Below are 100,994 nucleotides of genomic sequence, written 5' to 3' on the forward strand. Positions count from 1 at the left end.
CCGGCGTATTGCGTTCGGCCGGTTTGCTCCGTTGGGCGCGGGCGGCTTCCTGGCCGGCGACGTAATGGTGCCAGATCAGTTTGGCGGCCAGACTGCGGTGGGGCCGCCAGGGTTCGGCGATGGCCGTCAACTCCAAGGGGCCGGGCCGGGCGGGCAGGGCGAGCAGCCGCTGAACCCCGATCTGGATCGCCAGATCGCCCACCGGCCACACGTCGGGCCGGTCCAGCGCCATCATCAGATAGATGTCGGCGGTCCAGCGCCCCACCCCCTTCAGCGCCATCAGCGCGGCGGCGGCGGCATCGTCGGGCAGGGTGTGCAGGCGCTCGAAATCCAGCGCGCCGGACTCCACCGCCGCGGCCAGCCCGCGGCCATAGATGATCTTCTGCCGGGAAAAGCCGCAGGCACGCAACGTGTCCTCGTTCAGGGACAGCAGGCCAGCGGGGGTGATGGGGTCGAGACGCGCTTCCAGCTTGCGCCACAGGGTCAGCGCCACCTGGGTGGAAAGCTGCTGTTCCAGAATGATGCGCAACAGGCCGAGGAAGCCCGAAGGGCGGCGGAAGTCCCGCTCCAGCGGCCCGGCCACGCGCAGGCATTCGGCAAAGATGGGGTAAAGGCCGGCCAGCCCCTCCGGCGTCATCGGGGGGAGGGCGGGAGAGGGCGGGGTGGCGTTCCCCCCGCCCGTGCCGTCCGGCTGGCCGCTCACGCGGTCAGTTCGATGGCGTAATCCTCGATGACGGTGTTGGCCAGCAGCTTGGTGCACATGGCCTCCACCTCCTTGCGGGCGGCGTCGGCGTCGGTGCTGGTCAGCTCCAGCTCGATCACCTTGCCGGCGCGGACATTCTCCACCCCGCCGAAGCCCAGCGTGTGGAGCGCGTGCTCGATCGCCTTGCCCTGCGGGTCCAGCACGCCGCGCTTGAGGGTGACGTGAACCTTGGCCTTCATCGGGGAACCCTTTTCTTCCTGACTGTCAGTCACTGCATGGTCTTTGGGCCTTTGAGGTCGCTGGCCCCGCCCTCGGGCAGGATGCCCAGGCGCCGCGCGACCTCCTGGTACGCTTCCTCCACCTTGCCCAGATCCTGGCGGAAGCGGTCCTTGTCCAACTTCTCGTTGGTCTTGATGTCCCACAGACGGCAGCTGTCGGGGCTGATCTCGTCGGCGACGACGATGCGCATGTCGTCGTTTTCCCACAGACGGCCGAATTCCAGCTTGAAATCCACCAGCCGCAGCCCGATGCCCAGGAACAGCCCCGACAGGTAATCGTTCACGCGCAGCGCCAGCGCCACCATGTCGTCCAGGTCCGGCGGAGCGGCCCAGCCGAAGGCAGTGATGTGCTCCTCCGTCACCATGGGGTGATTAAGTTCCTCGGACTTCAGATAATACTCGATGATCGAGCGGGGCAGCGGCGTGCCTTCCTGAATGCCGAAGCGGGTGGACAAAGACCCGGCGGCGACGTTGCGGACCACCACCTCGATGGGGATGATCTCCACCTCGCGGATCAACTGTTCGCGCATGTTCAGGCGGCGGACGAAATGGGTCGGGATGCCCATTTCCGTCAGCCGCGACATCAGATATTCGGAGATGCGGTTGTTCAGCACCCCCTTGCCGGTGATGACCCCCTTCTTCTGGTTGTTGAAGGCGGTCGCGTCGTCCTTGAAGTACTGCACCAGGGTGCCCGGCTCCGGTCCTTCGAAAAGAACTTTCGCCTTGCCTTCATAGATGCGCCGGCGTCTGGTCATGGGTGGTGATCCAAAACTCGCGTGTGGGGCGGCGGATGAACGGCCGCTCCTGGAAAAAGACCAAAGTGATATAGCAAGCCGTTCCGCGGAACACAATTGGCCCAGCACCGCCGGCATCCCCCGTTTTCGTGGCCTGTCATGCGGCGGTCACGGGCCGGTACGCCGTGGCGTGCGGGGCCCCGTGGGCGAACAGCCACAGCGGGGCCGGGTCCGCCGCCCCGATGGCGGGCAGGGCGATCAGCGCGCTGGAACTGGTGCCGAAGCCCGAGGGCAGGCGGAAATCCATGGCCCCGCGGGGATCGTCCCCGTCCCAGATGCGGCTGCCCAGCAGCTCTTTCCATGCCGACCAGTCGCCGCCGTCCTCCCGCGCAGGGTCGGGTTGGGGGGCGGGGGCGTGGCGGAACAGGGGCAGGTAGAGCGCCAGCCGCGGGTCGGCGGGATCGTCCAGATCCATGGCGGTCAGCATGTGCAGCCCCTCGCCGATGGGCTCCACCGTGGGGCGGTTGCCGCCGCCCTCGCCCCGGTGGCTGACCACGAAAGCGTCGCGGTTGTCGGCCAGCAGCAGGTTGAACGGGCGATAGGCCCGGGTGTCCAGGTGCGCGAAGGCCAGCGCCGCGTCGGAAGCGTCGGCGTGGTCGAGCGCCTGGAGCACCAGCTCGCCCCGCGACCGTTTGCCCTCCTGCGGCCCCAGCGTGCCGGTGCGGTTCAGCACCGCGGCCACCATCCCCTGATCGTTCATCCCCAGCCACGAGCCGCCGGCCAGCTCGTCCAGCCCGGCCACCACCTCGGGGTAGTCCTCCGGCCAGTGGCGTGCGGGGGGCTGCCAGGGGCGCCCGGCCATCTCGTCCCGGTTGGCGCCGATCAGGAGCGGCCAGGGGCTGCCGGGGCGGCGCAGAATGACGACGCTGCACATGGTTACACCGGCTCCGGGCTGGGGGCGGCCAAGGGGTACGAGGCCAGCGGCTCATAGACCGAGCCGCCCTTGCCCAGATGGCTGCGGTAGAGCACGAAATGATCCACGGGCATGGGGCCGGCGCGGAAGAACCCACGCTCCGACAGGAACCGCGCCACCCGCTCGGCGTTGGCGTCGCGCAGGCGGGCCAGCGTGACGTGGGGGGTGAACTTGCGCTCGTCCGCCGGCAGGCCGGCGCGGACCAGGGCCGATTCGACCTTGGCCGCCAGATGGGTCAGCGCGTCGTTGCGCTCCACCCCCGCCCACAGCACCCGCGCCCCCCGCCCGTGGCCGAAGCTGCCCACCCCGTCCAGCGTGAGGGGGAAGGGGGCGGCGTCGATGTCCGCCAGGGCGGCGTCGATGTCCTGCGCCTGATCCTCCGGCACCTCGCCGATGAAGCGCAGGGTCAGGTGCAGGGTCTCCGGCTCGCTCCACCGCGCGCCGGGCACCCCGCCCTGCAATCCGGCCAGCCGTTCGCGCACCTCGGGTGGAAAGTCCAACGCAACGAAAAGCCGTATCATCCGCAATCCCGTCTCGAACGCCCCGCCCTTACGGGCAGGGATCGTTGTAACGGATATGGACGGTTTCGATTTCTTTCAAGACCTCATCGCTCAACCGCACCTCGTAGGCGGCGATGTTGCTGCGCAGATGGTCCAGCGTCGTCGCCCCGATCAGGGCCGAGGTGACGAAGGGCTGATGCGCCACGAAGGAGATCGCCATCTGCGTCGGCGACAGCCCGTAGCGGCGGGCGATCTCCACATAGGATTTGGTCGCCGGGTCCACGTTGGGGGTGTCGTAGCGCCAGCGGCGGGGGTCCAGCGACCGGCGGGTGCCGGGCGGGATCACGCCGCCCAGATACTTGCCCGACAGGGTGCCGGCGGCCAGCGGGGCATAGGCCAGCAGGCCCACGTCCTCGCGCAAGCCCACCTCGGCCAGCCCGCTCTCGTAGGTGCGGTTCAGCAGGTTGTAGGCGTTCTGGATCGTCGCCACGCGGGGCAGGCCGCGGGTTTCCGCCAGACGGATGCTGTGCATCACCCCCCACGGCGTCTCGTTGGACAGGCCCACGGCGCGGATCTTGCCGGCCTTGATGAACTCGTCCAGCACGCCCAGCGTCTCCTCCAGCGGCACGCCGTCGTCGCCGGGGGAATGCTGGTAGCTGCGCTGGCCGAAGCGCGGGGTCACCCGGTCGGGCCAGTGAAGCTGATACAGGTCGATCCAGTCGGTCTGCAGCCGCTTCAGGCTGGCGTCCAGCGCCTCGGTCAGGTTGGCGCGGTCCAGCCGCGCCGTGCCGCCGCGGACCCATGGGAACCCGCCGCGCGGGTTGCCGATGATCTTGGACGCCAGAACCACCCGGTCACGGCCGCCGCGGCTGGCGAACCAGTTGCCGATGATGGTTTCCGTGCGGCCATAGGTCTCGGCGGTGGGCGGGATGGCGTACATCTCCGCCGTGTCCCAAAAGGTGATGCCGGCGTCGAGCGCCAGATCCATCTGGGCGAAGGCTTCGTCCTGGGTGTTCTGCCGGCCCCACGTCATGGTGCCGAGGCCGATGGCGCTGGCCACAAGGTCGGTGCGCCCGATGCGGCGATAGTCCATTTTAATTCCCATTTCTCTATAGGTTTATGGGATTGTTTTACAGGAATACGGTCAGGACGCCAGTGTATCCATAGAGCCGGGCGTGGGAAATCTCGCCGCTGGCAAAGAATCCCGCCAGCGGGATAGCGCCCAGCTCCTCGCGGATGATGGCGATTTCCCGGCCCTGGCCGAACTGGTTGGGGCCGCGGGCGATGCAACTGACGTACACCGCCCCCTTGGGCGGGCCGGACAGGCGGCGCTTCAGCCCGGTCAGCATGCGGCGCAGGTCGGTTTCCGCCGACGGCTTGTCGCGGCGGGTGAAGCGCACCGGCTGGCCGGCGTCCACGTGTTCGGCCACGGCGATCCAGCCCTTGCGCGGGTCGATGGCCACCAGATCGCGGACCAGATAGTCGCCGGTGTCCGATCCCGGCACGCCCAGCCCGGCGAAGATGTACCCCGCCACCCGCTGCAGGTCGCGGGCCAGCAGCTCGCCGATGTCTTCCTTGAACACCTCCAGCGCCGGGCGCCCGTCGATGGCGATGATGATGTTCTCGTTGGCTTCCGTGATGGTGCGGGCCGGGCCGATGGGTGTGCAGCCCTGGGTCAGGCCGGTGGCGACATCCGCCCCCTCGCCCAGCAGAAGGCCCGACACGCCCACGCCGTCCGTCCCCCCGGTCACCGGCCCCATGTCCATGGTGGCGGTGGAGGCGGGGACGGCGAACTGGATGAAATTGTCCTCCCGCGCCGAGGACATGCCGCCCACCACGAAGGCGCCGGTGGTGTCGCCCAGCAGCGCGATGGTTTCCGGCAGGTTCATGGTGCGCGGGTCGGCGTGGACGATGGCCAGCGTCGGCCGGCGGCGGTCCAGCCACGCGCCCGCGGCCCGGCGCAGCGGGGTCATGTCGCCGCTGACCGCGGGGAACAGGCGGAAGGAGTCCGGCGGCAGCCGCACGGCCAGGGCGGCCACCGCGGGGCGGTCGAAGAACTCCTCCTCCTCGCCCGCGCGGCCCTCGCCGGCCATGACGCCCAGCCCCACGGTGCCGATCCAGTCGTGGATGCCGGTCAGGGACCGCATCATGGTGACGATGCCGGCGGCGTGGGGGGCCAGCGCCTCGGTGATGTAGAGGAAGCCCAGGGTGCAGCCGCGCACATCCCCCAGCCGGCTGGCGCAGGCGGCGGTGGCGGCGGTCCAGTCGGCCCCCTCCGCCGCCGCGGCGTGGAATCGGGACGGGGGGGCGGTGGTGGTCTCGGTCATGGTCACTCTCCGGGCCGCGCCGCCTGCTCCAGCAGGCGGGCGACGGTGGGCACGATTCGGTCGATGATCACCGCCACGCCGGCGGCGTTGGGGTGGATGCCGTCGCCCTGGTTCAGGGCGGCGTCCGCCGCCACCCCGTCCAGGAAGAAGGGGTAGAGCAGGGCGCCGTGGGCCTGGGCCAGATCGGGGTACAGGGCGTCGAACGCCGCCCCGTACGCCCGCCCCAGGCTGGGGGACGCGCGCATCCCGGCCAGCAGCACCGGCAGCCGCCGCTCCTTCAGCCGGGTCAGGATGGCGTCCAGATTGGCACGGGCCGCCGCCGGGTCAAGCCCGCGCAGCATGTCGTTGGCCCCCAGCTCCACCATCACCGCGTCGGGCTTGTCCGCCAGCGCCCAATCCAGCCGGGACAGGCCGCCCGCCGTGGTGTCGCCCGACACCCCGGCGTTCAGCACCGTGACGTCATAGCCTTTCGCCCGCAGCGCCGCCTGGAGCCGGGGCACGAATCCATCGCCCGCGGGCAGGCCGTAGCCGGCGGTCAGGCTGTCGCCCAGCGCCAGCAGCCGCAGCGGGCGGGACGGGGCGGCGGCCTGCGCGCCGCCGCTCACGCCGGGCCACCCCAGGCCCCACCCCAGGCCCCACCCCAGGACGGACGCAAGCGCGAAAAGAGCGCCAAGCCCCCGGTTGAAACGGCGCCGCGCCTTGCCATATGGCGAAAGGCTTGCCCGCAGTCTGTTGAGATCCATTGCAATGTCCCGACCCGATTCCGCCGTGTCCGCGCTCGTCCGTCTGGACGATGTTCACCTGAGATTGGACAGCGATGCCGGACCCGTCAACATCCTGCGCGGCCTGTCGCTGTCGGTGGCGGCGGGGGAACGGGTGGGCATCGTCGGGCCGTCGGGGTCGGGCAAATCCACCATGATGATGGTCATGGCCGGGCTGGAACGCCCCAGCAGCGGCACGGTCGAGGTGGCCGGCCACGACCTGAACCGGCTGGACGAGGATGGCTTGGCCCGTTTCCGCCGCGACCGGGTGGGCATCGTGTTCCAGGCGTTCCATCTGATCCCCACCATGACGGCGCTGGAGAATGTGGCGATTCCGCTGGAATTCGCCGGGCGGCGCGATGCCTTCGACCGCGCCCGCGCCGGGCTGGAGGCGGTGGGGCTGGGCCACCGGCTCAGCCATTATCCGGGCCAGCTCTCGGGCGGCGAGCAGCAGCGGGTGGCGGTGGCGCGCGCCTTTGCCACCGAACCGGCGCTGCTGCTGGCCGACGAACCCACGGGCAACCTGGACATGGGCACGGGCGCGTCGATCGTGGAGTTGCTGTTCGGGCTGGCCGAAAGCCGCGGCACCACGCTGGTGCTCATCACCCACGACCCGTCCCTGGCCGCACGCTGCGACCGCACGGTGACGCTGAAGGACGGCATCATCGCCGACGACGGGGCCGGAGAGGATGGGCAGGGACACCGCCGGGCGGCGGTGCGCGTGGCCGGTGAGTGAGATGGGGGCCGCGTCCTGGCGGCTGGCCCTGACCCTGGCGCGGCGGGAACTGCGCGGGGGTCTTCAGGGGTTCCGCATCTTCCTGGCCTGTCTGGTGCTGGGGGTGGCGGCCATCGCCGCGGTGCAATCGCTGTCGGCGGGGATTCTCGACGGGCTTCGCCGCGACGGGCGGGCGATCCTGGGCGGCGACGTGGCCCTGCGTCAGCTTTACCAGCCGGTGCCGGACCCGGTGATGGAGGTGCTGCGGGATTCCGGCCCGGTTTCCACCAGCGCCGAGATGCGGGCCATGGTGCGGTCGGCGGACGAATCCCACTCCGCCCTTGTGGAACTGAAGGCGGTGGACGGCGCCTATCCCCTGGCCGGTTCCATGATGCTGGACGGGGGGGAGCGGCTGCACCCGGCGCTGACACAGCGCGACGGCTATTGGGGAGCGGTGGCCGAACAGGGACTGATGGACCGGCTGGGCGCCAAGGTCGGCGACACGCTGCGCCTGGGCGAGACCGAGGTGCAGGTCCGCGCCGTCATCGCCCGCGAACCCGACCGGGCGTCCGGCGGCGGCTTCACCCTGGGGCCGCGGCTGATGATCAGTCTGGCGGCGCTGCCCGACACGCGGCTGCACCAGCCGGGCAGCCTGATCTGGTGGGGAGCCACGGTGCGTTTGCCCGACGGCACCGACGTGAAGGCGTGGCAGGCGGCGTTGACCGAACGTTTCCCCGGTGCGCCGTGGCGGATGCGCGACGTGTCCAACGCCGCCCCGCAGATCCAGACTTTCATCGAGCGGATGAACACCTTCCTGACCCTGGTCGGGCTGACGTCGCTGCTGGTGGGCGGTGTGGGGGTGGGCAACGCGGTCAGGGCGCATCTGGACGCCCGCGGCGGCACCATCGCCACGCTGAAGTGCCTGGGCGCGCCGGGGGCGCTGGTGTTCCGCGTCTATCTGTTGCAGATCATGATCCTGGCCGGGCTGGGCGTGGCCGGCGGGCTGATGGTGGGGGCGGCGGCCCCGCCCCTGCTGGGGGGCCTGCTGGAAGGGCTTTTGCCGGTCAGCCTGCACGTGGGCGTCTACCCCGGCGCACTTGCCGCGGCGGTGGTGTTCGGGTTTTTGACGGCGCTGGCCTTCTCCCTCTGGCCGCTGGGCCGGGCGCGGGAGGTGCCGGCGGGTGCCCTGTTCCGCGACGCCATCGCCCCGGCGGGCGGGCGTCCGCGGGCGGTCTATCTGGTGCTGCTGGGTCTGGCCGGTCTGGGTCTGGCCGGCATGGCGGTGCTGACGGCGCACGAGCCGCGCTTTGCCCTGTGGTTCGTGGCGGGGGCGGTGGCGGCCCTGGCCGTGTTCCGGCTGGCGGCGTGGGCGGTGGTGCGCGGGGCGGCGGCGCTGGGCCGTCCGCGGTCCCCCGGCCTGCGGCTGGCGCTGGCCAACCTGCACCGTCCCGGCAACCCCACAGGCGCGGTGGTGATGTCGCTGGGGCTGGGGCTGACGGTTCTGGTCATCATCGCGCTGATCCAGGGCAATTTCAGCCGCCGCGTTCAGGAAACCATCCCCGACGGCGCCCCCAGCTTCTTCTTCGTCGATATCCAGCCGGACCAGTTCGCCCCGTTCAAGGACACGGTGCTGGCGGTGCCGGGCACCACGGCGTTCGAGGCCGTTCCTTCCCTGCGCGGGCGGATCGAGACCATCAACGGCCAGCCGGCGGAACAGGCGCTGAAGAACAAGGAGGGGGAATGGCTGCTGCGGGGCGACCGCGGCCTGACCTATGCCGCCGAGCCGCCGGCCCACGGCTCCATCATCCAGGGGCAATGGTGGGCGCGCGATTACCGCGGGGCGCCGCTGGTGTCCATCCACACCTCGGTGGCCGAGGCCTTCGGCGTCGGACTGGGCGACCGCATCGGCGTCAACGTGCTGGGCCGGCTGGTGGAGGCGGAGGTGGCGAGCGTGCGCGCCGCCGATTTCGCGTCGCTGACCATCAACTTCGCCCTGGTGTTCTCCCCCGGCCTGCTGGACGGGGCGCCGCAGACCTGGATCGCCACCGTCCGCGCGCCGGTTGAATCGGAGCAGCAGGTGCAGCGCGCCGTGCTCCAGCGCTTCCCCAACATCACCGCCGTGCGCATCAAGGACGCGCTGGACACGGTGGGGGCCATGCTGGGCCACATCGGCATGGCGGTGCGGGTCATCGCCGCCATCACGCTGCTGGCCGGAACCCTGGTGCTGGCCGGGGCGGTGGCGGCGGGCCACCGGCGCCGCACCTATGACGCCGTGGTGCTGAAGGTGCTGGGGGCCACCCGCGGCGACGTGGTGCGTGCTTTTCTGCTGGAATACGGCCTGCTGGGCCTGATCACCGCGGTGATTGCCTCGGTGATCGGCACGCTTGCCGCCTGGGCGGTGCTGGTGTGGGTGATGCGCTGGGACTGGGCCTTCCTGCCGTCGGCGGTGGGGACGACGGCGGCGGTCGCCACCGCCATCACGCTGGCTCTTGGATTCTACGGCACATGGCGCGCGCTGGGCCAGCCGGCGGCCCCGCTTCTGCGGAACGAGTGAGATGAGGGCGCGCTCTTTGCCGCCCCCCGGTTACGTAAAGATGAAATCGGCGTCATTTTCAGGGAATCGCCGCCGCAGGGCGGCTTTGCGTATTGAACAATCCTGAAAGCCCGACAATATGGTCAGGCAAATTCGAACCACCACTGTGATGAGGGGACATCATGGCAGACCCGACCTTCCAGCGCTACGCTACGGCGGGCCACACCATCGACCGCGGGTATTTCGACGAGGGCCTGCGCCAGCATATGCTGCGCGTCTACAACTATATGGGCGGCGGCCTGCTGCTGACCGGTCTGGTGGCCTTCCTCGTGTCCACCAACGTGGCCCTCATGCAGACGCTGTTCGGCACGCCGCTCAAGTGGGTGGTGATGCTGGCGCCGCTGGCCTTCGTGATGGTTCTGTCGTTCGGCATCAACCGGTTGTCGTTCGCGGCGGCCCAGGGCGTGTTCTGGGCCTACTGCGCGACCATGGGCCTGTCGATGGCGGCGATCTTCCTGGTCTTCACCAAGTCCAGCATCGCGCTGACCTTCTTCGTCACGGCGTCCATGTTCCTGGCGATGAGCCTCTATGGCTACACCACCAAGCGCGACCTGACGGGGATGGGCTCGTTCCTGATGATGGGCGTGTTCGGCCTGATCATCGCCAGCCTCGCCAACATCTTCTTCCAGTCGAGCGCGTTGCAGTTCGCCGTCTCGGTCCTGGGCGTTCTGATCTTCACGGGTCTGACCGCCTATGACACCCAGACCATCAAGCAGATGTACGCCGAGGGCTATGACCGCGACTCCGCGGGCAAGCTGGCCCTGATGGGGGCGCTGAGCCTGTATCTGGACTTCATCAACCTGTTCCAGTTCCTCCTTTCGTTCCTCGGGGACCGCGAATAATCCAAAGACCAAGGCCCGGGCTTTCGCCAGAAAGCGGGCCGGAACAGGGAAAGGGGCGCTGCGGTAACGCAGCGCCCCTTTTTTTTGGTTCCCCGTGGCCGGTGGCGGTAAAGCGGGGGATGGAAGCGGGAGGAGATCCGTTTGGGGGCTGGCTGGAGACAGGGGGCGCGTGCGCCGACGCTTCGTTTCCCCAAGCCCGCGGGGCGCTGGCGGGGTGGCTATGAATTCTCAATATGAATTTTTTGATTCGATTTTGGAGTTCCAGGGTGGCAGAGCGGAACGACGTTTGCGTGAGCGGGATAGGCCATCGCAGTGCAAGCATAGGTAGATTTGGCTGATCGACCTTCGTGGCACGGTGTGTTTTGGGGCAATACGTATTCATTTCCAATCAACATATTCGTGCAATCGTGTGTTACATTGGGGATCCTTACAACTCTCAGGCCCGGCGTTTGCTCGATTCAGAAGAGCTGGCCAAAGAGCGAAGCTCTTGGCGCAAAGATGCCGTAACCTCACCAACCTGAGTCAGGCGATCGTCTGGATCTGAAGAGTTAAGAATTATTCTGTCATGTTCTTTCACTGCGCGCTCCGTTGCCTGATGGATAGCGATGCCAATCCCCATTTCTTTGTAAACAAGAAGTATTTTCTCAACAAGCCGCCCCATCAGGCGCGCATCTGTTGTTGAATTGTTGTTTATTGATCCGCTTTGGTATTCGTTCTCAGAAGGAACGTCTTTGTCCAAAGGCAACTCTTGTGAATCTTTGCTTTTGTTTTTGATGTCTATTGTCATTGATCCATGGCCGCGGAGCAGCCAATCCAAGGACACGCCGGTAACATCGGCGATCCGGTTGAGATGATCCCCGGTTGGAATCGTTTTCTCTTTCCATATCCGGGCAAAGGTGCCGGACGGTATTCCCACGCGCTTTGCCCAGGCAAAAGGCTTTTCCGGCCCGATGAGCATTTCCAGCCGCGCATGGAAAGCGGAGGCATCTGTTTCTAAGTTCATTTTTGGAACTCCGTATCAAGAGGCAGTGTGATTGAAACGTTGGAAGCCCCGACTTCCTCTCTGATCACCAACAGATTTTTCCGTTCCGTAGACAAATGTATGTGAATACAGAGATCCATGAACTCCGAAATGGAATTATTTGTTGCAAAAACTCCATTTTCAACCTACACTTTCCTTGTTCGTTCGAAAGTGAACCAGACATTGACCACGTGGCAGACCGATCCATCAAAGGGAGAGGTTCTGTGTGTTCCACCGACATGCATCCAACCGACATCCGATACCGTTTCAACAGACAGGATCAGGCTCGTGACCACGAGCCACCGGGTCTCTGTGCTGAAGAACGGGCGCCATGCCGGGCTGATGCACGCCGGGCAGCACGCGAGAGCTCATCTGCATAGCGAGGGGCTATTGCAGAAATGGCACCGCGCTCACCCGGGGAAGAGCCTGTTTCTTGCGGTTCATTCCCGGCGGTGAGCGCCTCAAACCTCAACCATGCAAAACTATACGGACCTGCCGCGCCTTTCGCATCGCCAAAAAGAGAGAGTCGCAATAACCATGAGATCGTTAGGTTTACAGGATATTACTATTGCCGATATTGACGCCGGCGTTCGGCTGCGTGCCGTCGATGGGGGGTATACCGCGCTCCTGGCCGAGAACATCCGTGAAACCGGGTATCTGCGCCAACCGATCGAGGTGCGCATGGCCAAAGGCGGGGGGTTTGGATTGATCGCCGGAGCCCATCGGCTGGCGGCCTGCGCCTCGCTGGGATGGTCGGTCATTCCTGCCTTCGTTTTCGAAGCCACGGATGATGAAGCTCGGATAGCCGAAATTGACGAGAACCTCGTCCGCCACGAATTGAATCCGCTGGACCGGGCGGTTTTCCTGTTCGAACGCAAAGCGATCTATGAACGTCTGAACCCGCAGACCAAGGCGGGTGTGGCGGGGGGAAAGGCCCGCCAAGGAGCAGCAAGCGAAATCGTTTCGTTTGCTCGGGACACTGCGGAGCGGGTCGGCCTGACCGACCGCACCATCCAGCTTGCCGTCAAGATCGCCACGGGCCTGGCACCCGACGTCAGGGCGGTGGTGGCCGGCACATCTCTTGCCAAGACCCAGGCGGAGTTGCTGGCGCTTGCCAGAATGGCGCCGGCGGACCAGCGCGCCGTGCTCGCGATGCTTTTGTGCTCTCCCCCCAAAGCCAAATCCGTGCGCGAGGCAGCGGCCCGTCTGCACAATCGCCCGGCCAGGGCGGCGGACGGCTGTTCCCGGCTGCTGACGGCATGGCGCCATGCCGGAACCGCCGACCGCCGGGCCTTCGTCGCGTTCTTGCAGGCCGACGGCATTCTCGATGCCGCCGGGGGCACCGCGTTCGTGAAGCGGGGGGCGGCCTCATGAAGGAATGGCATTCCGCCGCGGAACTCGCGGCCTTATCGTTACCGGGGCTGCCGACAACCGACCGCGCCATCCAGCTCCGCGCGCTGCGGGAAAACTGGAGGTTCCGCAAACGCCAGGGGCGGGGGGGAGGGCGGGAATACCATATCTCGGTGTTGCCGACCGCGGCCCAGATCCGGCTGACCCTGTTGGACACAGCCAGGGTCAAGACGGCGAAACCGCCACCCTTGCCCAGTGATGCCTTGTGGCGCTGGTTCGACGGGCTGTCAGAGGAGAAAAAGGCCAGGGCACGGCGTTGCGCCGGCATTCTCGATGCGGTTGTCGTGTTGCAGCGCAGTGGCGTGCCCAAGGATGAGGCCGTCGCAACCGTGGCCTGCCGCCATGGCGTTGGTACCAGCAGCGTCTATCACTGGTTTTCGCGGGTGGCGGGCCGGGACCGGGCCGACTGGCTGCCGGCCCTTGCCCCCCGCCATGCCGGGCGCACCGCCATCCGGGCCTGCCCGCAGGAAGCCTGGGATCTGTTTCGCGCCGACTACCTGTCCCCGGCAGCACCGGCCTTTTCCGAGTGTTACAGCCGTGTCCAGCGGGCGGCGGCGGCGCATGGCTGGCCGCTGCCGTCCGAGCGCGCCATGCTGCGGCGGCTGTTGGACTGCGTGCACCCTGCCGTTGCCGCCCTGTGCCGCACGGGGATGGTCAAGACTTCACCCGGCCACCCGGCGCAGGAGCATGATCCGTCCGGCTTCCACATGCTGGAGGCTGCCTACGGTCACGGTCATGGTTGGAACCTGTGGGTGGAATGGCCTGACGGCGCGGTGTGCCGCCCGTATATGGTGGCCTTCCTCGACCTTTCGTCCGGGGTGATCCTGTCATACCGGGTGGACACGGCCGCCAGCGCGCGGGCGGTGCGCCTGGCTCTGGGTGACCTGGCCGAGATTCGTGGAATTCCAAAGGTTTGCTGGTTCGGAGGCGGGGCCGGCTTTGCGTCTGCCTGGCTGACCGGCGGTGCGCCCGGCCGCTACCGGCTCAGGATCCGCGACGAGGAGCCGTTGAGCACGCTGGATGGGCTTGGCGTGGGTGTCCATTGGGCCGCCCCCGGCGATGGCGGCGCCGCACCGGCCGAACGGGCCTTTCGGCATGTCACGTCCGGCGTTGCACGGCATCCGGCGCTCCAGGGGGCCGGTGCCGGCGGAGGCTCTGCCGGCGAAGCGGAGGGACGCCCGCGCCGGGTGGTTGCGCTGGATGATTTCCTCTCGGTCCTGGTGTCGGAAATCGGCGCCCACAACAGCCGGATCGGGCGGATGATGGAAAAACACGGCGGCCGTGACGTCCATGGCGGCTGTGCCCAAGCGCCAGCCGTCCGGGCGGGAGGGGAACTGCGCCGGCTGTGGCTGCCGGCTGCCGAAGGCGTGATGGTGAACAGCCGCGACGGCACCATCCGCCTGTCCGGCAACCGCTATTGGGCCAATTTCCTGTCCCTTCATCTGGGTGAAACCGTCGCGGTGCGCTTCGATCCCGATTTTCTCCACGACGGGCTCCATGTCTATCACCGGGATGGCACCTATCTCGGACACACCCCGGTGATCGAGGCTCCGGGCTTCGGCGATGCCGAGACGGCCCTGGACTATGCCCGGGCCCGCAGGGCGTGGCTGCGCACCGGCTTGCCGGTGGCCGGAACCAGCCCGCGGACGGCATCCGTTACCCTCTAACCCCCCCGTGCTTTAGAGCCTCCGTCTCGGAACCATGCGGCTCCGCCGGCACGCCTTCGGGCTGCCCGGAAAAGCCGGGGGCTGCCCTGAGCACGTCCACGGACTCTTCCCCATGACCAGAACGTCCCCTCCCGCGCCCGCGGAAGAACCCACCCCCATGGGTGTGGCCACCCCATCCCCCGATGCTCCGCCACGCACCACCCCGGCGGCGCCCACTGCGGATGGCCAGCTTCTCCAGCTCCTGCTTCTGTTCGCCGAGCACGAGCGCGGCGGGCAGCCTCCGCCCCGTTGCCGCGAAGCCCGTGCCGTCATTCCCATGAAGGCGTCCGACTTCGTTCAGGCGCGGCGCGCTCTGCTGGACGACGGCCGGCTGTGCGAAACGCGCAAAGCGGGGCAGAGGCCGGTTGTGACCCTGACCGACGCCGGCTGGCTTGCCGTCAACCGCAAACCCCCCAGCCCCCACGGCACCGGTCCGGCCATTCGGACCTGCCTGCACTGCCGGCAGGTGTTCAACAGCGCGGGCGCCGGCAACCGTATCTGCCCGCGATGCAGCGCGCTCGACATTTTTCAGGCGGGGAACCTCGGATGATCACGCATGACCGGCTGCCATCCGGCGCCCTCCCTTCCGCTCCGCACCCATCCGCCGTGCCGCTGGCAGAGTCGTCGCCCCTTGCGAAAGAAACACAGACCATGACCGATTCGTCGATGGCCATGCCGCCGGAAACGCCCCGCCAGCGGTACGGCTACCTGCCCGCCAATCTGATGACGGTCCTGGAAGCCACCGGGGAGGATACGATGCTGCGTCTGGTGGCCGCGTGCGGTGGAACACGCCTGCACCTGGGCCGTCCGCCGCGGGATGGCGGGCGTCTGGCCGCCGCGGTGGGGGAAGAGGCTGCCAGGGCGATCTATCATCGTTTCGCTGCGGCCAGCATCATTCACATCGATGTACCGGTGATGTCGTCCCTGCTTGCCCGGCACCGTGTCCACCGTATCCTGGCGATGCGGGCGGCGGGGGCGACGGTGGCTGAGGTGGCGCGTCAGTTCGGCATGACCGAACGCGGTGTCTATGCCGCATGCGCACGCGCCAAACAGGGTGCACCGGGCAAGAGCGGCCTGCCGGCCTGAACAGGTTCAGGCGGACAGCGCCGTGTCGGCCAACGGATAAACCCTCGCTGATCCGGGCCCGTTCACCCGGTCCCCGGAGGCATCATCGTCCCCCTTATCGAAAGGTTCTGCCCATGTCCCTGAATGAGATCGAGGGCGATAAACCCTGGTACCAGAGCCGAGCCATCTGGGGTGGCATCATTGCCATCCTGACGCCTCTCGCCAGCCTGCTGGGGGTGGAGATTGCCCCCGATACCGCGTCGGATATCGCCGCGCTGGCCACGGCCGCCGGTGGGGTGGTGGGCGGCGGGCTGGCTATCTGGGGCCGCGTGCGCGTTACCAAACCGATCGGCCGTTCAACACCGGCACCGCGGCCTTGACCCGCGGCTCGATCGCCGCCGGGTGTGTTCCGATTGCACCGGGGGATGACCGGCCGCCTGAGCCCGGCCCTTTTTCGAAAGCGCCGCGTTTTTGAAAACGCCACTCTTTCAAACCATCATTCTTTAAAAGATCCCTCCTGAGCACCGGCAGTTGCCCGATCCCATGATCGGAGCCGCTGCCGGTTTTTTCGTGTCCGGTGGTTTCTTTCCTTGCGGCTGCTGCGGGGCTGGCCCGTGGCCCGGATGCGTCACCAAAGCTGAGCCCAGGGTGGCGGACTTGAGGTTGGGTCACTGAATTTGAGGATGATTCTGGTCTGAGGCTGTCTCGCCGCGGATCAACGGGATTTACGCCAGCCATGACCGAGGGTTCCGGGGGCTGCCCGGCTCGTCATCGCGGTCCTTGCGTCTCTGCGGCAAGCCAATCGACGAAACCGGCAACCAAGTTTCCGGCATCGGCCTGACGTGGAATGAGCGCCACGTAACCCGTCCTCGGAACCCGGATCTCCGGCAGCGGTGTCATCAGCCTTCCGCTGGCAACGTCGATCTCCAGCATCGGCAATGGGCCGATCCCAATGCCAAGCCCATCTTCCACCGCCTGGCGGGTCACGAAAAAGTGATCAAATATCTGGCGGGGATGCCCGGCAAGGTGCTGGAGCCCTGCCGCCTCAAGCCAGTTCGCCCAATCGCCGGCACGGGTTTCGCTTGCAAGCAGGGTATGTCCCTCGATGTCGGCGGGCTTCAGAATCGGCCGTTGTGCGAACAGCGCCGGGCTCATGATCAGCGTATCCACATCATCCAGCACCGGGACGACGTGATGCTGAGGCCACACATGCTCCCGGGCAACGCCGCGCCGGATCGCCACATCGACGCCGCCGCGTAATTCCTCAAGCACGGTCGAAACCGTCGTAACCGCGACTTCGACGTGCGGATGGTCGGCGTGGTACCGATTGAGACGCGGGATCAGCCAGCGCATCGCGAAGCTGGTCGGGGCGCTTACACGCAAGATGCGGCGCGCGGTTGGCCGGCCACACGCTTCCGCCGCAACAGCCAAGCGATCGAAGGAAAGGCCGACCTCGGCGGCGAAGATTCTCGCCATCGGCGTCGCGACCATGCGACGTCCGTCCTTCATGAAGAGCCGTTGCCCGAGCCAGCTTTCGAGCGCGGCGATCTGGCGGCTGACCGCGCCATGGGTGAGGCCGAGTTCGGCTCCGGCTTCGGCATAGCTGCCGGTCCGAGCCGCGACCTCGAAGATGCGCAAGGCGTTCAAGGGGGGAAGGCGGCGCATAGGCAATCCGTGAGAAAAACAAACGGCATCCGTGATGCAAAGCATACTAGTCGCTGAAATCTCACACGTATACCATGCCTTTGGGATGGGGCGAGCCGAACAATGCCTGTTATCTCTCCAAGGATCCATCAAGAATGAAGTTGATACATTGGTGGAGCAAGAAAAAGAAAAGCCTGATGAGTGCATGTCTTGCTCATGCACTCCATGACGGCTACACTGATGGCCTCTATGCCTTTCTGCCGGTGTGGCAGGCAGAGTTTGGCCTTTCCTATGCCGCGCTTGCCATTGTCCGCGCCCTCTATTACGGGACGATGGGGGGGCTGCAAATTCCGGCCGACCGGGCCCTCCGCGGCTTGTCACCGCGAGCGGCGCTGATCCTGTCGACCGCTCTCGCCTCGGCGGGCTTGCTGATCATGGCATCGCCGTTTGGCTTTGCGGGTCTTTGTGTCGGCCTCGTCGTGGCCGGCATCGGATCGAGCATCCAGCACCCATGTGGCTCGATGCTCGTCACCGTAAGTTATGGCTCGGCGTCGCGGCATCCACTCGGCATCTACAACTTTTCGGGTGATCTCGGAAAAGCGGCGTTGCCGGCACTCGTCGCGGTGCTGTTGCCGAGTCTCGGCTGGCAGTTCGTGCTGGGGCTGATGGCGGTGCTCGGAATCGCCCTGTCGGCCGCCCTGGTGCCGCTGGCGCCGGCAGCTCCCATCCGCAGAGCCGCGACGACGGGGGTGGCTTCGGGCCAAGGCCGCGGCGGCTTCGCCATTCTGACGACGGTCGGCGCGCTCGATACGGCGACCCGCATGGGCTACCTTCTCTTCCTGCCCTTCCTCATCCATGGGCAGGGCGGGGACACGGCGACGGTCGGACTAGCCCTCGCCCTGCTGTTCATCGGCGGCGCGTTCGGAAAGGCGACGTGCAGTTGGCTTGGGGAGCGGCTGGGTGTTGTCGGCAGCGTCATGGTGACCGAAACCGCAACAGCCTTGCTGATCGCAGCAACGCTGTTCACGTCGCTGACGCCAACGCTCATCCTGCTGCCGTTGCTCGGCATCGTGCTCAATGGCACCTCTTCGGTGCTCTACGGCACCGTGCCGGAGCTTTCCGACGGCGATATGGGCCGGGCCTTCGCGGTCTTTTACACGAGCGTGATCGGTTCCGGGGGCTTGGCACCGATCCTCTACGGTGCGATTGCCGATCACAGCACCCAGACGATCGGCGTGCTGGCCTCGGCGGCGACCGCCGCCCTGATCGTTCCGCTTGTCCTGACGTTGAAGCCCCATCTGAGCACCTCCGGCGCGGGACCGTATGGAAAAGCCGGCTTCTCCCGGCGCTGGATGTCGAGGTGGATCGGACAAGGCCGGCAATGAGCCGCCGTCCTTCCGCCGTTCCCGAACCCGCATGAACGTCTTGCCACCATAGGAAGATTCCTCCAATGAACACCGTCCCTCAAGCGCCGCTGATCCTGATAACGGGTGGAGGGCGTGGCATGGGCGCGGCGACTGCACGGCTTGCCGCCGCACAGGGCTACGATGTCGCGATCAGCTTCATCGCCAACGAGTCCGCCGCCCATGCGGTCGCGGCGGATGTGGAGGCTCTGGGACGCCGGGCTTTGCCCGTGCGCGCCGACAGCGCGGATCCGGCGCAGGTCGCCCAACTGTTCGCCGCGATCGACCGGGAGTTCGGCCGGATCGACGTCCTGGTCAACAACGCCGCGGTGCTTGCGCGGCAGTCCCGGACCGAGGATCTCGACTTCGAGCGGATGCAGCGCATCTTCGCGGTCAACGCGATTGGCCCGATCCTCTGCGCACAGCAGGCAGCGAAGCGCATGTCGTATCGCCACAACGGGCGGGGCGGCGTGGTGATCAACATCTCGTCGGCATCGGCCCGGCTCGGCAGTCCAAACGAGTATGTCGACTACGCCGCCTCGAAGGGGGCCCTTGAAACCTTCACGACCGGCTTCGCCAAGGAGGTCGCGCGGGACGGCATCCGCGTCAACTGCATCCGCCCCGGGCACATCTACACGGATATGCATGCGAGCGGCGGAGAGCCGGGGCGGGTGGATCGCGTCAAGGATTCGATCCCCATGGGACGAGGCGGCCAGCCTGAGGAGGTCGCGCGGGCGATCCTATGGCTGGCAAGCGCCGAGGCTTCCTTCATCACCGGCACGTTCCTCGATGTCACGGGCGGCAAGTGAGCAACGGGACCGGCGTTGGACCCTTCCCTTGACGAACCGTGCCCGCCCAGGTCACTCGCTGGCGCGACGGGCGTGAGGGTAAGCCGCCGAATGCGCGTATGATTCTGGTTCTGCTGCACTCTCACCACGGGTCAACGGAGTTGACGCCCGCGATGGCCGAGAGTTCCGGGGTTCCGCCCGGCTTGTCACCGGTTGTCGGGCAAGCCGGTTCACGCCGCCTTCGATAGCGGCCATCTCACCTCGACGCCGGCATCCTGCTGTTGGTCGATCTCGGCCGGCGGCTTGGGATCTGTGAACGCCCAGCGGCCAGCATCACGGACGCACGTGCTCCCGAGCGTATCCATCACACGCTGGCAGCAATGATCCGCGTCCGTGCCCTGTTCATCGTCGCCGGATGCGCCGATGGCATGGCATGCCGTCTCGGCGCCACCGATCGACGCGCCCGCGGGCAGCCGCTCCCAAGCGTTGATGTGTGATCCGGGCCAGGCTTTCGGTACCGGCCGGGAAGGGGATCATCCTGTTTTCCTTCCGCGCGTCCCCCTCCCATGTTTCCGCCGGGTTTCCCTGTGGCCGCTATGCCTGAAACGCTTCAGGCGTACCCCATCGGGCGGAATCCCTATGGTTCGGACATGCCCGACGCTGCCCCAGCACACAGCGCTGCACGGCCCGCCCCCCGCCACCGGCCCTTTCCGGCCACCGGCGGGGGGCGGGCAGGGGGGTGAGGCTGATGCCGTCCACGCCGCTGTCCGGCGTGCCGGGATTGGGAGATGCCGAATGATCATGGACCTCGAAACCGCTCTGGTGAACCGGCTTGCCGCCGCCCTGCCGATGGCCGAGGTGCTGGCTTACCCGGCGCCGGCGGAACAGTACACGCTGACTCATCCCTGCGGGGCTGTGCTGGTCGGTTACAGCAAATCCACGTATGGCGCCCCGGAACCGACGGATCTGCTCGTTCAGACCCGCAAGATGACGTTCAAGATCACGGTCCTTGCACGGGAACTGCATTCGGACACCGGGGCCTACCGTTTCCTGGAAGCGGCCCGGACGGTGCTGGCTGGATGGAAACCGGGGAACGCGCACAAGGTGGTGCCGGTGCGGGACCGCTTTGTGAGCCTCGACGACGGGGTATGGCGGTACGCGCTCACCGTCTCCCTGACCACGATCGCGCTGGAAACGGCCGAACCCGAGCCGTTCGTGACCCTTCAGCGGATCACTCTTACTGAACACCTGACCATGGAGAATGGGACGTGAAGCGATATCGCTACACCGGGCCGCTGTCCGGTGCCACGGCCGGCGGCCGGGAGGTGCTGTTGCATCCCGGCAGTGTTGTGGAGCTGGACCCCGCCGCCGACTACACCGCCACGCTGCTGGCGCTGGGCTATCTCGCCGAAGAGCCCGGACAGGCCCCGGCACCGCATGACAACCAGATCGAGGGGGGCGCCTGATGGCTGCCAATTTCCTGCACGGCGTCGAAACGGTCGAGGTGACCAAGGGCCCGCGCCCGATCCGTGCCGTCAAGACCGCCGTCGTCGGTCTGGTCGGCACCACGCCGGTCCATCACCTCGACGCCGACAACCGCAAGGTCAACGCCCCCTATCTGGTCCTGTCCGACGTTGACGCCGGCAAGCTGGCCGGCCCGGCCCTGAGCGGGTACACCATCCCGCAGGCGCTGGACGCGATCTTCGACCAGGGCCGCGGCACCGTCATCGTCATCAACGTCTTCGACCCGGCCGTCCACAAGACGGCGGTGACGGGCGAGGCGGTGACGCTCGGCACCGACGGCACGGCCAAGCTGGCCCACGGCGACATCATCGCCGCCGTGGTGAAAAGCGCGGACAGCGCCGTCACCTATGCCGCCGGCACCGATTATGCCCTGGACCGCGTGACCGGCCTGCTGAAGCGGGCGGCGGGCGGCACCATCCCCGCCGGTGCGCCGCTGACCGTCAGCTACGACCGCGCCGACCCGTCCAAGGTGACCGCCGCCGACATCATCGGCTCCGTCGATGTGGCCGGCCGCCGGCTGGGCATGCAGGGGTTGCTGAACAGCTACAACCTGTTCGGCATGTACCCCAAGATCCTGATCGCCCCCGTCTACTGCACCCAGACGTCGGTGGCGGTGGAGATGGAAGCGCTGGCATCGGCGTCCAAGTGCCGCGGCATCGCCCTGGTGGACGCCCCCATCGGCGTCACGCGGGATCAGGCCATCAGCGGCCGCGGCCCCAGCGGGTCCATCAACTTCGGCTTCAGCAGCGAACGCGTGGTGCTGTGCTACCCGCACCTGAAGGTCTACGACCTCGCCACCGACAGCACCCGGCTGGAACCGTACAGCCAGCGTCTGGCCGGCGTGATCGCCGCCACCGACGACGAGTTCGGCTACTGGTACAGCCCGTCGAACAAGGTCATCAAGGGCATCGTCGGGGCGGAACGCGACCTGTCCGCCATGATCAACGACCCCACCAGCGACGTGAACCTGCTGAACGAGGCCGGCATCGTCACCGTGCTCAACAGCTTCGGCACGGGTCTGCGCAGCTGGGGCAACCGGTCCAGCGCCTGGCCGGCCTCCACCGCGCAGGGCAATTTCGTCCAGACCCGCCGCGTGGCGGACATGGTTCACGAAAGCCTGGAGTACGCCATGCTCCAGTTCCTCGACCTGCCCATCAACGATGCGCTGATCGATTCCGTGCTGGAAAGCTGCAACGGCTTCATCCGCGTCCTGATCGGCCGCGGCGCCCTGACCATCGGGTCGCGCGCCGAGTTCAACAAGGCCAAGAACCCGGCGGTCGAGCTGGCGGCGGGGCACCTGACCTTCGACCTGATCATGTGCCCGCCGCCGCCGGCGGAGCGGATCACGTTCGAAAGCTTCATCGACATCACTCTGCTGTCGAACCTGGGGGGCTGATGCCATGTCGGTTCAAGTGAACAAGGTCTACAACGCCAACGTCTACCTCGACGGCACGCTCAACCTGATCGGGCGCGCCAGCGAAGTGGCCCTGCCGGATCTGGCCCTCAATCTGGAAGGCCACAAGGCTCTGGGTATGTTCGGCGAAATTCAGATCCCCACCCGTCTGAACGCCATGAAATGCACGATCAAGTGGACCGGCTTCTACGCCGAACACCTGCGTGCCGGGGCCAACCCGTTCAAGGCGCACAACCTCCAGGTCCGCAGCTCGCTGGAAACCTGGACGGCTCAGGGCCGCACCCGCGAGGTGCCGGTGGTCTGGCACATGACGGCGTCGTGGAACACCGTCAAGCTCGGCACCCTCAAGGCGGGCGACGTGGCCGACTTCGGCGGCGACGAACTGCGCGTCACCCAGGTCAAGGTTCTGCACGACGGCGCCACCGTCTGCGAAATCGACGTTTTCAACAACATCTGGAACGTGAACGGCGAGGACATCCTGGCCCGCTCGCGCGCCAACATGGGGATCTGATCCATGTCCATCACCACCGAAGCGAAGACCGTCGTTCTTGCCGACGGCAAGAAGGCCAGCATCCGCCGGGGCAAGGGCCGCGACCTTCTTCAGGCCGCCCGCATGGCCGGCGGCGCCCAGGACACCATCCGTCTGGCGTTCGGCATCATCGCCGTTCTGACCCTGATCGACGGCCTGCCCATCACCCTCGAAGACGTCGAGGACATGGGCATGGGCGATGTTCAGACGCTGATGGCAGCGACCATGGGAAACGACAGCTCCTCTGCGAGCAGCACTTTGTCCAGCTCCGGCTCGACGGAGGATTCTCCCACGGCGAGTTGATGGCGATGGACTGGGACGATCTGATCCGGGAGGTGGGGGCGCTGGCGGAATACGCCAGACGCCAGCGGGCGGCGCAAGAGGCCCGCTACCCATCCGGCGGATAGGGCTCGGTCATCCCATCGGCGGCCCCCGGCTGAGCTGGACAGCCGGGGGCCGCATCTGGGCCGGTGTCGTCGGTGAAGCCGGCGCTGCACCGACGTTTTCGGCAAAACGCCATCTTCCCACCGGGGAAGCGGCAAGCCTCTGCGGACCTGGAAAGCATGGCCGACCTTATCCCGTTCACCTCAAATCTTCCAATCGTCCCGAATAACAATCTCCCAATTGTCCCGAAAGATATAGTGCCGCCCAAGCCCGGCATCATCGATGTGGAATTCAAGGTTATCGACGAGGTGACCGCACCGCTTCGGGCGGCGACCAATGGTCTTCGCGAGCTGGACAATGTTGCGAAAACGATGTCGGTCGCGCAGCGGTTCCAATCCATCGGGCAAGAGGCCATGAAGGCGGCAGCCGCCGTCAACAGCGCCGCCGGCTCGATGCGGTCGGCGATGATCGATATGGTGAAGCCGGCCCAGGATTTTGAAAAATCCATGTCCCACCTTTCCGCCGTTGCCGGCGCCGATCCGGCGGGACTGGATGCCATGCGCAAAAAGGCGCTGGAACTGGGCCGTGACGGCCGGGCATCCGCATCACAGGTCTCTGCGGCCATGGCCGAGATGTCCGGATACGGGTTCGACCCCAGTGAGATCGTCGCGGCCACCGATCCCCTGGTCAATTTCGGGCGGGCCGCCGGCATGGGGCTTTCGGAAACCGCCGCTTTGGCGGGGGCTACGCTGCGTCAGTTCGGCCTGAACGCCAGCGACACCGCCCGTGTCGCCGACGTACTGACAGCCGCTTCGAAAAATTCGTCGATGTCGGTGAGCGCCCTGGGGGACGCGCTGAAGGCCGCCGGTCCGGCGGCCAGCGCTGCCGGGCTGTCGCTCGAACAGACGAGCGCCATGATCGCGTTTCTGGGAAAGAGCGGTGTTGCCGCATCCGAAACCGGGACGGTCCTGATCGGCATGATCAACCGGCTCACAGCGCTGCCCAAGGCGGCGCGGGAGGAGCTGGAAACGCTGCAGGTGCAGACCAACGACCCTGCTACCGGCAAGCTGCTTCCGGTCACCGAGATCATGAAGGCCATCGACAAGGCCATGGACGCCAAGAATTACGACGGCGCCCAACGTCTGGAGACGATGACCAAGATCTTCGGTCCACAGCCAGGCAACTCCAGTCAGCAGAACATCGCCGCAAGCGACAAGCTGATCAACGGCATGTCCACGAGCGGGTTCTCCAGCCTGGAAAGCGCCGTTTCCAACAGCGCCGGCCAGGCCGTTCAAATGGCGGGCACGAAGACCGACAACCTGGACGGCCGTCTCCAGCAGTGGGCCATCGCGCTCGAAACCCTGAAGATCACGCTCAGCACCACGCTCCTTCCGGTCCTGACCCAGGCGATTCAGTCTGTGACCGACTTCGTCAAACGCCTGACCGGCTTTGCCGAAGCGAACCCGGAAATCGCCCGGATCGGCATGATCCTGGCGATGGTGGCGACGGCAGCGTTAACGGCGGTCGGTCCGCTGATGATGCTTTTCGGGATGCTGGCGTCCGGTGCCGCGACGGCCATGGGCGTGCTGGCGGCGATGGCCGGACCGATCGGGCTGGTGGCTGCGGCAGCTGTCGCGGCGGCGGTGCTGATCTATCAGAACTGGGACAGCGTTGCAGCCTTCTTCCAAGGCCTGTGGAGCGGAATCGTGGACGGGGTGGCGCCCCTTCAGCCGGCCTTCGACGCCCTGTCGGCGGCGATGGCGCCCATCCTCAGCGCCGGGGGCCGTCTGGTGGAATGGGTCAAATCATTGTTCTCCCCGGTGGAGGGGCTGAGCACCGCTGCCGGGGCGCTGGGGGAAAGCTGGGGCCACACCATCGGCGTGATGGCGACCACTATGGCATCCCCCTGGCTGACCGATGCGGCAGGGATGATCGCGTCATCGTGGGGCCTGCTGACGGGCGTGTTCGGTCAGGTAGGGGCCGCGATAAGCTGGCTATGGAATATCTACCAGACATTCTTCAGTGGTTTTGCGTCTGGTTTCGCTTCGGCCTTCGAACCCAGCCGTTTCGCCGCCCTGGGCCAGCTTTTCGGTCCGTTGGTGGAGGCGAGCGAAAAGGTCATCTCGGCTTTTAACAACCTGTTGCCGTCGATTGGTGAATCCACCGTATCGGTCGAGCAATTCGGCCACATTGTCGGGGTGGTGATCGCCGGGGCCTTGAACACGGTGGCCGACTTCATCGCCATGATGATTACCGTCAGTACCGGCATGGCGCAAGCCATGGCAGGTCTGTTGTCCGGCGACTTCGGGGCATATTTGGAAGGGGTGAAGACCGGGTTGGGCGGCGTCCTGACGTTCTTCAACAGCCTCTTCGAACGCCTGTTTGGCATTAACCTCGGTGAAGCCGCCGTCAATATGTTTAACGGGCTGGTCGACGGGATAAGCAACGGTATCGAAGGCGCAAAGCAGGTAATGGGCGATATCGCCTTTGGAATAGTTCTGGGGTTGCAGGCCGGGCTGGACAGCAAGATCAAGGATGTAGCGACGTTCGTCGCCACCATCTACACGACGATCACCAGCCATTTCAAAAAGATGTTCGGCATCAACAGCCCGTCCACGGTCTTTGCCGAGTTCGGTTCCTGGTTGATGGAGGGGCTTGCCGCCGGCCTTCTCGCGAAGGTGCAGAGCGTCCTGGCCACCTTGTCCAACGTGGGCCGCGCCATGCTCGGCAGCATCAAATCGATCTTTGGTTTTGATGCCGGCCCCGCCGACACCGTTCTGGATGTGGCGAACACCGTGGCCGGTGCGGCCAACACTGTGCCCGGTGCGGCCAACGACAATGCCAAGGGCGCTCTTGCCGCCTCAGGACAGATAGCACGGATGCCGGCCCCGGCGATGGCCGAACTGGCCCAGGGGCCCGGTACGGCCACCGGTGGCGCCGGGGGCGGTGGTTTCGGGGGGGCCGCACCGGTGACGGTCAACCTGTCGGTCAGCATCGCCGGCAGCACCGACGAAGACATCGTGCGGCGGCTGGAGCTCTGGGTCCGCAACGACGGCAGCCGTCTGATCGCCGATGCGGTGAGCCGTGAAACCGAGCGTCGTGAACGCGCTCAATTTGCATCGCGAGGTGGGTGATGGGCATCGTTCTTCTGGTCGGGACCATCCCGTTCGATACGCCGTCCGTGCTCGACATGAGCGTCTCGGATGCTTGGACATACGCCAGCCACGACGTGTTCCGGGCCAAACCGAAACTGCAATGGACCAAGAACGAGGCCCGTGCCATCACGGTCAACCTCCGCTTTCATGCCGACTGGTCGGACCCCGAACTGCGGATGCAAGCGCTCCGGACCATGAGTCGGAGCAACCGGTGGTGGCCCGTGGTGCGCGGGTGCGGCTTGTGGCTCGGACGCTTCGTGGTCAGCAAGGTGGATGAAAAGGTCCGCGTCACCACGTCCGCCGGCCATGCCCTGATGATCGATGCGGCGGTCACCCTGACCGAATGGGGTGAGGGGGGGGAGGCCAGTTACGAGCCCGCCCGGATCGGTGCCGTCACATCCGCCCTCCTGCGGAGGACACGATGAGCAAAACCTATATCGAACACATCACGGTCGCCGGTGACCGCTGGGATCTTCTGGCCTGGGATTACTACGGTGATGCCTGCGGCTATGCCCGGATCGTGTTGAGCAATCCCCATGTGGCGCGGACCCCGGAACTGCCGGCGGGCATTCGGCTGGCGGTTCCCGTGATCGAACAGCCGCTGTACGCCTATGGCTTGCCGCCCTGGAAGCGGGGGGCGCGATGAACACGGTCGATACCCCGGACTGGACCCTGCTGTGGTCCGGCACCGACGTGACGGCCAGCATCCGCGATATGGTCACCGGCTTGGCCTATACCGATAAGAAGATCGGCGAAAGCGACGACCTGGACATCCAGCTCGAAGACCGGGACGGCCGCTGGCGCAACGATTGGATACCGTCCAAGGGCGACGTGCTGGAGCTGTTCATCGGCTACAAGGACCATCTGGTCGATGCCGGCAGCTACGAGATCGACCAGATCGAGCACAGCGGGCCGCCCGACAGGCTGAAGGTCACCGCCCTGGCCGCCGGCGTGACCACCGCCTTGCGGACGAAAAAGAGCCGGGGATTTGAAAAGAAAACCCTGTCGCAGATCGCCCGGCAAATTGCGGACGAGCACGGCATGACGGTGATCGGCGATCCCGACACCGAGGTGAAGGACCGCATCACTCAGGCCGATCAGACCGATCTGGAGTTCTTGTCCAAGACGGCCGCCGAGTTCGGGTACGTCTTCAGCGTCCGTGGCCAGTCGCTGGTGTTCATGTCCGATGACGAGCTGATGGCAGGGCCGGTGGTCTTCACCCTGCCGCGCGGGGGCAGCAACATCATGAACTGGCGCTTCAGCAAGAAAGGCAAGGTCTACAAGGCGTGCGAGGTCTCCTATTACGACCCCGCCACCAAGAAGACGCAGAAGGTCACCGTCGAGCCCGAGGTCAAGAAAGAGGCGGGCGACACGCTGAAGAAGCGGGTGCGGGTGGAAAACGAAGAGCAGGCGAGGCGGAAGGCCAAGGCTCTGCTCGACAGCGCCAACACCGGGGAGATCACCGCCTCCCTGGATCTGACCGGGCGGCCCGATCTGGTGTCCGGCATCAACATCCGGCTGGACGGCTTCGGGACGGCCTGGGACGGCACCTACCATGTGCAGAAGTCCGGCCATCGGTTCGACCCCAAACGGGGATACACCACCACAATCGAGGTGCAGCGTGTATAGGCGAGGCATCGTATCCGCCGTCGATCCGGCGACGGCCCGCGTCCGGGTGATCTTTCCCGACGCCGACGACATGGAATCCTACTGGCTGGAAGTGATGCAGCCGCGCACGCTGGCCACCGGCGACCGGTCCTACTGGCTGCCGGACGAAGGCGAGGCCGTCGCCGTCCTGATGGACGAAAAGGACGAAGCCGGCGTGGTCCTGGGCGCCATCTATTCCACCGCCGATCCGCCGCCGGTCATCAGCCGCGACAAGCACCATGTCGCCCACAAGGACGGCGCCGTCATCGAATACGACCGGGCGGCCCATGTGTACCGCGTGTCGGTGCCGGCGGGCGGGCGGCTGGAGCTGTCGGCGGGGGCGACGTCGATCGTCCTGGACGATACCGGGGCGAGCCTGAAGGGCCCCCGCATCAACCTGAACTGAAGGAGGGGGCGATGCCGGCCATCACCCGCCTTGGCGATATGTGCACCGGGCACGGCTGCTGGCCGCCGCGTCCCAGCAGCGGGGCATCGCCCGACGTGTTCGTGGACGGCATCCCCGTTCACCGCGTGGGCGATGCCTGGGCGGCGCACACCTGCCCGTCGATCCCGGAAACCCATGCCAGCGTGTTGGCCGGCGGCAGCCCCACCGTGTCCGTGAACGGCCGGGCCGTGGGCCGGATCGGCGACGGGGTTGCCTGCGGATCGTCCGTTGCCAGCGGCAGCGCCACCGTGTTTGCCGACGAGGGGGCTTGATATGGGTATCTCGTTACAGGCGGTTGACTGGTCCCTGGCGCTTGGCCGCTGGGGCGAGGTGGCCGAGGGGATCGAAGACGTCTCCCAGTGCGTGGCGGTGATCCTGAAGACACCGCTGCGCAGCGATCCGCACCGCCCGGATTTCGGGTGCGATCTCCAGCCGTGGATCGACATGCCGGTCTCCACCGCCGCTCCCGGCATGGCCGCGGCGGTCCGCATGGCCCTGGAACGCTGGGAACCCCGGCTGACCATCCTCGACGTCGCGGTCAGCCCCGCCGGCGGTGCCGCGCAAAAGGCGTCGTCGCTTCCCGATGCCGGCAAGGCCGGTTTTTTCATCACCGTGCGGTGGCAGTTGGCCGGTTCGATCGCGGTCCCCGGAACGACCACCGTCAACATTGGCGAGATCCTGTCATGACGGTTGATCCGGCGGCTCTGCCGCACCCGACATTCATCGACCACGACCCGGCCGCGGTCGGCAGCCGGCTCATCGAAGGGTTCGAAGCCGCGATGGGACGGACGCTGCAGCCGGCGCAGCCGGAGCGGCTGTTCATCGACTGGCTGGCCTATCAGTTCTCGCTCCTGCGCATCGAGGTGCAGGAAACGGGCGAACAGATGCTGCTGGCCTTTGCCCGCGGTGCCGTGCTGGACCATCTGGGCGCCTTTCTCGGCATCGCCCGCCTTCCCGGCGAAACCGACGACCGCCTGCGGGAACGCATCCGGGAAGCGCCGGAAACCTTCAGCGTCGCCGGGCCGGTTCTGGCGTACCGTGCGCTGGTGTTCGGCGCGGCGGCGGGGATCGTGGATGTAGCGATCACCCAGCCGCGCGCCGGCACGGTCCGGGTCGCGGTGCTGACCGCCGGCGGCATGCCGTCGGCGGAGGTGCTGGCGGCGGTGCGCGCCGTCCTGTCGTCGGCCAAGGCCCGCCCCTTGAGCGACACGGTGGAGGTGGTGCCGCCGGAGCGGGTGGCCTGGACCCTGGCGGCGACCGTCATCCTGGCGCCGGGGGTGGACCAGCCGACCGTCAAGGCAGCGGTGGAAAAGGCCGCGGCGGAGTATGTGGCCCAGCAGCGCCGGGGGTTGGGCCGCACGCTGGTGCCCAGCCAGGCCATCGCCGCCATGCAGGCGGTTGCCGGAGTCTACCGCGTTGACCTGTCCTCGCCGTCGCTGACGGTGCTGGAGGGGCACCAGTGGGCCGACGGCACCGTCGGCACCATCCATATCGTGACGGAGGGGGGCGCCGGTGGCTGACCTTCGCTTTCCCCTGCCGCCGCCGTTCGTCGGCGACCGGCGTTTTCAGTCCCTGGCGCTGGCGGTCGAGGACGAGATCGGCCGCATCCGCGCCCGGTTGCCGGCCCTGCGCGTCCGGGTGATCGACGAAGTGTCCGACCCCGGTATCCTGGCGCATCTGGCGTGGCAGTTCCACGTCATGGGTGTCGAGGGGTGGGATTTCGTCCCCGATACGGTCGAGGCCAAGCGTGACCTGATCAAGGACGCCATCGAGCTTCACCGGTACAAGGGCACCCGCTGGGCCGTGGAAACCGCGCTGTCGCGGGTGCTGAAACTGGATGCCGTGGTGGAGGAGGCCGACGTCTTCCGGCGCACCGACGGCCACTGGGCGGAATATCAAATCGATTCCGGCCGTGTGCTCGGCAATGCCGAAGAGCGCGCCCTGATGCGGGTGGCGCCGGCCTGGGCGCCGGCACGGTCGCGGCTGGTCCGCGTGTATCACGGTTACGATCTGCGCGCCGCCCGTTACGACCTGCCGTCCGGCGGCAACACGCTGATGCTGGACGATTGGTCCGGCATCGATGTGGACGGCGTGAGGTTCAGCTTCTCGACGCCGTTCGGGGGAGAAATGCCGGCCGCGGACACCCGGCCGGTGCCGGGCTGGGGGCACGTACCGGGCTTCGGCGCCGCTTATGTGATCCGTTCCGGCCTGCGCTACGACGACAACGCGGTCGATGGCGAAAACGATCCGGCGCTGGTGCGTCCCGGCATCGTCGTGGTGAGCGCCTGGCCGGTTCCCGACCGCACCGGACACCCGCCGGCGTTCCGGGACCGCGCCAGCCTGGCTGCGGGCGTCAAGGACGGCATGGCCCATGGCGACGTCAACGCCGTCTGGGACATTCCCACCGTATGGCGGATGACGGGGGATCCCCCCTGTTACGACCAGGGCCCCGGCACCGTGCCGGCGGCATGGCACCTGGATGTTCTGGCCACGCTGCATGCCCCGGTGACGGGGGATGTGCTGGCAGCCCCGCCCCGTCCCGTCCTGCCGGCCTTTGGCGTGGCGGTATCGGTCGGGGTCGCGGCAGGGCGCGTGCCCGCATGTTTCGATGCGCCGCTGGATGACCGGCATCCGCCGGTGTGGGGCCAACCCCAGATCCTCGGCGCGGTTCTCGCACGTTCGTTCGTGAGCTGGGGCACCGGCCCATGGACGGAGCAGCCCTGGGGGGCTGCGACAGCCGATTTCATGATGGAGGTGGTGGAGTGAGTGTGCCCAATGGACACTACGTCCCGGTAGGGGGACGGGAAGGGCTGGCCGCGGCGGCCAAGCTGATGCCGTGGTCGGTGGCTCTTGGCCGGGGCGACCCGGCGTGGGACGGCGTGGACCGGACCAACGCGGCCTGGCAATCGTCCCTGCAGCCCGACGCGGCGCAGGCGCGGGCGCTGGTGGCGGAATACGGCCGGCGTCTGGCCGACGAGGTGGCGTTCGTGGTTCCCGACCCGGACGGCGAGATCACCGAGGTGCCCGGCGGCCGCTGGCGGCGCACCGGGACGGAGGTGAGCGCGTTCCTCTATGTCCGCGCCTTTCTGGATTTCAACGACGCGACCGACATCGTGCGTGAGATCGGCCTGTTCGCGGACGGTTCGGCGGTGGCCGGCACCCCGCCGGGCCTGCGCTGGTGGGGTCCGGCGGAGCTGGACCGGCCCGGCCACCTGATGCAGCTCGTCCGGCTGGCGGTGCCGCGCACCTACGACGCCGGCGACCGGCCCCAGTTCCATTTCGTCATGCCTTTCTAAAGGTGGATTATGCAGCAGCTCGATAATTATTTCGAACGCCCCTCCGGCGATTACGAACGGGTTCTCTTCCTGGCCGGCCAGCGGCACATCCAGTCCGCCGAATGGAACGAGATGCAGACCATCGAGGCGAACCGCCACCGGCGCCTCGGCGATGCCCTGTTCAAGGAAGGGGCCGTGGTCAGCGGCGCCGACGTGATCATCGACGCCGACAGCGGCGCGGTGCACGTCACCGGCGGCGCCGTCTATGTGCGCGGCGACATCCGCGGCGTGCCGGCCGCCGACATGACCATCCCCACGCTGGGCGCGGTGGAACTGGGGCTGCGGCTGACCGAGACCGTGGTCACCGAACTGGATGAGCCCTCGCTGCTGAACCCGGCCCCCGGTTCGGGCTTTCACGCACCGGGCGCGGCACGCCTGACGGTGCACGCCGTGTGGGGCTGGCGTGCCGGCACCCAGGGCGACGGCGCCGCAGGCCAGTTCTATCCCGTGTTCAGCGTGACCAACGGCGTGCTGGACACCCGCGACCCGCCCCCGCAGGTCAGCGGCGTCACCGGCGCGCTGGCCCGCTACGACCGGGCGGTGACCGGCAGCGGCAGCTATGTGGTCAGCGGGCTGGGCGTCACCGGCCTGTCGATCCAGGACGGGCAGCAGGTGTTCAGCCTTCAGGAAGGCCGCGGCCATGTGGACGGCTATGAGGTGGAAAAGACCACCGCCCTTCGTCTGGCCTTTCCCGACGATCCCGACACCCAGTTGATCGAAGCGGAACCGCACACCTTCCTGCCGGTCAGCGGCTCCATGCGCCTTGATCTGGTGAACGCACCGCTGGCGTCGGTGGTCAAGGTGAAGGTGACCGCGGAGCGCACGGGCGTGCAGATCGTCCACGGCGCCTTCACCGGTGCCGCCGACGCCCTGCCGGACCTGTCGGTTCTGCAGATCATGTCGGTGACCCAGGGGGCGACCACCTATGTCCAGGGCACCGACTACAAGCTGACCGGCAACACGGTGGACTGGTCGCCGGCGGGCGCCGAACCCGCGCCGGGGTCCACCTACACCGTCACCTACCGCCATTACACCGACGGCACGGTGACGGCGAAGGATGCGCGCGGCTTCACCGTGGCCGGTGCGGTGCCGGGCAGCGTGGTGCTGGTCGATTACCAGACCAAGCTGCCCCGCCGCGACCGTCTGGTGATGAACCGCGACGGCCAGGTGGTGCGGGTGCGCGGCGTGGCCGACCTGCGCGCCCCGGCGTTGCCCGCGGCGCCGTCGGGCACGCTGCCCCTGGCGACCCTGGACCAGTCCTGGTTCGGGCTGCCGGCGGTCACCGCGGATGCGCCGCGGGTGATGTCGGTGTCCGATGTCCAGGCCCTGTCGGGGCGCGTGGACGCGCTGTTCGATCTGGTGGCCACCGAGCGCCTGAAGACCGACGCCACCGCCCGCGAACCCGCAGGCGCCAAGGGGCTGTTCGTCGATCCGCTGTTCGACAACGACATGCGCGACGAAGGCATCACCCAGAGCGCCGCGGTGATCGGCGGCGAGCTGGTCCTGCCGGTCAAGCCGGTGTTCCCCAACCCGCTGATGCCGTCCGGCGATGCCAGCATGCTGGCCTATGCGCTGGAGCCGGTGGTCAAGCAGGAGCTGGCGACCGGGGCCATCAAGGTCAACCCCTACGACAGCTTCTCCCCGATCCCGTGCAAGGTCAGCGTGACGGTTCCGGTGGACCGCTGGACCCAGCAGGATGAGAGCTGGGACAGCGCCAGCGTCCGTTTCCTGCGCACCGGCCATTTCGTGGAGGGTATCAGCCGGGTGACCAGCACCACCACCGTCGCGCAGTCGGTGGAAACGGTGCGCCAGACCACCACCGCCGCGCAGTACCTGCGCCAGATCCCGCTGACCGTGACGGTCGAGCACCTGGGGCCGGGCGAGATCGTGCAGGCGCTGCGTTTCGACGGCGTGACCGTCGCCACCAATCTGACCGCCAATGCCAGCGGCGTGGTTCAGCACACCTTCACCATCCCCGCCGGCGTGCCGTCGGGCGCCAAGCGGATCGAGGCGGTGGCCACCGCGTCGGGCACGGGTGTCACCACCTTCACCGGCGAAGGGCTGATCCAAACCACCGTCCGCCGCGTGGTGTCCACGGTCGAAGAGTTCCATGTGGACCCGGTGGCGCAGAGCATGACCTTGCGCGACGGCCGTCACGTCGGCGGCGTCGAACTGATGTTCCGGTCGAAGGGCGCATCGGACGTGGTGGTCCAGATCCGCGAGATGACCAACGGCTTCCCCGGCCGCCGCGTGCTGGCGGAAGGCCGGCGCGCCCCGTCCGCCATCCGCACCGACGGCCAGCCGACCCGGTTCGAATGGGCCCCGGTGTGGATGCCGGCGGACGAGGAATTCGCCATCGTCGTCCTGTGCGATGATGCCGACGCCTCGGTGGCCATTGCCAGCCTGGGCGAATTCGACGCCGCGGCCCAGAAATGGGTGACGGCGCAGCCGTACCAGATCGGCGTGATGTTCAGCAGCTCCAACGGCACCACCTGGACCGCGCATCAGGTGTCCGACCTGTGGTTCCGGCTGCTGGGCTGCCGCTTCACGGCGACCAGCCGCGTCGTGCCGCTGGGGTCGCTGACCGCTTCGCAGGTGTCGGATCTGGTGGGGCTGTTCAACGCCGAACGGCCGGATTCCGCCACCCGGATCGGCCTGCGCCTGATCGCCGCCGATGGGCGTGTCCTCACCCTGTCGGACGGGCAGCCGGTCAACCTGACCGAACGCCTGACCGGCAGCGTGGCGGTGCAATTGGTGCTGGAGGGAACCGACACCCGGTCGCCCGTGGTGTATCCCGGCGTGCAGGCGATCTTCGGCGTTCAGACCGACACCGCCACCTATGTCAGCCGCCAGTTCGCCTGCGGCGCGCCGTCCAAGCTGCGGGTGGTGCTCGACGCGGTTCTGCCCGGCACCGCGGGCGTGACCGTGGAGGCGCAGGCGGCCAACGGCACCTGGATCGCCGTGCCGTTCAGCACGGGGCAGTCCGTCGGCGACGGCTGGGAGGAGCGGGTGTTCCTGCTGACCACCTTCTCCGCCCCGTCCACCCGGCTGCGGATCACGATGACCGGCTCCGCCCTCTACCGCCCCCGCATCCGCCGCATCCGCGCCATCGCGGCGTAAGGAGGAAGTCCCATCATGGATACCGACTACACACCGCCGGTAACACCCCATCTGGGACTTCCTCTGCCCTCTCCCGCTGCGTCCTCGCAGCGGGAGGAGGTCCGCCGGATCGCCGCGTCGCTGACCGGCCTGGACCGTGCGGTGGATGACCTGGAACTTCTGATACTCGCCTTGGGGGAGTAAGCCATGCTGAACCTGACCAACCTCACCACGGTTCTGCAAACCAAGATCGACGCTCTCACCGGCACGGCGGAATACAAGGAACTGCTGCTGCTGACCAAGGCTCTCGAGGCATCGGCCGGGCGGGCGAGCGTATCGGACGTGCTGACGGCCGGCGCTGAGCAAATGGTCGAAATCGATTTGTGCAGCGCCGCCAACATCGATGCGATCAACACCGCGGGTGCCGTGAAGGTCAATGCGATCAATCAGGCTGGTGCGACGAAAATTGCTGAAATCGGGGCAATGAATGTTGTCCAGAAGACGGGCGGCGTCATGACGGGCGGGCTTGACACCCCGGTCCTGACCGTTACGGGGAACGCCCCGCGCACAAGCCATGTCGAAACCGATGGGGCCGCGGACTCAAAGCGGTACGACGTGGTGGCGGACGGCGGGAAGCTGTGGCACCGCGCCGTCAACGACGCCGGGAATTCCAGCAAAACCTGGCTGGAAATCAACCGCACAGGCGTTGCGTCGGTGTGGTCCCGCTACACCGCCGCCGTCCGCACCCAAATCGTCGCCTTGACCGATGGTGCAACCATCACGCCCGATTTTGCGGACGGCAACGTGTTTGCCGTTACGCTGGCCGGCAATCGCGCGCTGGCAAATCCGGTGAACGTTCCGTCGGACCATCAGGGCGGCTCCATCATCATCCGCCAGGACGCCACCGGCAGCCGCACGCTGTCGTTCGGGTCCGCCTGGAAATTCGTGGGCGGCATCGTACCGGCGCTCTCGATCGCCGCCAATGCGGTGGACCGGCTGTTCTTCACCGTCGTGTCCCCGACCGAAATTCACGCCGCTTTGCAGAGGGATTTCCGCTGATGTCCGGCTGGAAACGTCACACGACGGGACTGTTCCTCCCGCACCGCGGCGACCCCGAAGGGCGCCATTGCAGCCTGATCGGCCTGGACGACGGCATGCTCGGAGCCGGGATCTTCGGAGCCGGGATCTTCATCGATATTCTGGCGTGGGGGGCGGGCGGCGGTTCCATTATGACATGCGAGGGCGGGGGTGGGGCTTTCGCATCGTTTAGCGGATACATACCCTTCGGCTACCGGCTGACCGTCGTCGTCGGCGCGGCAGGTCAGGGCGGCGGTGGGCCTCTGGTGGCCTCTGGCGGCGGCTTCAGCGGCGCATTCGAGGGCGGCACGGTGAGCCAAGCATCGGCTTTGGTGGTGGCCGGTGCCGGCGGTGGGGCCGCAGGCCTGAACGTGGGGTTCTCGGGCGGCCCCTTCATGGGTATTGGCCCGACTGGGGAGGTCTACAGTGGCGGGCCTCTTCAGGGCGGCTCCAGTTTCATGGGGAGCTTGGCCAAGCGTGGCGGCTCTCCCGGCGGGGGTGATGCCTACGCGACGTCCGACGACCGCAAAAGCGGCGGCGGTGGCGGCGGTTACCTGGGCGGGGCCGCCGGGCCCAACCTGGGCGGGGCCGACGTGTCCAGCGGTGCCCGCGATGCAAGCGGTCGGGGCGGAAGCTGTTACACAAAAGGTGGAGTCATACTTTCCGGCTATTGGCAACGAGCCGGGAATTATGAGCATCCGGATCGCGGAGCATCCGGTAATCCGAATACCGATGGACGGGTAATAGTCCGCGTCAACGGAAAGAATTTCCTGAACCTTTCCACCCCGCAGACACAGACAATCTCTATAACGGGAGCATAGCCTTAATGGCCACCACCTTCCCCGCTGCCGTTGTTGCAAACGGACAAATCGTTAAGATCGCCCACGGTCCAGAGTCATTTATCTATGGGGACTTCCAGCATCCGGCAGCGGCGTGGGAGTTCTGGGAACCCGATGACTGGCTGACCCACTGCCCTGATTGGACGGTTCTCCCGGTGCATGACGAGCCGCCGCCCGACGACCCGGCCAAGGTCGTCACCCGTCTCCCCGAAACGTCGTGGGTGATAACGCCTGACGGTGTGCGGGTGCTGTACTCCGCTGCCGACACGCCGGCCGCCGACATGGCCGCAGCACTCGCCGGACTGAGGGCAGCAGCGGTGGAGCGGGTCAACCGCGAAGCCGGCGAAGCCCGTGCCCGGCACATCACCGTCGCGGTCGGGCAGGGCGGGACGTACCTGGAAAAAGCCCGGGAGGCGCGGGCCTATCTGTCGGACACGGCTCCCGACCCGATTCATTACCCGTACCTGTCCGCCGAAGCCGAACACACCAGTCAGACCATGGACACGGTTGCGCGTTCGGTCGCCGCCGCCGCGGACGCCTGGACACCGGTCAACGCGCGGATCGAAGGTTTGCGGCAAGGGGCGCTGGCCAGCATTCGGGGGGCCGGTTCGCCGGTGGCGGTGGCGGCTGTTTTTCCCATCGACTGGCCGATCCCGGCGTGAGGCGCGCCCCTTTTTGATGCTGCGGTCAGCGGCACCGTCGTGATGCCAAAGGAGAAAGGCAAAACATCATGGGTTCCAACTATACTTCCCCGGTCACCCCCCACTTGGGGCTCCCTTTGCCATCTCCCGATGCCCCATCGCAGCGGGAGGACGTCGCTCGCATCACGGCGGCGCTGACGGGGGTGGACACGCACGCCGCGGCTGTGGACAGCCGGCTGTCGGCGGTCGATGCCGCATTGGCAGCCGCCGATGACCGTCTCGCCGCGGTTGACGGGGAACTGGCGGTCGTGGCGCATGATGTGGTGGAACAGGTTTCCACCCGGGCGGCGGTGGATCTTTCCAACGTGCCCCCCGCAGCGCTCAAGGCGGCGTCGCTGGCGGCGGGTGTCGGCCAGCCGCTGATCCTCACCCCGGTTGTCACGGCCCCGGCCGGGGAGGCGGTGGGGGTTTCCCGTCAGCCGGTCATCACCGTCACGCCGTACCGCTCGCTGTACGGCGTGTCCCACGCCGCCAGCCGGGTGCAGCTTTCGACGTCCGCCGATTTCGCCGCCACCGTGGTGGATGTGACTCTGGGGGCCGTCAGCACCCACACCGTTGCGGCCGTGCTGGCGGAATCGCAGCGGCATTACGTGCGCTGGCGCTATCAGGATGCCGATGGTGTCTGGTCGGACTGGTCCGGGACGATCGGTTTCACGACGGTGGCGACATCGATCACCACCCCGGCCATCACCAGCCCGCTGAATGGTGCCACGGGGGTGGGGAAGCGCCCGACCTTTGCCTGTTCGGCGTTCGCCATGAGCAGCGGGACCGACACCCACACGGCCAGCCGGTGGCAGGTGAGCACCGTGTCCACCTTCGCCACCACCGTTATCGACACGGGCGAGAACGGAACCAGCAAAACCACCTTCACCCCCGCAACGGACCTTGCCGGTGGTGTGCAATACTTCGTGCGCGTTCAGCACAAGGGTGCCCTGGGGAAATGGTCGGCCTGGTCGCCGACGGCATCGTTCACCACCCTGACGTTCTCTCAGTGGATGATGATTTGGGGGGCGGGGGCTCAGCGGGCGAACCCGGAATACATTATTGATGTGGCGAGCGATAGCGCCGGTAATATTTATGCTATTGGCCGAAATGCAGAATTTGAAGGAAAAGCATACCCATATATCATCAGCCTAACAAATAATGGTACTGTTCGCTGGGAATATAACGTTCCAAGCGAAAAGAACGAAGACTATCATACTTGGCTCTGGCGCATGGTATTTGATGATAGCGGTAATCTGATTGTTGCTGGAACATGGGGTACGCCGTCTACATACAATCTGTCTCTGACAAAATTCTCGCCATCTGGAACGATTTTGGCGCAGAAAATTTATACTGACGTGCGAATCGTTCAAACGTACGGCCTTAAACGTGACTCATCTGGGAATCTGTACGTAGCGGCCTGGTCTGAAGATAGTGGAAGTCGAGCGTTTGTCGGGAAATTCAATGCACAATTTGATTGCATCTGGATGAAATCATTGTCTGATTGGACAACTACTCTTTCTTGCTTGGACATTGATAAAAATAATAATATTTATATTTGCGGACATAGTAGTGAGAGTGCGTTAATAATAAAATTTTCCAGTTCTGGAAACTTGTTGTCTCAGGTAAAGATTGGGAGATTTGCCCCAAATGCCTTCAGGATTTACGCGATTTCCATTTCTGACAGCGGAAAGATATTGGTTGGCGGTCAAAATTATGAAGATTCCATATCATCTCCAATGATATTGGATATATCGCCATCTCTGACCATAAACAATCAGTATCATATATATAATGCAGGATATGGATCTGCCGTTACGTCCATTCGGCATATTGGGAAGACGGATAATTTCTGGGTTGGTGGAGTTTTGGGAAGTAATGGTGGTGATCTTTTCATTCGCTATGGTCTATCAGGGGGAGTTTCCCGAGTTCTGTCTCATCCAAGCAAATCCGATAGTCTTTACTGTATAACCACCGATATGGATGGAAACCCAATCTTCGGGGGAGCTCTTTGGGAAAATGCAGACTGGCCGAGTTCGTATTACGGTCACAGCGCGCTCGGAACCATGGCCGCCACTGGGGGCACCACGGGTCCGCTTCCGGGCGCCACGGCCTATAGCTGGAGCAGTACGCCAACGGACTTTGTTCCTACGAACCGGTGCGTTTTCTCTCCGGAGAACGCACCATTCGTATCCGTCGGGACGGCGACGGAAACCCGCAATCCGGTACCGGTGGCTTATACCCGGTCCAAGACATTGATCCCTTATTGAGAGGTTCGCCATGATCTATTGGGATTCGGTGAACGCGGTCCGTTTGAACGAGACCGTGTTGCGGCAGCGTGTGGTGCCCGAGGCGGTGGATCTTGGGGAACTGGGAATCCACCCGCTGGACATCAGCGAGCCGCGGTACGACCCCGTGGGCTACCGGCTTGAGGATGCCGGGACCATCGGTTCCGCGCAGCAGGGGTTCCGCATCGACTGGCGGCTGGTGGAACAGCCTGTCGCCACGGTGCGCAGCGCCTTGCGGAGCGCCGCCGCCGCCCAGCGGTGGAAGGCCGAGGTGGGCGGGTGCGTGGTGGACGGGGCGGTGATCCAAACCGACCGCGACACCCAGTCGAAGCTGACCGGGGCGGCGCTGGAGGCCGAACTGTCGGCCCGCGAAGGGCGGCCCTATGCCGTCCGGTGGCTGACGCCGGATGGGTTCACGGATCTGGACGGGGAAGGGGTCGTCGCTCTGGCCCGCGCGGTCCGCGCCCATGTGCAGGCCTGTTTCGACCGCCAGGCCGATCTGTGGGCCGAAATCGATGCCGCCCCCGCGGTCGCAGACCTGCTCGCCATCGGCATCGACACCGGATGGCCCGCCGGCGGGCAGGCCGATGCGGCCCCGGCGGTAAATCCCCCCTGGGCCATCTCCTGAAAAATCAGGCTCCCCGTCGCCGGGGAGCCTGTCGTCAGGTGTGGGAGGCGGGAGGAAAAGGGACGCGGTTACGGACCGCCGCGCACCGTCTTGATGGCGTCCGTCATCTGGCCGACCACATCGGGGCCGATCTCGGCCTTGTACTTCTCGGTCACCGGCTCGGTCTTGGCGCGGAAGCGGGCCAGTTCCTCCGGCGACAGTTCGGTCACCTGCATCCCCTTGGCCTTCAGCGAGGCGAGCGCCTCGGCGTCCTGGGCGCGGGAGATCTGGCGCTGGTAGGCGGTGGCCTCCGCCGCCGCCTCGCGGAACAGGGCCTGTTCGTCGGGCGTCAGCTTGTCCCAGAACGCCTTGCTCATCAGCAGGGATTGCGGGTTGTAGATGTGGCGGGTGACGGTCAGGTACTTCTGCACCTCGTAGAACTTGGTCAGCTCGATGGTCTTGGATGGGTTTTCCTGGCCGTCCACGGTGCGGGTTTCCAGGGCGGTGTACAGCTCGGTGAAGGACAGCGGCACCGGGTTGGCACCCAGCGCGCGGAACATGTCGATGTAGATGGGCGTCTGGATGACGCGGACCTTCAGCCCCGACACGTCCTCCACCTTCGTCACCGGGTGGCGGTTGTTGGTCAGGTTGCGGAAGCCCAGATCCCAATAGGCCAGACCGATCAGCCCCTTTTCCGGCAGCTTGCCGTACAGCATGGCGCCGAACGGCCCGTCCAGCAGGGCGTCGGCCTCCGCCGGGCTGTTGAACAGGAAGGGCATGTCCACCGCGGCGAATTCCTTGGCCAGACTGACCAGGATGCCGGTGTTCATCACCGTCATCTCCACCGTGCCGCCCTGGAGTGCGGAAAGCGTCTGCACGTCGCCGCCCAGCGTGCCGCCGGGGAACAGGCGCACCTTGATCTTGCCGCCGCTCTTGGCCGCCACGATGTCGGCGAACTTCTGCGCGCCCAGACCCTGGGGATGCTCCTTGGCGTTGAGGTAGGAGAACTTCAGGGTGCGTTCCTTGTAGTCCGCGGCCCAGGCCCCGCCGGCCAGCAGCAGCGCGCCCGACAGGGCCAGACCCGCGGCGATGTTTTTCATGATGGTCTTCACAGGGGTTTTCCTCCGGGAAAAGTGTCTTCTTGGTTGGGGATCAGTGCGCGAACCACGCGGCGGGCACGGTGACCAGGGCGGGGAACAGGATGAGCAGCAGCAGCACCAGAACCTGGGCCACCAGGAACGGCCACACGCCCTTGACGATCTCTTCCATCTTCAGGTGCGACACGCCGCACACCACGTTCAGCACCGTGCCCACCGGCGGCGTGATCAGGCCGATGGAGGTGTTCATGATGAACAGCACGCCGAAATAGACCGGGTCGATGCCCGCCTGCTGCACCACCGGCACCAGCACCGGCGTCAGGATCAGGATGATCGGCGTCATGTCCATGGACGTGCCGATCAGCACCACCAGCGCCATGATGGCAAAGGTCAGCAGCATGGGGCTGTCCATCAGCGGCGCCAGCATGTCGGCCAGCATGCCGGGCAGGTCGGCCACCGTGACCAGCCACGAGGTGACCATGGCCGCCGCCACCAGGAACATGATGACGCTGGTGGTCTTGGCCGCGGTGATGAACACCTCGTACAGATCGGCCAGCACCATTTCGCGGTACACCACGGTGGCGACGAACAGGGAATAGACCGCGGCCACCACCGCCGCCTCGGTCGGGGTGAACAGCCCGAATTTCAGCCCGACGATGATGATCGCCGGCAGCATCAGCGCCCACACCGCGTCCACCGCCGCCGCGCGGATCTGCGCCCAGCTCTGGCGCGGGGGCGGGGTCACGGTTTCCCGCCGCACCACCAGCCACCACGCCACGCACAGGGCCGTGGCCATCAGCAGACCCGGCACGATGCCGGCCAGGAACAGCTTGGTGATCGACACGTTGGCCGACACGCCGTAGAGGATGAAGCCGATGCTGGGCGGAATCACGGGCGCGATGATGCCCGCCGCGGCGATCAGCCCGCCCGACCGCGCCTTGTCATGGCCCGCCGACACCATCATCGGCACCAGCAGGGCGGCCAAGGCTGCGGCGTCGGCCACCGCCGATCCCGACAAACTGGCCAGGATGGCGGCGGCCAGGATGGCGACATAGCCCAGCCCGCCGGGGATGTGCCCCACCAGCGCCTTGGCCATGGTCACGATGCGGCGGGACAGACCGCCGGTGTTCATGATCTCGCCCGCCAGCATGAAGAACGGCACCGCCATCAGCGGAAAGCTGTCGGCCCCGTTGATGATGTTCTGCGCGATCACCTGGGCGTCGAACAGGTCCAGATGGACCATCAGCGCCACCGCGCACAGCAGCAGGGCATAGGCGACGGGGATGCCCAGGGCCATGGCCCCCAGGAGCGGCCCGAGAAAAACGGCAATGGTCATGATCGGGCGTCCTCAGGGCTTGGAACTCAGGGGGGAATTCAGCGGCGCGGGGGCGGTGCCCATCCGCTCCAGATGCAGGTCGTGGGCTTCCACCAGACCTTCGGATTCCGCGGTCATGGTCAGGTCGTCGCCGCTGAGCCGCCCCGTGACGATGCCGTGCAGTTCCGCCAGCAGCACCCCGGCCGACGTCACGCCGAACACCACGCCCGCGGCGTAGAACAGCCCCATGGGCAGGCCGGTGACCGGCGTCAGAACGGTCAGGTTGATGACCATCTGCGCCCAGCTTCCCTTGATCATCAGCAGCGTGATGCCCAGCATGATGATGTGCCCGGCGGCCAGCGCCCCCCGCCGGCCCGTGGGCGGCAGGCGGCGGATCAGCGTGTCCACGCCCAGATGCGCGTGTTCGCGCAAGCCCACCGCGGCCCCCAGAAAGGTCATCCACACGAACAGCATCCGCGACAGCTCCTCCGACACGGTGATGCCGCTGTTGAAGCCGTACCGCAGAACCACGTTCCCGAAGACCAGGGCCGCCATCAGCCCCAGGCAACAGACCAGCGCCAGCTTGAGCAGGCGGAAATAGAGGTTTACAAGCGCACTCATGTCGGTCTCTCCCGGTCCGGGAGCCGTGCCGTCCGTTGCCGGGCCCGGCCCCCGATTGTCGTTTTCCAGAACGTCGGTTCCAGCCGGCCTTCTTGTGATGGGCCGGGTCGGCACGGATGGCGGCGAAGCCCCCCTTGACTGTGCGGGAACGTGCGGGGCGTGGTGCCGGGGTGCGGCCGCCGGGAAATATGTACTAACTGGTCCGTCCATGTCAACGGCACGTTCTTGCGCGCAGTACCGTTATTGCGATGCAAACTTGCGGAAGGCCATGGTTGGACGCGATGTTCGTGATAGCGGTGGCCGTGACGGACCGGTTCGTTTATACCAGCCTCGCCCCGCTTGCAGGGCGGCCAGACTGACAGGACGAGCCGGCACCATGACGGATGACACCCCCAGCCCCCCGCAAACCGCCGCCCGCAAAGCCCCGGCGTCCGCCCGCAAGAACGACCCCGAGGCCACCAAGCGCGACATCCTGGCCGTCGCCACCGAGGAATTCGCCACCCATGGGCTGAGCGGGGCGCGCGTGGACGCCATCGCCGAACGCACCCGCACCACCAAGCGGATGATCTACTACTACTTCGGCAGCAAGGAAGGGCTGTACGCCGCCGTTCTGGAAAAGGCGTACGGCGACATCCGCCGCATCGAAGCGGACCTGCAGCTCACCGACCTCGATCCTGAGGTGGCGATCCGCCGGCTGGTGGAATTCACCTTCGACTATGAAGAGGCGCACCCCAACTTCATCCGTCTCGTGTCCATCGAGAACATCCACTGCGCCGCCCACATCGCCGGTTCCGACACCATCCGCAACCTGAACGTCCCCATCATCGACACCATCGCCGCGATCCTGGAGCGCGGGCGCGCCCAGGGCGTGTTCAGGACCGCGGTGACCCCGGTGGACCTGCACATGCTCATCAGCGCGTTCTGCTTCTTCCGGGTGTCGAACGGCTACACCTTCGGCACCATCTTCCGCCAGGATCTGGCCCAGCCCGACATCCGCGAGCGTCACCGCCGCATGATCGGCGATGCCGTGGTGCGGTATCTGAAGGGCGATTGACGGGCGATTAAGCGGCCCGCTGCGCCGTCAGTTCGGCGAAGTGGCGGCGCATCCGTTCCGCGTCCGGCTCGATCCCGGTGAACAGGCGGAAGGCGCCCACCGCCTGGAACACCGCCATGCCGCCGCCGTCCAGCGTGCGGCAGCCGCGCGCCCGCGCCGCGCGCAACAGCGCGGTTTCCAGGGGAAAATACACGATGTCGGTCACCCACAGCCGCGGGTGCAGCATGTCTTCGGGCAGGGGCAGGCCGGGATAGCCGGCCATGCCGGTGGGGGTGGCGTGGATCAGCCCGTCGGCCTCGGCCATGGCCGTGCCCAGATCGCTGCCGGCCACCGCGCGGCCCGCGCCGAACCGGGCCGACAGGGCGTCGGCCAGCGCCTCGGCCCGCCCCATGTCGCGGTCGAACAGCATCAGGTGCCGAGTGCCGAGCGTCAGGGCGGCGTGGGCCACCGCCGCCCCGGCGCCGCCGGCGCCAAGCTGCACCACCCGGTCCATGGCCACACCGGGCAGGCCGCGCTTCATGCTCTCGGCAAAGCCCCACCAGTCGGTGTTGTGGCCGGTCATCCGCCCGTCCTTCAGCACCACGGTGTTGACCGCCCCCAGCGCCTGGGCGTCGTCGGCCAGTTCGTCGAGCAGCGGGATCACCGCCTGCTTGCACGGGTGGGTGATGTTCAGCCCGTTGAAGCCCATGCGCCTGGCCGCGGCCAGCAACTCGGGCAGGGCGTCGGCGGACAGCCCCATCTCCGTGAGGTCGATCAGCTTGTAGACGGAGCGCAGGCCCTGTTCCGCCCCCTCCCGCTCGTGCATGGCGGGGGTGAGCGATGCCTGGATGCCCGACCCGATCAGGCCGGTCAGGACGGCGGGGCGGACGATGGCGGTGGTAGCGGTGGTGGGGATGCTCATCACGCCGCTCCTTCCGTGGCCGGGGCCAGGCGGCGGGCCAGATGCTCCAGCGCCAGCGTGTAGCCGTGGGTGCCGCAGCCGCAGATCACCCCCGCCGCCACCCGCGAGACATAGGAGAAATGCCGGAATTCCTCCCGCTTGTGGATGTTGGAGATGTGCACCTCCATGATCGGGAAGGCGCAGGCCGACAGCGCGTCCATCAGCGACACCGAGGTGTGGGTCAGGCCGGCGGGGTTGATGACGATGCCGGCGGCGGCCTCCCGCGCTTCGTGAATCCAGTCGATGAGCTGGTGCTCGGCGTTGGACTGGTGGAACACGATGGCAAGGCCCAGCGCGTCGGCGGTGCGGCGGCAGGCGGCCTCCACATCGGCCAGCGTCTCGTGGCCGTAGATGTGGGGTTCGCGCTTGCCCAGCAGATTGAGATTGGGTCCGTTCAGGACATAGATCGTTTGTGGCATGTCCACGACTCCAGGGGCATGACGGCAGCCCGACCCGGCGCGGAACGCGCGCGTTCCGCCGGATATCCTCCCCAGGCTGCGGTGGTGTTTGTTGTTGCCGCAAAATGAACTAACTGGTACGTTCAGGTCAAGACGTTCCGAAACCGGACCTGAAAATTTCCCGGAAGCCGCCCAAGACGGAACGGATGACCAGGAGGAAGCCCAGATGACCGAGCCGGTGCGCCATTCCGCCCCTCTGCCCGCCCGTGCCCCCTTCGCCAAATCCATCGCCACGGTGTCGCTCAGCGGCACGCTGCCGGAAAAGCTGGACGCGGCGGCGGCGGCGGGGTTCGACGGGGTGGAGATCTTTGAAAACGACCTGCTGACCTTCGACGGGTCGCCCGCCGACGTGCGCCGCATCGCCGAGGGGCTGGGGCTGTCCATCACCCTGTTTCAGCCGTTCCGCGATTTCGAAGCCATGCCGGAGCCGGTGCGCACCCGCAATCTGGACCGGGCCGAACGCAAGTTCGACATCATGGAGGCGCTGGGCACCGATCTCATCCTGGTGTGCAGCAACGTGCAGCCCCACGCCATCGGCGATCCCGCCCGTGCCGCCGCCGATCTGGCGGAGATGGCCGGGCGCGCCGCCGCCCGCGGCCTGCGCGTGGGGTACGAGGCGCTGGCCTGGGGCCGTCACGTCAACCGCTGGCGCCAGGCGTGGGACATCGTGCAGCGGGCGGACCATCCGGCGCTGGGGCTGATCGTGGACAGCTTCCACACCCTGTCGCTGGACGACGACCCGTCGGGCATCGCCCATGTGCCGGCGGACAGGCTGTTCTTCGTGCAATTGGCCGACGCGCCCAGGCTGTCCATGGACGTGCTGTCGTGGAGCCGCCATTTCCGCAATTTCCCCGGCCAGGGGCAGTTGGACGTGACCGGGTTCGTGCGGGCGGTGATCGCGTCGGGCTACCGCGGGCCGCTGTCGCTGGAGATCTTCAACGACGACTTCCGCGCCGCGCCGGCCCGTGCCACCGCCGCCGACGGGCTGCGCGCGCTGGTGCTGGCGGAAACGGAAGCCGCGGCCCCGCTGCCCCCGCCGCCGGCCTACGACGGTTTCGAATTCCTGGAATTCGCCGTCGATGACCGGGCGCGGCGGGCGCTGGCCGGGCATCTGGAAACCCTGGGCTTCCGCTGGGCGGGCATCCACAAATCCAAGGACGTGCACCTCTACCGCCAGGGGCGCACCCATCTGGTGCTGAACAGCGAACCCGACAGTGCGGCGGCGGAGCATTTCCAGATGCACGGCCCGTCGGTCTGCGCCATGGCCATCCGGGTGGACGACGCCGGCCCGGTGCTGGCGCGGGCCGAGGCGCTGCACTGTTCCACCTACCGCGAACGGACGGGGGAGGGGGAACGCGACATCCCGGCGGTGCGGGCACCCGACGGCACCCTGGTCTATCTGGTGGAAACCGGCGCCCCGTCGATCTGGGCCGACGATTTCCTGCTCGACGTGTCCGCCGGTGAAGGGGGCGGGGCGGATGACGGCGGCGGGCTGACCGGCATCGACCATGTGGCGCTGGCGCTGCCGCCGGGGCGGATGGACAGCTTCGTCCTGTTCTACCGCGCCGTGTTCGGATTCGCGCCGGAACAGCTCTGGGAACTGCCCGATCCCTATGGGCTGATTCGCAGCCGCGCCATGGTCAGCCCCGACCGCAGCGTCCGTTTGCCGCTGAATTACTCCGAAAGCCGCAAGACGGCCACCGGGCGGTTCCTGTCGGCGGTGGCCGGGGCGGGCGTCCACCATGTGGCCTTTGCCACCGACACCATCGAGGGAACCATCGGCTCCGCGCTCAAAGCGGGTGCGCCGATGCTGCCGGTGCCGGAAAACTATTACGACGATCTCGCCGCCCGTCTGGCGCTGGACGATGGGATTCTCGACATCCTGCACCGTCACGGGCTGATGTACGACCAGGACGGGCACGGCGACTTCACCCACGCCTACACCGACAGTTTCGAGGACCGGTTCTTCTTCGAGATCGTCCAGCGCCGCGGCTACCAGCAATTCGGGGCGGTCAACGCGTCCGTGCGCATGGCGATGCAGGCGCAGTTGCGCAGCGACACCCAATTGCGGACAATCGTAGGTGGGTGAGGGGCCAGCCCCCAACATCACCCGCCGTTCCCCCCCGCAAGACGGTTCTTCATGCTGACGATCCTGTCGATCACCGGCCCGATCTTTCTGCTGATCGCGCTGGGGTTCAACGCCGTGCGCTTCGGCGCCATGGACAAGGGCGAGATGCGCGCGCTGGGCAAGCTGGTCATCGGCTTCGCCCTGCCGGCCCTGCTGTTCCGCTCCCTGTCGCAACGCTCGCTGGCCGAAATCGCCAACCCCTCCTATATGCTGGCCTATGCCGCCGGGTCGCTGGCGGTGATGGCCGCCGCCACCCTGTTCGCCCGTCTGGTGCAGAAGAAACCGCTGCAGGTCAGCGCGCTCTATGCCGTGGGCATGTGCTGTTCCAACAGCGGCTTCGTCGGCTATCCCATCCTGCTCCAGACCCTGGGGCACGACGCGGCGGTGGCGCTGGCGCTCAACATGACGGTGGAGAACGTCGTTCTGCTGCCGGTCCTGCTGGTGCTGCTGGAGGGCGGGGCCAAGGGGGGTGAGTCCCTGGCATCGGTGCTGGCCAAGACCGCGCGGCGGCTGGCCACCAACCCGATGATTCTGGCGATCGCCGCGGGTCTGGGCTTTTCCCTGACCGGGCTGCGGCTGCCCGATCCGGTGTTCCGCGCCGTCGATATGCTGGCGATGGCGTCGGGGGCGGTGGCGCTGTTCGCCATCGGCGGCACGCTGGTGGGGCTGAAGGTGCGGGGCATGGTCGGCGACGTGGCCCAGATCGCCGCCGGCAAGCTGATCCTGCACCCGCTGGCGGTGGGGGTGGCGATGGCGCTGCTGCCACCCATGGAGCCGGCGTTCCAGGCGGGCCTGATCCTCAGCGCGTCGGTGCCGATGATGAGCATCTACCCCCTGTTCGGCCAGCGCTGCGGGCAGGAGGCGCTGTGCGCCGCCGCCCTGGTCACCGCCACCATCGCGTCGTTCGTCACCATCAGCCTGATCCTGTGGGGGCTGGGTGCGCGGGGGCTGCTGCCGCTGCCGTGACGGCGGCTTTCCGCGTCAGGCATCCGTTCCGGCACCGTACCGCGGGCACATCACCTTGTCGGCATAGGGAGGTGGAGCCGCAGGGGGGCGGGCGGGGGCCAGCAGCCGCTGCACCGCGCGCCGCACCGCGTCGGTCCGGCGTTCGGTGACGTGGGCGAAGGCGAAGGCCGACCCGATGCACAGAGCCATGGCCGCGAGGATAAGCACCCAGCTTTCCGCCCCCCGCGGCACCATCTGCCAACCCACGCCCAGCCAATGCATGGCCGCGGCGGCGAACAGGGTCAGGATCGGCGTGTGGATGCAGTAGAGGGAAAAGGAGACCCCGGCAAAGCGGGTGTTGAGCCGCCCCAGCGGCGGCGGCGGCAGGCCGGGCGCCGTCTTCAGGCACAGAAGCAGGTTGGCGAACAGCGCCATCACCACCAGATCGTAGCCCAGTGTGAACAGGGCGCTGCCCTCGAACACCTCCCGCCGGATGGCAAGGCGCGTCGCCACCAGAAAGGCCAGGAACACCACGCCCGCCGTCCAGGGGCGCAGGGGCACGGGCGGGCGGCGGGCCACCGCCACATACACCCCCGCCAGCCAGATGATGAAGTACGGGCCGATCCACGCCCCGGTGAACTGGAACGCCGTCAGCACCGCCAGCAGCCCGGCCATCAGGAGCAGCAGCGCGCGGTTCCGCCGCCCCGACCGTCCGGGCAGCACCCCCATCACCAGCATGGGGAAGGCCACGTAATACCAGAATTCATTGGACAGCGACCACAGCGCGGCGTTGCGCCCATATTCCCAGCAGGCCACCGTCTGCAAGAACAGCGCGTTGCAGGCAAAGGCCCCCGGCGCCATGCGGCCCAGCAGATCCTGGGTCTGGAAGATCCCGTAGCTCTGGGCGTCGAACAGCCACAGGGCGGCGGCGTTGGCCGCGATGACCAGCACCAGCGCCGGCAGCAGCACCACCCACAGCCGGACCAGCCGTTTCATCAGATAGAGGGGAAGGTTCACGGTGCCGGTGCGCTGCCATTCCCGCATCAGGCTTCCGCCCACCAGAAAGCCGCTGAGCACGAAGAACACCATCACCGCCTGATGCGCGAAGCCGGTCAGGAAGGTGAAACCGTAGTGGACCACCGTGCGCTGAGGCAGGTCGATGTCGTTGATGTTGGTCAGCAGCCGGTTGCCGGTATGGGTGATGACCACGCACAGGGCCGCCACCCAGCGGAAGGCATCGAGCCACAGGGAAAAGGATTCGTCCATCGCGGACGGCGCGGTTTCCCTCACGGCCAGTCCCTCCTTTTTATGGTTTCGTTTTCATGGTCGCGGTCAATAGGCGTTGTCGCCTTTCACAAGGCAGAGCGGCGTGAGCGCCAGAATCTTCACGTCCAGCCACCACGACAGGGTGTCGATGTAGAGCAGGTCATAGGCCACCCGCCGCCGGCCCTTTTCCACCGTATCGACCTCCCCCCGCAGCCCGTTGATCTGGGCCAGCCCGGTGATGCCGGGGCGCACCCGGTGGCGCGCGGCGTAATCGGCCACCGCCTGCTCATAGGGCATGTCGCCGGCCAGCATGCCCACCGGGTGCGCCCGCGGCCCCACCAGCGCCATCTCGCCACGCAGGACGTTGAACAGTTGGGGCAGTTCGTCCAGGCTGGTCCGGCGCAGGAAGCGGCCCAGCCGGGTCACCCGCGGATCGTTGCGGACCGTGCGCTGCGTTCCGCTGGCATCGCCGCGCTCCACATGCATGGTGCGGAACTTCAGCACCGCGAAGGGCCGGTTGTTGTAGCCGGTGCGCTGCTGGCGGAACAGCACCGGGCCGGCGCTGTCCAGCCGCACCGCCGCCGCGATCAGCGCCATCAGCGGACCCAGCAGCGCCAGCAGCAAGCCGGCCAGAACCACGTCCTGTCCCCGCTTGACCGCGGCGGTCCAGCCGCGGGCGGGGTTGCGCGCCACCTCCACCAGCATGGCGCCGCCACCGGGGGCCGGTCCCAGCAGCAGATGCACGTCCACCGGGGCCATGCCCGCCGCCCGCACCGTGCGCCATACGGCGGCGGCATCGCTCCACGGCGGCGCCACCACCACATCGGTCACCCCGTGGTCGCGGGCGATGCGCCACAGATCGTCCACGCCGCCCAGCACCGGAACCCCGCCCAGACGGGCCGGAGCCACCCCGGTCTTTCCATCGCCGGCCTTCCCGTCGCCGCACACCACCCCGACCAGGGTGACGCCGCCGTCCCCGTCCCCGGTCTGGGCGAAGGGGGCGAGGCCGTCGGGGCTGCCGGCCACCAGAACGTTGCGGCGGAAGCGCCCCGCCGCCGCCTGTCGCTGCAGCCACCCGGACAGGAGCCAGCGGTTGCCCAGCAGCAGCCCCATGCTGACCACGCACCACAGGGACAGCGGCACCGGGGCCAACGGCCCCCCGCCGCGCAGCAGGGTTCCGAACATCACCACCATGGTGGCCAGCGCCGCCGCCGCGGCCAGACGCCCCCGGCGGCGGCGGGCGTCGAACAGGACGGGACGGCTGTAAAGCCCGGCCATCCCGTTGGCGAAGACGATCACCAGCGCCCCCGACACCGCCGTCACCAGAAACGCCGCCGGCGGACGGCCCCCGTCGTCCGGGCCATCGCCGATGGCCTGGAACAGCAGGGCCACCAGAAGCAGAAGGGCGAATTCACCCGCCGCCGCCATCCCGGCCACCGAACCGGTGCGGGACGGGGCCAGGGCGTGCCCGGCGGTCGGGGCGGCGCGCGGGCCGCCGGCAAAGGCAAGACGCATGGCCCATCCCTCCTTCACGCATGCGGGCCCGTGCCTCTACCGCCCACCGGCCGCCACCATCCGCGGACGGTCGCGGAGCGTGGCCGGAGCGGCATTGCCGGTCATCTGGTCGTAAATCCAGCGGTAGGTCCGCTCCAGCCCGTCTTCCAGCCGGACCGACGGCGCCCAGCCGAACACGGTGCGGATCAGGGTGTTGTCGCTGTTCCGCCCGCGCACCCCCTTGGGCGCGTCCGGGTTGTAGCGGCGTTCCAGCCGGATGCCGGCGATCGCCTCGGCGATGTCCACCAACTGGTTGATGGTGACGAGCTGGTCGCTGCCCAGGTTGATGGGATCGGAAAAACCGCCGTCCATGATCATCCGCGTGCCGTGCAGGCAATCGTCGATGTACATGAAGCTGCGGGTCTGTTCGCCGTCGCCCCAGATCTCGATCGCGTGACGGCCCGACAGCTTGGCCTGGATCACCTTGCGGCAAATGGCGGCCGGCGCCTTTTCCCGGCCTCCGTCATAGGTTCCGATGGGGCCATAGACGTTGTGATAGCGCACGCAGCGCGTCTCCAGCCCGAAATCCTCGGAAAAGTGGCGGCACATCCGCTCGCTGAACAGCTTTTCCCAGCCGTACCCGTCCTCGGGCATGGCGGGATAGGCGTCGCTCTCCGTCAGCGCCGTCACATGGGCGTCGGTCTGCTTGTCGGCGGCATAGACGCAGGCCGAGGAGGTGTAGAGGAACCGTTTCACCCCGCAGTCCCGCGCCGCCAGCAGCATGTGCGTGCTGATGAGGACGGAGAGCATGCAATCGGCCTTGTGGGTTTCGATGAAGCCCATGCCGCCCATGTCGGCGGCCAGATTGAACACGTAGTCGGCTCCTTCGGTGACCTCGTGGCAGTTGCGGGCGTCCTTCAGGTCGCGCTGGTAGTTCTCCACGTCGGGAAAGAACTGGTACCAGTCGGCGATGTCCTTCCAGTCCACGGCGCGGATGCGGGTGAAGCCCCGGCGCCGCAGGTCGGCCACCAGGTGGCCGCCGATGAAGCCGCCGGCTCCGGTCACCAGAATCGTGTCGTTCGTGTTCATCGGTCCTCCGAAAAAGCCAGAAGGAAAGGGGGCGGTCACGCCGCGGGTGGGCGGGGCCGGCGCAGAAGCTGGCCCGCGATGCGCACCACGAAGCGCGGGTTGTTGGTGGCGTAGCGGCGCCACAGCCGCCGGGGTTCGGTCGCCAGCCGGAACAGCCATTCGAAGCCGCTGCGCTGGATGACGCGCGGCGCCTGCCGTTTCAGCCCGGCGTGGAAATCGAACGCCGCCCCCACCCCCACCAGAACCGGGGCGGTGAGGTGCGGCCGGTGCGCGGCCATCCAGCGCTCCTGCTTCGGTGTGCTGAGCCCGACCCACACGATGCCGGCGCCGCTGGCGTTGATGCGGGCGGCCACCTCCGCCTCCTCCGCGTCCGTCAGGGGGCGGAAGGGCGGGGAAAAGGTGCCGGCGATGCGGCAGCCGGGGAAGCGGGCCTGGAGATTGCGGGACAACCGCTCCAGAACCTCGGGCGTCGAGCCGTAGAGAAAATGGGCGGGGCCGTCCCCGGTGTCCGTATCGGCGAACACCGCCGCCATCAGGTCGGGGCCGTACACCCGGTCGGCCCCGCGGTGGCCGGCGTGCTTCAGCAGCCAGACCAGGGGCATTCCGTCGGGTGTCACCAGCCCGGCGCGGTTGTGGATGTCGCGCAGGGCCGGGTCGTCCTGGCTTTCCATCACCCCGTGGACGCCGGTGACGCAGACGTACGACCGCCGCCCCCCGGCGACCCAGGTGCGGATGGTGGACACGGCGTCGTCCAGATTGATGGCGCTGACGCCCACGCCCAGCACATCGACCCGTGGGATATCGGTCTTTGGCGGTGCGGAAAAAGAGGTGGGCCGGATGTCGGCAACGGTCATGCAGCCCCCTTTGCCATGCTGTCGGCGGGCGTGGGATGGGATAAGCCGGATTGAATGGGCTTTGATTGTCCGTAAATAAAACCAAGAAATACGAGTGAGATTTCCTGGTTCTATAAGGGTGTGTTTGCTGTTTTTGTTCGCGTTTGCGAAAGTGGCGCGGCCATCTCAGCACCGCTTGGGCGGTAAAGCCAGACGGGCTTTTGGTGTAGTGCCGCCGCGGGAAAATCCCCTGAAATAATGGATGTCAAAAGAAAAATTGGTTTTCTCTCAGTGGAGCTTAAGCATTTTTGGCTGGGTCATCTGAAATAAAGGGGGTTTCCCCCAAAATTTGTCGTGATATATCCCATTGATTTCGTTGGTTTTTCTCGTTTTCGCCATTCTTATTTCCGAAATCGGCCGCCACTCTCTTGGGGCTAACACGACGAATTCCCTGAATGGGAATGGGATAACCAGAGCGTAAGGGGGGTGACGGTGGTACCCCATGCGGCGTCCATCCCGGGCGCCGATGGCGCTTACCGTTCCTTGCGCTTTTTCAGCCGTGCTTATGTTTTGTCATGAGATTCTCTTTCGCCTGTAAGCGGAACGCTGTTTTCGGGGATGATGACTTGGGTGGATGATCCGCTTTACGGCATCGCTCCTGCTTCTTCTTAAAGAGCTGCGACTCAGCCGGACGGTGCGCACGCCACGGGGTTGACGGCGCGGGAATGAGGAAAAGGGAGCGGGAGCTCCAAAGGCGGAAGGAAAGCACAGGCGGAACCGTTTGAAAATTGGTTCCATTTCTTTGCCGGGCAAAGAGAAGTACCGCCTGTGCGTGCCCCTCATGCTTATTCGCACATGCAACATGGAGCGGTGTTTGCTACCAGTTTCGGGGTAGCGTCTTCCCGTCATCGTCCGGCGTGGCCCGGATCACTCCCCCTGTTCCCTGCTGGGGCCGGGCGTGGGAAGCCGCTTCCCCCTTTCCCCGCGACAGGCTTGGAGTTGTGCATGTTGCCGGCCCACCGACCGTCCGCGCCCCCATCCGTTTTCCGCCGCCGCCGCCCTGCCGCGGAGCCGGCGGGCGATGCCGCGGCGGCATCGTGGCTGCGCCGGCTGGCCCGGCTCTACTGGCGCCGCCGGCTGCTGCTGGGCGGGGCGATGGTGGCGGCGGTGGCGGCGGCCTTCGTCATCGTGCAGAAGGTACCGCCCCGCTTCCAGTCCTCGGCCACGGTGATGCTCGACCCGCGCCAGCACACCGTCATCGACATTCCCCAGGTGGTCACCCCGTTCCGTCCCGACGAACTGGCGGTGGAAAGCGAGATCCAGGTGATGCTGTCCCAGGATCTGGCCCGCACGGTGATCGCCGCCACCGGGGTTGACCGGTCCCCCGAATTCAACCCGGCGGTGGAACGGCAGCAGGATGCCGCCGGCCCGGATGACCCCGGCTCCCCCCTGACCCAACTGAAGGCTGGCATCGGTGCGGCGGCGGCGTGGGCGCGCAGCACGCTGGGCGGCGATGACCCGCCCTCGCCCGAGCGGGACAGCCGCCGGGACGAGCTGATCATGCTCCAGCGCTTCGCCAAGGCGCTGGAGGTGCGGCCCGTGGGCCGGTCGCGGGTGATCGGCGTCAGCTTCACCGCCCGCGACCCCGATCTGGCCGCCGCCGTCGCCAACGCGGTGGTCGATGCCTATCTGGCCCAGCAGAGCACGGGCCGCATCCGCGAGACCGAACGGGCCAACGGCTGGCTGCGCCAGCGCGCCCAGGAACTGCGCGCCGAAGCGGCCAAGGCCCAGAAAGCCTACACCGACCGCATGACCGCGGCCCAGAGCACCGCGGGCGTGGACCAGCAACTCCTGCGCGACCAGTTGCTGGACATCAACCGCACGCTGGCGGTGACCGAGGCCGACCTGACCGCCGCCCGCAGCCGCCGTGCCCAGCTTGAAACCCTGCTGGACGCCGGACGGCTGGAGCCGCTGGCCGACATGGCGCGGTCGGAGACCATGCAGGCGATCCGGCTGCGGCTGGTGGACCTTCAGCGCGACCTGGCCGACCGGTCGGGGCGCCTCGGGCCCCTGCACCCGTCGGTGACGGCCATCGCCGCACAGATCCGTTCCACCCGCGCGTCCCTGGCGGACGAGGCGCGGCGGCTGGTGGCCGATGCCCGCGCCGACGAGGCGGCGCTGGAAAACCGCGCCGGCTCGTTGCGCGCCTCGGCGGAGGATCACCAGCGCGAACTGCGCCAGCAGCAGGACGCCACCGCCGACGTCGCCACCCTGGAGCGGGAGGCCAAGAGCACCGAGGATCTCTACAACACCTTCCTGACGCGCTTTAAGGAAACCAGCGCCGGAACCCTGGCCCCGCCGGAGGCGTGGATGGTGTCGCGCGCCCAGCCCGCCGCCGATCCGGTGTTCCCCAACACAGCCCTGCTGCTGGGCTTCGCCGGCATCGCGGCGCTGGGGCTGGCCGGGGCCGGCGTCACCCTGCGGGAGATGCTGCACACCGGCCTGCGCAGTGCCGACGAGGTGGAGGCCAATTTCGGCCTGCGCGGCCTGGGGCTGTCGCCGGCCCTGCCGCGCCGTCTGTCGGGCCGCGCGGTGGTGGAGGATCTGTTGCGCCACCCGCGCTCGGCCTTCGCCGAATCCGTGCGCATCATCGTCAGCAACGCCATCGGCCCCCTGCGCCCCGACATGGGCGCGCAGGTGGTCAGCGTCTGCTCCGCCTGCCCGCACGAGGGCAAATCGACCCTGGTGGCGGCATCGGCCACCCTGCTGGCCATGAGCGGGTTCCGCGTGCTGGTGATCGACGCCGACATGCGCGGGCCGTCCCAGCACGGGCTGTTCGCCGTGCCCAACCGCTACGGCCTGTCCGACGACCTCCACGCCGCGGCGGAGGCCATGACCGGCAACGCGCTGGTGCTGGATGAGCTGATGCCGGAGCCGGCGGTGGACACGGTGACGGGGGTGCATGTGCTGACCGGCGGGCTGGCCGGGGCGGCGGACACGCGGGGGCCGATGTACCTGGGCCATGCGGAGCGGCTGGGGGATCTGATCGGCGGCTACCGCCGGTCCTACGACGTCATCCTCCTGGACATGCCGCCGTGCATGCCGGTGGCCGACGCCCGTGTCTTCGCGGGCCTGAGCGACCGCTGCCTGTTCGTCACCCGCTGGCTGTCCACCCCCGCCGGCACCGTGCGCACCGCACTGGGCGAGCTGCAGGCCGCGGGCGTGGACATCGCCGGGCTGGCGCTGCTGCAGGTCGATGTGCGCGAGCACGCGGCCTATGAGTACGGGGACAGCGGCCTCTATCACCGGCACAGCCGCTACTACTCCCATCCCTGACGCCGAAAGACCTTACTGGACAAGGAGTTGCCGATGGAACCGCAGACCGGGGCGCGGGCACGGGCCGCCATCGTCTACCGCATCGTTCCCCATTACCGCGTGGCCTTCTACAACGGGCTGTCCGGCTTCCTGGCCCGCCGCGGGGTGGACCTGACCGTCTTCGGCGGGCAGGCGCGGCCCGACGAGGCGTTCCAGGAAAGCGGGCACGAGGTGGCGGGCCATGTCTTTGCCCGCAACCTCTATCTCCACGGCATGATCTATTACCAGCCGCTGTTCCGCCGCCTGCGGGATTATGATCTGGTGGTGGTGGAGCAGGCCAATTCGGCCCTGCTCAACGCCCTGCTGTTCGCCCGCCGGGCGCTGGGCGGCGGGCCGCGGCTGGCGCTGTGGGGCCACGGGGACGATCTCCAGCAGCAGGCCCCGGCCCGCTGGCGCCGGGGGATGAAACGGTTCCTGTCCCGCCGCGCCGACCACTGGTTCGCCTACACCGATTCCGTCAAGGGCATCGTGGAGCGGATGGGCTATCCCGCCGACCGCATCACCGTGGTGCAGAACGCCATCGACGTGTCGGCGGTGACGGAGGTGTGCGCCGGCCTGGACGATGCGGGCCGGGCATCCGCCCGCCGCCGGCTGGGGCTGGACGACGCCCCCACCGCCGTGTTCTGCGCCCGCCTGACCGAGGGCAAGGGGCTGCCGTTCCTGGTCGAAGCCTGCGAGCGCGCCCGCAGCCGCGTGCCCGGCCTGCAGCTCGCCGTGGTGGGCAACGGCCCGCTGGAAGGCTGGCTGCGGGAGCAGGCGGCGACCCGCCCGTGGATCAGGATGCTGGGGGCACGCTATGGCCGGGACAAGGCCGAGGTGCTGGCGGTCAGCCACGTGTTCCTGCTGCCGTCCTTCGTCGGGCTGTCGATCCTGGATGCCTTCGCCGCCGGGCTGCCGGTGGTGACCGCCGATTTCCACAACCACAGCCCCGAGGTGGATTACCTGGAACACCGCCGCAACGGGCTGTTCGTGCCGGCGGACCCGGATTTCTACGCCGACGCGGTGGCGGCGGTTCTGGGCGATGCCGCCCTGCGCGCGGACCTTGGCCGCGGGGCGCTGGCGACGGCGCGGCTGCGCACGGTGGACGCCATGGCCGCCAACTTCGGCGGCGGCATCCTTCAGGCGCTGGAACGGGCGGGCCGTTTCAACCCCACCCCGGCGGCGGGCTGGCCGCTGCACGGCTGAGCCGGGAAGGACGGTCCCATCATGAGCGGCGATATCCGGGCGCTGATCGGGCATGGGCTGCGCGCCGTGTCGGTGCTGTCCATCCGGGCCGGGGGCACGGTGGCGGTGTTCCTGCTGCAGGTGCTGATGGCCCGCACCATGGGGGCGGCGGAAACCGGGCTGGCGTCGGCGGCCATGTCCGCCGTGCTGGTGGCCGGGCTGGCCGCCACCGCCGGCTATCAGGCCGGCTCCACCCGCTTCATCGTGCAGAACGAAACCCTGGGCCGGCGGGATCTGGCGCTGGGCTTCATCCGCCGGGGATGGGCGGTGGTGGCGGTGGCCGGGCCGCTGCTGGCCGCCGCCGGGCTGGCGCTGGCGTGGGCGTGGGGGGATGGTTTCGCCGTCTGGGGCTTCGCCGCGCTGACGGTGCCGTTCATGGCGCTGCTGCTGCTGGACAGCGGCTACGCCCATGGCTGCGCGCGCTTCACCCTGTCGTTCCTGCCGTCCGCCTTTCTGCGGCAGGTGCTGGTGCTGGCGGCGGTGGCCGGCGGGGTGGCGGTGGGGGTGGCGTGGGACGCCGCCGGGGTGATGGCGGTGTTCTTCGCCGTGGTGGCGGTGACGGCGCTCGGGCAATGGCTGGTGCTGCGCCGCCATGTGGCCCGCCGGCTGGCCGGGGTGGCGCCGGCCTACGACACCCGCCACTGGGTCGGGACGGGGGTGGAGCTGTCGATCCTGCTGCTGTTCTCCGGCCTGTACGGGGATCTGGTGGTGGTGCTGGCGGCGCTGGTGCTGCCGGCGGCGGATGTCGCCTACCTTAACGCCGCGGTGCGCTTTGCCGGCGTGCTGGGCTTCGTGGTCTATGCCGTCAACGCCACGCTGGAGCCGCGGCTGTCGGCCCTGGTGGCGCACGGGGATCATGGCGGGATGCAGGCGCTGCTGCGGCTGGGCGTGCATCTGCGGGTGTGGCCGGTGCTGGCGGCGGCCCTGCTGACGGTGCCGTTCGGGGGCATGCTGCTGGGGCTGTTCGGCGCGGATTTCCGCGCCGGCCACGGGGCGCTGGTGGTGCTGGCCCTGTCCCACGGGCTGATCGCCGCGACGGGGCCGGTGTTCATGCTGATCTCCATCACCCGGCAGCAGCGCGCGGTGTTCCCCCTGCTGGCCGGGCTGCTGGCGGCGACGCTGGTGCTGGTGCCGGCGGCGGCGCTGGCGGGGGTGACGGCGGTGGCGGGGGTGGTCCTGGCCGTCACGGCGGTGTGGTGCGTGGCGCTGCGCCGCCGCCTGCTGTCCAGCATCGGCGTCGATCCCTCGGTCCTGGCGGCGGGGCGGGCCGGCGGGCTTTCCCACCCCATCCTGGCAGGAGCGCCCGGCCATGACCGCTGAACCGACCGTTGATTCGTCCGGGCAAAGCCCCCTGACCCTGCTGTCCTGGCCCTACCGCCGCGGGGTGATGAACCCCTACACCGAGCGGATGGGGCGGGCGGTCGCCGAGCGGGGGATGGATGTCGCCGAATTCTCCCCCTGGCGGCTGCTGGCCGGGCGGGCCGACGTCTGGCACATGCATTGGCCCGAAGGGGCGGTGCGCAGCCGCAACCCGGCGGTGGCGGCCCTCCGCCTGGGGGCCTTCGCGCTGCTGGTGCTGGCGGCACGGGCGCGGGGGGTGGCGTGCGTGTGGACCGTCCACAACCTGCAAGGCCATGACCGCACCCACCCGCGGCTGGAGGAATGGCTGTGGCGGTTCCTGGTGCCGCGGCTGGACGGTGTGGTGCTGCTGTCCCAGGCGACGGAAGCGCCGCTGTGGCGCCGCCACCCGGCGTCCCGCCGGCTGCCGTCGCGGGTCGTGCCCCACGGGCATTTCCGCGGCGTCTATCCCAACACCATCGGGCGGGACGCGGCGCGCGCCCGCTACGGCTTCGGCCCGCGGGACCGGGTGGCGGCCTTCGTCGGGCGCATCCGGCCCTATAAGAACGTGGACCAGCTGATCGCCGCCGTGCGCGGGCTGGACGATCCCGACTTGCGGCTGGTGGTGGCGGGGCATGCCGACGACCCGGCGCTGGGGGACCGGCTGCGCGCCCTGGCCGGGGACGATCCGCGCATCCGCCTGGACCTCGGCTTCCTGCCCGACGACGCCATGCAGGTGCCGCTGAACGCCGCCGATCTGGTGGTCCTGCCCTATCAGGACATCCTGAATTCCGGGGCGGCCATCCTGGCGCTGTCCTTCGGGCGCCCGGTGCTGGTGCCCGGCCTCGGCGCCATGGGCGAGCTGCGGGCCATGGCCGGGCATCCGTGGGTGCAGTGCTTCGACGGCCCCCTGACCGCCGGAGCCCTGGAGCGCGCGCTGGCGGCGGTCCCGGCGCGGGGGGATCCCGACCTCACCCCCCTGGACTGGAGCGAGAGCGGGCGGCGGCTGGCGGACTTCTACGCCAGCCTGTGCCGCCGGGGGGCGGGGCGATGACGGCCCATGGGACGGCCCATGGGACGGTCCACGGGGGGGGCCGGGGCTGGGCGCTTCCCGCCGCCGCGGGGCCCGCCGTGCCCTCGACGGTGCCGTGGGGGCGGGTGCTGGTGGCGCTTGCCATCGGCTATTTCATCCTGCAGCACGGGCTGTTCGTTCCCGGCGGCCCGTTTTTGCGCGGCGGCGTGCAGGTGGGGGCGGAGGATGTCGCCAACGGTCCCCGTCAGGTGGTCTGGCCCCTGCTGCTGCTGGCGGCGGTGCCCCTGGGGGTGTGGGTGCACGGCCGGGTGCGGCGGCTGGCGCTGTCCATGCCGTTCGTGACCGCGGCGCTGGCGTGGTCGTGGGCCAGCGTCGGCTGGGCCGCCTTTCCCATGGTCAGCCTGAAGCGGGTGCTGCTGCTGACGGTGGTGACGCTGGTGTTCCTGATCGGTGCCGCCGCGGTGCGCCGGCCGGCGGAGCTGTGGCGCCCGGTGGCGCTGGTGCTGGCCGGCATCATCGCCATCGACCTTGTGTCGGCGGTGTTCGTTCCGTCCCTGGGGCGGGAGGATTCCGGCGCCTTCGTCGGCCTGCACGCGTCCAAGAACACCGCGGGCGCCATCAGCGCGCTGGCGATCCTGGTGTGGTTCTTCGCCGGGCGCTTTCTGCCCGAATGGCGGGGTCTGCGGGTGCTGGTGCTGCTGGCGGGGCTGGCTTTCCTGGCCGGCACCGACAGCAAGACCTCCATGGGCGCGCTGCTGGTCAGCGGCGGCACGGCGGTGGTGCTGACCGCCCTGGCGCGGGCCGGGCCGCTGACGGTGGCCGTGGGGCTGTGGCTGGCGCTGGTGCTGGCGGCCCTGGCCGGGTTCGCGGTTTATCTGGTCACACCGGCGGCGGTGCTGACCGCCCTGTTCGGCGACGCCACGCTGACCGGGCGCACCGACCTGTGGGGATTCCTCTGGCCCTTCGTCGGAGACCGCCCCTGGACCGGCATGGGGTATCAGTCCCTGTGGCTGACCGGCGGGGTGGGGGTGATCGAGCGCTGGTCGCCGTCCTTCCTGAACTGGGCGGTGCACCAGGCCCACAACGGCTATCTCGACCTGCTGCTGACCACCGGCGTCATCGGGTTGGGGCTGCTGCTGGCCGGGGTGGCGGCGGGCATGGTGCGGGCGCTGGCGCTGGAGGCGGCGGGCCGGTCCCCCGGCTGCGGCGCGCTGGCGGTGTCGGTGCTGGTCTTCGCCCTGATCCACAACGCCACCGAAAGCTCGCTGCTGCGCGGCGACCACACGGTGTGGGGCTTCACCTTCCTGGCGCTGGTGTCGGCGGCCCTGGGCCGGCGCGCATCCGGCAAAAAAACCTCTCTTCACCGAAACCCGTGACATTCGGGGGGAAGAAAAAATGACGACTTCCCAGCGTTTCCGTGTCGTTAATCTTTGCACCTCTTTCTATAGGGCAACGGTCAGCGCAATCTTGCTGACATTCTTGTCACTCTATGCCAGTCCCCTGGCATCAAAAGAGGTCAAAATGACGGCTGCTATGGAGGTTCGCTGGGCACCTCCGTCCTTGGCGCCCGGTTATACGGTGCTTGATCTTTCCAAGACGGGCACACAGACATGGTTTAAGTTTGGCGACAACGAAGATGTTCTGATTATTCCCCCGCCGGGAACCTACACTCTCGACCGTCTGGAAATCAGCGGCGGGCGGAACATCATCCTATCCGGCGGTGACTTCGTTCCCGCCGGCGGCACGGCCACCGCGACCTTGAAATTCACCAACATCCACGGTCAGGTGTGGGTGGAAGGGGTCCACGTCGATAACCGCAACGTGGGCGAACGCGACGCCATCGCCGCCTTCGCCGCCAAGGGGTCGGAAGGGACCTTCACGCTTCAGAACAGCTTCATCGACCATGTGACGGGATCGTACAACGGCGTCCACGGCGACGTCTTCCAGCCCCACGGGGATCTGCAGCACATCCGCATGTACAACGTGGTGGGGCGCAGCAACTTCCAGGGCCTGTTCCTCGATCCGCAGAACGAGATCAAATCGGTCGATCTGGTGAACGTGCAGATGCAGTATCTGCCGGGGGGCGACCCCATCACCTTCCTCTATAATTTCTGGATGAACGACGGCCGCCCGCCCTATCCCGTCACCCTGGACAACGTGTGGGTGGACCAGCGGCCGGGGCAGGACGCCGCCCAGCAATCGGTGTTTCCGCCCAAGGCGTGGGGCACGGTGCGCACCGGCGACGACATCACGTGGCCCACCATGCCGTTCACCGGCGACATGAAGGTCGGCACCCCGCCGCAGGGGTATTTCGTCACGCCCGAGCAGACCGGCACGTCCTATGCCCGCACGGCGGCGGAGCTTCAGGCCCTGTGGTCGGCCACCCTGCCGCCGGCCCCGGTGCCGCCGCACACGCTGCCCACCGCGCCGCCGGCGTCCGGTTCGCCCATCAACTACATCGACGGCACCGACGGCAACGACGTGCTGCACGGCAGCGCCATCAACGACCAGATCAACGGGCGCAACGGCGACGACACCATGGTCGGCGGGTCGGGTGACGACACCTACATCGTCAACCGCCTGCGCGACATGCCGCTGGAACTGGCGGGGGAGGGCACCGACACCGTTCTGACCTCGCTGGAAGGCTATCACCTGCCCAATCACGTGGAGAACCTGACCGGCACCTCGGCCACCGGGATGCTGCTGCTGGGCAACGCGCTTGCCAACCGGATCCTGGGCGGGGCCGGGGCCGACACCCTGGACGGCGGGGCCGGCAACGACCTGCTGGCCGGCGGGGCGGGCAACGACACCTTCGTCGTGCGCCACGGCGGCGGGCAGGACATCATCCAGGACTTCGCCCCCGGCGACATCCTGCGGCTGGAGGGGTACGGCTCCGTCACCGCCGATCAGGTGAAGGCCACGGCCTGGACCGCCGGAACCAGCCTCGTTCTGGAACTGGGCGGGGGCGAGCGGGTGATCCTGCAGAACCAGGATCCGTCGGCGCTGGCATGGATGGACATCCGCATGGTGTCCGACGATCTCAGCAGCCGCTCCGCCGCCACCCTGCCGCTGTCGCAGCCGTCCACGGTGTGGCTGAAGGGGACGGCGGGCGACGACGACATGACCGGCACCCCCGGACACGATTACCTGAACGGCCAGGGTGGCAACAACACTCTGCGCGGCGGGCTGGGCGACGACCGTTACAACGTCGGCGGCATGCAGGACACGGTGATCGAAAAGGCGGGCGAAGGCATCGACACCGTGCAGAACTGGGGGCGCTATTACCGCCTGCCCGACCATGTGGAGAATCTGGAGCTGATGCGCGCCGACGGGGCGGTCGGCGTCGGGAACGACATGGACAACGTGCTGACCGGCAGCGCCAGCGACGATGTGCTGTACGGCATGGGCGGCAACGACCTGCTGATCGGGGGGCCGGGCAATGATGTGCTGATCGGCGGGGCGGGCCGCGACGTGTTCCGCGTCACCTCGCTCGACCACGGCTGCGACGTGGTGGTGGATTTCCAGTCCGGCATCGACCGGCTGGACCTGCGCCCCCTCGTGGCGGAGATCTCGGGCGGCCTGCTGTCGCTGTTCGCCTACAACCTGCGCATCGTCAACAGCGACGACGGTGTGACGGTGGAGGTGATGCGGCAGGACGTGCCCCTGGACTTCGTGCCCATCTTCCATCTGGAAGGGGTGACGCACATCAACGCCGACACCGACATCATCCTGACCGACGCCATGGCGTGATGGAGGGGCCGGGAAGGGGGCGTACCGGCCGCTGCGGGGGCCGCGCGTCCCCCTCCTTTTCCCGGCATGCCGCCCTTGCGGTTCAGGCGGCCTTGATGCGGGTGATGAAGGCGGTGAGCTGCTCCTGAAGCGCGTCGGCCTGCCGGCACAGCGCGTCGGCGGCGGTGCCGATGTCGCCGGCCACCCCGTTGGTCTGTTCCGCCGCCTGCCGCACGGTGGTGATGGAGGCGGTGACCGCCCCGGTCCCGGCGGCGGCATCGGTGACGTTGCGGCTGATCTCCTCGGTCACCGCGTTCTGCTGCAGCACCGCCCCGGCGATGGTGGCCGAGGTTTCCTCGATATGGCCGATGGTGCCGGTGATCTCCTGCAAGGCCCGGCCCGCCCCTTCGGCCACCTGGCGGATGCGTTCCACCTGGGCGGCGATGTCGCCGGTGGCGCGCGCGGTCTGGTCGGCCAGGGATTTCACCTCGGTCGCCACCACGGCGAATCCCTTGCCGGCGGCCCCGGCGCGGGCGGCCTCGATGGTGGCGTTCAGCGCCAGCATGTTGGTCTTTGACGCGATGTCCTGAATGAGCGCCACCACGCTGCCGATCTGGGCCGTGGCCTCGGCCAGTTCATGCACGGCGCTGTTGGTGCGGCTGGCCATGGCCACCGCATCGGTGGCGATGGAGGTGGCGACCGAGGTCTGCTGCTTGATGGCGTCGAACGACGACATCAACTGGTCCGCGGCGGACGCCACCGCCTGCACGTTGACCGAGGCGCGCTCCGCCCCGCAGGCGGCCCCGTTGGCGTCCTCCACCGCACTGGCGGCGTTCCGGGTCAACTGGCGGGCGCTGGACTGAAGCTGTTCCACCGCCGCCTTCACGCTCAGCAGCACGTGATGGACGTTGTCCTCGGCAAAGCGGATGGCCTCGGCGTCGCGGTCCTTCATCTGGTCCAGCGAACGGTTGATGGTGGTGGCGTGGCGGGCGAAATCGCCGCGCAGGCCGGTTTGCAGGATCTTGCGGTAATACTGCCGGGCGTTGGCGTGCTGCATGGCCGCGTCCGCCTCCTTGCAGAAGGCTTCCGTCAGGTCCAGCAGGCGGTTCACGTTGCGCAGCATCTGGCCGATGTTGCCGTGGCCGCGGATGCCCATCACCCGCACCGACAGGTCGCCGCCCGCGGCGGCCGCGCACGCGCGCATGGCCTTGTCGATGCTGGCGTTGGCGCGCTTCAGCGACGCGATGGTCACCGCCGAGGGGATCAGCAGCAACAGCGTGGCGGCGGCGGCGGGATGGTCCCCCGCCGCGGCGAGCCCGGCGGACAGCAGCGCCACCAGCCCGGCCCCGGCCCACGCGGCGGCACCGGCGCGGGCGATGGACGACAGATTAGAGACTGAGGACAAATTCGTCATAGCTCATCCCCTCGTGCGCCAGGGCTTCGTTCAGGATCGCGGTGGCCGCGGCCATGCCGGCGTCGGCGCCGGACGCCGCCTCTTCCGCCCGCCGCATGCGGCGGTACAGCGGTTCCACCCGCGCGATGGCGTCGCGCCGCGGAACCCGGCGGTTGGAGTGGTAGCCGGTGATGCTGCCGTCACCCGCGTGGTTGGGGGTGATGTGGGCCAGAACCCAGTAATGATCGCCGTTCTTCGCCCGGTTGTTCACATAGGCGAAGATCTCCCGCCCCTCGCGGATGGTGGCCCACAGCAGGCGGAACACCGCCTGCGGCATTCCGGGATGGCGGATGATGCTGTGCGGCTGACCGATCAGTTCGGATTCGCTGTACCCCGCCACATCCAGGAAGATGTCGTTGACGTAGGTCAGCCGCCCCTGAAGGTCGGTCTTGCTGACGATGATCTCGTCCGGGGAAAAGGTTCGCTCGATCCCACTCAGGCTCACTCCGGTCCGGGCCATGGCCGTGCCCTCTCACAACAGCGGCGGACCTGCACGTCCGCCCGCCTTCGCATATGCAAAAAACGCACCATAACCATGATTGTTTGGAATCAAGATTTTACACGAAACAATCAATTTTAGAGGACATTTGCCGATGTAGCGAATGCGCCAGACCGGTGCCGTTTGTCGGCTAAACGACAGAGCGCCGGCGCGCTGGGAGCGGGTGGGGCCATGGGGTATGATGCCCGTCCCGCCCGGATCTCAAGGACCATCGCCCGTGCCCGTCTTCGCCGCCAACCTGACCATGATGTTCACCGAATGGGACTTCCTCGACCGCTTCGACGCGGCGGCGGAGGCGGGATTCACGGCGGTGGAATACCTCTTCCCCTATGATCATCCGGCGGAAGCCGTTGCCGCCCGTCTGGAGCGCAGCGGGCTGACCCAGGCGCTGTTCAACATGCCCCCCGGCAACTGGGCGGCGGGGGAACGGGGGGTGGCCGCCCTGCCGGACCGTTTCGCCGATGTCCGCGCCGGGGTGGAGCGGGCGCTGGACTATGCCGCCGCCACCGGCTGCCGCCGGCTGCACATGATGGCCGGCATCGCCGATCCGTCCGACGGGGCGGCGGCGGCCTCCTACCGCCGGGCGGTGGACCACGCCGCCGGACGGCTGGGGGAGGCGGGGGTGGACCTGCTGCTGGAGCCGATCAACACCCGCGACATGCCGGGCTATTTCCTCAATTGCTTCGCGGCGGCGGAGGCGGTGATCGCCGCCGCCGGCCATGCCAATGTGCGGCTGCAGTTCGACATCTACCACCGTCAGATCCTGCACGGCGACGTCACCCGCGCGCTGCGCCGGCTCCTGCCGCTGACCGGGCACGTCCAGATCGCCAGCGTGCCGTCGCGCCACGAGCCGGATGGGGAGGAACTGAACCATCCCTTCCTGTTCGCCGAACTGGACCGGCTGGGCTACGGCGGGTTCGTCGGGTGCGAATACCGCCCACGGGGAGCCACCCGCGACGGGCTGGGGTGGTTCGCCCCCTACGCCGCCCGGCCATGAGGAGAAGGCAGGGCTGACCCAACGGGCAAGGGCGCGAGACAGCCGGGGCCGGGTGTGGTAGGAGGCGGGCCGTCCCGCATCCTTTTCCCAGCCGGCGATTCCCATCCCATGTCCTCCGCCTCCACCCTCCGCGCCACGGCCATCGGCGCGCTTGCCATTCTCATCTGGTCGTCCCTGGCGCCCGTGACGGCGCTGGCGGGAACGGTGCCGCCGTTCCAGCTCGTGGCCTGCTCCTTCGCCATGGCGGCGGCGCTGGGGCTGGGGTGGAGCGTGATCCGCGGGCGCAGCCCGGCGGGCGCCTTCCGCCAGCCCCCGGCGGTGTGGGCGGTGGGGATCGGCGGGCTGTTCGGTTACCATTCCCTCTATTTCCTGGCCTTGCAGTCGGCCCCGCCGGTGGAGGCCAGCCTGATCAACTATCTCTGGCCGCTGCTGATCGTGGTGCTGTCGGCCACGCTTCCGGGGGAACGGTTGGCGCCGGGCCATGTGCTGGGGGCGCTGGCGGGGCTGGCCGGCACGGTGCTGCTGGTGACCAAGGGGCAGGGGCTGGCCATCGACACGCGTTACGTCACCGGCTATGCCGCCGCCTTGGGCGCCGCGGTCACCTGGGCGGTCTATTCGGTGCTGCGGCGGCGGATCACCGGCGGGACCGACGATGCGGTCACCGGCTTCTGCCTCGTCACCGCGGTGCTGGCCGCGGTCTGCCATCTGGTGTGGGAACCGACGGTGTGGCCCGACAGCACGCTGGGCTGGGCGGCGCTGCTGTTCATCGGGCTGGGGCCGGCGGGATCGGCGTTCTTTCTGTGGGATCACGGGGTGCGCAACGGCGACATCCGCACGCTGGGCACCCTGTCCTATGCCGCGCCCATCCTGTCCACGCTGCTGCTGATCGCCGGGGGGCTGGCGTCGGGGCATTGGAGCGTGTGGGCGGCCTGCGCCGTCATCACCGCCGGGTCGCTGCTGTCCAGCCGCGAGATGGTGCGCGGCCCGCGCGCCCGCTGAACCGGCCCCGGTGCAGGGGCGGTGGAACCACCCGGCCGGGACGATGTTGAGACGGGGATTGCGTCCCCTCTCGCCCGCGGGGTATCCACCCATGCGCCTGACCGCAAGCCCGGCGCTTGCCGCCGCTGCCGTCCTTCTGACCCTGTCGGCGTGCGGCGACAGCGCGACCCAGACCGTCGCCGCCGGGACGGGGCCGGAACCCGTCCTGCCGCCGCCCAACCCCACGCTGTTCCCCACGGTCAGGATCGCCACGGCCACCGGCTGGCCCGCCGGGGCGGCCCCCACCCCGGCGGCGGGGCTGCGGGCCGCCGCCTTCGCCGCGGATCTCGACCATCCGCGCTGGCTGTTCGTGCTGCCCAACGGCGACGTTCTGGTGGCGGAGACCAACGCCCCGCCCAAGCCCGACGACACCGGGGGCATCAAGGGCTGGATCATGGGGCTGGTGATGGGCCGGGCCGGGGCCAAGACCCCCAGCGCCAACCGCATCACCCTGCTGCGCGACACCGACGGCGACGGGGTGGCCGACAGCCGCAGCGTGTTCCTGGAGGGGTTGAACTCCCCCTTCGGCATGGCGCTGGCGGGGCCGGACCTGTACGTCGCCAACACCGACGCGGTGCTGCGCTTTCCCTACACCCCCGGCCAGACCCGCATCACCGAACCGGGCACCAAGGTGGCGGACCTGCCCGCCGGGACGATCAACCACCATTGGACCAAGACCATCATCGCCAGCCCGGACGGGCGGCGGCTGTACGCCACCGTCGGTTCCAACAGCAATGTGGCCGAAAACGGCATGGCGGTGGAGGAGGGGCGGGCGGCCATCTGGGAAATCGACCTGGACCGGGGGACGCAGCGCCTGTTCGCCACCGGCCTGCGCAACCCCAACGGCATGGCGTGGGAACCGGTGACGGGGGCGCTGTGGGCCGCGGTCAACGAACGGGACGAGATCGGCAGCGACCTTGTGCCCGATTATATGACCGCGGTGCGCGACGGCGGTTTCTACGGCTGGCCCTACAGCTATTACGGAAACCATGTGGACGGGCGGGTGACGCCGCCGCGCCCCGATCTGGTGGCCAAGGCGCTGGTGCCCGATTACGCGCTGGGGCCGCACACCGCGTCGCTGGGGCTGGCGTGGGGCGGGGAAACGGCGCTGCCGCCGCCGTTCCGCAACGGTCTGTTCGTCGGCCAGCACGGATCGTGGAACCGCGATCCGCCCAGCGGCTACAAGGTGATCTTCGTTCCCTTCGCCGGCGGCAGGCCGCAGGGTCAACCGGTTGACGTATTGACCGGTTTTCTCGACGGCGACGGCAACGCCCTGGGCCGTCCGGTGGGGGTGGCCGTTGCCAAGGACGGCGCCCTGCTGGTGGCCGATGACGTGGGCAACCGCATCTGGCGGGTATCGGCGGCGGCGCAGTCCAACGCCGCACGGGTGCCCTGAACGCCGCCGGCCTTGACGTTCCCCGCCTTTGCCCGTTGGATGAGGGCACCGGAATCAGAGGGACGCATCCCATGACCAGCCGCTTCGTACCTTTCGCCGTCACCGTCTGCGGGATCGAGGAACTGTCCGGCCACGGCGCCGCCGGGGTCACCCACGTCCTGTCCATCCTTGATCCGGGAGAGCCGGAGCCGGCGGCCTTCGGCGCGTTCGGGGAGCATGAGCGGCTGGAACTGCGCTTCCACGACATCATCGAGGATCTGCCCGCCGAGGTGCCGCCGGACGCCGGCCACGTGGCGGCCATCCTCGGATTCGGGCGCGACCTGATGGCGGAGCCGGGCGGGTGCGGGCATCTGCTGGTTCATTGCCACATGGGGATTTCCCGCTCCACCGCGGCGCTGACCATGCTGCTGGCCCAGGCCCGTCCCGACCGCCCGGCGGATGAGGCGGTGGCGGCGGTGGCCGCCATCCGGGACAAGACGTGGCCCAACCTGCGGATGATCGAGTACGCCGACGCCGCCCTGGGCCGGAAGGGCGCGCTGATCGACGCCGTGCGCCGCCGTCACCGTGCGGTCGGGCTGGCCCGCCCCGACATCGTGACCTACATGCGCGAAAACCACCGCGCACGCGAAGTGGACTGGTTCGCCCCGTAACGGCTCAACTGACCCCCAGATACCGCCCGGGCTTGTGGTTGATGGCGAGGATCAGGTTGATGATGCAGGCCCCCGCCACCGACAGCAGCAACTGGCTGGGGGCCAGCACGAAGAAGGCCGCGGCCAGGATCGCCAGATCGATGCCGAGCTGCAGATAGCCGGCGCGGATGCCGTGGCGCTCCTGCAGGTACATGGCCAGGATGTTGATGCCGCCCAGTCCGGTGCGGTGACGGAACAGGATCAGCAGGCCGGTGCCGCACAGCCCCCCGCCCAGCACGGTGGCGTACACCGGGTCCAGGTGGGTGAAGCCGATCCAGTGACCGGTCAGCTTCGACAGCACCGACACCATGGTCACCGCGGCAAAGGTGCGCAGCGTGAACGCCCGCCCCATCCGCCGCCACGCCAGCACGTAGAACGGCAGGTTGATGAGAAAGAACACCGTGCCGAAGCTGGCCCCGGTGACGTAGCTGACCAGCAGCGCCATGCCCGCCGCACTGCCGAACAGCAGCGAGGCGTGGGTGTAGAACACCACCCCCAGCGCCACGAACAGCGTGCCGTGGATCATGGCCCAGGCGTCTTCGTACAGCCGGTGGCGTTCGGTCTTGGGGGTGGTGTCGGTCATGGCGGCGGCGGTCATCGCGGGGTGGGTTCCCAGAACACGGGCGCTGTGCGCAGCGCCTTCACCGCCGCGGGCAGGGCGGCGTGGCGGCGCTTGTCCTCCTGCGCCAGCCGGTGCCGCGCCGCGTCGCGGGCATGCCGGGCCGGGCGGGTGTTGAGCCGGTCATAGGTCAGCCGCTCCCGCGTCACATCGGCGTCGTGCAGCGCGTCCAGCACCGCCATGGCCTGATCCAGCGGGCCGGCATAGGCGCGCACGGCATCGGGGGAGAACAGGCCGCGGAAGAAATCGACCGCCGTGCGCATCCGGCGCAGGCGGCGGCGCAGCTTTTCCCGGCTGCCGGCGTCGGCGGGATCAAGGGCTTTGGCGGCTTTCAGGCTGCGGGCGTGCAGCCGGCCCAGCCACGCCGGGGCGGTGCCGGTCATGAGGGCGTCCAGCGGCGTTCGGCGGTCGGCCGCGGCGCCGGCGTGCCACTGCCCCCCCTCCAGCCACGCGGCCAGGGTCAGGACGAGGCGGGTGGTCTGCGGCCCGTCCAGGGCGGCGGCGGCTTCTTCCACCGCCGGCTGCCGCAGGGCGTGGACCGCGTGGGTCAGGGCGGCCAGCCCTTCGGGCGGGCGGGCCAGGGCGGCCAGCGGGGTGACGGCGGCTCCCTCCACCACGTCCCAGGCGCGGGCGGGCTGCAGGCGCTTGGCCAGCCGGCGGAGATCCCTGGTCACCGGCTCCGGCGGGTTGACCCAGGCGCCGAACAGGTCCAGCGCCAGACGGAGCCGGCGCAGCGCCACGCGGATCTGGTGCAGACCCTCGGCATCGCCGCCGGCCACCGCGCACGCCTCGTTCGCCAGCCACAGCCGGAGCCCGTGGCGCACGATGTGGCGGAACGCCTCGGCCACCGTGGTCAGGGGCGACAGGGCCAGCGGTTCGGGCAGGGCCGGGGCGGGGCGGCGCCCGGTGACCAGGGCATAGCCCATCTCCGCCTTGCTGACGGTGGCGAGGCGCACCGGCACCACGGCGTTCAACGCCAAGGCCAGATCGAACAGCCGGCCCACGCCGCCGGCCTGCAGCTCCAACTCCACCTCGCTGATGGGGGTGCGGCGGTTCCCGGCGATGGCCGCACCATGATCCACCGCCAGTTCCACCAGCGACACGGGATCGGGGCGAAGCTGGCGGGTGGTGCGGGTCACGTCGGTTTCGAACACCGGCGCCAGGGCGGCGCGCAGGTCCGCCGGCACCAGCCCGCCCGCCCCGTCGGCGTCCATCACCGCGAAGTCGGGTGCGGCGGTCCCGTTGGCGCCCAGGGGCAGAGGCCAGTCCCATTCCCGCCGCACCGCCACCGCCGCCGAGTCGCCCGCCGTGCCGCCGGGCAGGGTCTTCAGCGACTGTCCGGCCCGTCCCTCTTCGATGCGGATGCGCAGGGCCACGCCACGGGCCATCAGGTCCAGGGCCGGGGTGTCGTAATAAAGCGTGCGCTGGCGCCGGGTGAGCGGTGGCCCGGCGTCCAGCCCCGGAACCAGCGACGGCAGGGCGGCGATGCGCGGCAGATCCGCCGGATCGGCCAGCAGCTTCAGTTCGATCTCCCGCTCCGGGCTGCGGGCCGCGGGTTTCGGCGGTTCGGTGGGCACCGGCGTCATCTCCGCTCCGGGTATGCGTTGGGTGGGAGGGGCCTGCCTGGATACCGCAGTTGCGTCCGTCACGCCAGCGTGCGCGGGATCACGAACTCCTCCAGCCGGCCGGAACCCGGCACCAGATCGGCCCACCGTGCCGCCGCGATGTGGATGGAGGCGCAGGCGGCGGTGGGGAATTTCACCGCCAGCGACCGCAGCGCCGCCTCGTCCCCTTCCGCCGCCAGGGCGACGGCCAGATCGTGCAGGTCGGGGTTGTGCCCCACCAGCAGCACGGTGTCCACGCCGTCGGGCACCGCCAGCAGCCGGGCCAGGAGCGCGCCCGCCCCGGCAAGGTACAGGCCGCGCTCCCGCTCCACCGCCACCGTGGCGGCGTCGCGCCCCGGCAGCAGGGCGTCGAGCACGATGTCCAGCGTGTCCACCGCCCGCCGTGCGGTTGAGCACAGCACCAGATCCGGCCGGACTCCCCGCACGCGCAGGTGCCGGCCCACGCGGGCCGCCGCCTTGATCCCCCGCGGGGCCAGGGGCCGGTCGTGATCGTCGAGCGCGGCATCGTCCCACGAGGATTTGCCGTGGCGCATCAGGTGCAGTGTCTTCATTCGGCCGTTCCGCGGAAAATAAGGGGTCGAAGGGTGGATTCAGGCGGAAAAGTCGCAGCCCCGTTTCACGCTGTCGCTCTTGAAACGGGGCCGATACAGGCGATTATAGGAACCGTCTCAAAACTGTAACGGAGTTGGGTTAGTCTCCCGCTCCGTTTACCGCAATCCATCCCATTTCGCAGCAACGATGAGGCTCCAGTGACCGACGTTCAGGACAGCGAAGCCCTTACGATCGAAACGGCCGCCCCGGAGCGCTTCATCAACCGCGAACTGTCGTGGTTGGCCTTCAACCAGCGGGTTCTGGAAGAAGCCTCCAACCCCGACCATCCGTTGCTGGAGCGGCTGCGTTTCCTGTCCATCTCGGCCAGCAACCTGGACGAGTTCTACATGGTCCGCGTCGCGGGCCTGAAGGGACAGGTGCGCCAGGGCATCAAGACCCCCAGCGCGGAGAACCTGACGCCGGCCCAGCAGCTTTCGGCGGTGAACCAGCGTATCATCGAGCTGATGAGCGACCAGCAGGCGGCGTGGCGCCGCGTGCGCAAGGAATTGGCCGCGAACGGCATCACCGTGGTGAACCCCGACGAACTGACCGACGGCGAGCGCGACTGGCTGGAGGCGCGGTTCCTCGACGACATCTTTCCCATCCTGACCCCCATCGCGGTGGACCCGGCGCACCCGTTCCCCTTCATCCCCAACCTGGGTTTTTCGCTGGCGCTGCAGCTCCACGATCCCAACCGGGGCACGCATCTGGACGCGCTGTTGCCGCTGCCGGCCCAGCTCGACCGTTTCATCCGGCTGCCGGGTGGCGACACCCGCTTCATCCAGTTGGAAAAGACGGTGCTGATGTTCATCGACCGCGTGTTCCCCACACCGTTCCAGGTGAAGGGCCACGGGGTGTTCCGCATCCTGCGCGACAGCGAAATCGAAATCGAGGAAGAGGCCGAGGATCTGGTCCGCACCTTCGAAACCGCGCTGAAGCGCCGCCGCCGCGGCAGCGTCATCCGGTTGGAGGTGGATACCGGCATGGCCCCCGACCTGCGCGAATTCCTGCGCGGCGAGCTGGGGGTGTCGTCGGACGAGCTGTTCGTGCTGGACGGGCTGATCGGGCTGAACGACACCAAGCAGCTCATCGTCGATGAACGGCCCGATCTGGTGTTCCGCCCGTTCAACGCCCGTTTCCCCGAACGCATCCGCGATTTCGGCGGCGACTGCTTCGCGGCGATCCGGCACAAGGAGATCCTGGTCCACCACCCCTATGAAAGCTTCGAGGTGGTGGTGCAGTTCATCCGTCAGGCCGCCCGCGACCCGCAGGTGGTGGCGATCAAGCAGACGCTCTACCGCACGTCCAAGGATTCGCCCATCGTCGCCGCCCTGATCGAAGCGGCGGAGGCCGGCAAGTCGGTGACGGCGCTGGTGGAGCTGAAGGCCCGCTTCGACGAGGAGGCCAACATCCGCTGGGCCCGCGATCTGGAACGGGCCGGCGCCCAGGTGGTCTATGGCTTCGTGGACCTGAAGACCCACGCCAAGGTGTCGCTGGTGGTGCGGCGCGAGAACAAGGCGCTGCGCAGCTACGTGCATTTCGGCACCGGCAACTATCACCCGATCACCGCCAAGATCTACACCGACCTGTCCTATTTCACCTGCGACCCCGCGCTGTGCCATGACGCGGCGGTGATGTTCAATTTCATGACCGGCTACGCCACACCCAAGGTGCTGGAGAAGCTGGCCATCGCCCCCATCTCCCTGCGCAAGCGGCTGATGGAGCTGATCGACGCCGAAATCGCCCACGCGGAGGCCGGGCGCCCGGCCAACATCTGGGTGAAGCTGAATTCGCTGGTGGACCCGGAGATCATCGACAAGCTCTATGCCGCCTCGCAGAAGGGGGTGAAGATCGAGCTGATCATCCGCGGCATCTGCTGCCTGCGCCCCGGCATCAAGGGGCTGTCGGAGAACATCACCGTGCGCTCCATCGTCGGACGCTTCCTGGAGCACGGGCGGGTGATCTGCTTCGGCAACGGGGCAGCACTGCCCAACCCGGACGCCAAGATCTTCATCTCGTCCGCCGACTGGATGCCGCGCAACCTGGACCGCCGCATCGAAACGCTGGTGCCCATCGAAAACCCGACGGTGCACGAGCAGGTGCTGGACCAGATCATGAGCGCCAACCTGAAGGACCAGGCCAGCACCTGGATCCTCGGTCCCGACGGGGTGTACCGCCGCATCCGTGCGCGGGGTGACGCCTTCAGCGCACACAACTATTTCATGACCAACCCCAGCCTGTCGGGCCGGGGGTCGGCGCTGACCGCCAAGCGCACGCCGCCGCGCCTGCGTATGAAGGCGGTGACACCGTAAGCAATTGCGTGTAGGTGAACACTCGTTAGGTTTGAAGGTAATGATCACGGTGTCCGCATGACCGCCCCCACCGCACCCCGCCCCGCCGCCGGCCTCAGCGAGCGGGTCGCGGTGATCGATATCGGCTCCAACTCCATCCGTCTGGTGGTGTACGACGGGCTGAAGCGCGCCCCCATCCCGATCTTCAACGAGAAGGTGCTGTGCGGGCTGGGCCGGGGGGTGGAAAAGAGCGGGCGGCTGAACGCCGACGGGGTGGCGCAGGCGCTGGTCAACCTCCAGCGCTTCCGCCATCTGGCCGAGGGGATGCGGGTGGGCCGGCTGGACGTGCTGGCCACCGCCGCCGTGCGCGATGCCGCCGACGGTGCCGCCTTCGTCGCCGCGGTCAAGGAAAAGGCCGGTCTCACCATCTCCGTCGTCAGCGGAGAGGGGGAGGCGCGGCTGTCGGCCCAGGGCGTGCTGTCGGGCACGCCGGGGGCCGATGGTCTGGTGGGCGATCTGGGCGGCGGCAGCCTGGAACTGGTCACGCTGGACCGCGGGGTCATGGGGCCGCAGGTGACGCTGCCGCTGGGGCCGCTGCGGCTGATGGAGGCGGGAGAGGGGCGCAACGCCATCGTCCGCACCATCGACCAGCATCTGGAATCCCTGCCCTGGCTGGCCTCGGCCAAGGGGCGCCCGTTCCACCCGGTGGGGGGAAGCTGGCGGGCGCTGGCCAAGCTGCACATGGAACAGGCCGGCCATCCGCTGCACATCATCCACCACTATACCGTGCCCGGCGACGTGGCGCGGGAGTTCGCCGGCATGGTGGCGCGGCGCGACCGGGCGGCGCTGGAAAAGATGGCGGTCGGGTCCAAGCGCCGCATCGACACGCTGCCCTATGCCGCCCTGGTGTTCGAGCGGCTGGTGAAGCTGGTGCAGCCGTCGCAGGTGGTGTTCTCCGCCTTCGGCCTGCGCGAAGGGCACCTGTACGGGCTTTTGCCGCCGGAAGAGCAGCGGCGCGACCCGCTGCTGGCGGCGGGCGACGACTGGTCCAACCGCTTCGGGCGGTTCGGCGACGCCGCATTGCTGGTCAACTGGACCGGCGGCCTGTTCGCGGGCGAGGATGAACAGGCGTTGCGCCTGCGCCACGCCGCGTGCCTGTTGAGCGACCTGGGGTGGGCGGAGCACCCGGATTACCGGGCGGAACACGCCTTCCTGCGGGTTCTGCGCTTCCCCTTCCCCGGCATCGACCACGCCGGGCGGGTGTTCCTGGCACTGAGCGGCTACACCCGCTATGCCGGGTCGCTGGAGGGGGTGGGGCACGAATCCCTGCGCCGGCTGCTGACCGAGGCCCAGAGCCTGCGGGCGGTGGTGTTGGGCCTGGCCCTGCGTCTGGCCCACACGCTGAGCGGCGGGGCCACCGCCCAGCTTCAGCGCACCTCCCTGCGCCTGACCGAAGAGGTGCTGGAACTGACCTTGCCCGGCGATGCGGCGGAACTGAACGGCGACGTGGTGCAGCGCCGGCTGGACGGGCTGGCCCGCGTCCTGAACCGGAAGGCCCGCATCACCGTCCAGGCCGACCCGGCGTAAGACGGGTCACACGGCGGGGGCCGTTTCCTTGCGCGCCGCTTCCTTGCTCTTGCGCAGGCTGCTGAGCTTCACCGCATCGGGGGGCAGGGTGGCGGCGTAACCGTCGGTGCGCGTCCACGCGCCGTCGTGCACCACCGGCTTGGACGGCAGGCTGCGGCGGCGGCCCTCGTTGGCCTGCCAGATCCGTTCGCCGCTCTTCCAGCGGGGCCGGGGCACGTATTCCAGCAGGTTCCACAGGAACGACATGGAATCGTGGATCGGGCCGTCGGCGTCGGGCTTCACATAAGCCGGGTTCTTGCCCCGGCCCAGGATCTCCTCGGTCTTGTCCGGGTCGAGGAGCAGGCCGGCGGCCTTGGCCTCCTCCAGCATCCATTCCAGCGCCACCTTCGACAGGCCGCTTTCGGCTTCCGGGTGGCCGCCGCCCACGTCGCAATGGGTGCCGGGGAACCACACCTGCACCAGATCCTTCGGCCCGCTGGGTTCTTTGGCCGCCGGTTTCCACAGGTTGGTGCGGAAGAAGGCGCGCCGCTCGTCGATGGCCACCGCGTGGCGGGCGATGGCGATGTCCGGGTTGTTGGCGGTGTAGGGCAGGCTGACCGGGCTGGTGAACCATCCGACCGAACTCACCGTGTCCCACACGCCGACGAAATGGGGCTTGCAGGGGCGGGCGCAGGTGGCCTTGAAATCGCCGGCGAGCTTGAAATAGCCCTTGATCCGGGGATCAGGCGGCTCCTGGGGTTTGGAGCGCCGTTCCAGCCGGGTGATGGCCCACATCATGCGGACGATGTAGGGCACCAGCGGGCCATTGCCCGGCGGCACCAGACCATAGAGCTTCAGCAGCGATGCGACCGCCCGCACCGTATAGGCCCCGCGGCTGAACCCGAACAGGAACAGCTTGTCACCCTCTTCGTACGTGTCGGCGATGAAGCTGTAGATGTCGCGGATGTCGCGGTCGAGACCGTAGCCGAACGCCAGCCCGGCGGCGCGGGTGAGGACGCCGCCGATGCGGGTCACCGTGCCCGGTGCCGCCATGGTGCCGACGCCGGGGTGGTAATGCACCGTCTGGACGCGGGGATCCTTGTTCAGGGCAAAGACCATCTTCGCCACGTTGGTCCGCTTGGTGGCGAATTCGTTGGATGTGCCGTCGCAGCAGACGACGATGTTCTTGGCCATGGCCGGATGCCCCTTCAGGGACCAAATGCATACAACGAAATGCACATGGTGATGAAACGAAAACCTGAATCCTGAAGGGGATTCCATACCAGATAACAACGGGGGTCAAACCCTAACGCCCACCCGTTTTTCTTGGCCAGACCCGCCGTTATTGGGGAAAGGCGGGCGGGAACACGGTCAGGCAGGGAATCCACCCGTCGGGGGCCGGCACGTTGGCGGCGTGGGTGCGCCCGGTGGCGAGCAGCTTGGGCAGTACATGGGTGTGCGGCCCGTCCGGGCTGCGCCCGTCGGGGCGGGGGATGGGCTGCTTCACCTCCGCCCGCGCAAAGGGGCACAGAAACACCCGGTGGGGGCTGAGGTCCGGCCATGCGGTGGCGAGCGGGCCGGCCGGATCGAACATGCCCAGGCCGGCCCCGGCGCGAATCCGCTCTGCCGTCACCGGATCGGCGGCGCGGACGCAGGCGGTGACCTGCTTCAGGTTCAGGCCCAGGTCGAACAGGACGCCGCCGTCCCGCGGGTCGATGGGATCGTCGTCCGGCCCCACCTCGGTCACCGCGGTGACGCCGCTGCCGGTGCAGATTTCGGTGGGCAGGCACAGGGCCACGGCGGGTTTCTTGCTGCCGGCCATGGCATAGGGCACCGCCCGCACGCGGGGATCATGGCGCAGGCGGATGCCCCCGCGGGCCGTGCCCACCGTCATCACCGGCCCGTCCAGGGCGAGGTGCACCGCTTCGTCCTCGTCGCGGGTGAACTCGGCGATGGCGCCGAAACTGCCCAGCCCCCAGCCGGTGGCGGGATCGGCCAGGGCCGCGCGCAGCCACGGCCACAAGGTCTCATCGGTCAACGAATCGAACATCACGCAAGCGTCCTTTCGGAAGAGGGAAGGGTGGTCCAGGGCAGCAGGTAGGGCGCGCCGTCCACCGCCCCGCGGTGAACGGCGATGCCGTAGGCCGCGGCCAGCAGCGTATCGGTCAGCACGGCGGCGGGCGGGCCGTCGGCCATCACCCCCCCGCCGGCCAGCAGGATCAGCCGGTCGCAGAAGCGCGCGGCGAGCGTCAGGTCGTGCAGCACCGCCACCACCCCGGTCCCGCCGCGGGCTGACGCCCGCAGCAGCGCCATGGCCGCCAACTGGTGGCGGGGATCCAGCGCCGACACCGGCTCGTCGGCCAGCAGCAGCGCCGGTTCGGTGGCGAGTGCCCGGGCCAGCAGCACCCGCATCCGTTCGCCCCCCGACAGGGTGCCGGTGATGCGGTGGCGCAGATGGCGGGCGTCGGTCAGGGTCAGCGCCCGCTCCACCGCCGCGCGGTCGGCGGGCGTGACCCCGCCCAGCAGGCCGCGGTGGGGCAGCCGGCCCAGCATCACCACGGCTTGCGCCGTCAACGGCCAGTGAACCGGCCCGTCCTGGGGCAGATAGGCCACGGCACGGGCCAGCCGCCGCCGGCCCAGCCGCCCCAAGGGCTCACCGTCATAGGTGACGGTGCCGGCCATGGGCGGGGCGATGCCGGCCAGCACCCGCAGCAGGGTGGATTTGCCCGCCCCGTTCGGCCCGATCACCCCGGTGAACACGCCGGGCCGTAGCGACAGGCTGACATCGCGCAGCAGAGGCCGCCCGCCGGCCTGGACCGTCATGGACTGGGTGTCGATGCGCATCACGGCTCCTCCCTTTGCAGCCGCGCGATGAGGAGGATGAGGAAGGGGGCCCCCACCAGCGCGGTGACCACGCCCAGCTTGAGTTCCGGCCGGGTGGGCAGCAGGCGCACGGCGATGTCGGCGGCCAGGATCAGCACCGCCCCGGCCAGCCCGCCGGCCGGCAGCAACCGGCCCGGATGCGCCCCCACCAGCGGGCGCATCAGGTGCGGCGCCACCAGCCCGACGAAGCCCACCGCCCCGGTCACCGACACCGCACTGCCCACCGCCAGCGCCGCCCCGGCGATCAGCCGCCCGCGGAGTGCTGTCAGGTCGAAGCCCAGGCTGCGCGCCGTGTCCTCCCCCAGCGTCAGGGCGTCCAGCGCCCGCGCGCCCGACAGGATCAAGGACCAGCCGACGAGCATGGGCGGCAGCACCAGCATCACCTGGTCTCTGCCGCGGTCGGCCAGCGACCCCATCAGCCAGAACACGATCTCCAGCGCCGCATAGGGGTTGGGGGCGAGGTTGAGGGTCAGGGCGGTCAGCGCGCCGGCCAGGCTGTTGACGGCGATGCCGCCGATGATCAGCGTGGTGGTCCCGGCCCCGCGTGCGGCCATGACGGTCAGCAGCAAGGCTGCCACCGCCGCCCCGGCCATGCCCCCCAGCGGCAGGGCCAGTGCCAGCGTGGCCGACAGTCCGCTGTAGAACACCGCCACCGCCCCCAGCGCCGCGGCGCTGGACACGCCGACGATGCCGGGTTCGGCCAGCGGGTTGCGCAGCCACCCCTGCATGGCGGCCCCGGTCAGCCCCAGGCTGAACCCCACCAGCAGCCCCAGCACCGCCCGCGGCACCCGCAGTTCGGCGAACACCAGGGCTTGCAGCGTGTCCCGCCCGGCCAGCCAGTCGCCCGCAGCGGCGGCGGCGTCGAACGGCACATAGCCCACGGCCATGGACACCAGACACAGCACCAGCGCCAGCCCGGCCAGGGCCGCCATCAAGACCCCATAGGGAATCCGTCCGTTCATGGCCCCTCTCCCCGCGCCGCCGCCAGCAGGGCCGCGGCCTCGGCGTTCTGCGGCCCGGCACAGGTCAGCAGGCGCGACGGCACCGTCACCGTGCGCACCCGCCGGGACAGCGCCGTCACCGCCGGGTGGTGCAGCACCGCATTCGCCAGCGACGGCGGCGCGCCGGGAGTGTCATCGGTGATCAGCCGCTCGGCCCCGCCCAGCAGGATGGCTTCCAGCGGCAAGGGCCCGAACCCGCCTCCCGGCAGCCGTCCCGCCGCATTCTCCAGCCCCGCCCGCGCCATCACCGCGTCGGTCAGCGTGCCCGGCCCGGCCACGAAGCCGTTGGGCCGCAGCACCACCGCCGTGGGCCGGCGGTCCCCCGGTGCGGGGGCCGCGGCGTCGTAGCGGGCCAACATGGCGGCGATGAGCGCCTCCCCCCGCTCCGGCTCGCCCACCGTGCGGGCCAGGGCACGGATCTGGTCCGCCGCGTCCTCCGGCGTCTGGGGCACGTCCAGTTCCACCAGCGGCGCGTTCAGCCGTTTGAGCAGCCCGGCGGCGGTGCGGGTGGTGTATGTCCCGCCGACGATCAGGTCGGGGTGCAGCGGCACGATCTCTTCCGCCAGCCCGCGGTTGACGGGGATGCCGGCGGCGATGGCCGCCACCGTGGACCCGCAGGGGTCGCGGGCCAGCCACGTGACCGAGGCGATGCGCCCCGGCTCCACCAGCCGCAGCAGCAATTCGTCGGCACACAGGTTGAGCGAGACGATGCGCTGCGGTTTGGCGGCGCCGTCCCCGGCCAGCGCCGGCCCCCCTGCGCACAGCAGGAGGGCGGCGAGGAGACACACGGTCCGCCGGATCACAGCGCCAGCCGCAGGCCGAGATAGCCCGCCCGCCCGGCGGCGCCATAGGTCCAGACCTCCTGATAATGGCGGTTGGTCAGGTTCTCGATGCGCCCGAACGCCTCCACCCGCTCGGTCAGCGTGTACGATCCCGACAGGTTGACCAGCGTGTAGGGCGTCAGGCTGACCGGCTGGCGGTTGTAAAAGGAATCATAGGCCCAGTCGCTGGTGCGCCCGTTGTAGACCACGCCGATGTTGGCGTTGGCCCGGTCCTCCAGAAAGCGGTAATTGGCGTTCAGGCTCGCCAGATGCTTGGGCCGGCGCACCAGCTCGGCCCCGGTGGAGTCCTCGCCCTCGGTCCAGGTGTAGGAGCCGCGCAGCGTCAGCCCGTCCACCGGCTCCACCGTCAGCCCCACCTCCAGCCCCTGCACGCGGGATTCGCCGGGCATGTTGATGGAGGTGCGTCCGGTCCCGGTGATGAGATCGCGGATGCGCTGGTTGAACCACGTGGCATCGGCCACCACCCGCTTGCCCCACAGCGCCTGATCGGCGCCGATGTCCCAGCCGCGGCCCTTTTCCGGCTTCAGGTCCGGGTTGCCGGCATAGGTGGCGGTGTATCCGTACAGCTCGAACAGCGTCGGGTTCTTGACCCCGGTGCCGTAGGAGGCGCGCAGCTTGGTGCCGGTGTCCTCCACGCGGTAGGCGGCGGTGCCGCGCCAGGTGGTGGCGTCCTGGAACAGGTCGTTGCCGTCGCGGCGCACGCTGCCGGTCAGGGTCAGACGGTCGAACAGGTCCAGCTTGTACTGCCCCACCAGCCCCGTTGACCCGATGGTGCGGTCGAAGTTGGAATAGCCGCTGCGGGTGATGCCGGTGTCGTCCTCGTGCTCCACCCCGGCGGTCAGCACGTGCGCCGCTGGGCCGGTGGCAAAGCTGAGGTTGGTCTGATAGTCCAGCTTGGTCTTGCGCCCCTCGTAGGTGCTGGTGGTCTGGCCGCGGGCATCGCGGTAATTCCGTTGCTGCCGGCCATAGGACAGGCCGGCGATGTGCTCCCAATGGCCGTCAAGGAACACCGCTTTGCCCTGCACCCGCCCGAACGCCTGCTTGCCGGTGGTGCTGGTGCCGTCGTCCACCGCCCCGCGCCCGCCGGTGAAACCATCGGTGTCGCTGTCGAAGCGGGTGTAGCGGCCCACCACCGCCAGTTCGGTGGTGCCGGTGGGACGCACGGCGGCCTTGGCGGTCAGGGTACCGTTGCGATAGCCGTCCTTCTCGCCGTTGCCCAGCCGGCGGTCGGCCACCGACACGCCGGTGCTGCGCACACCTTGGGCACTCACCGCCACGTCGTAGCGGTCGTTGCCGGTGCCGGCGGTGGCGCGCCCGGCCCAGGTGCCGAACGATCCGCCCTCCACCGCCGCCGAGAGGGAGGGCGCGCCGCTGCCGCGGCGGGTGACGATGTTGACCACGCCGCCCACGGCGTCGGAGCCGTAGAGCGCGCTTTGTGGCCCGCGCAGCACCTCCACCCGCTCGATGTCGCCGGCCAGCAGGTTGGCGAAGTCGTATTCGGAGCCCGATGCGGGGTCGTTGACCTCGATCCCGTCGATCAGCACCAGGGTCTGGTTGCCCTCGGCCCCGCGGATGCGGACCTGGGTCAGGGTGCCCATGGGGCCGGTGCGGTTGACCGCCACGCCCGGCACCTCGCGCAGGACGTCGGACAGGATCCGGGTCTGGCGCTGCTGGAGGTCGTCCGCCGTGATGATGGTCAGCGCGCTGCCGGTCGCGTCCGCCGCGGTGGGCACGCGGTTGGCGGTGACGGAGATTTCCGGCAGCAGCATGGCCGTGCTCGTGGCGGTGCCGTCGTCGGCGGCCAGGGATGAGAGGGGGAGGAGAACGCCGCCGATGGCAAAGGCGGCGGGAATCGTCCGGGACGGACAGAACAGGGTACGAGTCATGAGACCTCGGGCGGAGACGCCGGTGGCACGTCACCGCGAACGAAGCCCCGCCGCGATCCCGCACGGGCGGAATCCCGGTTCGGCAACCTTCGGTGCACCCCGCCCGAATGTGTCCGCGTGTGACCACGGTTGACGGCAGGTCTCCTGGCTCACGGGTTGTCGCCTGTCCGCGGCCTTCCCAGAGCGTCTTTCATGGCTCCAGTGGCTTCGTTGCGGACGGCTCGCCGCTTACAGTTGCGGGGGCAGCCCCGGCTTGAAACCCTGTCGATGGGTCCGCACCGTGTTCCCTTTTCAGCCCTTGCGGGCAACCGTCGCGGCCAAGCTAGGGGCGGTGATGCCGGCGGGTCAATGATTTTGTTGCCGGGGTTTTTTTATTGCGGGGAGCAAACCCAGCGGCGGGGCGTTGTCGGGGGATGCCGCCGCACACCAGAGGATTGCTGCGATGACCGAGAACCGTTTCACCCATTCCATGCCCTTCGGCGCCCAGCCGCAGGCCGGCGGTTCCGTCCGGTTCCGCCTGTGGGCGCCGGGCGTGGCGGAGATGACGCTGGAGATCGACGGCAGCACCCGCCTGCCCATGGTGCGGGAAGAGGACGGGTGGTTCACCCTGGCCACCCATGAGGCCGCGGCGGGCAGCGCCTACCGTTTCATCCTGCCCGACGGGCTGGCGGTCCCCGACCCGGTGTCGCGCTGGCAGCCCGACGGGGTGCACGGGCCGAGCCGGGTGGTGGACCCGGCCTCCTACGCCTGGACGGCGAGCGCATGGCGCGGGCGGCCCTGGCACGAGACGGTGCTGTACGAACTCCACGTCGGGACATTCACACCCGAAGGCACCTACCGCGCCGCCATCGAACGGCTGGACCATCTGGCGGCGGCCGGCATCACGGCGGTGGAGCTGATGCCGCTGGCCGAATGCCCCGGCGGGCGGAACTGGGGGTACGACGGGGTGCAGCTTTTCGCCCCCCGGTCGGCCTATGGCACGCCCGACGACCTGAAGGCGCTGATCGACGCGGCGCATGGGCGGGGGCTGATGGTGTTCCTGGATGTGGTCTACAACCACTTCGGGCCGGACGGGAACTACCTGCACGCCTACGCCCCCGGCTTCTTCACCGAACGGCACAAGACGCCGTGGGGTGCCGCCATCAATTTCGACGGCGCCCACGCCCGCCCGGTGCGCGACTTCATGATCCACAACGCGCTCTATTGGCTGGAGGAATACCGCATCGACGGGCTGCGGCTGGACGCGGTGCACGCCATCATCGACGATTCTTCCCCCCACATCCTGGAGGAGCTGGCCCGGCGGGTGCGTGATCGCGTGGGCCGGGACCGTCACGTCCATCTGGTGCTGGAGAACGAGCACAACGCCGCCCGCCTCCTGTCCCGCGACGGGGGGGAGCCGCGGTTCCACACCGCCCAATGGAACGACGATTACCACCACGCCGCCCATGTGCTGGCCACCGGGGAGAGCGGGGGATATTACAGCGACTTTGCCGCCGACCCCATCGCCGGCCTGTGCCGGGCGCTGGCCGAGGGCTTCATCTACCAGGGCGGCCCGTCCGCTTTGCGCGGCGGCGAACGGCGGGGGGAGGTGTCGCGGCACCTGCCGCCGCCGGCCTTCGTCAATTTCCTGCAGAACCACGACCAGATCGGCAACCGCGCCTTCGGCGAGCGGCTGACCGTGCTGGCCCCGCCGGACCGGGTGGAGGCGCTGCTGACCATCACCCTGCTGGCCCCGTCCATCCCCCTGCTGTTCATGGGCGAGGAATGGGGGGAGACCAACCCCTTTGCCTTCTTCACCGATTTCGACGGCGATCTGGCCGGCGCGGTGCGGGAGGGGCGGCGGCGGGAGTTTGCGGCCTTCCCCGAATTCGCCGACCCGGAACGCCGCGCGCGCATCCCCGACCCCAACGCCGCCGAGACCGCCGTCCGCTCCCGCATCGACTGGGGCAAGGTGACGCAGGAGCCGTTCGCGTCCCGGCTGGCGCTGGTGCGCCGGCTGCTGCGCCTGCGGGCCGAACGCATCGTGCCCCTGCTGCCGGGGGCCGGCGGGGGGGAGGTGCTGTGGCGGGAGGGGGCCGGCTTTTCCATCGCCTGGACCCTGGCCGGCGGGGCCCGGCTGACGCTGGCGGCCCACCTGGGCGACGGGGCGGTGACGCCGCCGGCTCTCCCGCCGGGGGAGGTGCTGGTGGGGGGGAAAGCCATAGGCCGGCTTTCCGGCTGGACAGCCCGATGGTTCCTGCAGTCCTAATACCACCAGACATCCATGAAACCGAAAACGAAAACGGGGAAGCGGTGATGAGTGTTCTTGCGCGGCTGGCCGAGGTTGCGGGAATCGAACCCTTTTATCACGACATCTGGGGGAACCGCCGCGACACCTCGCCGGAGACCATGCGGGCACTCCTGGCCGCCATGGGCCTGCGGGCGGGCACCGAGGAGGAGGCCGCGGCCAGCCTGACGGCGCTGGAGGGGCGGGGGTGGCGCCGCCTGCTGCCGCCCGTGCTGGTGCTGGCGGAGGACGAGGCGCCGGTCATCCCGGTCAGCGTCCCCGCCGCCGCCGCCGGCACCCTGACGTGGAACCTGACCGAGGAGGGCGGGGGCCTGCGCTGTGAAAGCGTGCCGCTTCCCTCCCTGCCGGTGCTGGAGAGCGGGACGAGCGGCGGGGCGGCGTACGTCCGCCGCGGCCTGACGCTGCCCCTGGTGCCGCCGCTGGGCTATCACCGGCTGGAGGTCACCGTGTCCGACGGGGCCGTGGGGGCGGAGATGGTGCTGATCCTCACCCCCCGCCGCTGCCTGACCCCGGACGAGGTGGTGCCCGGCGGGCGCACCTGGGGCGTGGCGCTCCAGCTTTACGGGCTGCGCGGGCACACCGACTGGGGGATCGGCGATTTCGACGATCTGGCCCGGTTCGGCGAGACCGCCGGGCGGCTGGGCGCCGGGCTGGTGGGGCTGAACCCGCTGCACGCGCTGTTTCCCGCCGATCCCCACCACTTCGGCCCCTATTCGCCGTCGTCGCGCAGCTTCCTCAACGCGCTCTACATCGACGTGGAGGCGGTGCCCGATCTGGCCGAGAGCGAAGACGCCCAGGCCCTGATCGCGGAGCCGGGCTTTCAGGAGCGGCTGGCCGCCGTGCGGGGGGCGGAGCTGGTGGATTACCCGGCGGTGTCGGCGCTGAAGATGACGGTGCTGGAGGCGCTGCACCGCAGCTTCCGCGCCCGCCATCTGGCGGGGGAGGGCAGCCCCCGCGGGCGCGACTTCCGCGCCTTCCAGGCCGCCATGGGGGAAGGGCTGTTCCGCCACGCCCTGTTCGACGCCCTGCACGAGCACTTCTTCCGTCAGGATTCCAGCCTGTGGGCGTGGCAGAGCTGGCCCGAACCCTTCCGCCGCCCCGACAGCGCGGAGGTGGCGGCGTTCGCCGCCGGGCACGCGGAGCGGGTGGAGTTCTTCACCTATCTGCAATGGGAAGCCGACCGGCAATTGGGCGTGGCGGCGGCGCGGGCCAAGGCCGCCGGGCTGGCGGTGGGCTTCTACCGCGACCTTGCGGTGGCCGGTTCCCCCGGCGGGGCGGCGGCGTGGGCGCAGCCCGGCGTGCTGGTGCGCGGGGCCAGCGTCGGCGCACCGCCCGACCAGTTCAACATGAAGGGGCAGAACTGGGGCCTCGCCCCCTTCTCGCCCGTGGGTTTGCGCGATGCGGCCTACGCGCCCTTCGCCGCCATGGTGCGGGCCAACATGCGCCACGCCGGTGCGCTGCGCATCGACCATGTGATGGCGCTGGAGCATCTGTTCTGGATCCCGGACGAGGGGGATGGGGCGTACGTCCGCTACCCGTTCCAGGACATGGTGCGGATCATCGCGTTGGAATCCCGCCGCCAGGGCTGCATCGTGATCGGGGAGGATCTGGGCACGGTGCCCGAGGGGTTCCGCCCGGCCATGGCGGCGGCGGGCGTGCTGAGCTACCGCGTGGTCTATTTCGAGCGCACCGCCGACGGCGGCTATGTGGCGCCGCAGGATTACCCCGCCCAGTCCATGGCGGTTGTGTCCACCCACGACCTGCCCACCTTCCGCGGGTTCTGGACCGGCCATGATCTGGAGATCCGGCGCGCTCTCGACCTCTATCCCAGCGCGGAGGCCGCCGGCAAGGACGCCTGGGACCGCGGGGTGGACCGCTGGCGCCTGCTGCTGGCCCTGGGGGAACAGGGGCTGAAGCCCGCCCGCTACGTCAGCGACGACGGCGCCCAGCCGTTTTCGCGGGAACTGGCGGAGGCCGTGCACCGTTACCTTGGCAGAACAGCCGGACGGATCGTCATGATGCAGATCGAAGACGCGCTGGGCGAGATCGAACAGCCCAACCTGCCGGGGACCACCGACCAGCATCCCAACTGGCGCCGCCGCCTGAGCGTGGCGGTGGAGGATCTGGAATCCGACGGCGGCCTGCAGGCCATGGCCGCCGCCGTGCGTTCGGGCCGCGGTGAAAGGGGGGGGGGATGACGGCCCCCGCGGTTCCCCGCGCCACATACCGCCTGCAGTTCAGCGCCGGGTTCACCTTCGACCAGGCGGCGGAACTGGCCCCGTATCTGGAGGCGCTGGGCATCAGCCACGTCTACGCCTCCCCCTTCCTCAAGGCGCGGGCGGGGTCGTCCCACGGGTACGACATCACCGACCACGCCCAGCTTAACCCCGAAATCGGCAACGCCGCCGCCCTGGACCGCATGGTGGCGGCGTTGCAGGAGCGGGGGATCGGCCTGATCCTCGATTTCGTGCCCAACCACATGGGGGTGGGGGGCAACGACAACCCGTGGTGGCTGGACGTGCTGGAATGGGGGCCGGCGTCCCCCTTCGCCCCCTTCTTCGACATCGATTGGGAAGCCCGGCAGGGAAAGGTGCTGCTGCCCTTCCTGGGCGATCACTACGGTACGGTGCTGGAGCGGGGCGAGCTTCAGGCCCGTTTCGACGCCGACCGCGGCGCCTTTTCCGTGTGGTATCACAGCCACCGCCTTCCCATCGCCGTGCGCCATTACGCCCGCCTGCTGAAACAGGTGCGGGAGCGGGCGGGGGAACCGGGGCTGGCTCTGGACGCGCTGATCGCCGGCTTCGCCGGTCTGGGCAGCGGGGCGAAGTCGGTGCAGCGGCAGGCATCGGTCCACCGGCAGGCCGACGAGCTGCGCCGGCAATTGGCCGCCACCGCCGCGGCCACCCCGGCGCTGGCCGACGCCATCGCCGCCACGCTGGCGGCGCTGAACGGCACGCCGGGCGATCCCGACAGCTTCACCGGGCTGCACCGGCTGCTGGAGGATCAGCATTACCGCATCGCCTTCTGGCGGGTGGCGGCGGACGAGATCAACTACCGCCGCTTCTTCGACATCAACGACCTCGCCGGCCTGCGCATCGACCGGGCGGAGGCGTTCGAACTGGCCCACCAGCTCGTCTTCCGCCTGATCGGGGAGGGGAAGCTGCAGGGCATCCGCCTGGACCACATCGACGGGCTGTACGATCCCGCCGGCTATTGCCAGAAGCTGCAGGACCGCGCCGCCTATCTGACGGTGCAGGCACCGCCGTCCCCCCACGACGCGCCCGGCCTGCGGCTGCCCCACCCGTTCTATGTGGTGGTGGAAAAGATCCTGGCCCATCACGAATCCCTGCGCGACGGCTGGGCGGTGTCGGGCACCACCGGCTATGAATTCATGAACCTCGTCTGCGGCCTGTTCGTGGACCCGGCGGCGGAGGAGGCGATGACCGCCGCCTACCACACCGTCATCGGACGTGCCGTGGATCTGGAACGGCTGATCCTCGACACCAAGCGCCGGACCATGCTGACGGCGCTGTCCAGCGAACTGCACGTGCTGGCCGCCCGGCTGCACCGGCTGGCGCAGCAGAACTGGTCCACCCGCGATTTCACCATCACCGGCATCCAGCGGGCGCTGGTGGACGTGGCCGCCTGCCTGCCCGTCTACCGCACCTACGTCACGGGGGATCAGGTCACCGACACCGACCGCAAGTATCTGGACTGGGCGGTGGGCCGGGCACGGCGGCTGGCGGGGGCGGCGGACTCCTCCCTGCTCGACTTCATCCACGCGGCCCTGACCACCGATCTCACCCAGCGCCGCGGCTACCGGGGGGAAGACGTGGTGCTGGTGGCCATGACCTTCCAGCAGTTCACCGGGCCGGTGATGGCCAAGGCGCTGGAGGACACGGTGTTCTACCGCTATGCCCGTCTCCTCTGCCTGAACGAGGTGGGGGGCGAGCCGGGGCGGTTCGGCACCAGCGTGTCCGCCTTCCACCACGTCAACCAGGAGCGGCTGGCCCGCTTTCCCTTCGGCCTGCTGGCCACCGCCACCCACGACCACAAGCGCGGGGAGGACACCCGGCTGCGCATCGCCGTGCTGTCGGAGATGCCCGAGGGCTGGCACGCCCGCATCCAGCGCTGGGTGCGGCTCAACCGGCTGAAGAAGCGGCATGACGGCGGCGCCCGCGCGCCCAGCCGCAACGACGAATACATCTTCTACCAGACGCTCGTGGGCGCCTGGCCGCCGGGCCTGTCCCCCGGCGACGCCGAGGGGCTGGCGGTGCTGGCCGACCGGATGGCGGCCTATATGCTGAAGGCGGTGCGGGAGGCGAAGGTCCGCACATCCTGGGCCAACGCCAACCCGGCCTATGAGGAGGGGGTGGAGCAGTTCGTGCGCGCCGTGCTCGACCCCGCCCGCTCCGCCGCGTTCCTGGCCGACGTGGCCGGGCTGGTGGCGGAGATCGGACCGGCGGCGGCGGTGAACGGGCTGGCTCAGACGCTGCTGAAGCTGACGGTGCCGGGGGTGCCCGATCTCTACCAGGGCACGGAATGGTGGGATTTCAGCCTCGTCGATCCCGACAACCGCCGCCCGGTGGACTATGCCGCCCGCGCCGCCGCCCTGGCCGCCGACGCGCCGCTCGAAACGCTGCTGGAACAGTGGGCCGACGGGCGGGTCAAGCAGCGGGTCATCGCCGCCGCCCTGACCCTGCGCCGGGCCGAACCCGCCCTGTTCGCCACCGGCGATTACCGCCCGGTGGAGGTGACGGGGGAGGGGGCTGGCCACATCGTCGCCTTCGAACGCCGCAGCCGGGGCGGGGAGAGCGAGGCCGCCATGGTGGTGGTTGTGCCGCGGCTGGTGCTGGGCCGCATGGACGGCACCGGCCAGCCCCTGCCGCCGGCCGAAAGCTGGGGCGATGCGGCGCTGATGCTGCCCGGCCCGGCGGGGGCGTGGACCGATGTCATCACCGGGGCGGAGCTTTCCCCCGCCGAGGGCGGTTCCGTGCCGCTGTCCGCCGTGCTGGCCCGTTTTCCGGTTGCTCTTTTGCACCGCCGGATTATCTGATTGCCACGACGGTTCGTGCCATTTCGTGAACGGACTGTTGCCTTAGACAACGGTCCGTGGCCGCTCCACGGCAAAAAGGGAAGGGCAGCCTGCCATGAAGGGCGATCCGAGCATCATCCGGCATCTCAACACCATCCTCACCAACGAACTGACGGCGGTGAACCAGTATTTCCTTCACGCCCGCATGCTGAAGAACTGGGGCCTGAAGCGGGTCGCCAAGAAGGTCTATGAGGAATCCATCGGCGAGATGAAGCACGCCGACAAGATGATCGAGCGCATCCTGTTCCTGGAGGGTCTGCCCAACCTCCAGGATCTCCACAAGCTGAAGATCGGCGAGGACATCGTGGAGATGTTCAACGCCGATCTGGGCGTGGAAAGCCACAACCGCGGCTGTCTCCAGGTGGCCATCGCCGACTGCGAGGCGGCCAAGGATTACGTCAGCCGCGAGATCTTCGAAACCATCCTGGAAGACACCGAAGAGCACATCGACTGGCTGGAAACCCAGCTCGACCTGATCCAGCGCATCGGCGTCACCGCCTATCAGCAGGAACAGATCAACGGCGAGAGCTGATCAGCGGATCGCCGCGCCGTCGATCTCCACGGTGTGGCCGGGGCCGGCGTCCATCAGGACGTAGAAGCCCCGGCCGGGCCGGCGGAAACGCACGGTGGAATCGGCGCCCAGCCGGCCGGGGATCAGCATCTCCTCGTCCTGGGCGATGACGTCGATCACCACCCCCGGCGCCCCCGATCCGTCGGAAAAGCCGCCGATGCACAGAACCGTCTCCGCGCTTTCCATCCGGCAGCGGCAGGTGGGGTGATGGGCCTCGGCCACGGTGGCGGTGCCCAGCAGCACCGCGGTGGCCAGCAACAGACGGCGCGTCATTCAGCGTCCTCCCAAAAGCGGGGCCAGGGGCAGGGCGGCCTGATGCAGCCCGCCGTCCCAGGATTCCACCGTCAGCCACAGCTCCTCCCCGCCCGAGAGGGCGGGGGGGATGGTCACCCCCGCTTCCAGCTCATAGGGGTTGCCCTCGGCCAGCGCGCCCAGGGTGCGGACGCTGCGCGGCTTGCCCACCCGCAGGAACACCCCGCGGATGGTGCCGAGACCGCCGGATTCCACATGAACGGCATAGTCTTTCATCATCTCCCCCGTGGGCTCCCGGTGCGGCCCATGGATGCTGGTGACCAGCCGCACGGTGTAGGGGCCGGCGGTGACGGTGCGTTCGACCTCCGGCGGGTCGAACACCGTGGCGCCGCCGAACTGGGCGGGGATGAAGGGCAGGGGCACCAGCAGCACCAGCGCGCTGAGATGGAATTTGCCCCGCTGCCACAGCCGGTGCAGCCGCTCATCCATGGCGTCCCTCCTTCAAGGCCCGTCCCTCCTTCAGAACCCGTGCCGTGCGCCTGATCCAGATCATCATCCCGCTGAACACCATGCCGGTCAGCAGGATGCCGAACACCAGCCACACCAGCTTGACCGGCAGCCCGCCGAAATCGCCGGTGTGCAGCGCCCGCATCACCGTGCGGGTCAGCTCGATGCCCGACGCCCCTTCCAGCCCGCCGGTGACATCCATCACCGCCGCCGTGTGGGGGTTGACCAGCACGCGGTCGGGCAGCAGCGGCGCCTGCCCGCCCGATCCGATGACCAGAACGGGTTCGAAGGCGGTTTCGGGAATGATCAGGTAGCGCAGCCGCATGCCGGGCACCGCGGCCCGGGCCGCCGCCATCACGGCGTCCATATCCACGGGCGGTGCCGCCTGCGCCACCGGCAGGGTGTCGCGGGCCAGCAGCACCGGCGGCTTGCGCCCGCCCAGCCCCATGCCCAGGTCCAGCAGCAGCACATAGATCAGGAACCACAGGCTGGTCACGGCGATGACGGCGATGAACCAGATGGACCACGCCCCCGCCAGCCGGTGCAGATCGCCCCACAGCACCCGCGCCCCCTGGCCCCACCGCAGCCGCGGGTGGAGGAAGGCGCGCCAGAACCGCTTGTAGACCACCAGCCCGGTGACCAGCGACCCCACCATGGGCACCGCCAGAGCCGTGACGGCGTACCAGCCGGTGGGGTAGGTCAGCAGCCACCCGTGCAGCGCGCGGATGAACCCGCGGAACGAGCCGTGCCCCGACATCCCCTGGACGCTGCCGGTGACGGGGTTGACCCAGGCGGTGGCCTCGGTCCCGCCGGGCAGGAACAACTCCACCCCGACGGCCATGTGGCTGCCGCCCCACGACACCGCCGCCGCCCGCGCGCCCGGTGCGGCATCCTCCGCCGCGGCGATCAGGGCGCTGACCGGCAGCGGCGTGCCGCTGCCGGATGCGCGCAGGGCCGGGTCGATCAGCCACATGATCTCGGTGCTGACCACCGCGATGGTGCCGGTCAGGCAGACGAAGAACAGGAACGCCCACACGGGCATCGCCAGCCACGAATGCCACAGGAACCACAGCCGGGTGCGCGATGCGCCGCCGCCCCGCGTGGCCGGACCCTGCCCCACGGCGCTCACCAGCTTGCCCGCACGGACAGCAGCATGTTGAACGGCTCCCCGTAATAGCCGTAGCTGCTGATGTTGGTCAGATAGCGCTTGTCGAAGACGTTGTTGACGTTGAGCGTGGCGGCCACCGCCTCCGTCACCTGATAGCGGGCCATCAGGTCGGCGACGGCGAAACCGTCCTGGCGGTATTCGCGGGCACCGGAACCGGAAAACATCGCCCCCTGCCAGCGCACGTTCGCTCCCACCGTCAGCCGGTCCCACCGGCCCGGCAGGCGGTAGGTGGTGAACAGCTTCACCGTGTCCTTGGGCAGCTCGGTCATCATCCGTTCGCCCGACGCCTTGCGGATCACCGTGTGGCCGATCCCGCCGCCGACCTGCCAGCCGGCCATCACCTCGCCCGACAGTTCGATCTCGGCACCCCGGCTCCTGGCGCCCTTGACCGCGCGGTACGCCTGGGCGCCGTCGGGGGTGAAGCGGCCCGGATCGGTCTCGGCCAGATTGTCCTGTTCGATCAGGAACACCGCCGCACTGCCGGTCAGCCGCCCGCCCAGGAACTCCGCCTTCACCCCCGCCTCATAGGCGTTGCCGGTCAGGGGATCGAGAGAGGCGCCGGCCACATCCTTGTTGTCCTGCGGTTTGAAGATGCTGGTGTAGCTGCCGTACACCGACCAGACGTCGGTCAGGTCGTAGACGATGCCGGCATAGGGGGTGAACACCCCGTTCTCCGCACGGGCCGTTGCGGTGGCGGCAGCGCCATAGGGGCGGCTGGCCGTCTGCTCCTGCCAGCGGCTGAGCCGCCCGCCCAGGATCACCGACAGCCCGTCCACCGGCTTCAGGCGGGTGGCGAGATAGCCGGCCATCTGGCGTTCGATGGTCTGGGACGATCCGATGGGGGTCAGCACCGGCTCGGCAATGGCCCCGGCCCAGGTGAAATAGTTGGTGATCGACGGGTCGTAGCCGCTGAGATACCACAGCGGATAGTCCGGCCCGCTGCGCTGGGCGTAAGAGCCGCTGACCCCGGCCATCACCTCGTGCTGCCGCCCGAACAACTCGAACGGGCCGTTGACGTCCAGGCCGAGGGAGGTCTGCTGAAGCTGGGAATTCCACCGCCCCGGCCAGATGCCCATGCCGGTGCCGTCGCGGTTCAGCGACCCGCGGGCGCCATAGCCCAGCACCCCGTCGTATTCCCGCCGCATGTGCTCCACGTTGAACGCCGCCGTCCAGCCGACGGCGAAGCTGTGCTTCACCTCGGTAAAGGCGGTCAGGTTGTCGTGCATGAAGTACGCCCAGTTGGCCGCGCTGTTGTGCGAGCGGGGCAGGGCGGTCTTGCCCCCGTCGGTGTAGAACAGCGGAAACCCGGCCCGGGACGCGTGGCTGGAGGTGTGCTTCTGGTATTCCAGCCCGGCGGTCAGCAGCGTGTCGGGGGTGATGTCGGCCTCGATGACGCCGTAGAGGACGTTTTTGCGCTGGTGCAGCCGGTCGATGAAGGAATCGCTTTCCTGCCGCGCGCCGACCAGCCGCCCGCGCACCCGCCCGTCGGCGGTCAGGGGGCCGGACACGTCCCCTTCCACCCGCGTGCGGTTCCACGATCCCACCTGGGCCTCGGCATGGCCGGAGAAACCGGCGGTGGGGCGCTTGCGCACCAGATTGACGGCGGCGGACGGGTCGCCCACCCCGTTCAGCAGGCCGGTGGCGCCGCGCACCACCTCCACCCGGTCGAACACCGCCATGTCGGCGATGGAATCCCCGAAGCCGTAGAGGGTGGAGCGGGGAATCCCGTTGACCTGATAGTTGCTGATGGCGAAGCCGCGGGCATAGACGCTTTTGCCGTCGGTTCCCAGCGCGCCGGATTCCGCCAGCGTCACGCCCACCGTCTGGCCCAGAACGTCCTTGATCTCGGTCAGGCCCTGGTCGTCCATGCGCTGGCGGGTCATGACGCTGACCGACTGCGGCGTTTCCCGCACCGTCAGGGGCAGCTTGGTGGCGGTGGCCGACGGACCGGCGGGGGCGTAGGAGCCGGTGCCCTCGCTGCGCCCGCGGTCGGTGCCGCCGCCGGCCCCCTCCACCGTCACCGGGTCCAGCACCTCGGTTCCCTGGGCCGCGACCTTCTCCAGCGTCACGGTGCCGGCATCGACGAAGCGGGCGGTCAGGCCGGTGCCGGCCAGCAGCCGGTTCAGCGCCTCCCGCGGGGTCATGGTCCCGGTGACCCCGGCCGAGGTCACCCCCTGCGCCAGACCCGAGGGATAGAGCACCTGCAGCCCCGTCACCTGCCCAAAGGCGGCCAGCGCCCCCGGCAGCGGCCCCCCGGCGATGGCGAAGGCGGCGGTGTTCCCCGTCTGCTGGGCCACCACGATCCGTCCGCCGGTTTCCGCCGCCAGGGCGGGCACCGCCACCGTCGCCAGAAGAACCCCCGCCAAGGCCCGCCCCGGCCACCCCCCGCGCTGCACCATCACCCCGGTCTCCGTCCAAATCATGAGAATGCGTATCATTGTCGTCAGGCGACAGAGACAGGACGTTGGCCGGGGGAGGCATCCTCACCCGCCGGATTCACATTTTTTGAAAAATCAGACAGCGCGCAGAAGGATGACGCCGGGTACCGGCTGCTGCATCCGCACCGGCAGGGTGCGGGCGATGGCGTTCAGCGCCGTATCGGGCCGGGTGATATCGACGGTGCCGTCCACCCGCAGACCGGCCAGAGCCGCGCCCCACAGCACGATGCGCGCCGGGTGATAGCGGTTGAGGTCGGCCACCACCGCCGCCAGCGGCTGGTCGCGGAACACCAGCCGGCCCTGACGCCACGCGCTTTCGATGGCCACCCCGTCGGGCACCGGCGTGCCGGGGCCGTCGGCGCCGTGGATGCGGCAGGCGCCGGCCCCCAGGTGGGCCTGATGGATGCCGCGGCAGGCCACCTCCACCGTGCCGTGCTCCACCGCCACCACCACGCCCTCGGTGTGCCCATGCACGGTGAACACCGCGGCGCGGGTGGTGACGCTGTGATCGCCGCAGGTGACGGTGAAGGGCCCGTCCCGCCCGGCGGCGGGGGTGAAGCGCGCCCGCCCGTCCACCAGCCGCACCCGCCGGCCGGCGGGCGTGAAGGCGGGGGCGATGCCGCTGCCGGCGTCCAGATCCACCAGCGACCCGTCGTCCAGCGTCAGGCTGCGGCGCTCGCCGGTGCCGGTGCGGATGGTGCCGGTGCCGATGACCGGGGTGACGGCCATGGCCGCGGCGGCGGCTGCCGCCCCGGCCAGCACACCGCGGCGGCTTACGGCGGGCCGGCGGCGTGCCGGGCGCGGGTCGGGCACGCGGTCCAGATCCCGCCATACCCCCGCCAGCCGCTCGTATTCGCGCCGGTTGACCGGATCGTGTGCCAGCCAGCGGGCGAAATCCGCCCGTTGGCCGGCATCGGCGTCGCCGGATTCCAGACGCACGAACCACGCCAGCGCCGCATCCCGCGGGCTGTCTTCCCTGTCCGGTGCGCTGTCGTCCGGGCCGCGGGTCATGACGCCAGCCGGTCGCGGCAGTGGGCCAGCGCCTTCATGACGTGCTTCTCCACCATGCTGCGCGAAATCCCCAGCCGGGCGGCGATGTCGGCGTGGCTCAGCCCGTCGAACTTGTGCAGCAGGAACACCTCGCGGCAGCGGGGCGGCAGCTCATCCAGCGCCTGGCGCAGATGGTCCAGGCGCTGCTTGTGCTCCAGCGCCGTGTCGGCGGCGGGTTCCTCGTCGGGCTGCTCCAGCCCCAGTTCCACGGGCACGAAGCGGCGGCCCCGCCGGGTCTCCGCCCGGATGCGGTCCACCGCGATGTTGCCGGCCATGCGGAACAGGTAGGAGCGCGGGTTGTCGATTTCCGGCACGGCACTCAGGCTGTGCAGGCGCAGATAGGTGTCCTGCACCGCGTCCTCGGCCAGACAGGGGGAACCCAGACGCCGGGCCAGATGGCCGATGATGTCCTGGTAATGGACAAGCAGCAGCCCCAGAAGGGACGTCCGGTCTTTCTCGGCCATGTGGGTGGCGGTCCCCCCGTGCGGCGATGGGTTGGCTCCGTCCTTCCTACCGGCTCCGCCCAAGGGCGCGCAACCGGACGGGACGGTGGAAAACGGTCATGGGTGACCTGCCGGGGTGAGGGGGCGGGGCGCCGGTATCGTCCTGGTGTCGGGGACGTCCGCGTCCGGCCCCTCCCGGTCAGGCGGTGGCGGTCCCCGCCGGCTTCAGCGCGCTCAGGGCGCGGGCGAAGCTGGAGGCCCCGGCGCTGCGCAGGGGGATGAACGGCTTGTCCATCCGCCGGCACAGCCCCTTCACCCGCAGGCAGGCGTCGTGGCTGATGCAGTCGATGGGGCACAGCACCACGTCGGCCCGCTCCACCAGCCCTTCCAGACAGCGGGCCGCCTGTTCGCAGCCGCCGTCGTGGTGCAGCAGCCGCCCGTTGCGCGCCTCGATGGTGGGGCGCATGCGGGCCAGCACCTGCGGGCGCCCGCCCACGTACAGAATGGCCTGCCCCGCCAGATCGCTGGGCACGGTGGAGCCGGTGTCCGTTTCCCCCTCCGCCCCGTCCCGGATGGCGCCGGTCTCCGCCGCCGGGCGGCTCAGCCCGTCCAGCAGCCGGCGCAGCCGGTCGGATTCCGTCTCTGCCGCGCGGGCACGGGCGCGTTCGGCGGAAACCCGCCGGCGCAGGGTTTCCATCTCCCGCATGGCGCGGGTGCTGGGACGGGCGGAGGCCGTGGGCAGGGCCGGGCGGGCCGGTGCCGGGGCGGCGCGGCGCAGGGCGGCCACCTCGGCCTCCAGCGCCTTGATGCGGGCGTCGCGCTCGGTCAGCCGGTCGGTCTCCGCCCGTTCGGCGCGGGCCAGCCGGTCGGTCAGATCCCCGAGTCGCCGGGTCAATTCCTGCTTTTCGCGCAAGTGCTTACGATTCTCACCGCCCATCAGGTGGGACAGCATGTGCACGTCGGCATAGGCCCGCATCTTGACCGTGTGGGGCACGTCTTCGCGGCTGACCAGCGCCCAGAAGGCCGGGGCCACCGTGCCCCCCTCCCGCGCCGCATCCCACAGGGACTGCCACCCGGCCTCGGTGCTTTCACGGGCGAAGCGGCGGATCTCGCCGGCGTATTTTTCGTCCAGCCGCTTGTGCATCAGCTTGGCCACCGGACCGGGGGAGGCAGCATTTTCCACAAAATAGCGGTGAATATCGTAATCCCTTGCATCCGTTGATAGTTTCAACCCAAGACGGCGGATCATCCACGCCATGTCCTCGTGGCTGAAACAGGTGCCGATGATGGCGCAATGGTAATCGCGGGGAACCAGCCACAACTTCAGCCGCCCGCGCGACCCCAGGGTCAGGGATGGGGTCTGGGTGGTGGCGCAACGGTCGCACATGCCGGACACTCCTGCTCGGTGTGGGCCGGGCGCCTGAAAAGCAGGCGGCTCGCGGCGTCCTGTTCCGCCAATGTTAATAAGAACGATTATCAATTGCAACAGTATCGTTTGCAGAGGCAACAGGCTTCGGCTACGGTCCTTTTCAAGCTGTCCGCTACACGGCTTTAAATGATATTCATTCTCACCAAAGAGAAGGCCACGCCATGAAGGGTGATCCTCAGGTCATTGCGCATCTGAACGCAATCCTCACCAACGAGCTGACGGCGATCAACCAGTACTTTCTTCACGCCCGTATCCTGAAGAACTGGGGGCTGAAGCGAATCGCCCACAAGATCTACGAAGAATCCATCGACGAGATGAAGCACGCCGATAAGGTGATCGAGCGTATCCTCTTCCTCGAAGGGCTGCCCAATCTCCAGGATCTGCACAAGCTCAAGATCGGCGAGGATGTGCCGGAGATCCTGGCCAACGACCTGTCGGTGGAGCGCACGGCCCACACCGCGCTGGTGTCGGCCATCGCCTATTGTGAAAGCGTGCGCGACTATGAATCGCGCAACATCCTGGCCCATCTGCTGGAAGACACCGAAGAGCACATCGACTGGATCGAAACCCAGCTCGACCTGATCCAGCGCGTGGGCGCCCAGGCGTACCAGCAGGAACAGATCTACGGCGAAAGCTGAGACACCACCACCGGGCCGGGCCGGCGCGTTTCCGTTCAGGCGGGGGCGGTGCCGGTCCGGCCGGCGGCGGAACGGGGCAGGGGGACGGAATCGGCCTTGCGATAGGCTTCGATGGCCGCATCCCAGGGCTCGATGTGCAGCCCCGTTCCCATGGCTTCCTGATAAATGCTCTGCGTGACGAAGCTGGTCACCGGGTCGGCGGACAGCGGGACAGGGGTGGGGGTGACCGGCCCTTCATCCGGCAGGCCGGCGGGAAGCTCGAACCCGTTCCCTTCTTTGGCGACCTGCCCCGGGCGGCGATCCTGCGCCTCGCCCGCCTGACGGCCGCCGCGGATGGCATCGTCGGCCTTGCCCACCTGTTCAGCGCCCTGACGCCGCCGGCGTTCATCGGGGATGGGGCGGATGGGCGTGACGGGGATGGCGTCCGACATCAACATCTGACGCAGCTTCCCCATGCCCGACGCCGAAGCGGCGGTGCTGCCGGGAGGGGACGAGACGGGCAGAATGCTCACGGGAGGCGCACCGGCACGGTCTTAGCGGATGTGTCTCAGCCTAGGGATGAAACTGTCACTCATTTCTTAATGGCGGCCGCTCGCCGGGGAAAGAAGAATTGCTTGGTCATCCGCGTGGGCCGGTTTGCGCGGTCAGGACGAAGCCCGTTTCAGCTTCGGCTCGCCGCCGCTGCGGCTTGGACGGCGGACCAGGGCTTCGGCCTCCACCGTCATATCGTTGACCCCGATCAACCGCAGGAAGGTCGCTTCCACCGTGGCCTGCGCGTGAACCGACAAAATTCCCTGCTCCATATCCGCATCAATCTCCAGCGGGGCGGTCCGGGCACCCAGGAAGCCGGTGGGGAAGGCCTGTTCGAAGAAACGGCGAACATGGCCGTCGCGTTGGGAATCGTGCATAACCCGGCCGCCGGCCAGGGCGGCCTCATCGACCGCGCGGGCCAAACGGGCCTGCACAACCGCACCGCGGACGGCCTCCGCCCCGATACCGATGCCGGCGGCAATCGGGATCAGGCTAACGACCAGAACCCCCTGCATGATGCGGCGGACCATGCTGGGGGCAGGATGTGGCAATCCATCGAAGCGGTTGACATACATGACGTTCGCTCCATCCCGAACGTGGTCGGCGTCTCGGTCCGGTCAGCATGGGCAGTGTTGATGATGCGCCGTACTCTATTCATCATGGCAACAGGTATCAAGATCAAACCGATAAGACTTCGGTACCTTTCGTTTCATGATGTGAAGAGGACGGTGGCTGCGGTTCTCAGGGATAAACATCAAAGGTCATATCATTTTATCCCGTT

Annotated in this window: 91 protein-coding genes and 1 riboswitch (1 of these 92 only partly in view); of the genes, 52 read left to right on the plus strand and 39 right to left on the minus strand. The window is 68.5% G+C overall.

All coding sequences use genetic code 11. The features are described 5' to 3' along the window. The 8 genes from M2352_RS21520 to M2352_RS21555 all read right to left on the minus strand — a co-directional run. Nucleotides 1-703, minus strand: the 5' portion of a protein-coding gene (locus M2352_RS21520; RefSeq protein ID WP_264666587.1) for a DNA-3-methyladenine glycosylase family protein. Its footprint begins 5 nt before the window's first position; 703 of the gene's 708 nt are visible here — the first part of the coding sequence; it begins with the start codon at nucleotides 701-703; its stop codon lies beyond the left edge, outside the window. Continuing rightward, nucleotides 700-942: a phosphoribosylformylglycinamidine synthase subunit PurS gene (gene purS / locus M2352_RS21525; protein WP_264666588.1), complete on the minus strand. Its 243-nt coding sequence runs from the start codon at nucleotides 940-942 to the stop codon at nucleotides 700-702. The genes M2352_RS21520 and purS overlap by 4 nt, the downstream gene beginning before the upstream one ends. A 29-nt stretch (nucleotides 943-971) precedes the next feature. After that, on the minus strand, nucleotides 972-1,736 hold the full coding sequence (gene purC / locus M2352_RS21530) for a phosphoribosylaminoimidazolesuccinocarboxamide synthase (RefSeq protein ID WP_264666589.1): 765 nt from the start codon (nucleotides 1,734-1,736) through the stop codon (nucleotides 972-974). Nucleotides 1,737-1,872: 136 nt separating this feature from the next. Continuing rightward, complete coding sequence (locus M2352_RS21535; RefSeq protein WP_264666590.1) at nucleotides 1,873-2,649, minus strand: NRDE family protein; 777 nt, start codon at nucleotides 2,647-2,649, stop codon at nucleotides 1,873-1,875. 2 nt (nucleotides 2,650-2,651) lie between these two features. Continuing rightward, the gene (gene thpR / locus M2352_RS21540; protein WP_264666591.1) at nucleotides 2,652-3,209 is read right to left on the minus strand and encodes an RNA 2',3'-cyclic phosphodiesterase; all 558 of its coding nucleotides are present in this window, start codon (nucleotides 3,207-3,209) and stop codon (nucleotides 2,652-2,654) included. A gap of 28 nt (nucleotides 3,210-3,237) precedes the next feature. Then, complete coding sequence (locus tag M2352_RS21545) at nucleotides 3,238-4,281, minus strand: aldo/keto reductase (RefSeq protein ID WP_264666592.1); 1,044 nt, start codon at nucleotides 4,279-4,281, stop codon at nucleotides 3,238-3,240. 37 nt (nucleotides 4,282-4,318) lie between these two features. Further along, nucleotides 4,319-5,515 carry an FIST signal transduction protein gene (locus tag M2352_RS21550; RefSeq protein ID WP_264666593.1) on the minus strand — a complete coding sequence of 399 codons (1,197 nt, stop codon included), beginning with the start codon at nucleotides 5,513-5,515 and terminating at the stop codon, nucleotides 4,319-4,321. Between the two features lie 2 nt (nucleotides 5,516-5,517). Further along, on the minus strand, nucleotides 5,518-6,120 hold the full coding sequence (locus M2352_RS21555; protein WP_264666594.1) for an arylesterase: 603 nt from the start codon (nucleotides 6,118-6,120) through the stop codon (nucleotides 5,518-5,520). Nucleotides 6,121-6,262: 142 nt separating this feature from the next. On the opposite strand from M2352_RS21555, the gene M2352_RS21560 reads away from it, so the two are divergent. The 3 genes from M2352_RS21560 (at nucleotide 6,263) to M2352_RS21570 (ending at nucleotide 10,426) form a co-directional block, all read left to right on the plus strand. Beyond that, nucleotides 6,263-7,012 (plus strand): ABC transporter ATP-binding protein, encoded by a 750-nt coding sequence (locus tag M2352_RS21560; RefSeq protein WP_264666595.1) that lies wholly within the window; start codon nucleotides 6,263-6,265, stop codon nucleotides 7,010-7,012. Further along, a complete protein-coding gene (locus tag M2352_RS21565) occupies nucleotides 6,966-9,545 on the plus strand; it encodes an ABC transporter permease (RefSeq protein ID WP_319802061.1) in 2,580 nt (859 codons plus the stop codon). The genes M2352_RS21560 and M2352_RS21565 overlap by 47 nt, the downstream gene beginning before the upstream one ends. A gap of 161 nt (nucleotides 9,546-9,706) precedes the next feature. After that, entirely contained in the window at nucleotides 9,707-10,426 is a 720-nt protein-coding gene (locus M2352_RS21570) for a Bax inhibitor-1/YccA family protein (protein WP_264666596.1), read from the plus strand. Between the two features lie 436 nt (nucleotides 10,427-10,862). Here M2352_RS21570 and M2352_RS21575 read toward each other — a convergent pair whose 3' ends face one another. Beyond that, nucleotides 10,863-11,429 (minus strand): helix-turn-helix domain containing protein, encoded by a 567-nt coding sequence (locus M2352_RS21575; RefSeq protein ID WP_264666597.1) that lies wholly within the window; start codon nucleotides 11,427-11,429, stop codon nucleotides 10,863-10,865. 492 nt (nucleotides 11,430-11,921) lie between these two features. On the opposite strand from M2352_RS21575, the gene M2352_RS21580 reads away from it, so the two are divergent. From M2352_RS21580 to M2352_RS21600, 5 genes are all read left to right on the plus strand, one after another. Next, nucleotides 11,922-12,821: a ParB/RepB/Spo0J family partition protein gene (locus M2352_RS21580; RefSeq protein ID WP_264666598.1), complete on the plus strand. Its 900-nt coding sequence runs from the start codon at nucleotides 11,922-11,924 to the stop codon at nucleotides 12,819-12,821. Then, complete coding sequence (locus M2352_RS21585) at nucleotides 12,818-14,524, plus strand: transposase domain-containing protein (protein ID WP_264666599.1); 1,707 nt, start codon at nucleotides 12,818-12,820, stop codon at nucleotides 14,522-14,524. The genes M2352_RS21580 and M2352_RS21585 overlap by 4 nt, the downstream gene beginning before the upstream one ends. Before the next feature lie 112 nt (nucleotides 14,525-14,636). After that, on the plus strand, nucleotides 14,637-15,113 hold the full coding sequence (locus M2352_RS21590) for a hypothetical protein (RefSeq protein WP_264666600.1): 477 nt from the start codon (nucleotides 14,637-14,639) through the stop codon (nucleotides 15,111-15,113). A 101-nt stretch (nucleotides 15,114-15,214) separates the two neighbouring features. Next, complete coding sequence (locus M2352_RS21595) at nucleotides 15,215-15,649, plus strand: hypothetical protein (protein ID WP_264666601.1); 435 nt, start codon at nucleotides 15,215-15,217, stop codon at nucleotides 15,647-15,649. Between the two features lie 113 nt (nucleotides 15,650-15,762). Further along, entirely contained in the window at nucleotides 15,763-16,008 is a 246-nt protein-coding gene (locus M2352_RS21600) for a hypothetical protein (RefSeq protein ID WP_264666602.1), read from the plus strand. Between the two features lie 388 nt (nucleotides 16,009-16,396). Here the strand turns inward: M2352_RS21600 and M2352_RS21605 are convergent, their stop codons facing one another. Beyond that, nucleotides 16,397-17,293, minus strand: a complete 897-nt coding sequence (locus tag M2352_RS21605; RefSeq protein WP_264666603.1) for a LysR substrate-binding domain-containing protein — start codon at nucleotides 17,291-17,293, stop codon at nucleotides 16,397-16,399. 134 nt (nucleotides 17,294-17,427) lie between these two features. On the opposite strand from M2352_RS21605, the gene M2352_RS21610 reads away from it, so the two are divergent. The 24 genes from M2352_RS21610 (at nucleotide 17,428) to M2352_RS21725 (ending at nucleotide 40,510) form a co-directional block, all read left to right on the plus strand. Next, nucleotides 17,428-18,657 carry an MFS transporter gene (locus M2352_RS21610; RefSeq protein WP_264666604.1) on the plus strand — a complete coding sequence of 410 codons (1,230 nt, stop codon included), beginning with the start codon at nucleotides 17,428-17,430 and terminating at the stop codon, nucleotides 18,655-18,657. Between the two features lie 65 nt (nucleotides 18,658-18,722). Further along, the gene (locus M2352_RS21615) at nucleotides 18,723-19,484 is read left to right on the plus strand and encodes an SDR family oxidoreductase (RefSeq protein ID WP_264666605.1); all 762 of its coding nucleotides are present in this window, start codon (nucleotides 18,723-18,725) and stop codon (nucleotides 19,482-19,484) included. Nucleotides 19,485-20,258: 774 nt separating this feature from the next. After that, entirely contained in the window at nucleotides 20,259-20,735 is a 477-nt protein-coding gene (locus tag M2352_RS21620; protein ID WP_264666606.1) for a Gp37 family protein, read from the plus strand. Next, complete coding sequence (locus M2352_RS21625) at nucleotides 20,732-20,929, plus strand: hypothetical protein (protein ID WP_264666607.1); 198 nt, start codon at nucleotides 20,732-20,734, stop codon at nucleotides 20,927-20,929. The genes M2352_RS21620 and M2352_RS21625 overlap by 4 nt, the downstream gene beginning before the upstream one ends. After that, nucleotides 20,929-22,383, plus strand: coding sequence for a phage tail sheath subtilisin-like domain-containing protein (locus M2352_RS21630; RefSeq protein ID WP_264666608.1), 1,455 nt, complete (start codon nucleotides 20,929-20,931; stop codon nucleotides 22,381-22,383). The genes M2352_RS21625 and M2352_RS21630 overlap by 1 nt, the downstream gene beginning before the upstream one ends. A gap of 4 nt (nucleotides 22,384-22,387) precedes the next feature. Further along, on the plus strand, nucleotides 22,388-22,912 hold the full coding sequence (locus tag M2352_RS21635) for a phage major tail tube protein (RefSeq protein ID WP_264666609.1): 525 nt from the start codon (nucleotides 22,388-22,390) through the stop codon (nucleotides 22,910-22,912). Nucleotides 22,913-22,915: 3 nt separating this feature from the next. After that, entirely contained in the window at nucleotides 22,916-23,233 is a 318-nt protein-coding gene (locus M2352_RS21640; RefSeq protein ID WP_264666610.1) for a hypothetical protein, read from the plus strand. A gap of 260 nt (nucleotides 23,234-23,493) precedes the next feature. Further along, complete coding sequence (locus M2352_RS21645) at nucleotides 23,494-26,448, plus strand: phage tail tape measure protein (protein ID WP_264666611.1); 2,955 nt, start codon at nucleotides 23,494-23,496, stop codon at nucleotides 26,446-26,448. Next, a complete protein-coding gene (locus M2352_RS21650) occupies nucleotides 26,448-26,894 on the plus strand; it encodes a phage tail protein (protein ID WP_264666612.1) in 447 nt (148 codons plus the stop codon). Before M2352_RS21645 ends, M2352_RS21650 begins: the two co-directional genes overlap by 1 nt. Continuing rightward, nucleotides 26,891-27,115 (plus strand): tail protein X, encoded by a 225-nt coding sequence (locus M2352_RS21655; protein WP_264666613.1) that lies wholly within the window; start codon nucleotides 26,891-26,893, stop codon nucleotides 27,113-27,115. Before M2352_RS21650 ends, M2352_RS21655 begins: the two co-directional genes overlap by 4 nt. Continuing rightward, on the plus strand, nucleotides 27,112-28,098 hold the full coding sequence (locus M2352_RS21660) for a phage late control D family protein (protein ID WP_264666614.1): 987 nt from the start codon (nucleotides 27,112-27,114) through the stop codon (nucleotides 28,096-28,098). Before M2352_RS21655 ends, M2352_RS21660 begins: the two co-directional genes overlap by 4 nt. Continuing rightward, complete coding sequence (locus tag M2352_RS21665; RefSeq protein WP_264666615.1) at nucleotides 28,091-28,522, plus strand: phage baseplate assembly protein V; 432 nt, start codon at nucleotides 28,091-28,093, stop codon at nucleotides 28,520-28,522. Before M2352_RS21660 ends, M2352_RS21665 begins: the two co-directional genes overlap by 8 nt. Before the next feature lie 11 nt (nucleotides 28,523-28,533). Beyond that, nucleotides 28,534-28,833: a PAAR domain-containing protein gene (locus tag M2352_RS21670; protein ID WP_264666616.1), complete on the plus strand. Its 300-nt coding sequence runs from the start codon at nucleotides 28,534-28,536 to the stop codon at nucleotides 28,831-28,833. Between the two features lies 1 nt (nucleotide 28,834). Beyond that, a complete protein-coding gene (locus M2352_RS21675) occupies nucleotides 28,835-29,248 on the plus strand; it encodes a GPW/gp25 family protein (RefSeq protein ID WP_264666617.1) in 414 nt (137 codons plus the stop codon). Beyond that, nucleotides 29,245-30,081, plus strand: a complete 837-nt coding sequence (locus tag M2352_RS21680; RefSeq protein ID WP_264666618.1) for a baseplate assembly protein — start codon at nucleotides 29,245-29,247, stop codon at nucleotides 30,079-30,081. The genes M2352_RS21675 and M2352_RS21680 overlap by 4 nt, the downstream gene beginning before the upstream one ends. Next, a complete protein-coding gene (locus M2352_RS21685) occupies nucleotides 30,074-31,327 on the plus strand; it encodes a phage tail protein (protein WP_264666619.1) in 1,254 nt (417 codons plus the stop codon). The genes M2352_RS21680 and M2352_RS21685 overlap by 8 nt, the downstream gene beginning before the upstream one ends. Further along, complete coding sequence (locus tag M2352_RS21690) at nucleotides 31,324-31,857, plus strand: hypothetical protein (protein ID WP_264666620.1); 534 nt, start codon at nucleotides 31,324-31,326, stop codon at nucleotides 31,855-31,857. The genes M2352_RS21685 and M2352_RS21690 overlap by 4 nt, the downstream gene beginning before the upstream one ends. Nucleotides 31,858-31,866: 9 nt before the next feature. After that, nucleotides 31,867-35,016 (plus strand): DUF4815 domain-containing protein, encoded by a 3,150-nt coding sequence (locus tag M2352_RS21695; protein WP_264666621.1) that lies wholly within the window; start codon nucleotides 31,867-31,869, stop codon nucleotides 35,014-35,016. A gap of 15 nt (nucleotides 35,017-35,031) precedes the next feature. Next, entirely contained in the window at nucleotides 35,032-35,199 is a 168-nt protein-coding gene (locus tag M2352_RS21700; RefSeq protein WP_264666622.1) for a hypothetical protein, read from the plus strand. Nucleotides 35,200-35,202: 3 nt separating this feature from the next. Then, nucleotides 35,203-36,054: a hypothetical protein gene (locus M2352_RS21705; protein WP_264666623.1), complete on the plus strand. Its 852-nt coding sequence runs from the start codon at nucleotides 35,203-35,205 to the stop codon at nucleotides 36,052-36,054. Beyond that, the gene (locus tag M2352_RS21710) at nucleotides 36,054-36,893 is read left to right on the plus strand and encodes a hypothetical protein (protein WP_264666624.1); all 840 of its coding nucleotides are present in this window, start codon (nucleotides 36,054-36,056) and stop codon (nucleotides 36,891-36,893) included. Before M2352_RS21705 ends, M2352_RS21710 begins: the two co-directional genes overlap by 1 nt. 5 nt (nucleotides 36,894-36,898) lie before the next feature. Continuing rightward, on the plus strand, nucleotides 36,899-37,573 hold the full coding sequence (locus M2352_RS21715; RefSeq protein ID WP_264666625.1) for a hypothetical protein: 675 nt from the start codon (nucleotides 36,899-36,901) through the stop codon (nucleotides 37,571-37,573). A gap of 68 nt (nucleotides 37,574-37,641) precedes the next feature. Further along, nucleotides 37,642-39,864, plus strand: a complete 2,223-nt coding sequence (locus M2352_RS21720) for an NHL repeat-containing protein (RefSeq protein WP_264666626.1) — start codon at nucleotides 37,642-37,644, stop codon at nucleotides 39,862-39,864. Between the two features lie 10 nt (nucleotides 39,865-39,874). Then, entirely contained in the window at nucleotides 39,875-40,510 is a 636-nt protein-coding gene (locus M2352_RS21725) for a DUF4376 domain-containing protein (RefSeq protein WP_264666627.1), read from the plus strand. A gap of 68 nt (nucleotides 40,511-40,578) precedes the next feature. On the opposite strand, the gene M2352_RS21730 is transcribed toward M2352_RS21725, so the two are convergent. The 3 genes from M2352_RS21730 to M2352_RS21740 are packed head-to-tail and all read right to left on the minus strand — an operon-like array spanning nucleotide 40,579 to nucleotide 43,522. Continuing rightward, nucleotides 40,579-41,589: a TRAP transporter substrate-binding protein gene (locus M2352_RS21730; protein ID WP_264666628.1), complete on the minus strand. Its 1,011-nt coding sequence runs from the start codon at nucleotides 41,587-41,589 to the stop codon at nucleotides 40,579-40,581. A gap of 52 nt (nucleotides 41,590-41,641) precedes the next feature. Further along, a complete protein-coding gene (locus tag M2352_RS21735) occupies nucleotides 41,642-42,922 on the minus strand; it encodes a TRAP transporter large permease subunit (RefSeq protein WP_264666629.1) in 1,281 nt (426 codons plus the stop codon). 12 nt (nucleotides 42,923-42,934) lie between these two features. Continuing rightward, a complete protein-coding gene (locus tag M2352_RS21740) occupies nucleotides 42,935-43,522 on the minus strand; it encodes a TRAP transporter small permease (RefSeq protein WP_264666630.1) in 588 nt (195 codons plus the stop codon). 376 nt (nucleotides 43,523-43,898) lie between these two features. On the opposite strand from M2352_RS21740, the gene M2352_RS21745 reads away from it, so the two are divergent. Beyond that, nucleotides 43,899-44,576: a TetR/AcrR family transcriptional regulator gene (locus M2352_RS21745; RefSeq protein ID WP_264666631.1), complete on the plus strand. Its 678-nt coding sequence runs from the start codon at nucleotides 43,899-43,901 to the stop codon at nucleotides 44,574-44,576. Nucleotides 44,577-44,583: 7 nt separating this feature from the next. Here the strand turns inward: M2352_RS21745 and M2352_RS21750 are convergent, their stop codons facing one another. Both M2352_RS21750 and aroQ read right to left on the minus strand, forming a co-directional pair. After that, nucleotides 44,584-45,477, minus strand: a complete 894-nt coding sequence (locus tag M2352_RS21750) for a shikimate dehydrogenase (RefSeq protein WP_264666632.1) — start codon at nucleotides 45,475-45,477, stop codon at nucleotides 44,584-44,586. Continuing rightward, complete coding sequence (gene aroQ, locus M2352_RS21755; protein ID WP_264666633.1) at nucleotides 45,477-45,935, minus strand: type II 3-dehydroquinate dehydratase; 459 nt, start codon at nucleotides 45,933-45,935, stop codon at nucleotides 45,477-45,479. The genes M2352_RS21750 and aroQ overlap by 1 nt, the downstream gene beginning before the upstream one ends. A 205-nt stretch (nucleotides 45,936-46,140) precedes the next feature. Between aroQ and M2352_RS21760 the strand changes: the two genes are divergently transcribed. Together M2352_RS21760 and M2352_RS21765 are read left to right on the plus strand one after the other, a co-directional pair. Next, nucleotides 46,141-48,063 carry a bifunctional sugar phosphate isomerase/epimerase/4-hydroxyphenylpyruvate dioxygenase family protein gene (locus M2352_RS21760; protein WP_264666634.1) on the plus strand — a complete coding sequence of 641 codons (1,923 nt, stop codon included), beginning with the start codon at nucleotides 46,141-46,143 and terminating at the stop codon, nucleotides 48,061-48,063. Nucleotides 48,064-48,114: 51 nt separating this feature from the next. Then, on the plus strand, nucleotides 48,115-49,068 hold the full coding sequence (locus M2352_RS21765) for an AEC family transporter (RefSeq protein WP_264666635.1): 954 nt from the start codon (nucleotides 48,115-48,117) through the stop codon (nucleotides 49,066-49,068). A 15-nt stretch (nucleotides 49,069-49,083) separates the two neighbouring features. Here the strand turns inward: M2352_RS21765 and M2352_RS21770 are convergent, their stop codons facing one another. Genes M2352_RS21770 through M2352_RS21785 form a run of 4 tightly spaced genes read right to left on the minus strand, consistent with a single transcriptional unit; the run spans nucleotide 49,084 to nucleotide 53,750 of the window. Then, nucleotides 49,084-50,337: an acyltransferase family protein gene (locus tag M2352_RS21770; protein WP_264666636.1), complete on the minus strand. Its 1,254-nt coding sequence runs from the start codon at nucleotides 50,335-50,337 to the stop codon at nucleotides 49,084-49,086. A gap of 42 nt (nucleotides 50,338-50,379) precedes the next feature. Next, nucleotides 50,380-51,828 carry a sugar transferase gene (locus M2352_RS21775; protein WP_264666637.1) on the minus strand — a complete coding sequence of 483 codons (1,449 nt, stop codon included), beginning with the start codon at nucleotides 51,826-51,828 and terminating at the stop codon, nucleotides 50,380-50,382. 36 nt (nucleotides 51,829-51,864) lie between these two features. Continuing rightward, nucleotides 51,865-52,896: an NAD-dependent epimerase/dehydratase family protein gene (locus M2352_RS21780; protein WP_264666638.1), complete on the minus strand. Its 1,032-nt coding sequence runs from the start codon at nucleotides 52,894-52,896 to the stop codon at nucleotides 51,865-51,867. Between the two features lie 35 nt (nucleotides 52,897-52,931). Further along, nucleotides 52,932-53,750, minus strand: a complete 819-nt coding sequence (locus tag M2352_RS21785) for a WecB/TagA/CpsF family glycosyltransferase (protein ID WP_264666639.1) — start codon at nucleotides 53,748-53,750, stop codon at nucleotides 52,932-52,934. A gap of 984 nt (nucleotides 53,751-54,734) precedes the next feature. Between M2352_RS21785 and M2352_RS21790 the strand changes: the two genes are divergently transcribed. The 6 genes from M2352_RS21790 (at nucleotide 54,735) to M2352_RS21815 (ending at nucleotide 64,449) form a co-directional block, all read left to right on the plus strand. Continuing rightward, nucleotides 54,735-57,065 (plus strand): GumC family protein, encoded by a 2,331-nt coding sequence (locus M2352_RS21790; RefSeq protein ID WP_264666640.1) that lies wholly within the window; start codon nucleotides 54,735-54,737, stop codon nucleotides 57,063-57,065. 33 nt (nucleotides 57,066-57,098) lie between these two features. After that, complete coding sequence (locus tag M2352_RS21795) at nucleotides 57,099-58,289, plus strand: glycosyltransferase family 4 protein (RefSeq protein WP_264666641.1); 1,191 nt, start codon at nucleotides 57,099-57,101, stop codon at nucleotides 58,287-58,289. 21 nt (nucleotides 58,290-58,310) lie between these two features. Beyond that, nucleotides 58,311-59,648 (plus strand): lipopolysaccharide biosynthesis protein, encoded by a 1,338-nt coding sequence (locus M2352_RS21800; protein ID WP_264666642.1) that lies wholly within the window; start codon nucleotides 58,311-58,313, stop codon nucleotides 59,646-59,648. Continuing rightward, nucleotides 59,638-60,720 (plus strand): glycosyltransferase family 4 protein, encoded by a 1,083-nt coding sequence (locus tag M2352_RS21805; RefSeq protein WP_264666643.1) that lies wholly within the window; start codon nucleotides 59,638-59,640, stop codon nucleotides 60,718-60,720. Before M2352_RS21800 ends, M2352_RS21805 begins: the two co-directional genes overlap by 11 nt. Further along, a complete protein-coding gene (locus M2352_RS21810; protein WP_264666644.1) occupies nucleotides 60,717-62,075 on the plus strand; it encodes an O-antigen ligase family protein in 1,359 nt (452 codons plus the stop codon). Before M2352_RS21805 ends, M2352_RS21810 begins: the two co-directional genes overlap by 4 nt. A gap of 202 nt (nucleotides 62,076-62,277) precedes the next feature. After that, nucleotides 62,278-64,449 carry a calcium-binding protein gene (locus M2352_RS21815; protein ID WP_264666645.1) on the plus strand — a complete coding sequence of 724 codons (2,172 nt, stop codon included), beginning with the start codon at nucleotides 62,278-62,280 and terminating at the stop codon, nucleotides 64,447-64,449. A gap of 82 nt (nucleotides 64,450-64,531) precedes the next feature. On the opposite strand, the gene M2352_RS21820 is transcribed toward M2352_RS21815, so the two are convergent. Together M2352_RS21820 and M2352_RS21825 are read right to left on the minus strand one after the other, a co-directional pair. Next, nucleotides 64,532-65,842 (minus strand): methyl-accepting chemotaxis protein, encoded by a 1,311-nt coding sequence (locus tag M2352_RS21820; RefSeq protein ID WP_264666646.1) that lies wholly within the window; start codon nucleotides 65,840-65,842, stop codon nucleotides 64,532-64,534. Further along, nucleotides 65,817-66,341, minus strand: coding sequence for a PAS domain-containing protein (locus tag M2352_RS21825; RefSeq protein WP_264666647.1), 525 nt, complete (start codon nucleotides 66,339-66,341; stop codon nucleotides 65,817-65,819). Before M2352_RS21825 ends, M2352_RS21820 begins: the two co-directional genes overlap by 26 nt. A gap of 256 nt (nucleotides 66,342-66,597) precedes the next feature. Between M2352_RS21825 and otnI the strand changes: the two genes are divergently transcribed. The 4 genes from otnI to M2352_RS21845 all read left to right on the plus strand — a co-directional run bounded on the left by otnI (nucleotide 66,598) and on the right by M2352_RS21845 (nucleotide 70,461). After that, nucleotides 66,598-67,377, plus strand: coding sequence for a 2-oxo-tetronate isomerase (gene otnI / locus M2352_RS21830; protein WP_264666648.1), 780 nt, complete (start codon nucleotides 66,598-66,600; stop codon nucleotides 67,375-67,377). 108 nt (nucleotides 67,378-67,485) lie between these two features. Then, nucleotides 67,486-68,376 (plus strand): aromatic amino acid exporter YddG, encoded by an 891-nt coding sequence (yddG, locus tag M2352_RS21835; RefSeq protein ID WP_264666649.1) that lies wholly within the window; start codon nucleotides 67,486-67,488, stop codon nucleotides 68,374-68,376. A 91-nt stretch (nucleotides 68,377-68,467) separates the two neighbouring features. Continuing rightward, nucleotides 68,468-69,811: a PQQ-dependent sugar dehydrogenase gene (locus M2352_RS21840; protein WP_264666650.1), complete on the plus strand. Its 1,344-nt coding sequence runs from the start codon at nucleotides 68,468-68,470 to the stop codon at nucleotides 69,809-69,811. 71 nt (nucleotides 69,812-69,882) lie between these two features. Beyond that, nucleotides 69,883-70,461, plus strand: a complete 579-nt coding sequence (locus M2352_RS21845) for a tyrosine phosphatase family protein (RefSeq protein ID WP_264666651.1) — start codon at nucleotides 69,883-69,885, stop codon at nucleotides 70,459-70,461. Nucleotides 70,462-70,465: 4 nt separating this feature from the next. Here M2352_RS21845 and M2352_RS21850 read toward each other — a convergent pair whose 3' ends face one another. From M2352_RS21850 to M2352_RS21860, 3 genes are read right to left on the minus strand one after another with little or no spacing between them, the layout of a single operon-like run. Beyond that, complete coding sequence (locus M2352_RS21850) at nucleotides 70,466-71,098, minus strand: YitT family protein (RefSeq protein WP_264666652.1); 633 nt, start codon at nucleotides 71,096-71,098, stop codon at nucleotides 70,466-70,468. Continuing rightward, complete coding sequence (locus tag M2352_RS21855; RefSeq protein ID WP_264666653.1) at nucleotides 71,095-72,705, minus strand: CYTH and CHAD domain-containing protein; 1,611 nt, start codon at nucleotides 72,703-72,705, stop codon at nucleotides 71,095-71,097. Before M2352_RS21855 ends, M2352_RS21850 begins: the two co-directional genes overlap by 4 nt. A gap of 59 nt (nucleotides 72,706-72,764) precedes the next feature. Beyond that, nucleotides 72,765-73,295: a SixA phosphatase family protein gene (locus M2352_RS21860; protein ID WP_264666654.1), complete on the minus strand. Its 531-nt coding sequence runs from the start codon at nucleotides 73,293-73,295 to the stop codon at nucleotides 72,765-72,767. Between the two features lie 198 nt (nucleotides 73,296-73,493). Here M2352_RS21860 and M2352_RS21865 point away from each other — a divergent pair, with 198 nt between their 5' ends. Together M2352_RS21865 and M2352_RS21870 are read left to right on the plus strand one after the other, a co-directional pair. Continuing rightward, entirely contained in the window at nucleotides 73,494-75,647 is a 2,154-nt protein-coding gene (locus tag M2352_RS21865; protein WP_264666655.1) for an RNA degradosome polyphosphate kinase, read from the plus strand. 57 nt (nucleotides 75,648-75,704) lie between these two features. Then, on the plus strand, nucleotides 75,705-77,213 hold the full coding sequence (locus tag M2352_RS21870; RefSeq protein WP_264666656.1) for a Ppx/GppA family phosphatase: 1,509 nt from the start codon (nucleotides 75,705-75,707) through the stop codon (nucleotides 77,211-77,213). A gap of 6 nt (nucleotides 77,214-77,219) precedes the next feature. Here M2352_RS21870 and M2352_RS21875 read toward each other — a convergent pair whose 3' ends face one another. The 6 genes from M2352_RS21875 to M2352_RS21900 form a co-directional block, all read right to left on the minus strand. Beyond that, entirely contained in the window at nucleotides 77,220-78,386 is a 1,167-nt protein-coding gene (locus M2352_RS21875) for a DUF2235 domain-containing protein (protein WP_264666657.1), read from the minus strand. Nucleotides 78,387-78,534: 148 nt separating this feature from the next. After that, nucleotides 78,535-79,242: a DUF6925 family protein gene (locus tag M2352_RS21880; protein ID WP_264666658.1), complete on the minus strand. Its 708-nt coding sequence runs from the start codon at nucleotides 79,240-79,242 to the stop codon at nucleotides 78,535-78,537. Then, complete coding sequence (locus tag M2352_RS21885) at nucleotides 79,242-80,036, minus strand: ABC transporter ATP-binding protein (RefSeq protein ID WP_264666659.1); 795 nt, start codon at nucleotides 80,034-80,036, stop codon at nucleotides 79,242-79,244. The genes M2352_RS21880 and M2352_RS21885 overlap by 1 nt, the downstream gene beginning before the upstream one ends. Continuing rightward, nucleotides 80,036-81,037, minus strand: coding sequence for a FecCD family ABC transporter permease (locus M2352_RS21890; protein WP_264666660.1), 1,002 nt, complete (start codon nucleotides 81,035-81,037; stop codon nucleotides 80,036-80,038). The genes M2352_RS21885 and M2352_RS21890 overlap by 1 nt, the downstream gene beginning before the upstream one ends. Next, nucleotides 81,034-81,879, minus strand: a complete 846-nt coding sequence (locus M2352_RS21895; protein ID WP_264666661.1) for an ABC transporter substrate-binding protein — start codon at nucleotides 81,877-81,879, stop codon at nucleotides 81,034-81,036. Before M2352_RS21895 ends, M2352_RS21890 begins: the two co-directional genes overlap by 4 nt. Further along, nucleotides 81,876-83,804: a TonB-dependent receptor plug domain-containing protein gene (locus tag M2352_RS21900; RefSeq protein ID WP_264666662.1), complete on the minus strand. Its 1,929-nt coding sequence runs from the start codon at nucleotides 83,802-83,804 to the stop codon at nucleotides 81,876-81,878. The genes M2352_RS21895 and M2352_RS21900 overlap by 4 nt, the downstream gene beginning before the upstream one ends. 117 nt (nucleotides 83,805-83,921) lie before the next feature. Continuing rightward, a riboswitch (cobalamin riboswitch) is annotated at nucleotides 83,922-84,132 on the minus strand. Between the two features lie 114 nt (nucleotides 84,133-84,246). Between M2352_RS21900 and treZ the strand changes: the two genes are divergently transcribed. From treZ to bfr (M2352_RS21920), 4 genes are all read left to right on the plus strand, one after another. Continuing rightward, nucleotides 84,247-86,052 carry a malto-oligosyltrehalose trehalohydrolase gene (gene treZ, locus M2352_RS21905; RefSeq protein ID WP_264666663.1) on the plus strand — a complete coding sequence of 602 codons (1,806 nt, stop codon included), beginning with the start codon at nucleotides 84,247-84,249 and terminating at the stop codon, nucleotides 86,050-86,052. A 47-nt stretch (nucleotides 86,053-86,099) separates the two neighbouring features. Then, complete coding sequence (gene malQ / locus M2352_RS21910; protein ID WP_264666664.1) at nucleotides 86,100-88,289, plus strand: 4-alpha-glucanotransferase; 2,190 nt, start codon at nucleotides 86,100-86,102, stop codon at nucleotides 88,287-88,289. After that, nucleotides 88,286-91,147 (plus strand): malto-oligosyltrehalose synthase, encoded by a 2,862-nt coding sequence (treY, locus tag M2352_RS21915; RefSeq protein ID WP_264666665.1) that lies wholly within the window; start codon nucleotides 88,286-88,288, stop codon nucleotides 91,145-91,147. The genes malQ and treY overlap by 4 nt, the downstream gene beginning before the upstream one ends. A gap of 94 nt (nucleotides 91,148-91,241) precedes the next feature. Further along, nucleotides 91,242-91,718 (plus strand): bacterioferritin, encoded by a 477-nt coding sequence (gene bfr, locus M2352_RS21920; RefSeq protein WP_264666666.1) that lies wholly within the window; start codon nucleotides 91,242-91,244, stop codon nucleotides 91,716-91,718. Here the strand turns inward: bfr (M2352_RS21920) and M2352_RS21925 are convergent, their stop codons facing one another. From M2352_RS21925 to M2352_RS21955, 7 genes are all read right to left on the minus strand, one after another. Next, nucleotides 91,719-92,030 carry a hypothetical protein gene (locus tag M2352_RS21925; RefSeq protein ID WP_264666667.1) on the minus strand — a complete coding sequence of 104 codons (312 nt, stop codon included), beginning with the start codon at nucleotides 92,028-92,030 and terminating at the stop codon, nucleotides 91,719-91,721. Continuing rightward, nucleotides 92,031-92,498 (minus strand): hypothetical protein, encoded by a 468-nt coding sequence (locus M2352_RS21930; RefSeq protein WP_264666668.1) that lies wholly within the window; start codon nucleotides 92,496-92,498, stop codon nucleotides 92,031-92,033. Then, on the minus strand, nucleotides 92,491-93,645 hold the full coding sequence (locus M2352_RS21935; RefSeq protein ID WP_264666669.1) for a PepSY-associated TM helix domain-containing protein: 1,155 nt from the start codon (nucleotides 93,643-93,645) through the stop codon (nucleotides 92,491-92,493). The genes M2352_RS21930 and M2352_RS21935 overlap by 8 nt, the downstream gene beginning before the upstream one ends. Then, nucleotides 93,642-96,107 carry a TonB-dependent siderophore receptor gene (locus M2352_RS21940; protein WP_264666670.1) on the minus strand — a complete coding sequence of 822 codons (2,466 nt, stop codon included), beginning with the start codon at nucleotides 96,105-96,107 and terminating at the stop codon, nucleotides 93,642-93,644. The genes M2352_RS21935 and M2352_RS21940 overlap by 4 nt, the downstream gene beginning before the upstream one ends. A 90-nt stretch (nucleotides 96,108-96,197) precedes the next feature. Further along, the gene (locus M2352_RS21945; RefSeq protein WP_264666671.1) at nucleotides 96,198-97,133 is read right to left on the minus strand and encodes a FecR family protein; all 936 of its coding nucleotides are present in this window, start codon (nucleotides 97,131-97,133) and stop codon (nucleotides 96,198-96,200) included. Then, nucleotides 97,130-97,636, minus strand: a complete 507-nt coding sequence (locus tag M2352_RS21950) for a sigma-70 family RNA polymerase sigma factor (protein WP_264666672.1) — start codon at nucleotides 97,634-97,636, stop codon at nucleotides 97,130-97,132. The genes M2352_RS21945 and M2352_RS21950 overlap by 4 nt, the downstream gene beginning before the upstream one ends. 178 nt (nucleotides 97,637-97,814) lie before the next feature. Then, the gene (locus tag M2352_RS21955) at nucleotides 97,815-99,002 is read right to left on the minus strand and encodes a DUF2325 domain-containing protein (protein ID WP_264666673.1); all 1,188 of its coding nucleotides are present in this window, start codon (nucleotides 99,000-99,002) and stop codon (nucleotides 97,815-97,817) included. Between the two features lie 203 nt (nucleotides 99,003-99,205). Here M2352_RS21955 and bfr (M2352_RS21960) point away from each other — a divergent pair, with 203 nt between their 5' ends. Beyond that, nucleotides 99,206-99,682, plus strand: a complete 477-nt coding sequence (gene bfr / locus M2352_RS21960; RefSeq protein WP_264666674.1) for a bacterioferritin — start codon at nucleotides 99,206-99,208, stop codon at nucleotides 99,680-99,682. 35 nt (nucleotides 99,683-99,717) lie between these two features. Here the strand turns inward: bfr (M2352_RS21960) and M2352_RS21965 are convergent, their stop codons facing one another. Together M2352_RS21965 and M2352_RS21970 are read right to left on the minus strand one after the other, a co-directional pair. Further along, nucleotides 99,718-100,194, minus strand: coding sequence for a hypothetical protein (locus M2352_RS21965; RefSeq protein ID WP_264666675.1), 477 nt, complete (start codon nucleotides 100,192-100,194; stop codon nucleotides 99,718-99,720). Between the two features lie 132 nt (nucleotides 100,195-100,326). Continuing rightward, nucleotides 100,327-100,788, minus strand: a complete 462-nt coding sequence (locus M2352_RS21970) for a hypothetical protein (protein ID WP_264666676.1) — start codon at nucleotides 100,786-100,788, stop codon at nucleotides 100,327-100,329. Between the last annotated feature and the right edge of the window lie 206 nt (nucleotides 100,789-100,994).

The sequence above is a fragment of the Azospirillum fermentarium genome, from assembly GCF_025961205.1.
In the GTDB taxonomy this organism is placed as follows: Bacteria; Pseudomonadota; Alphaproteobacteria; order Azospirillales; family Azospirillaceae; genus Azospirillum; species Azospirillum fermentarium.

Coding starts and splice junctions, on each gene's coding strand:
- purS (WP_264666588.1), bottom strand. CDS start 942: ATGAAGGCCAAGGTTCACGTCACCCTCAAGCGCGGCGTGCTGGACCCG.
- purC (WP_264666589.1), bottom strand. CDS start 1,736: ATGACCAGACGCCGGCGCATCTATGAAGGCAAGGCGAAAGTTCTTTTC.
- M2352_RS21535 (WP_264666590.1), bottom strand. CDS start 2,649: ATGTGCAGCGTCGTCATTCTGCGCCGCCCCGGCAGCCCCTGGCCGCTC.
- thpR (WP_264666591.1), bottom strand. CDS start 3,209: ATGATACGGCTTTTCGTTGCGTTGGACTTTCCACCCGAGGTGCGCGAA.
- M2352_RS21545 (WP_264666592.1), bottom strand. CDS start 4,281: ATGGACTATCGCCGCATCGGGCGCACCGACCTTGTGGCCAGCGCCATC.
- M2352_RS21550 (WP_264666593.1), bottom strand. CDS start 5,515: ATGACCGAGACCACCACCGCCCCCCCGTCCCGATTCCACGCCGCGGCG.
- M2352_RS21560 (WP_264666595.1), top strand. CDS start 6,263: ATGTCCCGACCCGATTCCGCCGTGTCCGCGCTCGTCCGTCTGGACGAT.
- M2352_RS21565 (WP_319802061.1), top strand. CDS start 6,966: ATGGGCAGGGACACCGCCGGGCGGCGGTGCGCGTGGCCGGTGAGTGAG.
- M2352_RS21570 (WP_264666596.1), top strand. CDS start 9,707: ATGGCAGACCCGACCTTCCAGCGCTACGCTACGGCGGGCCACACCATC.
- M2352_RS21575 (WP_264666597.1), bottom strand. CDS start 11,429: ATGAACTTAGAAACAGATGCCTCCGCTTTCCATGCGCGGCTGGAAATG.
- M2352_RS21580 (WP_264666598.1), top strand. CDS start 11,922: ATGCAAAACTATACGGACCTGCCGCGCCTTTCGCATCGCCAAAAAGAG.
- M2352_RS21585 (WP_264666599.1), top strand. CDS start 12,818: ATGAAGGAATGGCATTCCGCCGCGGAACTCGCGGCCTTATCGTTACCG.
- M2352_RS21590 (WP_264666600.1), top strand. CDS start 14,637: ATGACCAGAACGTCCCCTCCCGCGCCCGCGGAAGAACCCACCCCCATG.
- M2352_RS21595 (WP_264666601.1), top strand. CDS start 15,215: ATGACCGATTCGTCGATGGCCATGCCGCCGGAAACGCCCCGCCAGCGG.
- M2352_RS21600 (WP_264666602.1), top strand. CDS start 15,763: ATGTCCCTGAATGAGATCGAGGGCGATAAACCCTGGTACCAGAGCCGA.
- M2352_RS21605 (WP_264666603.1), bottom strand. CDS start 17,293: ATGCGCCGCCTTCCCCCCTTGAACGCCTTGCGCATCTTCGAGGTCGCG.
- M2352_RS21610 (WP_264666604.1), top strand. CDS start 17,428: ATGAAGTTGATACATTGGTGGAGCAAGAAAAAGAAAAGCCTGATGAGT.
- M2352_RS21615 (WP_264666605.1), top strand. CDS start 18,723: ATGAACACCGTCCCTCAAGCGCCGCTGATCCTGATAACGGGTGGAGGG.
- M2352_RS21620 (WP_264666606.1), top strand. CDS start 20,259: ATGATCATGGACCTCGAAACCGCTCTGGTGAACCGGCTTGCCGCCGCC.
- M2352_RS21630 (WP_264666608.1), top strand. CDS start 20,929: ATGGCTGCCAATTTCCTGCACGGCGTCGAAACGGTCGAGGTGACCAAG.
- M2352_RS21635 (WP_264666609.1), top strand. CDS start 22,388: ATGTCGGTTCAAGTGAACAAGGTCTACAACGCCAACGTCTACCTCGAC.
- M2352_RS21640 (WP_264666610.1), top strand. CDS start 22,916: ATGTCCATCACCACCGAAGCGAAGACCGTCGTTCTTGCCGACGGCAAG.
- M2352_RS21645 (WP_264666611.1), top strand. CDS start 23,494: ATGGCCGACCTTATCCCGTTCACCTCAAATCTTCCAATCGTCCCGAAT.
- M2352_RS21650 (WP_264666612.1), top strand. CDS start 26,448: ATGGGCATCGTTCTTCTGGTCGGGACCATCCCGTTCGATACGCCGTCC.
- M2352_RS21655 (WP_264666613.1), top strand. CDS start 26,891: ATGAGCAAAACCTATATCGAACACATCACGGTCGCCGGTGACCGCTGG.
- M2352_RS21660 (WP_264666614.1), top strand. CDS start 27,112: ATGAACACGGTCGATACCCCGGACTGGACCCTGCTGTGGTCCGGCACC.
- M2352_RS21670 (WP_264666616.1), top strand. CDS start 28,534: ATGCCGGCCATCACCCGCCTTGGCGATATGTGCACCGGGCACGGCTGC.
- M2352_RS21675 (WP_264666617.1), top strand. CDS start 28,835: ATGGGTATCTCGTTACAGGCGGTTGACTGGTCCCTGGCGCTTGGCCGC.
- M2352_RS21680 (WP_264666618.1), top strand. CDS start 29,245: ATGACGGTTGATCCGGCGGCTCTGCCGCACCCGACATTCATCGACCAC.
- M2352_RS21695 (WP_264666621.1), top strand. CDS start 31,867: ATGCAGCAGCTCGATAATTATTTCGAACGCCCCTCCGGCGATTACGAA.
- M2352_RS21700 (WP_264666622.1), top strand. CDS start 35,032: ATGGATACCGACTACACACCGCCGGTAACACCCCATCTGGGACTTCCT.
- M2352_RS21705 (WP_264666623.1), top strand. CDS start 35,203: ATGCTGAACCTGACCAACCTCACCACGGTTCTGCAAACCAAGATCGAC.
- M2352_RS21710 (WP_264666624.1), top strand. CDS start 36,054: ATGTCCGGCTGGAAACGTCACACGACGGGACTGTTCCTCCCGCACCGC.
- M2352_RS21715 (WP_264666625.1), top strand. CDS start 36,899: ATGGCCACCACCTTCCCCGCTGCCGTTGTTGCAAACGGACAAATCGTT.
- M2352_RS21720 (WP_264666626.1), top strand. CDS start 37,642: ATGGGTTCCAACTATACTTCCCCGGTCACCCCCCACTTGGGGCTCCCT.
- M2352_RS21725 (WP_264666627.1), top strand. CDS start 39,875: ATGATCTATTGGGATTCGGTGAACGCGGTCCGTTTGAACGAGACCGTG.
- M2352_RS21730 (WP_264666628.1), bottom strand. CDS start 41,589: ATGAAAAACATCGCCGCGGGTCTGGCCCTGTCGGGCGCGCTGCTGCTG.
- M2352_RS21735 (WP_264666629.1), bottom strand. CDS start 42,922: ATGACCATTGCCGTTTTTCTCGGGCCGCTCCTGGGGGCCATGGCCCTG.
- M2352_RS21740 (WP_264666630.1), bottom strand. CDS start 43,522: ATGAGTGCGCTTGTAAACCTCTATTTCCGCCTGCTCAAGCTGGCGCTG.
- M2352_RS21745 (WP_264666631.1), top strand. CDS start 43,899: ATGACGGATGACACCCCCAGCCCCCCGCAAACCGCCGCCCGCAAAGCC.
- M2352_RS21750 (WP_264666632.1), bottom strand. CDS start 45,477: ATGAGCATCCCCACCACCGCTACCACCGCCATCGTCCGCCCCGCCGTC.
- aroQ (WP_264666633.1), bottom strand. CDS start 45,935: ATGCCACAAACGATCTATGTCCTGAACGGACCCAATCTCAATCTGCTG.
- M2352_RS21760 (WP_264666634.1), top strand. CDS start 46,141: ATGACCGAGCCGGTGCGCCATTCCGCCCCTCTGCCCGCCCGTGCCCCC.
- M2352_RS21765 (WP_264666635.1), top strand. CDS start 48,115: ATGCTGACGATCCTGTCGATCACCGGCCCGATCTTTCTGCTGATCGCG.
- M2352_RS21775 (WP_264666637.1), bottom strand. CDS start 51,828: ATGCGTCTTGCCTTTGCCGGCGGCCCGCGCGCCGCCCCGACCGCCGGG.
- M2352_RS21780 (WP_264666638.1), bottom strand. CDS start 52,896: ATGAACACGAACGACACGATTCTGGTGACCGGAGCCGGCGGCTTCATC.
- M2352_RS21785 (WP_264666639.1), bottom strand. CDS start 53,750: ATGACCGTTGCCGACATCCGGCCCACCTCTTTTTCCGCACCGCCAAAG.
- M2352_RS21790 (WP_264666640.1), top strand. CDS start 54,735: ATGTTGCCGGCCCACCGACCGTCCGCGCCCCCATCCGTTTTCCGCCGC.
- M2352_RS21795 (WP_264666641.1), top strand. CDS start 57,099: ATGGAACCGCAGACCGGGGCGCGGGCACGGGCCGCCATCGTCTACCGC.
- M2352_RS21800 (WP_264666642.1), top strand. CDS start 58,311: ATGAGCGGCGATATCCGGGCGCTGATCGGGCATGGGCTGCGCGCCGTG.
- M2352_RS21805 (WP_264666643.1), top strand. CDS start 59,638: ATGACCGCTGAACCGACCGTTGATTCGTCCGGGCAAAGCCCCCTGACC.
- M2352_RS21810 (WP_264666644.1), top strand. CDS start 60,717: ATGACGGCCCATGGGACGGCCCATGGGACGGTCCACGGGGGGGGCCGG.
- M2352_RS21820 (WP_264666646.1), bottom strand. CDS start 65,842: ATGACGAATTTGTCCTCAGTCTCTAATCTGTCGTCCATCGCCCGCGCC.
- M2352_RS21825 (WP_264666647.1), bottom strand. CDS start 66,341: ATGGCCCGGACCGGAGTGAGCCTGAGTGGGATCGAGCGAACCTTTTCC.
- yddG (WP_264666649.1), top strand. CDS start 67,486: ATGTCCTCCGCCTCCACCCTCCGCGCCACGGCCATCGGCGCGCTTGCC.
- M2352_RS21840 (WP_264666650.1), top strand. CDS start 68,468: ATGCGCCTGACCGCAAGCCCGGCGCTTGCCGCCGCTGCCGTCCTTCTG.
- M2352_RS21845 (WP_264666651.1), top strand. CDS start 69,883: ATGACCAGCCGCTTCGTACCTTTCGCCGTCACCGTCTGCGGGATCGAG.
- M2352_RS21850 (WP_264666652.1), bottom strand. CDS start 71,098: ATGACCGCCGCCGCCATGACCGACACCACCCCCAAGACCGAACGCCAC.
- M2352_RS21855 (WP_264666653.1), bottom strand. CDS start 72,705: ATGACGCCGGTGCCCACCGAACCGCCGAAACCCGCGGCCCGCAGCCCG.
- M2352_RS21860 (WP_264666654.1), bottom strand. CDS start 73,295: ATGAAGACACTGCACCTGATGCGCCACGGCAAATCCTCGTGGGACGAT.
- M2352_RS21870 (WP_264666656.1), top strand. CDS start 75,705: ATGACCGCCCCCACCGCACCCCGCCCCGCCGCCGGCCTCAGCGAGCGG.
- M2352_RS21875 (WP_264666657.1), bottom strand. CDS start 78,386: ATGGCCAAGAACATCGTCGTCTGCTGCGACGGCACATCCAACGAATTC.
- M2352_RS21880 (WP_264666658.1), bottom strand. CDS start 79,242: ATGTTCGATTCGTTGACCGATGAGACCTTGTGGCCGTGGCTGCGCGCG.
- M2352_RS21885 (WP_264666659.1), bottom strand. CDS start 80,036: ATGCGCATCGACACCCAGTCCATGACGGTCCAGGCCGGCGGGCGGCCT.
- M2352_RS21890 (WP_264666660.1), bottom strand. CDS start 81,037: ATGAACGGACGGATTCCCTATGGGGTCTTGATGGCGGCCCTGGCCGGG.
- M2352_RS21900 (WP_264666662.1), bottom strand. CDS start 83,804: ATGACTCGTACCCTGTTCTGTCCGTCCCGGACGATTCCCGCCGCCTTT.
- treZ (WP_264666663.1), top strand. CDS start 84,247: ATGACCGAGAACCGTTTCACCCATTCCATGCCCTTCGGCGCCCAGCCG.
- malQ (WP_264666664.1), top strand. CDS start 86,100: ATGAGTGTTCTTGCGCGGCTGGCCGAGGTTGCGGGAATCGAACCCTTT.
- treY (WP_264666665.1), top strand. CDS start 88,286: ATGACGGCCCCCGCGGTTCCCCGCGCCACATACCGCCTGCAGTTCAGC.
- bfr (WP_264666666.1), top strand. CDS start 91,242: ATGAAGGGCGATCCGAGCATCATCCGGCATCTCAACACCATCCTCACC.
- M2352_RS21925 (WP_264666667.1), bottom strand. CDS start 92,030: ATGACGCGCCGTCTGTTGCTGGCCACCGCGGTGCTGCTGGGCACCGCC.
- M2352_RS21930 (WP_264666668.1), bottom strand. CDS start 92,498: ATGGATGAGCGGCTGCACCGGCTGTGGCAGCGGGGCAAATTCCATCTC.
- M2352_RS21940 (WP_264666670.1), bottom strand. CDS start 96,107: ATGATTTGGACGGAGACCGGGGTGATGGTGCAGCGCGGGGGGTGGCCG.
- M2352_RS21945 (WP_264666671.1), bottom strand. CDS start 97,133: ATGACCCGCGGCCCGGACGACAGCGCACCGGACAGGGAAGACAGCCCG.
- M2352_RS21950 (WP_264666672.1), bottom strand. CDS start 97,636: ATGGCCGAGAAAGACCGGACGTCCCTTCTGGGGCTGCTGCTTGTCCAT.
- M2352_RS21955 (WP_264666673.1), bottom strand. CDS start 99,002: ATGTGCGACCGTTGCGCCACCACCCAGACCCCATCCCTGACCCTGGGG.
- bfr (WP_264666674.1), top strand. CDS start 99,206: ATGAAGGGTGATCCTCAGGTCATTGCGCATCTGAACGCAATCCTCACC.
- M2352_RS21970 (WP_264666676.1), bottom strand. CDS start 100,788: ATGTATGTCAACCGCTTCGATGGATTGCCACATCCTGCCCCCAGCATG.